Below are 115,343 nucleotides of genomic sequence, written 5' to 3'. Positions count from 1 at the left end.
ACCGCGCCGGAAGTCCTGGTGCGTAACCGCAAGTCGCTTCCGGATGCCTGGGAGACCCGGGTCATCACTGAAGTCTTCTCGAAGCCGCAGAAGCCGAAGGGTGAGGCCCATACGGAAGTGACGAAGGTAAACGGGCGTCCTGCCTTCCGGATGCTGTTGCCGGAATATTACACGGAGTCCTGTCTTTCCTGTCACGGTTCGCCCAAGGGCGAGATCGACATCACCGGCTACCCTAAGGAAGGGGGAAAAGCGGGTGATCTGGGCGGTGCTATCAGCATCGTCCTGTTCAAATGAGCGCGTTGGGGCAGCAGCGGTCGATCGAGGCTGCCCCGGTGCCGGCCAGGAGCCTCGCCAGCCGGCTTGCCAATCTGCCGATCTCCGCCCGCGTGGCGGCGCTGACAGCCGCCGGCCTGATCAGCCTGATCCTCTCATCGGTTTTCCTCACCCAGGCGCTCTATCGCAGCGCAGAGCGGATGGCAGAGACCAGGGAACTGTTCGATCGCGCCGATTCTGCGGCCGCGGCGCATGTCGCCTTCGGAGACCTCAGATACTGGCTGACCGACCTCTCCGTCAGCCTGCTGATGAACTCGCAGCGCAATGCCGATGAGGCCCGTGAACGCCTGCAGGTTCAGCTGGAGCGTCTTGCGGAGCACTCGCCCGACGCGGTCGAGAAAATCCGCAGCGAGGTCGACGCCTATGTCGAGACGGCGCTACAGGCAACGGACAGCTATACTCAGGACAACCGCATCGTCGGCAACGCCTTCCTGGCAAAGGCGCGCACCCACAGCGGCAACGTCGATGCAGATCTCAACAGGCTCGTCGAGCAGGTAAGAGCCGACGCGGATGCCGCCCGCAACGAGGTTGTCGCGCAAACTCAAAAGACCGCCACGGCGGCCGCCATCCTCGTGGGCGTCTTGGTTCTGGTCGGCTCGCTTCTCACCCTTCTTGTCCTGCGCTCGATCGTCGGTCCGCTCCGGCGCCTCAGTCGTGTTGTCGGCGAGCTGACGGAAGGACGTTATGACGTCGAGATCCCCCAGGAGGGCGGCGACGATTTTGGAGCGATGGCGAAGACGCTTTCGCTTTTCCGGGAAAGCGCGATCGAAAAGAAAAAGCTCGAGGACGAGGCAGAACGGCAAAGGCGGACGATCGCGGCGGCGCTCGAGGTGATTTCCGACGGGTTCGTCCTCTACGATCCGGATGACCGAATCCTGATCGCCAACAGCAAGTATTGCGAAATCTTCCCGAGCCATAAGCCGTCAGCGCTTCGTGGCAAGAGCTTCCGTGAAATCGTGGAGCAGAACCTGGAAAAAGGGCAAGTGGACCTCGAAGGCAGATCGCCGGAGGAGTGGATCGAGGAGCGGCTGCGCCTTCACAGGGATCCCGCTGGGCTGGTCGACGAGAAGCGGTTCGGCGACAAGTGGGTCCGCATCAGCAAGCGCAAGATCCCCGATGGCGGCACCGTCGCCGTCTATACCGACATCACCGAGCTCAAGCAGAGGCAAGTCGAACTCGAGCGGGCGAAGAGCCATGCGGAATCGGCAAACGAAGCCAAGAGCCGTTTCCTCGCCTCCATGAGCCACGAGCTGCGCACGCCGCTGAACGCGATCATCGGCTATAGCGAAATGCTGATCGAGGAGGCGCGCGACCACGAGGACAACGAGCTTGTCCCCGACCTCGAGAAAATTGCGTCCGCCGGACGGCATCTCCTCTCGCTCATCAACGACATCCTCGACCTGTCGAAGATCGAGGCGAATAAGATGGAGATTTTCCTCGAGACTTTCGACGTCGCCGAATTGCTCCGCGACGTCGCCGCCACCGTCGCACCGCTGATGGCGAGGAACCGGAACGAGTTCATAGAGGAGCTTGAGGCCGATCTTGGGCAGATGCACTCCGACCAGACCAAGCTGCGCCAGAATCTCTTTAACCTGCTCAGCAACGCGGCCAAATTCACCAATGGCGGCCGGGTCACGCTCTCGGTCCGGCGCGAGGGGCGCGCCGACGGCGATTGGCTTGTGTTCAAGGTATCCGATACGGGGATCGGCATGACGCCGGAGCAGCGGGATCGGCTCTTCAATGCCTTCACGCAGGCGGACGCCTCCACCACCCGTAACTACGGCGGCACCGGGCTGGGCCTCAGTATCACCCGCAGCTTCAGCCACATGATCGGCGGTGTCGTCACCGTCGAAAGCGAAGTTAGGAAAGGCTCTGTCTTCACGATGGAGGTGCCGGCGCAGTGCAGGCGAGAAGCCGAGGAGCCTCGAACGGCCGCACCGGCGCCGATTTTGCAGCCGGGTCGCACCGCCCTCATCATCGACGACGAACCGGCTGCCCGAGCCCTGATCGCAAAGGCGCTCGCCGAGGCGGGGCTCGCCTCGATCGAGGCGGCAAGCGGGGCGGAGGGAATAGCTGCCGCTCGGGCGCATCGGCCAGCCGCGATCATCCTCGACATCATCATGCCCCATCAGGACGGCTGGTCGGTGCTGCGCACGTTGAAGAGCGATCCCGAGCTATGCACGATCCCGGTGATCCTGGCGACGATCCTCGCGGATCGTGAACTCGGCCTCTCGCTCGGCGCCGTCGAATATCTGACCAAGCCCATCGACACCGACAAGCTGATCCGGACGATAGAGGCTCACGGCGGCGGCAACCGCGACGTGCTGGTCATCGACGACGACCAGGCTTCGCGCGACTTTCTCCGGCGCATTCTGGTGAAGAGGAATTGGACCGTCCATGAGGCAGGTGACGGTATTCGCGGCCTGGAGATGATGAAGCGGCTTCTGCCGCGACTCGTCCTGCTCGATCTTCTGATGCCGGAGATGGACGGATTCCAAACGCTGAGCGAGATGCAGAGGACACCGGAGCTGCAGGACATCCCGGTCGTGGTGGTCACGTCGAAGGATCTCTCTTCAAACGAATTGATATGGCTGCGCGATCGGGCGGTCGCGGTCGTAAACAAGGGCGCAAACAGCAGGACCCAGTTGGTCAAGGCACTCGAGCGCCAGATAGCAATGCAGGAAACAGTCGGTAAGACCGTTGCCGAGGGCTGAAGCCTGCAGCACCGCGCGTCATTTCCGACGCGCGGCGCTGCAGCACTTGGAATCGCTGCCTGTCTTCATCCTTGGATCGGGTCCGATTCAAGGAAACATGCAGCAGGCCGGAGGAACCGGAAATGACGAGAATCCTTCTGGTGGAAGACAATGAAATGAACCGCGACATGCTTTCGCGACGATTGTCTCGTCGCGGTTTCGACGTGCTGATCGCCGAAAATGGCAAGGCGGGCGTCGAGCTTGCTGCATCGGAAAAGCCCGACCTCATTCTCATGGACATGAGCCTGCCCATAATGGACGGCTGGGAGGCGACGCGACGCATCAAGGCCAATCCGGTGACGCAAGGAATACCAGTCATCGCGCTCACTGCGCACGCAATGGCGAGCGACCGCGACATGGCGCTCGAGGCTGGCTGCGACGACTATGACAGCAAGCCAGTCGACCTGCCGCAGCTCGTCCGGAAGATCGAGCAGTTGCTCGCAACCTAGATTGAAGGGCATCTGCAGGATGAGTATCGGGAACGAATTCCAGCGCCAGGCGATCGCCGCGCATGTGGCCCAGAAGTTGGCCGGCCCCGCTCGCGCGATTTCGGGTTTTCAGGAGCTGCTTATCGAGCAGGCGCGGGATCTCGGCCTGCGCCACATGCAGCCCGACCTGGAGCGGATCGGCACCGCCGCCAGGCAACTGAACGGCCTCGTCGATCACCTGCTCGACGGCACGGCCTGCTCTGCGCAGATCCCGGAAGCGGAGGCGGAGGCAAGGCTCCGCCATGATCTGCGCACGCCGCTCAACGCCATCATCGGCTATTCGGAAATGCTGCTCGAAGACGCAAGGGATTCGGACGAGCACCCGCTGAAGGAGGATCTCGGCGTCATACTTGCGGCGGCGGCCGAGCTTTTGAAGCAGGTCGATGCCATTGCGGGCCTTTCGCGCGGCGAATCGATCGAGACGCTCCAGTCGGGGGAGAAAGCCGAAATCGACGCGGAGGGGCTTGAACGGCTCCTGTTCACGACCGAGCATGTCGCATGGCCGGATCAGGGTGGCAGAATTCTCGTCGTTGACGACGTTGCCAGCAATCGTGATCTTCTATCCCGCAGGCTGCGGCGCGAGGGTCATCGCGTCGCCACCGCCGAATCCGGACTGTCGGCGCTCGCAAGACTGGCCGAGGACGAGTTCGATCTTATTCTGCTCGATATACTGATGCCCGACATGAACGGCATAGAGATGCTCTCACGACTGAAGTCGGAGGGCCGATGGCGGCACGTCCCGGTGATCATGATATCGGGCTTGAGCGAAGTCGCGGCGGTGGCCCGATGCATCGAAGCTGGAGCCGACGACTATCTGACGAAGCCGTTCAATCCGGTCCTGCTGCGCGCACGCATCAACTCGACGCTCGAGAAGAAGCGCTGGCTCGACCGCGAGCACCGCTATCTTCAGCAGATAGAAACGGAGAAACGGCGAGCCGATACGCTCATTCACGCGATCCTGCCCGACCAGATCGTTACCCGATTGCAGGAGGGCGAAGAGATCATCGCCGACCGCTTCGAAGAGGTTTCCATTCTCTTTGCAGATATCGTCGGCTTCTCCGCCATCGCGACAAGGCTGCCACCGTCCGATCTCGTCAGCAGACTGGACGGGATGTTCAGCCGCTTCGACGTCCTGACGGAACAGCACGGCGTGGAGAAGATCAAGACCATCGGCGATGCCTACATGGCCGCTTGCGGGATTCCGGAACCCGCGGCCGATCACGCCGACAGGCTCGTGGCCCTTGCGAAGTCCATGCTTGAAACATTGAGGGACATGGCTCCCGAGCGCGACCGCTTTCGGGTCCGGATCGGAATCCATTCGGGACCGGTTGTCGCCGGCCTGATCGGTCGGCTTCGTTTTGTCTACGACGTCTGGGGAGAAACCGTGAACATTGCCAGCCGCCTCGAGTCGCAGGGAGTTGCCGATGGCATCCAGATCTCCGAGGCGACCAGGCGCTCACTCCATGGCCAGTGGACGCTCGAACCGCGCTGCGCCCTGGATCTGCGGGGCATTGGCACGATCGAAACCTACCTTGTGCAGTAGCCAATTCGGATCGCCACTGAGAGGTTCCCGCCGCCGCGCCCTTGCGGGCGCGGGGCGACCGGTCACCTGTCGGATGCGGCGAACTCGGCCATGGTCTTGATGAGAAAATAGCCGACTGTGGCGCCTGCATCCTGGAGGCCGATGGTTTTCTCCTGGAAGGCGGCTGCCTTGCCATGTTGCGCCAGCATCGATTTGGTGGCTTCAAGAGCGCGCTCCGAAGCATCCGCTGCCGCCGCGAGCGCCTTGGCGAGCGGTTCGCCGGAGCCCGCCGCAGTCTCAAGCGCAACGGCGATCGGATCCAGTACGTCGAGCAAGGTCTTGTCGCCCAACTTCGCCTTTCCGCGCTCGGCGACGCCGTCGCGGAACGCCCGCCAGAACCCGGCCGCTTCGCCGGTCCTCAATACGTCGGCGCCTTCGGTCGCCTTGCTCGCACGCAGGAAGCCGGTCGCCGTCAGCGTCCCCATCGTCGACGGCGCAGTCCGCGCCATCGTCGCCCCTGCCGTCCGCAGGAGCTTGGAAATGCCCGCCGCCTCGCCCTCGACCGCAACCGCCTCGGCGGCCGCGGCAAATGCCTTGCTCATGGTAATGCCGAGGTCGCTGTCGCCCACCTTGCCATCGAGCGAGATCAGGAAGTCGCGCTGTTCGGCAAAAAGCGACTTCCAGGTCTCGAAAAGCCGGATCAGGTCGGAAGCCTTTATCGCGTCCATCATCTCACCTCAGGATGCAAAGTGCTTGAAGAACGGGGTGTTGGCAGGTGCCGCAACGAGCCGGTCGAGCTCCTCGTCGAGATGCAGCACCGAAACCGAGGCTCCAGCCATTTCCATCGAGGTCGCGAATTCGCCGACCCAAACGTGCTTTGCCTTGACGCCGCGCTGATCGAGAAGCTGTGCGACACGACGGAACAGAATGTAAAGCTCTTCCATCGGCGTGCCGCCGAGGCCGTTGACGAGCACGGCGACATTGTCGCCTTGCTTGTAGTCCGTTTCGGCGAAGATGCGCTCCATCATCTCGTCGATGACCTTGTCGGCTGGTGCCAGCTTCTTGCGGCTGATGCCGGGCTCGCCATGGATGCCCATGCCGATTTCCATTTCATCCTCGCCGATCGAGAAGGTGGCGTGCCCGATCTCCGGCACGACGCAGCTCGACAGCGCGACGCCCATAGTCCGGGTCCGCGACCGCGCCTTGTCGGCAATCCTGGTCACTTCGTCGAGAGACAGGCCCTCGGCCGCAGCCGCGCCGGCTGCCTTGTAAACGAAGAAGATGCCGGCGACGCCGCGACGCTTGTGCTCCTCGCCCACTACGGAAGAAGCCACGTCGTCGTTGCCGACCACCTGCTTCACCTGGATGCCATCTAGATCGGCAAGCTCGGCCGCCATGTCGAAATTGATGATGTCGCCGCTGTAGTTGCCGTAGATGTAGAGGACGCCGGCGCCCTGGTCGATCTTTTTGGTGACCTGGTACATCTGCTCGGCGCTCGGCGACTGAAAGACGCCGCCGACGGCCGCGCCATCGAGCATGCCATCCCCGACATAGCCGAGGAAGAGCGGCAGATGGCCGGAGCCGCCGCCGGTCGCAATCCCGACCTTGCCGGCCTTCGGCTTCGCCGTCACCATGCAGCGCTTGTCATCGGCGACATAGGTCAGTTCCTTGTGCGCGCCATAGATGCCTTCCAGCATCTCGTCGACGAAATTGACCGGGTCGTTCAGAAACTTCTTCATGGATTCCTCTCTGGATAGGGGCTTATTTCTTGCGCTGACGGGTGACGAAGAAGGCGGCGGCGAGCAGGATGAAAATGCCCACGACAAGCCGCTGCCAGGTGCTGGGAATTCCCACCATCACGAGCACGCTGTTGATGACGACGATCAGAAGTACGCCGAGAAGGGTTCCGAGAACGGTGCCCGTGCCGCCGGTGATCCTTGCACCGCCGAGGACGACGGCTGCGATGACGTTGATCTCGGTCCCGACCAGATCGAAGGGATTGGCCTGCCTGTTGGCACAGACGTGGATGATGCCAGCAAGTCCCGCCAGCGCCCCGGCGTAACCGAACAGGAAGATCTGGACCGTGCGCAGATTGTAGCCCAGGCGGCTGGCGATGTTCGCGTTCCCGCCGACGGCAAAAATCGCGCGGCCCATCAGCGTGCGGTTCAGGATCCACCAGGTCACCAGGGCGGCAATCGGCAGGATCAGGAAGTAGAAGGGGAGCGTGACCACGGCACCGTTCGCGGCCTCGAACTGAAAGAGCGGCATGCGGCCGAACGCACCCATCTGCGGCGGCAGCGACATGATCCATACCGTGCCGATGAAGGAGAGCAGGAAGCCGCGGAATAGATACTGGGTGCCGATCGTCACGATCAGCGACGGCACCTTCAAATGGTGCACCAACAGACCGTTGATGACGCCGAGAAGCGTGCCGCCGAGGATGGCGGCGACCAGAATGCCGGCAATCGGCATGGCGGGGAAGTGATTGAGCACCAGCACCGTCAGCGAATACATCGTGAAGGCCGCGATGGCCGTGAACGAGACGTCGATGCCGCCAGCCGCCAGGATGATAAAGACGCCGAGGGCGAACAGACCCATCACGACGCTCGCGCGACCGATGTCGATCAGCGTCGAAGGCTGGAGGAAACCGGGATTGATTGCCGTAACGATGACGCAAATCGCTACCAACAGCATGAAGGTGATCGTTTCCGGCCGCCTGCGGATCAGGTCTCCCAGGCTGAAGGACCGGGTCTGGGGGGCGCTCTCCTGAAGCTCCTCGATCCGTGAAGCACTCATTGAACGGTCTCCATCTTCGAAGTCAGCATTGCCCTGTAGAGCTGGTCCTCGGTCGCCTGCTCCGCGTCGAACTCGGCAACGACGCGTCCGTTGTTCATGACGAGGATGCGGTCGGCGTTCTGGAGCAACTCCGGCAGGTCGTCGCTGACGATGATCAGGCCCATGCCAGCCTCGGCGAGGGACTGGATGGCGCGATAGATCGTATCCTTGGAGCCAACGTCCACACCGACCGTCGGGCCATGGAGGACGAGCAGCTTCGGTGCGATGCTGAGCCAGCGGCCGATCAGGACGCGCTGCTGGTTGCCGCCGGAAAGCGCACCGACCGGAAGATCGAGGTCTTTGGTGTTGAGGCGCATCTCCTCCGAAAGGCGGGCAGCGATGGTGCGGCCTTCTTCCTTGTCTACGACCCCGAGCGCATTGCTGAGTTTCGTGATGATCAGCGCGATCTCGTTCTCGAAAATGGACTTGTCGAGAAACAAACCTTCGGCGAGGCGATCTTCGGGGACATAGCCGATGCCATTCGCGATCGCGTCGGCAGGACGTCTTATGGACACGTCGCGCCCCTCCAGGGTGATCGTGCCGGAACCGGCGGGCTCGACGCCAGCGATCGCCATGGCAAGCTCGTTGCGGCCGGAGTCCGCCAGCCCCGTGATCCCGAGGATCTCGCCCTGCCGCACGCCAAAGCTGGCTTCCTCAACGCCGGCGGCCATCAGCCGGCTGACGTTCAGAAGCTCCGCAGCCCTCGGCTTGCCTATCCTGTAGCGCTCGGAATCGATGACGCGTCCCGTCATCAGCTCGGCAAGCTGCTTCTTGCTGTAATTCTCAATCGGACCCTGGGCCACGCATTGCCCGTCGCGGAACACGATGGCGTGGCCGCCGATGCGGTAGCACTCGTCGAGCTTGTGGGTGACAAACAGCACCGCGACATTCTCCGAACGCAGCCGTTCCACGACGCGGATCAAACTGTCGACCTCGCGGCGAGTAAGCGAGGTGGTGGGCTCGTCCATGATGACAAGCTTGGCACGGGTGGCGATAGCGCGGGCGATCGCCACGAGCTGGCGCGCTGCAAGCGGAAGATCGGAAACCGTGGTGTTGAGGAACGTGCGGTCCGTCGGCAAACCGACAGTGGCCAGCGCCTTCTCGGCAGTCTGCCTGAGGCGTGAGCGGTCGAAGAGGCGCGCCAGGCGGCCATTGGCGCCGACGAGTTGCTCGTTCAGAGCGACGTTTTCCGCGACCGTCAGGTTCGGAAGAAGTGAGAGATCCTGGTATACGGTCTCGATCCCCGCGGCGAGCGACTGGATCGGAGTGAGGGCCGTGAAGGTCTGGCCGTCCAGCACGATCTCCCCGGCGCTCGGCTCAAGCGCCCCGGACATGATCTTGATGACCGTGCTCTTGCCGCAGCCGTTTTCGCCCAAAAGGTGATAGGCCTCACCAAGCTGAAGGGTGAGGTCGATGCCGCGCAGGGCGTGCACGCCGCCAAACCATTTCTGGATGTTCCGGAGCTCTAGAAACCGGCCAAAGCCTTGCTCGCTACTTGCTCTTGCCAACACGTCGGATCCTTCGTGAATTGCCAACGCCGCGTAGGCGCGGCGGAACGGCCGGAGACCTTGGAGGTCCCCGGCCGGCTTGGGAGCGATTAGAAAAGGTGTTCCTTGTAGGTGGCCTTGTCGGCGAGAACCATGCCGTTGCCGACGATCAGCAGGCCTTCGCCCGCGCCCTTCTTCACCGTCACCTTGTTGTAGCCCTCGACGCCGAGATCCATGCCGTTCGTGACCTCTTTCTTCGCGAGGAGGAGCTTGGCAACCGCATTCATTGCCATGCCGGCCTTTTGCGGATCCCAGAAGCCGATGGCGGTGATCGCGCCGGACTCGAGCAGATCGGCGGAGGGGTTCGGAAGACCCGTACCGACGAGGCACACCTTGCCCGTCAGGCCGGCTTCGTCGATCGCGCGGCCGACGCCGAGGACGTCGTTGCCGGCGGAGGTCTGGAAGCCCTTGATATCCGGGTGCTTGCGCAGGATCTCCTTGGCCTTCTCATAGGTGCCGTTGGCGTCGTCGAAGGATTCGTTGTTGGGGTCCACGAGTTCCATGCCAGAATATTTCTTGGCGTTCTCTTCGCCGGCGCCAACCCACTGCATGTGGGTGCGGCTGCCGAGCGAGCCGACGAAGGTGGTCCACTTGCCCTCTTTGCCCATGCATTCGGCCAGACGCTCGTTCAGCGCAGCGCCATAATCGGCGTTGTCGAACGCCTCGACATCCGCATTGGTGTTCGTCTGGTTGTCCGCTTCATGCGTCACGACGACGATGCCACGCTCCATCGCCCGCTTGAAGGTGCCTTCGAGCACGGCCGGATCCATCGGAACGACGGCAAGCGCATTGACGCCCTTGGCGACGAGGTCCTGGATGATCTGGAGCTGCTGGGCGGAATCGGCGGTGGCCGGGCCGCTCTGGCTCGCGTCCACGTCCGGATTGACCTCGGCGAAGGCGTCCACACCGGTGTTCATGCGGTCGAACCACGGAATGCCGCTGATCTTGACGACGGTTGCAATGACCGGCTTTTCCTGCGCCACGAGGGCGCCTGCGGAACCGGCAAGCATTGCTGCCGCGACGGCAGTGCCGGCCAGCATCTTCTTCGATAATGCTTTCATGTTTTCCTCCACAACAAAGCTTCCCTCAGTTGTCTCGCTTCGGCGCGTGAGGGCGCGGCGCCAAAGAAACGGGCTGGCGATTGCCAGGAAACAGAAAGCCGGTCAGGTCGTAGCGACCGACGGCAAGGAAGGTGAGCAGCAACAGCCCCCAGGCGAAATCACGCACGAAGTTGGACAAGCCGCCAAAGTTGAGCAGGCTGGACATCAGCTGCAGCGCCACGGCGCTGAGGATGACACAGATCACGCGCCCGTATCCGCCTTCGGGCTTCACTCCGGCCATGACCGCGATCAGGATCGCGATCAGCAGATACGAGCTGCCGTAGTCGAACTTCACGTTGACGTTGCGCGCGGCGATGATGACGCCCGCCAATCCCGAAAGCGTGCCGCTGATTGCATATGTGGCCACCAGCACGCCATTCTTCGGAAAGCCTGCGTAGAGTGCCGCCTTCGGGTTGGTACCCATCAACATCAGCCAGAGCCCATAGGGCGTGAACTTCAAGGCGGCCGCGATCAATCCCGCCACGACGACGAAGATCACGAAGCTGATCGGCACTTCAAGGACCATATCGTTGCCGATGCTGGATAAGAGCGCAGGACTGCCCACCATCACGGCCTTGCCGCCGGAGACGACGACCGCGAGCCCCATGAACGCCATCTGCGTGCCAAGCGTACAAAGAATCGGCGTAATGTTGAGTTTTGAGATCAGGAGCCCGTTGGTCAGGCCACCGAAGAAACCTGTCGCCATCGCGCCTGCAATGAATGCCAGGCTGAAAGCAGTCTCGCTGTCGGCGCTCGACAGGAAGGAGGACACGATCACCGCAGAGAGCACGCCGGAGAGGTTCGCAAGCGCAATGCCCGAGAGGTCGATGCCGCCATTGCCGGCACACATGGCAAGCATGACGCCAACGGCCAGAAGGCCGATTTCCGGCAGCTGGCTCGCCATCGACTGGAGATTGAACAGCGAAAGGAACGAGCCGCCCGATATGGCAGCGCCAAGGACCAGCAGCACGCAATTGATGGCAACGAGCATAACCAGCTGCCCGCCAGTCTTTTGCATGGTCTCCTCCCATGTTTAGTAAACGATAGCAAACTTTACTAAACTGGTTATCAAAGCCGATTGCCTTCTGCAAGCTGATTTTCAATGGATTTCGGTTGCGGAAGCGCGTTTTTTGCCTTACGCCTCCAAATCAGGCCGGAGATCTGTTTACTAAACGCCTTCGCCTTCGCAGCATGGAAATGGGGATCCGGACAGGCACGCATGAAGGAAAAGAAGACTCTGACGATCCGGGATATCGCGGACGCGGCGGGCGTTTCGCCTGCTACGGTTTCCCTCGTCCTGAACGGGAAAGGGGACATTTCCGGCGTCACGCGAGCGCGCGTGCTGGAGGCGGTCGCCAATCTCAACTACGTGCCGCGCGCCACCAAGAGCAGTTCCGAGCCGGGCGAGACTTTACGGTTCCTGAAGATTGCGAAACATGGCCATACGGTTAATCGCGATCACAGCGTCTTCATTTCCGACTACATCGACGGCATGTCGGCGGAGGCCACGCGCCGGAACTACACGCTGGAGGTCGTCAGTTTCGAAGGCCAGCCCATCAGTTCCGTGGCGGAATCGCTGGCCGGTGCCCCGATCAGTGGCGTCATCGCGTTGGGGACCGAACTCACCGAGGCCGATATACGCCTGATACAAGGCCTGGGCCTGCCGACGGTTTTCATCGATACGTTCTACGACGTGATCGACGCCAACTTCGTCGACATGAACAACGAGGACGCCGTCTACAAGGTGCTGTCGCGATTCCAGCGGCAGGGTTTCAGGCGCATCGGCTTCGTGGCGAGCCATGTCGACACCACGAACTTCAGGCTGCGGCGGGACGCGTTCTTCAAGAACATGGCGCGTCTCGGCCTGAAACCGCGTGAGGAAGACATCATCTCGCTGGAGTCGACCTATGACGGCGCCTATTCCGATACGCGCGCGCTCCTGCAATCCGGCATAGAGCTCGCCGAATGCTATTTCTGCACCAACGACATCATCGCCTACGGCTTCATACGGGCGCTCAAGGAGTTCGGCATCCGCATCCCGGATGACGTCTCCGTCATCGGCTTCGACAATCTGCCGCAGAGTGCAACGATGGAACCGTCGTTGACGACGATCGAGGTTTCAAAGCGCAAGATCGGTTACCTTGCCGTGACCGTTCTGGACGACCTGATCAATGCTTCCGAGCTGCAGCCCTCGGTGAAGATTCTGGTGGGAGCAGACCTTGTCGTCCGCGCCAGCGACTCGCGCGGAGAAAAGCAGCCGACAGGAGGACGGTCGGGCAAGACCGCGACCGCGAAGCTGCCTGCGGATTGAAGCGCCTACTGCATGTTTCCTTAAATCGCAACCGATCAAGGGACAGAAACATGCAGCAATTCAAAGTGTTACAGCGTCCTTTGCGCGTCTGATTGGGCGTGCGGCACTGTAGCTTTTCATCCTGCCATGGGAGGAACTTGCGATGCCGTCGCTGGCCCTGATACACACGGTGCCTCGTCTCGTGGCCAGGTTTCGGCCGCTTGTCACGCGGTCCCTGCCTGCCTGGACGAGCTTCAACATCGTCGATGAAAGCCTGCTCGCCAACACCGTGCGCGACGGCGCGCTCTCCCAGAAGACGACGCAACGGCTTGCCACTTATGTCTTCTCCGCCGCCGAGGCCGGTGCGGATGCGATCGTCGTCACGTGCTCGACGCTTGGCGGTGCCGTCGACCTCATTCGGCCGCTCTCCTCCGTACCGCTCTTCCGCATCGATCAGGGCATGGCCGAGGCCGCCGTGGAACGCGCCCGGCGCGTCGGCGTGCTGGCGACGCTTCCCACGACGCCGGTCCCGACAAGCGCGCTGTTGCAGGACTGCGCAAATGCCGCGGGAAAGGACTGCACGATCGTGCCCGTGTTGTGCGAGGGCGCGTTCGAGCGGCTCAGCGCCGGCGATCGCGAGGCGCATGACGCGCGGGTGATGGAAGGCTACCGGTCGCTGGCGGAAACTGCCGATCTCGTGGTGCTTGCCCAAGCTTCGATGGCCGCGGCGCTCGCCGACCGGGGTGATGAAACACCGGTGCCCTTCCTGACCAGTCCGCAGCTTGGGATGGCCCATGTCGCCAGGCAGCTGGTATCCATCTGAGACCGCCCGCGCCTCCAGCTTGAATTCATTGATGGGAGTGAACAATGGAATACAGGACACTCGGCCGCTCCGGCCTCAAAGTCTCGGCCATCACGATGGGGACCTTCTCCTTCGGCGGCGTGGGCGCGTTCGCGAAGGTGGCAAACCAGGACGCAAAAGACGCCCGACGGCTCATCGATGTCTGCCTTGACGGCGGCGTGAACCTCTTCGACACCGCCAACATGTATTCGCTCGGTCGCTCGGAGGAGATCCTCGGCGAGGCACTCGCCGGCAAGCGTGACGGCGTGCTGATTTCCTCGAAGGCACGCATGCGGATCGGCGACGGTCCGAACGATGAGGGCGTTTCGCGCTACCACCTCATCCGCGAATGCGAGCGGAGTCTCAAGCGCCTCGACACCGATCATATCGACATCTACTTCATGCACGAGTGGGACGGCCTTACCCCCGTGGAGGAGATGCTTTCCGCCGTCGACACTCTGATGCGGCAGGGCAAGATCCGCTACATCGGCTGCTCCAACTATTCGGGCTGGCACATCATGAAGGCGCTCGGTGTCGCCGAAACGAAAAACCTGCCCCGCTTTGTCACCCAGCAGATCCATTACACGCTCGAGGCGCGCGAAGCGGAATACGAGCTGTTGCCCATCTCCGTCGATCAAGGCCTCGGGGTCATGGTCTGGAGCCCGCTCGCAGCCGGATTGCTTTCCGGCGCCTTCGGCCGTGACAAGGCTCCGGCCGACTCCCGCCAGGCCGCAGGCTGGACGGAGCCGCCGATCCGCGATCAGGAGCGGCTTTGGAACATCGTCGATGTCCTGGAGGAAATCGCCGCGGAGCGAGGCGTCAGCGTCGCACAGGTCAATCTCGCCTGGACACTGACCCGGCCGGGCATCGCAACGCTGGTCGTCGGCGGACTGAGCGAACAGCAGTTCAGGGACAATATCGCCGCGGTCCATCTAAAGCTTTCCGAAGAGGAACTGGAGCGCCTGAACCAGGTCAGCCGCCCACCCTACATCTACCCCTATTGGCACCAGCACAATTTCGCGAAGGACCGCTTCTGCCCCGCCGACTGGGCTTTGCATGCGAGCTATGAGGATCTCGGGTTGGTCTGATACCCCACCCTGAGAGCCTTTGGACTTCGATTTACGATTGCGAGCGAACCTGCCGTCCGGGCAGGCTCGCTCGATGGCCGGCCCCTTGTCGACCATCAGGCTTGGTGCCCCAGGCGCGTCAGCGACCGTCAAGCTCGAATATATGGTGGTGGATGTGCCCGTCGAACATCTCGAGCAGGCCCTTCGTCAATTCGCGGCTCTCGTAGCGCACGGGTGATTCAAGGGCCTGCGCCAGGGCCTCGCGGTCGTCATAGGCAGTGGAAAGGATCATCGCGAAAGGCGTCGCTCCTTCGTCGCGCTCCACGGCATGGAGAACCCGGACTTCCCGGACACCCGGAAAGGCCTGCCAAAGCGGCATCAGCTTCTCCGCGACATAGGTCCGGAATGCTTCTTCCCGACCTGGATGGATCATGCCCTCGAAGAGGGCCTGTCGAACGATCATGTTGTCTTCTCCCGCTTCAGTTGGCGACGTTCGGCGATTTTTGGCCGGCGAAATGGGCGGCGAGATTGGCGAGCACCAGTCTCCCCATGGCCAACCGCGTCTCGACCGTCGCACTGCCCTGATGCGGCATGAGCACGGTATTCGGGGTTGAAAAGAATTCGCTGCGGATCTTCGGTTCGTTGACAAAGACGTCGAGCCCCGCACCGGCGATCGTTCCGGACCTCAGCGCCTCGATCAAGGCGTCCTCGTCGACGACGCTGCCGCGCGCGACATTGACCAAGATGCCCTGCGGGCCGAGTGCTTGAAGCACGGAGGCGTCGACGATGTTCTGGGTTGCGGAGCTCGCCGCCACGCAGACGGCCAGCACGTCGCTGTCGCGGGCGAGATCGGCTGGGCTCTCATGAGCCACCCACTCGACGTCGGTCAGCCTGGACCGGTTCCAGTAGCGCACCGACATGCCGAAGGCCTCCGCGCGAAGCGCCAGTGCGCGCCCGATCTGACCGAGGCCGAGCACGCCGATCCGCTTGCCCTTCGGGCTGTGGCCGAGCGGCAATTGTTCGCCGGCCGCCCAGCGGCCCTCCCGCACCAGCCTGTCGCCGTCGCCGAGCCGGCGCAGGACCGCAAGCATGAGCGCGATACCGAGATCCGCGACGTCGTCCGTGAGCACGCCCGGCGTCGTCGTCACATCGATGTTGCGGCTGCGCGCATGGACAAGATCCACCTTGTCCGTGCCGACCCCGTTGATCGCGATAATCCCCAATGAAGGAAGCTTCTCGATCCAGTCGTTGGAAAGGCCCGTGCCGCCGCCGGTCGCAACCGCACGGATCGACGGGAGCGCCGCCTCGAGCGTCGGCCGATCAGCGGTCTCATAGAGGCTGTGAACCGTATAATCCCGGTGAAGCTCCTCCATGACGAGCGGCATCATTGGCTCTACGAGCAATAGGTCTGGTTTCACGTCTAAACTCCGATTGCTGCATGTCGCCCAAAACTGTGCAGCGGTCTTGGGACGACAGGCCTGAAAACAAAAACTTAAAGCGCATCAATTCTTTCGACGGTGGCGCTTGAGTTGCTTCGGCGGGTGATCAGGAAATCTGGCCGAGGAAGAATCGCGTGCGCTCGTGCTGCGGAGCGTCGAAGAAGGTATCGGGCGTTGCGACTTCGAGGATCTCGCCGCGATCCATGAACACGACACGATCGGCTACGCTTCGTGCGAAGCCCATCTCGTGCGTCACGCACAGCATGGTCATGCCTTCGTTCGCGAGATCGACCATGGTGTCCAGGACCTCCTTGACCATTTCCGGATCGAGCGCGGAGGTCGGCTCGTCGAAAAGCATGATCTTCGGATTCATGCAGAGCGCTCGCGCAATCGCCACGCGCTGCTGCTGTCCGCCGGAAAGCTGCGCCGGATATTTCGCCGCCTGCTCGGGGATACGCACACGCCGAAGAAACTTCATGGCGGTCTCCTCGGCCTCGGCTTTCGTGATGCCGCGTACTTTCATCGGAGCGAGCGTGCAGTTCTCGAGCACCGTCATATGGGGGAACAGGTTGAACTGCTGGAAGACCATGCCGGTCTCCTGGCGGATCAGATCGACATTCCTTCCGCCAGCGGTCAGGTCGTGACCATCGACGACGATGCTGCCCGAGTGAATGGTCTCGAGCTGATTGATGCAGCGGATCATCGTCGACTTGCCGGAGCCCGAAGGCCCGCAAATGACGATCCGTTCACCGCGGCCAACGGTCAGGTTGACGTTTTTCAGGGCATGAAAGGACCCATACCATTTGTTGACGTCCTCCATGCGCACGGCCGGATCAGAAGCCCCGCGCGCACCGGGGGCGGAGGCGATTTCGCTTACCATGTTCATCGCGAGGGGCTCCCGTTTTCCTATTTCGCTTTGGTCACGAAGTCCGGCAGCGCGGAACCAAGCCATTTCTCGTGAATGGAATTGAGCTGTCCGTCCGCCTTGACCTTGTCGAGGAAGGTGTTGACGAAGCTCAGCATCTCGCTCGACCCCTTGCGGACGGCGATGCCCTGAACCTGCTGGTTGAGCACGAGCTTCTGATTGAATCGCCCCGGAGCGGCCGCCTCGATTTGCTGGGCGACGACGTTGGAAACGCCGATCAGCTCGACCTGGCCGGAAAGCAATGCCTGCACCGCACTGGCGTCGTCGTCAAAACGCTGGATGTTGGCGTCCGGCGGCGCGATCTTGGTGACCGCCGTGTCCTGCGTGCTGGCGCGCGCCACGCCGATCGTCTTGCCGGCCAGATCCTCCGGTTTTGCGATAGCCAGATCCTGGGCGCCGAACACGCCGATCGAGATGCCGGCATAGGGCTGAGAGAAATCGACGTTCTTGGCGCGCTCTTCGGTGATGCCCAGCGAAGCGACGAGCAGGTCGACCTGGTTGCTCTGCAGATAGGGGATGCGGTTCGGACCCGTCACGGGCACGATCGTGACCTCGACGCCGAGTTCCTTGGCAAGCAATTTCGCGACATCCGCGTCGTAGCCGTCGGGGTTGTTGCTCGCGTCCATGATCCCGAACGGCGGGAAATCGACCAGCATTCCAACCTTGACGGTCCCGGCCGATTTGATCGCCTCCACCGTCTGCGCTGCGGCGGGGGACACGAAACCGGCAAGAAGTGCAGCGCCAAGAACTGACATTGCCATGCGTCTCGAAATATTCATTCTTCCTTCCCTTTCACTTGCCGGCCCTCCCGCCGGCGGGGCCCGTCAACGTGCCGTTGCGCGGGAAAAACGGGTTTCCATTCGCCGTGCGACCAGCGACAGCGGCCAGCACAAGAGGAAATAGATGGCTGCCACCGTGCCGAAGACGAAGAATGGGCTGAAGGTCGCATTGTTGATGATCTGCCCCTGTCGGGTCAGTTCGGTGAAGCCGATGATCGACGCGAGCGACGTGCCCTTAATCAATTGGACCAGGAAGCCGACCGTCGGCGCGACTGCGATGCGGGTCGCCTGGGGCAGGATCACGTGGCGCATGGAATGATAATATCGCAGGCCAAGCGCCGTCGCTGCTTCGCGCTGCCCCTTCGGCACGGCCTCGATGCAGCCGCGCCAGATTTCGCCGAGAAAGGCACTGGCGTGGAGCGCAAGCGCAACAGCCGCAGCAATCCACGGGTTGATCGCAAAGCCGAAGATATTCATGCCAAAGTACACGAGGAAAAGCTGCATCAGCAGCGGCGTTCCTTGGAAGAGGCGGATGAAGCCCGTGGCGAAGCGACGGAAAGCCCGGACTTCCGACACGCGCATCAACGCCATCAACAGTCCGCCGATGGTGCCGCCGGCAAAGGCGATTGCCGAAAGCGCGATCGTCCACTGCGCCGCCACAACAATGATGAGGAACTCGTTCCAGCCGAAGACTCTGATCATGGCGGTGCTCCTAGCGGCTGAGCGGATATTTGAAGGCCATTTTCTCGATCGCGTAGAACAGCGCGGAGAAGCCGACCGACAAGGCGAGATAGATCAGGGTGACGGTGATATAGACCTCGAAGCTCGCAAAGGTCGCGGATTGGAGGTCGTTTCCGGCGGCAGTCAGGTCATCCGCCGAGATCACCGACACGACGCTGGTGTTCAGCATCAGGTAGATGAACTGGCTGGTGAGCGCAGGAAAGACGGTGCGCAGTGCCGGCTTCATGATGATGTAGCGAAAGATCTGCGCCCTCGACAGGCCCAGGGCCCACCCCGCCTCCACCTGGCCCTTGTGGATCGACTCGATGCCGGCGCGAATGATCTCGGTGCCATAGGCACCGAGATTGACAACGAGCGCCAGGAGCGCCGCGCTGTTCGGCGAGAGCCTCAGGCCAAGCGATGGCATACCGAAGTAGATGAAGAAGATCTGCACCAGGAAGGGGGTGTTGCGGATGATCTCGATATAGCCGTCGATCACCGCACGCAGCATCTTCGGCCCGGACGTCTTTCCCCAGGCGCAAAAAATGGAGACGGCGAGGCCGATCAGCATGGCGGCGCACGACAGGCGGACGGTCAGCCACGCGCCGATCAGCAACTGGTCGAACGCCGCCAGGACGGGCGCAAAATTGAAATCGTACATGCAGGGACCTCCTCCCAAAATGCCGAGACCGGACGTCGCGCCTCTCCCGCGATCCTGGTTACTTAGATCGATCTAAAATGTTTCCCGGCGAGCGTCAACCGCAAATGAGGGTCAATTTTCACATGGGTCGGCCACAGGACTGCCGAATGTTCAAGGTGGTTTCGTTCACCACGCGGCGCGGCGGCAAGTGGGGATTGGTGATGCGTTCGAGGAGAAGCCGCGCCGCCATTTCGCCGATCGTCACCGGCCCGGTCGAGACCGACGTGAGTTTGGGCCGGATGGCTTCTTCATCCGCCACATCGTCGAAGCCGATCAGCGAGAGATCGCGACCGATCGTCAATCCGCAGTCGTGAAGCCCCGCGGCGAGGCCGAGGGCCACAAGATGATTGAAACAGATCACCGCAGTTGGCCGCGTCGCCTGATCGAACAGAAGATGCGTTGCACTGGCGATTTCTCCGAGCTGCGTCGGAAAGTGGATCAGGATGCCGGGATCGAGCGCCTTCGACAGCATGGCGTCGCGGAATCCGTCGACGCGTTCCTGATAGGCCGATTGGACCGAGCCATGGGCGGCAAAGGCGATCTTCTCGTGGCCGAGCGAAGCAAGATAGTCCACCGCCTGGCGCATCCCGGCGGCATAATCGGCGCCGACATAGTCGATGTTGAAGGAGATATGGCGCAACACCTGTACGACGGGCATACCCCAATCCGCGATCTCTTCAGACAAAGCTGGCGCCGTGCGTGCGGCCGGGCACAGAATGACCCCGTCCACGCCGTGTTCACGCATGCGTTGCAGCAGCGTTGCCTGCCGCTCGACGCGGTCCCCGCTGTTGGCGAGGATGACCACCTTGCCGGTCTCCCCGATCACCTCCTCAATGCCTGAGAGGAGCTCCGCAAAGAAAGGGTTGGTGAGATTGGGGACAATGGCGCCGATGATCTGGCTGCGTTCGACGCGCAGGCGAGCCGCGCCGATATTGTAGACATAGCCGAGGTCTCGCATCGCCTGCTCGACGCGCGAGCGCGTCTCGCTGCCAACCAGGGGGCTCTTGCGGAGAACAAGGGATGCGGTCGCGCGGGAGACGTTTGCATGTCGCGCAACATCCAGAAGCGTAACGCGAGTCTTTTTTCGTTCGTCAAAGGACATTGAATACCAATGGGATAAGAATGGCGGTGGGAGAACTATAGTCGACAACGTAAGTCAGGCAAACGCTGCCGCATATCTGGTGCCGCCACCCAATGGCTCCGTTCTGCTAGTGCAGGCTACCAACACCCAGCAGCCGTTCGACGGCCGCGTGATCCTGCGAAAGCTCCACCGGAGTTCCGCTCCATGCGATCCGTCCCCGCTCCAACACGATGACATGGTCGGCGAAATCCAGCGCGCTCTGTATCCGCTGCTCGACGAGCAATATCGTCATGTCGCCGGTTTTCGCGAGCTCCGCAAAGACCTTCATGAGCTCTTCGCAAATGACCGGTGCCAGGCCTTCGAGCGGCTCGTCCAGCAGCAGCACCGAGGGCCGTCCGAGGATCGAGCGGGCGGTCGACAGCATCTGCTGCTCGCCGCCGGAGAGTTGCGAGCCGAGGTTCCGGCGCCGCTCATGGAGACGCGGGAACATGTCATAGGCTTCCCTGAGGGCGCTCTTCGGCCGGCCCTTGAGCCCGACGAAGAGGTTCTCCTCGACGGTGAGGGTCGGAAAGACGCAGCGCGCTTGCGGCACGAAGCCGAGACCACTCAAGGCCCGCGATGCGCTCGGCAGCGCGGTGACATCGGTCTCGCCGATGCGGATGCGCCCTTCGTAGCGGCGCGTCTGGCCGGCGAGCGTCGCAAGCAGCGTCGTCTTCCCCATGCCGTTTCGCCCGAGCACGGCAAGACGCGCGCCAGCCGGCACCGAAAAAGAAATGCCTTCAAGCACCCGCGTCGGCCCGTAGCCTGCGGACAGATTCTCGACCTCAAGCGGCGTGGCCGGCATTGGCATAGCTCCCCAGATAGGCTTCGCGCACCCGCGGATCCTTGGTCACCTCCGACGGCAAACCGTCGAAGATGATCGTGCCGGCGGCGAGCACGATCACCCGCTTTGCGAAGCGGAAGACAAGGTCCATGTCATGCTCGATCATCAGCACGGCAAGGTCTGACGGAAGATCGGCCAGCGCCTGCTCGATGCGGCCCGTGTCGCTTTGCGGCACGCCGGCAGCCGGTTCGTCGAGCAGCAGCACCCGGGGCTTCAGCGCCAATGCCACGGCGATCTCCAAAAGCCGCTGTTGGCCGTAGGCGATTTCTCTCACACGCCGGTGCATCAGGTCGCGCAGTCCGAGCTTGCCGATGAGATCGCCGACCTCCGCCATGACCTCGGGCATTGCGAGGTAATTCCCGAACAGGCGCCCTGCCCGACCGTCGCGCTGCAGCACCGCAAGCGCCACATGTTCGGCCGGCGTCATCTCCTGGAAGAGACGCGTCACCTGGAACGATCGCACGAGGCCTCGCCGCACACGTCCGATGGCATCGACCCGGGTGATATCTTCACCGCTGATCCGGACCTCGCCAGAGTCGGGCGTCAGGTTGCCGGTGACGAGATTGACGAAGGTCGTCTTTCCGGCGCCGTTCGGGCCGATCAATGCCACGCGGTCGCCAGGCCGCATGGCAAGGCTGACATCGTTGGTGACGGCGAGACCGCCGAAGGATCGCTTCAGGTTGCGAACCTCGAAGATCGCACTCATCGGCGCGTCTCCCGCCATCTGGTCACGGCGCCGGCGCTCGTGCCGTAGAGTCCCTTGGGCGCAAACAGTACGACTGCGATCAGCAGGGCACCGACCATGGTCAGCCAATGGAAGGGATTGGCGGCCGAAACGATATCCTCGAAGAACATGAACACGATCGTGCCGGTCAGCGCGCCGAAGAGCGAGCCGGTGCCGCCGAGAACCAGCATGACCAGGCTCTCCGCGGAGAGGGTGAAGGAGAGGCTGTCGAGACCGACGACCTGGGTCGAGATGGCGTTGAGCGCGCCACCCGCACCGGCCACCGCACCGGAAATCATGTACATCTTGACCAAGGTCACCTTCGGCGCGGCGCCCATCGCGCGAATGCGGATCGGATCCTCCTTGATGCCGCGGCAGAGCATGCCGAAGGGCGAGCGCACGATAAGGCGCAAGAGCGTGAACGCTACAGCAAGAAGGACGATGCCGAAGACGTAAGCCGTGCGGCCCCAAAGGTCGAACGCGAAGAGCCCGAGCAGCGGATCGGGCGCGATGCCAGCGAGCCCGTCGCTGCCGCCCGTCCAGGATGACGCCTTGTTGGCGAACTCGTGGAAGAGATGGATGAGGGCGATCGACAGAACGAGCTGCGGGAGGCCGTGGGCTCTGAGGATGACCACGCCGCAGAGAAGCCCCGCAACAATACCGCCGAAAATGCCGCAGGCGAGCATGAGCAGCGGATCCGTGATGCCGAAGTGGACGGCGGCGATGCCGGCCGCATAGGCGCCGGTTCCGAACAGAGCCGCATGGCCGAGCGTCGCCACCCCGCAATAGCCGGTCACGAGGTCGAGAGACAGCACCAGGAGCGCGATCGCCGTCATGCGCGTGAGCAGCGCCAGGTTATTTGGAAACAAAAGGTAGCCGACAACGGCCAGCCCGAGGATCACCGAAAGGCCGACAAGGTCGCGGCCGAACTTTCGCCGATTGCCATGCGCTCTCGCCAGTGCTTCGTTCATCGTCGCCATGGTCACTATCTCGTTCTCCCGGCAAGGCCGCGCGGGAATACGCAGACGATTGCGATGACGGCGAGATAGAAGAAGAACTCGCCGAATTCCGGCATCAGGTAGCGGCCCGCGGTATCGATGCCGCCGAGCAACAGGCAGGCAACGAGGGCGCCCGGTATCGAGCCCGCCCCACCGACGGATACGACGACGAGGAAGGTCACCATGTAGCGCAGGGCGTAATAGGGTTCGACCGGGAGCAGTTCGGCGCCCAACACACCGCCCAGGGCAGCGAGGCCGACGGCAATGGCAAAGCTCACCGCATAGACGATTTCGGTGCGCACTCCGAGGGCTGCCGCCATCGCAGCGTTGTCGACGGCCGCCCTCAGCTTCACGCCGAAAGCGGTCTTCTCGATCGCGTACCAGAGGGCGGCGGCAACGGCGAGGCCGCAAAGGATCGCGAACAGGCGGTGGGTGGCGATCGAACGGAAGCCGAGATCGACGGATCCCTGAAGTCTCGACGGCAGAGGGATCGTCTTCAGCGTCGGGCCGAAGACATAGTTGGCGATGCCGATGATGCAGAAAGTGATACCGATCGTCATCAAGACCTGCGTCAGTTCCGGCGCCCCGTAGATCCGGCGATACAGCAGCCGCTCGATCGGGATGGCGATGACGATCGTGCCAAAAACGGCGATCATCAGTGCGATCCCATAGCCGAGCCCCAGGTCCCGCGCCGCATAGGAGGCAATGTAGCCGCCGATCATGGCGAAGGCGCCATGGGCGAGATTGACCACCCGCATAAGCCCCATGGTGACGGAAAGACCGATCGAAATCACGAACAGAACCATGCCGTAAGCGAGCGCGTCGACCGCTATGCTGAAGACGGTTTGCATCTACCCATCCTGTTTCCCGATGATGCGGAGCAGCACCGCGACCCCGCATCGAAATAGTCGGCCGTTCCTATTTCAGCGCCGCAAGGCCGGGGTCGCCCTGCTTTTCGAAGGTCTGGATCTCCTTGTTGTAGTAGGATCCGTCCTCGGCTTTGGCGACCTCGCGCAGATAGATGTTCTGGATGATGTGGCGCGATTCCGGATCGATCGACACCGGCCCGCGCGGGCTCGCCCAGGAAAGTCCCTTGACCGCATCGACCGCCTTTTGCGCATCCTGCTCGCCGCCGGTCGCCTCGATCATTTTGTAGATGACGTGCATGCCGTCGTAAGCGCCGACGGAAGGGAAGGAAAGTTCGGCGGGGTTGCCGATCGCCTTGCCGGCCGCTTCGACAAAGGTCTTGTTTTCCGGCGAGTCGTGCGAGACGGCATAGTGGAATGTCGTCTGAAGGCCGAGCGCGGCTTCACCCAGCGCCGGAAGGTCGGACTCCTGCGTCAGGTCGCCCGGCGCAAAGAGCTTGATGCCTGCGTCCTTGAGGGCGTTCTCGTTAAAGGCCTTGACGAAACCGAGCGTCGTCGGGCCGGACGGCAGGAAGGCGAAGACGCCCTGGGCGCCCGAATCCTTGATGCGCTGCATGATCGGCGAAAAATCGTTGGTGGCGAGCGGCATGCGGATCGCCTCGACGATCTCACCGCCCACTGCCTCGAACCCCTTTTTGAAGGCGTTTTCGGCGTCGACGCCCGGGCCGTAGTCGCTGACGACCGAAATGATCTTCGAGACGCCGGCATCCTTCGCGACCTTGGCGATCGGTGTGGAGGTCTGCCAAAGCGTGAACGAGGTGCGCACGACCAGCGGGCTCTTGGTGACGATCGCGGAGGTCGCGGCATTCATGACCACCAGCGGCACATTCCCCTGCTCGAGCAGCGGCGTCACCGCCATCGCGTCGGGGGTGAAATAGAAGCCGGCGAGATACTGCACGCCCTCCTTGACGACGAGCTCCTGCGCGAGCGCCTTGGACTGGGCCGGATCCGCCTGCGGCACGTCCCGGTAGATGACCTCGACGTCGTCGTCGCCGACCTTGCTGCCGTTCAACGCCATATAGGCATCGATGCCGGCCTTGAAATTCTTGCCCTGCAGCGCGAACGGGCCCGAAAATGGCCCGATCACGCCGACCTTGATCGTGTCGGCCGCGGCCGCGCCGCTCGTTGCCAATGCCGCCAGCGCGGCGAGAATTGTCCGTTTCATTTTTCCTCCCTGCGATACCCGGCTCACTCCCGTCCGGCATCGCTTATTTATTAGCGTTCAACCTCATCGTCGTCAGTCTGTCATGTCCAACAGCGATAAAAAATGAATTGTCAGCGCTTGTTTCATAACTGATCGGTTATGTTACCGCCGCGAAGCTTGCGTGTGGGTTCTCCTGCCAAAGGCCGAGGTGGCGACGTCGAATTCGTCATCAGAACGGCAGGCCCACATAGTTTTCCGCGAGCGCCGTGGCGGCCGCTCGCGAATGGGTGAGATAGTCGAGCTCGGCCTCCTGGATCTTCTGGTCGAAGTCGCTGGTATCCGGGAAGCGATGCATCATCGTCGTCATCCACCAGGAGAAACGTACCGCTTTCCAGACGCGCGAAAGCGCTCGGACCGAATAGGCGTCGAGGCCGGCATCGGAGCGATCCTCGTAGTGCTCGATGAGCCCCTCGTAGAGATAGTGCACGTCGCTTGCAGCAAGGTTGAGCCCCTTGGCCCCGGTCGGCGGCACGATATGGGCTGCATCTCCGACGAGAAACAGTCGGTGAAACCGCATCGGCTCAGTGACGAAGGATCGAAGCGGTGCGATCGATTTCTCGAAGGACGGCCCGGTCACCACCCGTTCGGCATGGTGGGCCGGCAGCCGGCGGCGCAGTTCGTCCCAGAAGCGCTGGTCGTCCCATTCCTCGAGATTTTCGTCGCGCGAGCACTGGATGTAGTAGCGGCTGCGGCTCAATGATCGCATCGAACAGAGTGCGAAACCGCGCGGGTGGTTGGCGTAGACCAGTTCGGGACTGACCGGCGGCACGTCGGCGAGGATGCCCAGCCAGCCGAAGGGATAAACCTTCTCGAAGGTGCGGATAGCCCTTTCCGGTACGGACCTGCGACTGACCCCGTGCGATCCGTCGCAGCCGGCGATGAAATCACACTCGATGCGATGGGTGCTGCCGCCCTTCTCGTAGGTGACATAGGGCGCATCGCCATCGAAATCATGCGGCGTAACGTTCAGCGCCTCGTAGACCGTCGATGCGCCGGTTGATTCCCGACGACCCATCAGATCGCGGGTGAGTTCCGTCTGGCCGTAGATCAGCACGCGCTTGCCGCCGGTCAAACCGAAAAGATCGATGCGATGGTCACGACCGTCGAAGGCGAGCGAGAACCCGTCATGCGGCAGCCCTTCGGCATGCATGCGGCTGCCGGACCGCGCCTCGTCCATCAGCCGCACGGTCCCCTCTTCCAGCACACCGGCTCGAACCCGCCCGAGGATGTGATCCTTGCTGGCACGATCGAGGACAACATTGTCGATCCCCGCATGGGTCAGCAATTGACCGAGCAGGAGACCGGACGGTCCCGAACCGATAATGACGACCTGGGTTCGCATGGACCTCCTCCCATCGAGTACGTCGTTCGCAAGCCAAACTTGCGCGGTCGGCGAAGCGCCTCCGCCCGCACCAAAATTGCCTTTTGTCAGGAAGTTTGCGCGCCGCCCGCGCCTGTCTCAATGGACATTCCAGCCAAGAAATTGCACTTATCGAACATCGGCGTAAAGTGGGAAGAATGAAGCGGGCGGTTCCGACATATGAGCTTTACGGTGAAGAGTCCGGAGAACGTCCGGATTTCTGGCTGCATTGCGAGACGATCCCCTCGCGCAGCAGCCTGCACCATTGGGAAATCGGCCTTCACCGCCATGAGAGCTTCTTTCAGATCCTGTACATCGCCGAAGGTTCGGGCGACGCCATATTCGGCGAGACGCCGCAGGCAATTTCTCCCCCGGCCGTAATCACCATCCCGCCCACCGTCAGCCATGGCTTCCGCTTTTCCCGCGACATCGACGGTTTCGTCTTCACGATCCTCGCATCGCACCTGCCGGCTGCCCCGGGCGGTCGCAGCAGGCTGGGCACATGGCTGTCGAAACCTTGCCTGACGCCGCTCGGCGAAAGCGAAGATGGCCGCTACGTCGCCGAGACCTTGCAGCGCCTGGCACAGGAATGGGCAGCGCGGCGCAATCACCGCACGAGCCTGCTCGACGCCTATCTCTCGACGGTACTGGCGCTGACGGCGAGGCTTGCAGAAGCGCCGCGTGCCGACGCGGCGGCTGCGGAAAGCGAAAACGAGCGTCGAATGGAGCGGTTCGACGCTCTGCTCCGACAGCACGTTCTTACGCACCGACCGGCGGCATTCTACGCGCGCGAGCTCGGCCTGTCGCAGACTCACTTGAACCGCGTGGTCCGGACGATGACGGGGCAGAGCGTGCACGAGGTCATCGCCGAAAGGCTCTTGAACGCGGCGCGGCGCGAGCTCGTCTTCACGCGTGCAAGCGTCCAGGAGATCAGCTTCCGCCTCGGTTTTTCAGACACGGCGTATTTCTCACGCTTCTTCGTCCGTCATGTGGGGACTACACCGCGAGCCTGGCGGATGGCGGAGCGGCAAAAACTTGGCGTGTGACGGTGCACTTAGCGACGGTTGGAACTTGCCGGCCAGAGCGGGATCAGGAAAAGTGTGAGCGGTTTTCCGCCCGCATCCCGCTCTAACGTATTAGAATCGATCACGTTTATGATTTCGGGTCGATTCGACCAAAAATCATCGTGATCTAAGACGCCTGCAATTCCTCAATCGAATCCACCCGATCCGGATAGAACGCCATATGGTCCCTGATCTCGCGCACCGCCGCATGCGGTCTTTCATAGGTCCAGATGGCGTTCTTCGATCGCTCCCCGCCTGATGTGATGCTGTAATAGGAAGCATCGCCCTTGTAGGGGCAATGCGTCGAATGATCGGTGCGTGCAAGCAGCGACATGTCGACGTCCTTGCGGGGAATATACTGCACCGCCGGATAGGACGCCTCGCGCAAGGTCAGTGCATCGCGCGTATCGGCAACGACGCGGCCGTCGAGCTTGACGACGACGCGCGCCGGATTGCGGTCGATGGTGATCGGATGATCAGGCCCGGGAATCTTGATCGGCTTGTCTGACATGAGCAATCGCCTTTTTAAGTTGATCGTTTTTACATAGGGTCACGCCGCCCGCTTCCCAAGGGCCGCAACTGTCCACGCGTGCCGCACCCGGCCAAACGCCAAAAAACAGGGTTGACGCCGCGGCGATATCGGTGACTATTTGCATCCATTCACCAGGGGGGTCCCGGCAAGGGGCTGAGATACTGCTAAAGCGCGCAGTGACCCGTTGAACCTGATCCAGTTCATACTGGCGTAGGGACGGTGCAGACGTGCGAAGGCCAGGATTCCGTGTTCCCGTGATCCATCGGCGCAGCGTCTTTTCATCCTTCCGACTTCAGAACTGGGTCTCCAACGCGAAAACTTTGGAGCCTCAAGATGAATGTTATCAAGCCTCTCGCAGCGCCCTCGGTCACGCAGGGCCCTCTTCCCGCCTCGCAAAAAGTCTACAAGCCCGGCGAGATCCATCCCGATATCCGCGTGCCGATGCGCGAGATCGCGCTGCATCCGACATCGGGCGAGCCGCCGGTCACCGTCTATGATTCCTCCGGTCCCTACACGGCCGAGGGTGCGAACATTCGCATCGAGGCGGGCCTGCCGCAGCTTCGCCGCGACTGGATCCTCAAGCGTGGCGATGTCGAGAGTTACGAGGGCCGCAGCGTCAAGGCGGAAGACAACGGCTTTGTCACCGGCGAGAGGCTGACGCCGGAATTTCCGGTTCGCAATGAGCCGCTGCGCGCCAAAGGCGGACTAGCCGTCACCCAGCTTGCCTATGCCCGCGCCGGCATCATCACGCCGGAGATGGAATTCATCGCCATCCGCGAGAACGTCGGCCGCAAGGCGACGAAAGAGGCGCTAACGCGCGACGGCGAAAGCTTTGGCGCGTCGGTCCCCGATTTCGTCACGCCGGAATTCGTCCGCCAGGAAGTGGCGGCGGGTCGCGCCATCATCCCGGCCAACATCAACCATCCGGAGTCGGAGCCGATGATCATCGGCCGCAATTTCCTGGTGAAGATCAACGCCAATATCGGCAACTCCGCCGTCACCTCGTCGATGGCCGAGGAAGTCGAAAAGATGGTCTGGGCGACCCGCTGGGGCGCCGACACGGTCATGGACCTTTCGACCGGCCGCAACATCCACAATATCCGCGAATGGATCATCCGCAATTCGCCGGTGCCGATCGGCACGGTTCCGCTCTATCAGGCGCTGGAGAAGGTGAACGGCATCGCCGAAGATCTCACCTGGGCGGTCTATCGCGACACGCTGATCGAGCAGGCCGAGCAGGGCGTCGACTATTTCACCATCCATGCCGGCGTGCGGCTGCATTACATTCCGCTGACCGTCAACCGCGTCACCGGCATCGTCTCGCGCGGCGGCTCGATCATGGCCAAGTGGTGCCTGCACCACCACCGCGAGAGCTTCCTTTACGAGCATTTCGAAGAGATCTGCGACATCTGCCGCGCCTATGACGTCTCCTTTTCGCTCGGCGACGGCCTGCGTCCCGGCTCGATCGCCGACGCCAATGACGCAGCGCAGTTCGCCGAACTCGAAACGCTCGGCGAACTGACGAAGATCGCCTGGGCGAAGGACTGCCAGGTGATGATCGAAGGGCCCGGCCATGTGCCGATGCACAAGATCAAGGAGAACATGGACAAGCAGCTTGAAGTCTGCAGCGAGGCGCCGTTCTACACGCTCGGGCCGCTGACGACCGACATCGCACCCGGCTATGACCACATTACGTCGGGTATCGGCGCGGCGATGATCGGCTGGTTCGGCACGGCGATGCTCTGCTACGTGACGCCGAAGGAGCATCTGGGGCTGCCCGACCGCGACGACGTCAAGACCGGCGTGATCACCTACAAGATCGCGGCGCATGCCGCCGACCTCGCCAAGGGTCACCCGGCCGCCCGCATTCGCGACGACGCGCTTTCCCGCGCCCGCTTCGAGTTCCGCTGGGAGGACCAGTTCAATCTCTCGCTCGATCCGGAAACGGCCCGCAGCTTTCACGACGAAACGCTGCCGAAGGAGGCGCACAAGGTCGCGCATTTCTGCTCCATGTGCGGCCCGAAATTCTGTTCGATGCGGATTTCCCACGACATCCGCGCAGAAGCACAGAAGGAGGGGCTTGCGGCCATGGCCGCGAAATATCGCGAGGGCGGCGACCTCTACATGCCGCTCGACGAGGCGGAACGGCTGGCTCGGCGGACGCCGGCGGAATGACCATGCGGGCACTTGTCAAAGGAGCGGGCGTTGCCGGCCTCGCCGTCGCCCGCGAACTCGTCGCGCGGGGCGCTGACGTCACGGTCGCGGAGCCACAGCCGGGTTTTGCGGCCGCCGCATCCTGGTATGCCGGCGGCATGCTCGCGCCCTGGTGCGAGCGGGAAAGCGCCGACGAAGCCGTGCTCACCCGCGGCCTCGGCGCGGTCGACTGGTGGGACCGCGCGCTGCCCGGCGAAGTCCGGCGCAATGGGACCCTGGTCGTCGCCTTGCCGCGCGACGCCGGCGAACTGAAGCGCTTCGCTTCGCGGACCTCCGGCTTCGAATGGCTCGACGCCGACGGCGTTGCCGCACTGGAGCCGGCCCTCGCCGGCCGGTTCCGGCAGGCGCTGTTCTTCCCCAGGGAAGCGCATCTCGACCCGCGCCGGGCGCTTTCGCTTCTCAGCGAAACACTGGCGGGGCAAGGCGTCGCTTTCGTTCGTGATGCAGACGACGACCGCTTCGACCGCGTGGTTGACTGCACCAGTGCGTCGAAGATCGGCAGGCTCGAAGGCTTGCGGGGCGTTCGGGGCGAAATGCTCTATCTCGAGACGGACGAGCTCGAACTGTCGCGGCCGGTGCGCCTCCTGCATCCGCGCATTCCGCTCTACATCGTGCCGCGCGGCGATGGGCTCTTCATGTGCGGCGCGACGATGATCGAGCGCGACGATGCCGGCCCCATCACCGCACGCTCGCTGATGGAGCTCCTGAATGCCGCCTACGGGCTGCATCCGGCCTTCGGCGAGGCGCGCGTCGTCGAGACCGGGACCGGCGTGCGCCCCGCCTTTCCCGACAACCTGCCGCGCGTCATCCGCGCGGGAAAAACCGTCATCGTCAACGGCCTTTACCGCCACGGCTTCCTGCTTTCGCCGGCACTGGCAGGGGAAGCGGCCGGATGGGTCCTTGGCGAGCAAGACCGAAGGGAGATTTTTCGATGAGACTGATCGTCAATGGCGAAGAACAGGACGTCGCCGCGGCCACGCTCTCCGAGCTCCTGGCACAGCTGGAATTCGAAGGGGACTGGCTCGCAACGGCGGTCAACGGCGAACTCGTTCACCGGACCGAAAGGGCAAACCACCGGCTCAACGATCGCGACCGGATCGAAATTCTTTCGCCGATGAAGGGAGGCTGAAGATGCTGAGATTATACGGACAGGAACTTGGCTCGCGCATGCTGCTTGGCACGGCGCGATACCCCTCCCCTGCGATCCTCGCCGATGCCGTCCGGCAGGCCGCTGCCGAGGTCGTCACGGTATCGCTCCGCCGTGAAACGGCAGGTGGCCGGCAAGGCGGCGCCTTCTTCGAACTCATCCGCGAGCTCGGCGTACGCGTTCTGCCGAACACCGCCGGCTGCCACACGGTGTCGGAAGCGGTGCTGACCGCGAAGATGGCGCGCGAGGTCTTCGGCACCAACTGGATCAAGCTCGAGGTCATCGGCCATCACGATACGCTGCAACCGGACATCTTCGGCCTCGTCGAGGCGGCGCGCATCCTCGCCGACGAGGGCTTCGAGGTCTTCCCCTATACCACCGACGATCTCGTCGTTGCCGAACGGCTGGTCGAAGCGGGCTGCAAAGTGCTGATGCCCTGGTGCGCGCCGATCGGCAGCGCCATGGGGCCGCAGAACATTGCAGCGCTTCGAACCATGCGCGCGCATTTTCCCGACGTACCACTGATCGTCGACGCCGGCATCGGCCGGCCCTCGCACGCCACCACCGTGATGGAACTCGGCTACGACGCGGTGCTGCTCAACACCGCCGTTGCCTGCGCCGGCAATCCGGCGCTGATGGCCGCAGCCTTCGCCAAGGCGATCGCGGCCGGTCATGCCGCGTTCGAGGCGGGAATGCTCGAACCGCGCGACATGGCCGTGCCCTCGACCCCCGTCATCGGAAAGGCAGTTTTCTCGTGAAGCTCGACCCTTTCTACCTCATCGTCGACAGCGCCGCCTGGATCGAGCGATTGGTGCCGCTCGGCGTGAAACTGGTGCAGCTTCGGATCAAGGACCGCCCCGACGAGGAGCTCAGAAGCGAGATCCGCCGCGCCAGGGCGGTCTGCGCCGCCCATGGCTGCCAGTTGATCGTCAACGACTATTGGCAGATCGCCATCGAGGAAGGCTGCGACTTCGTCCACCTCGGCCAGGAGGACCTCGCCGAGGCAGACGTCGCGGCGATCCGCGCCGCCGGGCTGAAGCTCGGCCTCAGCACCCATGACGAAGCCGAGCTCGAAACGGCACTTGCCGCCAGGCCCGACTACGTGGCGCTCGGTCCGATCTACCCGACGATCCTCAAGAAGATGACGTGGGAGGCGCAGGGGCTTTCCCGCATTTCCGCCTGGCGCGAGCGCGTGCGGCCGCTTCCGCTGGTCGCGATCGGCGGGTTGAACACCGACAGGCTCGAAGGGGTCTTCGCCCATGGCGCAGACAGCGCCGCCGTCGTCACCGACATCACGCTGAATGCCGACCCGGAGGGCCGGACACGGGAATGGATCGAAAAGACCGCGCGCTGGCGCTGAACCACACGGTCGACGTCACGCCGCGCGATCTGCGGGCCTGTTGGAGGCCAGCGTGGGATCCTGAGCGTAGACCAGCCCGGGCTCTATGATCCATTCGCGCGTCTGGAGCGACTGGACATCGAACCGGCCTCTCTGGTCGCGCGCCGCAACACCGACGAACCGATACCGAAGTCCGTCATTGTCGACAACCGTCTCGCGAATTGGACGGCCGGCCAGATGGCCGATAACCCTTCCTTCGAATTGCACATTCGCCAGGATGAAATACTCGACTGGCAGGTTTCGGCTGGCTCCCCAGTTGATCCTGAAGCCATTCTTGATCTTCATCGTCTTACTCACTGCAAACATCGGCGGCCATGCTTGGCCGGTACTCGTCGCCGCTTGACGCGATAACTATGGAATTCTGAAGGCAACGCTTGGCCCTAAGACGGAGTTCCCGTCCCGCGTCACTCTGACCCGAAGCCGCATAGGAAATCGATATGGGAGCGGTCCCGAAGAAATAAGGAACGCATAAGGTCCGGCAGGCTCTGCCCGGCCACGTTGCTTCGCTTGTCTCTTCGAGAAGGCCAGCGGTCGCTCCGGACCTTCGGCCGCGACTACGCGCCTGCGGCCGAATCCGCCGACGCGGAATTGCTGGAAAATGCAAAGACGTCGATCGGTTCGTCGAGCCCCCTTACCGGATGGGAGCCGAGATTCTCCAACTCGCCTTGGCATCTCGCCATTTCGACGAAGGCCCTGGAGAGCAGAATGGGTCGTTTGATCACCTTTGTCAGGTTTTCTAAGCGTGACGCGATGTTCACGGCCGGCCCTATCACCGTGAAGTCGAGACGTTTGCTTGAGCCGATATTGCCGTACATCACGTCGCCCACATGGACGCCGATGCCGTAGCCAAGCGGTTCATGGCCCTTTTTCACGTTCTCCTCGTTCAGCCTCGCGAGCGCCGCCTGCGCTTCGCTGATTGCACTGAGAAGATTGTTGCAGGCCATCGGATCGCTCAGCGGGAAAATCGCCAGCAGGCCATCGCCCATGAACTTGAGTATCTCGCCGCCATGCCGCTCGATCGGCTCGCACATCGCGTCGAAATAGCCGTTCAACAGTTCGATCACGTCGTCGCGCGGCCAAAGGTCGGACAGTTTCGTGAAGTCGCGAAGATCGCAGATCAGGATCGCGGCGCCGACCGTCACCCCGCTGCCGCGCGTCGTCGCGCCGGCCAGGATCTGTTCGCTCGCATGCGGTCCGACATAGGTCTCCAGAAGCGTTCGGGCAAATCGGTTCTTCAATCGAATCTCACTGACGAGCGCCAACGCCGGCAGGAGATCGGCGAAAACCGCCATGTCCTCATCGCTGAAGCCGCCCGGCCTGTCGCTCGCGAAAGTGACCGCGTGCCGCTTGCCGAGCGTGTGTTCGAGCGGCCAGATGAAATAGTCCGTGAGACCGCCGGCGCGCAGCTCATCGTAAAGGGGGTACTGCGGGCCGTCTGCCGCGGGGTCATCGAGGTGCCGCCGAACTTCTGCTGCTCCGTTGTTGAACTCGTGCAGCGGGCTGTTCAGGTATTGCTCGGTATCCTCGATACCATATTCGTAGGTCTGGAGTTCCGCCTCCGACAGCCCTTTCCGCCAGAGGATGCGCGCGCCGATCCATTGCGGATGATGAATTCTGAAATGAAGCGTCGCGCGTGCGACCGGCACGCCGGCCGCAGCCAGCCGTTCGCACATCTCCACGAAGATGTTGTCGACGAAGCGCTCGCCGCGCGTCTCGTTGATCAGCCAATCGACGATTTTCCGCCCTTGCATCGGCCGGGTTCCCACGTCCTGGCGCGCCTCGGCGAGGCTTGGATTCAATAGCGACTGCATTGCGACACTCCGTGATCGGCGACAGCGCCTTGCGTTTCTCAGACACGCACAGATCGCTGTGAAATCAATGCATGTTTATCCTTTAATCGACACCGATTTGAGCAAACACGCACGATATACATTCAGGTAATGTGGCGCACCGGGGCACGATTTTTAAGGGGCCAGGCATGGAAAAGCCCCGGAACGATTGTCCCGGGGCTTTCTTGCCACCTGACCGGGAGAAAAAATCAGGCGGCCTGAACCTTTTTCGAAACACGCGCCCATTCCGGAATCCAGTCGCGGTGGGCGGCAAGCAGGTCGTCGACGAGCGACCAGATCTGCTCGAGGTCGAGCTCGGCGGCCGTATGCGGATCCATCATCGCTGCGTGATAGAGGTGCTCGCGGTTCTCGTTGACGAGCGCCTGGACCGTCAGCTCCTGGACGTTGATGTTCGTGCGGATAAGCGCCGTCAACTGCGGCGGCAGCGCGCCGATATAGGTCGGCTGGATGCCGGAGGCATCGACCAGGCACGGGACTTCCGCCGCGCAGTTTTCCGGCAGCGAGGTGATGCAGCCGTTGTTCCTGAGGTTGCCGTAGATGACCGAGGGTTCGCCGGTCCAGACCGAGTTCATGATCGAGGAGGCGTATTCGTGGCTTTCCTTGACCTCGATCGTCTCGGCTTCCTTATAGGCAGCCGCCTGCCCTTTCCAGCGCTCGATCTGCTCGATGCAGCGCTTCGGATATTCGTCGAGCGGAATGCCGAATTTCTCGATGAGATCCGGACGCCCGTCCTTGATGAAATAGGGCGTGTACTCGGCGAAATGCTCCGAGCTCTCGGTGACGAAATAGCCGAGCCGCGTCAGCATCTCGTAACGCACCTTGTTCGGGCAGCGCGGGTTCCAGTGGCTGGGCTTCGGGAAGCGGCCTTCGCGATAGCCGCGGATCAAGTCCGGATAGAGGTCACGATAGCTGCCGTCCTTCTGGCGGTGCTCGAACTTCAGGTAAAAGGCCATGTGGTTGATGCCGGCGGCGCGGTAGCGGATTTCCTCGACCGGAATGTCAAGGTCGCGGGCAAGCTCGAAGGCGGTGCCCTGCACCGAATGGCAGAGGCCGACCTGCTTGATCGTCGGATACTTCTCCGCGATCGCCCAGGTGTTGATCGCCATCGGGTTGACGTATTGCAGCAGGATCGCCTCGGGGCAGACCGCGAGCATGTCCTCGCAGATCTTCCAGAGATGCGGCACGGTGCGCAAGCCCCGCATGATGCCGCCGACGCCGAGCGTGTCGGCGATCGTCTGGCGCAAGCCGTACTTCTTCGGCACCTCGAAGTCGGTGACGGTGCAGGGCTCGTAGCCGCCGATCTGGAAGGCGACGACGACGAAGTCGGCCCCTTCGAGCGCCTTCAACTGGTTCGAATGTGTTTCGATCTTTGCCGTGACGCCGAGCGTGCGCACGAGCTTGCCGGCGACGATCTCGCTTTCCGCGAGACGCTCGGGGTTGACGTCCATCAACGCGATGGTGGCGGCGGAGAGCGCCGGACGCTGCAGCACGTCACCGATGATGTTCTTCATGAAGACGGTGGAGCCGGCGCCGATGAAGGTGATCTTGGGTTGCCTGGTCATGGGATACCTCTGTTTGAAGGTCATGCGGCTACATCGAAGGCAGCCCTCACGAGCCGTTCGGTGTAGGCGGTCTTGGGATTGGAAAGGATTTCGCTCACCGGCCCCTCTTCGACGATCTTGCCGTGCTGCATCACCACCACGCGATGGCAGAGCGCGCGCACGACTTTGAGGTCGTGGGAGATGAAAAGATAGCTCAGGCCCCGCTCGTCCTGGAGCTTGCGCAACAGGTCGATGATCTGGGCCTGTACCGAGAGATCGAGCGCCGAGGTCGGCTCGTCGAGCAGGATGAATTCCGGTTCCAGCGCGATAGCCCGGGCGATGGCGATGCGCTGGCGTTGGCCGCCGGAAAACTCGTGCGGGAAACGCGACAGGATATTGGCCGGCATGCCGGCGCTGACAAGCGCGTCCTGGACGCGCGCCAGCCGGTCGTGCCGATTTTCGCCAATGCCGTTGACGATCAGGCCCTCCTCGATGATCTGCCCGACCGACATGCGCGGGTTGAGCGAGGCGAACGGGTCCTGGAAGACGATCTGGACCCGCGAGCGCAATGGCCGCATCGCCTTGCGGTCCCTACCGTGGATCGGCTGACCATCGAAGTAGATCTCCCCGCTGTCGGTGTTGATGAGCCGGATCAGCGCCTGCCCGAAGGTGGTCTTGCCCGAGCCGGACTCGCCGACGAGACCCAGCGTTTCGTGCCGGCGCAGGTGAAGATGCAGGCTGTCGACGGCGACGAGCTCCTTCAGTTCCGGCTTGAAGAAGCCGCCCTTCTTCAGCATGAAGGAAACCCTGACGTCCCGACCATCGAGCACGATCGGCGCATTGTCGGGAAGCGGATTGGCCACGCCTGAGGGTTCCGAGGCGAGCAGCCGGCGGGTGTAGGCGTGAAGCGGATCGGCGAAGAGCGCGGCCGTCGTGTTGTGTTCCTTCACCTCGCCATATTGCATGACGTAGACGTAGTCCGAGAACTGCCGGACGACCGTCAGGTCGTGCGTGATCAGGATCACGGCCATGCCGAGTTCCTTTTGCAGCTTGCGGATCAGGTTCAGGATCTGCGCCTGCACGGTGACGTCAAGGGCCGTTGTCGGCTCATCGGCAATCAGCACGTCCGGGTCGTTGGCGAGCGCCATGGCGATCATCACCCGCTGGCGCTGGCCGCCGGAAAGCTGATGCGGATACTGGTAGAGCCGCGCTTCCGGGTCCGGGATCTGCACGTGACGCAGGAGCTCCAGCGCCCGCTCGCTCGCTGCGCGGCGGCTCATGCGCCGATGCGCGCGGATCGCCTCGACGATCTGGCTGCCGATCGTATAGACCGGGTTCAGCGAGCTCATCGGCTCCTGGAAGATCATCGAGATCCGGTCGCCCCTGAGCGCCCGGCGCTGCCGCGCGGAAAACGTCAGCACGTCCTTGCCGTCATATTCGATGCGCGAATGGGAAGCGATCGTCGCGCGTTTGGACAAAAGGCCCATGATGCTGCGGGCCGTCACCGACTTGCCGGAGCCGGATTCGCCGACGATCGCGACTGTCTCGCCGCGATAGAGCTGGAAGGAAACGTCCTTCACCGCTTCGACCGTTCCGTGCTCGACCTTGAAGGTGACCGCCACCTTGCGCACGTCGATGATCGGTCTCGCACCCTTCGTCGCGAGGTCGCGTCTTTCTTCCGGGGCCGGGACAACGGTTTCCGTGTTCGCCATTGGCGGGCTCCTCAATAGGGGTCGATTGCGTCGCGCAGGCCGTCACCGAGCGCGTTGAAGGCGAAGACCGTGACGAGAACGAAGGCGACGGGCGAAAGGATCCAGGGATAGGAACCGATCGCCGAGTAATTCGCCGTATCCTGCAGCATCAGCCCCCAGGAAATGAGCGGCGGTTTCACCGCAAATCCGAGGAAGCCGAGGAAGGATTCGAGCAGCACGACCTGCGGGATCGACAGCGTCACCGCGACGATGACGTGGCTCATCACGTTCGGGAAAATGTGCTGGAAGATGATACGCCGGTCCGTCGCGCCGATCGCGATTGCCGCCCGTACATAGTCGATCCGGGCCAGCGCCAGCGTCTTGCCGCGGACCTCGCGCGACATCTGCGCCCAGCCGAGCGCCGACATCACGATGATGACGAAGGCGAGGAAGACGCTGGTCGGCGCCGTAACCGGGATCAGCGAGGCGAGCGCCAGATAGAGCGGCAGTTGCGGAAAGGCGAGCACGAGTTCGACGAAACGCTGCACCCAGGCATCGAAGCGACCGCCGAAATAGCCGGACACCATGCCGACGGTCGTGCCGACCACGGTGACGATGAAGACGACGATCAGCGCGATCATCAAGGAGATGCGCGAGCCGTGGAGAATGCGCGAGAGCACGTCGCGGCCGAACTTGTCGGTGCCGAGGAAATGGACTGCAGTCCCGTCAGCCGCGCCGAAGAGATGGCGCTCCGCCGGAATGAGGCCCAGAAGCCGGTAGGGCGCGCCCTTGACGAAGAAGCCGAGGATCTGCGGATTGTCGTAGTCGGGCCCGACTACCGGCTGGAAGGTGATCGGGTCGAGCTCTTCCGTCTCGCGCACCGGATAGCTTCGTGGCGGGAAGACGAAATTGCCGTCCTTGTCGTGGATGCTGATCGCCTGCGGCGGAGCGAAGCCGACGCCGGTGGCCTTCGGATCGACCGGCGACAGGAAATCGGCGGAGAGCGCCATGAGGATCAGCAGGCTGACGAGGATCAGGCCGAGCAGACCGGTCCAGGACCGCTTGAGGCGGCGCCAGACAAGCGCTGAATAGCTCTCGTTGTGGTGCTTTTCCTGCGGTTGCATGGCGAGCGGGATGGTGCTGTGTGTTTCGACACTCATGCGTAAGCCCCTCCTCCCATGCGCACCCGAGGATCGAGGGCGGCAAGCAGCATGTCGGCGATGATGTTGCCGACGATCAGCGTCGCGGAGAGAACCAGCATGAAGGTCGCAGTGACATAGACGTCGCCGACCCACATTGAACCGACGATTGCCGGGCCGACGGTCGGCAGCGCGAAGATGATCGCCGTCTCGATCTCGCCGGTGAGCATATAGGGAAGCACGACACCCTGGTACATGATCAGCGGGTGCAGGGCGTTGGGAACGGCATGCCGCATGACGACGGCACCCTCGCTCAAACCTTTGGCGCGCGCCGTTTCGACATATTGCGCGTTCAACGTGTCGAGCAGGTTTCCGCGCATGACGCGCATATTATAGGCGAGGCCGCCGAAGGTGGCGATCGCGACGACCGGCCAGACATGTTGCACCAGATCGACGAACTTCCCCCAGGACCAGGGCGCGCCACCGTAGCGGGCGGAATGGAAGCTGTTTATCTCGCTCACATTGAAATGGAAGACGAGGACATAGACGATGATCAGCGCCATCAGAAAGCGCGGCACCGTCATGCCGAGGAACGAGACGGTCGAAAGCAGGCTGTCGACCCAGGAATATTGCCGCGTTGCGGCAAGGATGCCGAAAGATATGCCGATGACCGATGCCAGAAGGTGGCACACCAGCGCCAGCGCCAGCGTGCGCGGCAGGCGCTCGCCGACGACGTCGGCAACCGGCTTGTTGTAATAAAGGCTGTGGCCGAAATCGCCGCGCGTCAGAATCCCGGTCATCCAGTTGACGTACTGGATCGGCAGCGGCTGATCGAGGCCGTGCTCCTTGCGATAGGCCTGCGCCTGCGCGTCGGCTTCCTCGAAGGAGGCCCCGCCCTGATTGATGAGCTGCGAGCGGATATAGTCGCTGTAGTCGCCGGGCGGCGCCTGGATGATGGCAAAGGTCGCCACGCTCAAGACAAGCAATACCGGAATGGCAGAGGCGATGCGGACAAGCAGAAATCTGAACATGCCGTTTCCTTCTGTCGTTCTTCGCGCGGGACGCCGGTGTTTCCGGCTTCCCGAGCGCATTGAAAGGACGCTCACTCTTCCGGCTTCGCCATGGAAGCCGGAAGAGTGGTTCGGGCTCAGTTGCTCGGGCCGCTATCGCCGGGCTTGCCGGGAAGCTGTTCCGGATAGAGCTCGTAGTCGCCCTGCTTGTCAGCCGCGACGAAGACCCGCTCGCGGATGATCGTATCTTCGGCCCAGTTGAACATGAAGATCGGAGCACCGGTCGGAATGTTCGAGAAGCGCTTGTTGATGATCAGCGCGCCCGGATATTCCGTCAGCCCGACCGTATCGACATTGGTCGTCGCGGTCTTCTGATACTGCTTCATCAACGCCGCCCGCTCGTCATTGTCGTTGCTGGCGATGAACTTGTTGACCAGATCGACGAGCTCCTGCTCGTAGGGCATCAGGTCGACGGTACCGCTTTCAGGGGCACGGTGGTGCCAGCTTGTGCGGGGACCCGTCGGCGCAAGCTGCGTCGTATTCTGCACGACGGACGTCAATTCCTGGTCGTTGCGGCGGATCAGCCAGTCGAACTTGCCGGCATACTGCGTCGCATCGCGTTTGGTGCCGTCGACCGCGTTGATAACCACCTTGAGGCCGAGCTGCTCCATCTGGCCGATCAGGCCCTCGGCAAGATTGCGGTCGGTGCCGTAGTCGGAATTCACGAGCAGCACGATCTGCACGTCCGCGCCGCCCGCAGTTCCTTCCGGGAAGTTGACGAAGCCGTTGCCGTCCGTGTCCTTCAAGCCCGCCTTTTCGAGCAGCGCCTTGGCGCCTTCGAGGTCGAAGGCATAGTACATGGTCGATTGGCGGTCGTAGAAGCTCGTGCCGGAGGAAAGTCCGCCCGGATAGATCGCCGTGAACGGGCCCTTGACCAGAGCTTCGCCGAGCTTCTTGCGGTCGACCGCCATGGTCACGGCCTTGCGGAAGTCGAGATTGCGGTTGAGCTCGCGCACCGCCTGGGCCCGCGCGTCCGGTTCGCCCCAGCCATTCGCCGAGAAGTTCAGGCGCAGATTGTAGCCGATGACGCGGGCACCGAAGGCAAGCCGTGCCGGCGCTGCCTCATCGGCCGCACGTTTAAGCGACTCGACGAAATTCTCCGGCTGCTCCAGGTTCGAGAAATCGCCCGAGCCGGCAATCGCCTGCACGTCGCGGTCGGCCCAGGTCGAAAGCTTGTAGTGCAGCTCGTTGAGGTAAGGCAGCTGGTTGCCGGCCTCGTCCACCTTCCAGTAGTAGGGGTTGCGGCGCAGCACGATGATGTCGTCCGGCCGGTAGGCGACCGGCACCCAGGCGCCCATCACCGGAATGTTCAGGTATTCCGCCGGAAAGCCGTTCTTGTACTGGTCATAGGTCGTGCCGGCATATTTCGGATGCTTGGTCTTCAAGATATGCGACGGGCCAGGGCAGAAAGTGCCGTAGGCCATGGCGTAGAGATGCTGGCGCGGGAAGGCCTCCTTGAAGGTCCATTCGACCGTGTATTTGTCGATCTGCTTCAGCGTGGTTCCAACCCCGAAGGTCTCGGGAGTGGCACCATTCAAAGGCGAAACGTTCGGGTCGACGACATTGTCATCCCAGTAGAACATCACGTCTTCGGCGTCGAAGGGATCGCCGTCCGACCATTTCGCACCCTCGACAAGGTGCATCGTCAGCTTGTGGCCGTCCTCGGACCATTCCCAGCTTCTGGCAAGGTTCGGCAGCGGCTCCACGTCGGCAGCCTCGACCTGGAAGAGCGGTGCGGTGCGCGTCAGGCATTCCGACATGCCGATGTCGATACCGCCCCAGCCCTGGGTCTGGCCGGCGCTGTAGTTCCAGCCTTCCGGCCGGCCGCCGATGACATGGCGCAGCGCGTCGCCGTAGATGCCGACGCCGTCCGGCATGTTGCCGGTCTTGAAGACCATCGGCTCCTTCGGCAGCCGCTCGGCAACCGGCGGCAGCTTGCCGGCCTTGACGAATTTCTCCGTCACCCAGTCCGGCTCCTTGTATTCGGGCAGCGCCTTGAACTCCAGAAGCGCGTCGCGCGGCACATAGGTGATCTTGCCCTGCGCCGGAAATGGCGGCTGCTCGGGCACGACGGTCGGCTCGGATGCGAAGGCCTGCACGGCGAAGGCGGATATGCCGATGAGCAGGCTCGCCGTTGTTGTCATTCGATGCGTTTTCATGGCCTTAAGGTTCTCCCTCCTCAATGCCACCCGAGGCGGGCGGCGCTCCTCTGACAGTCAGCGCTATCCGCGTCTCCTCACGCGAAGGTCCTAGCGCCGTCATTTCAATGCTTAGGCGGTTTCGCCGCGTTCCCCCTCTGACTGGGATTGCCCCTCATCCGGTCTGTCGGCCACCTTCTCCCCGCAGACGGGGCGAAGGGGACTCGCGGCGCCCGCTTAAGTCCCCTCTCCCCGCCTGCGGGGAGAGGGCTAGGGCGAGGGGCATTCCCGGTCAGAGGGGGTAGCGGTTGTCACCATCGCTCAGCTCCACCCACGCGACCTACCCGGCGGCACGCAGTTTCGCCGCTTCCTTCTCGGCGCGGATTTCCTCGATCGAGCGCACCTCGCGGCGCGCCGCGCCCTTCCAGTCGCGGGTCTTGACCGTCGCGCGGGCGAGCCGCTCCTTCGCGGCATCGATGGCGTGGGCGTATTGCGGCAGCCACTCGGCCTGGGCGACGACCATCTCGTCGACCATCTGCCACACCTCGTCCGGCGTGCAGATGGCACCGACCAGCGGGTCGTGCAGCACCGCGAGCTTCAGAAGCTCGATGTCGCCGGATATCGCCGCATGGACCGACATGCGCTGGACGTTGATCGACGAGATGCAGGTGGCCGCGCAGACCTCCGGCAGCGTGATTCCCGACACCATGTTGATGCCGAAGCGATCGACGAAACCGGGCGATTCGATGATCGCGTCCGCCGGCAGGTTGGTGATAACGCCATTGTTCTTGACGTTGAAATGGCCGCGATAGACCCGACCGGTCTCAAGGGCCTCGAGGATGTGGCTCGCATGTTCGTTCGAACGCTTCGCCGGATCGATCGGCTTGCCGGCGGAAGCCAAGAGCTGCGGATACTCCGTTTCGAACCAGTTGCGGGTTTCGGTGGAGTAACGCAGATAGCCGCCGGTCTCGCCATGGATCCAGTCCGACATGTCGATCCATCTGGTGATCTCTTCCGGGCGCTTGCGGTACCAGGGCAGGTATTCGGAGAGATGGCCGTTGCTTTCCGTCGAATAGACACCGAAGCGCTTTAGGACGTCGATCCTGAGCTTTTCCTGCTTGGAGAAGACCGGATGGGCCTCGAAGGCGGCGACAAGCTCGTCCTTGCCGATCTTGCGGCCGCCCAAGCGCACGTCGATGAACCATGTCTGGTGGTTGATGCCCGAGCAGATATAGTCGAGCTCGCCATCCTTGGCGCCGAGGATTTCCGCGATCTGCTCGCCGCCGTGCTGGACGCCGTGGCAGAGGCCCACGGTGTCGACCTTGCCGTATTCGATCGCGGCCCAGGTGTTCATCGCCATCGGGTTGGCGTAGTTCAGGAATTTGGCGCCGGGTTCGGCGACCTCGCGGATGTCCTTGCAGAAGTCGAGGATCACCGGAATGTTGCGCTGGCCGTAGAGAATGCCGCCCGCGCAGATCGTATCGCCGACGCATTGGTCGACGCCGTATTTCAGCGGGATGCGGATGTCGTCGGCATAGGCGCCGAGCCCGCCAACCCGAACGCAGCTGATGATGTAGCGCGCGCCTTCGAGCGCCTTGCGGCGATCGGTGGTGGCGGTCACGCGCGTCGGCAGGCTGTTCGCATCGACGATCCGGTCGAGGATCGTCTTGATCATTCCGAGGTTGCGTTCGCTGAGATCTGTCAGCGCAAACTCGACGTCCTGGAGCTCCGGCACGGAGAGAATGTCGGTGAAAAGCTTCTTGGTGAAACCGATGCTGCCGGCACCGATAATAGCGATCTTGAAGCGGCTCATGGTCGTCTCGTTCCTCCTCGTCCCGCGGCATTCGCGCTATAAGGGTAAAATCAATTCATCGAATTGACGCTGGCCGCAAAGCGCGACCCCTCCTCTCCCAGGCCCTTTCCTGTTGCGGAAAGCGCCGTCTTGCGCGATCTGCGGCCATTATGTGTATAATCAACCGTACGACTAGAGAGGTATTGTGCTTTCATGGGTAATTCTGTGCTGCAGGATTTGATCGACCATGGCCCGGTGATGCGGACCGTTTCATTGCCGCGGGGAAGGCAAAGCCTGCACACCATGCCGACCAGCACCGGTTATGAGATCAGGACCGACGCGAGCTATGATTGGGACGGACGAAAGCGCGGCCAGACGCCGTTCACCGTTCTGCAGCATACGATCGGCGGCGCCGGCAACCTGCGCTACGAGAACCGTACCTATCGGCTGCGCCCGGGCGAGACGCAGCTTCTGCTGGTGCCGCACAATCACCGCTACTGGCTGGAGGACGGGGGACGCTGGGAGTTCTTCTGGATATCGATGAACGGTGAAGAGGCGCTCCGAATCCACCGGGCCATCCTGGCGGTAACGGGCCCTGTGCTGAAGCTGCAACCGGAAACGATCGAGCATTTGGCCGATTGCAGCCTGCGCCTCATCACCGGCGGCGAGACGCCGGGTCGCGCCTCGGCGATCGCCTACGAGGCGGCAATGGCGCTCTATGACGACGTCTTTGGGTCGCACCCGGTCTTCAGCCAGGAATACCGGACCATGCATCACGTCATCGATCACATCATGGCCAACTTGGAAAAGCCGCTCCCGGTCGAGGAACTCGCAAAGGTCTCGGGTCTCAGCCGGGCGCATTTCTCGCGCGTCTTCGCGGCAAGCGAGGGCATGCCGCCGGCCGAATTCGTCCTGCAGAAGCGGCTGCAGCGGGCGGTGAAGCTTCTCACCAAGACCGCAAGCCTGCCGGTCAAGGAAGTCGCGATCCTGTCGGGCTTCGACGATCCCAATTATTTCGCCAAGGTGTTCCGCCGCGTCTTCGGCGCAAGTCCGACCGAGTTCCGCACCACCGGCATGTATGCGAGCGTACCCGTGAAAACGCAGAAGATAAGCGAGTCCGTGACCACGCTCGCTGCTGCTTGCGATTGAAAAAGTCGCGATAAAAATTTACTAAACGAGTGAGCAAAGCAAAAGCAGCGCGCGCGGCTGACAGGCGGGACGCAAGAGAATGGTCACAATCAAGGAAATCGCATCGGCCGTCGGCGTCTCGTCAGCGACCGTCTCGCGGGTCTTGAACTACGATCCGACGCTATCGATCTCCACCACGAAGCGCCAGGCAATCATCGAGACGGCCGAGGCGCTCAACTATGCCACGCCGCGCAACCGCATCCGCGCCGCTGCCCAAGGCATCGGCGCCGGGCTGAAGATTGCGCTCGTGCATTTCCTCGATCCCGCCCAGGAACTTGCAGATCCCTATTATGTCGGCGTCAGGCTCGGCATCGAAAGCCGCTGTCAGGCGCTGAAAAGCGAGGTCGTCAAGGTCTTCCTGACCGGGAGCGCTCCCGAAGCGGCAATGCTGGAGGGAGCCTCGGGCGTGGTGGCCGTTGGTCACTACTATGGCGACGAGCTCGAATGGCTCCGCCGCCATAGCCGGCACCTGGTGTTCGCCGATTATGCGCCTGCCGGAGACGTGGACGACGCCGTGCTGAGCGACGTTTCCCTCGCCATGAGCCGGCTGCTGGCAGCGATCCACGCCATGGGCTATCGCCGCATCGGCTTTATCGGCTGGATCGACGCCTTCTACGGCCCCGACAACATCCATGCGGAACGTCGCTGCCGCACCTACATCGACTGGATGACCAAAGCCGGCCTCTATGATCCGGAATTGTGCATGGTCGAGCGAATGACACCGGACAGCGGCTATACGCTCGCCAAGGCGATGCTGACGAAGCCCAATCCGCCGCAGATCCTCATCACCTGCAACGACAACATGGCACTCGGCGCCTATCGGGCGATCCATGAAATGGGCCTCAAAATTCCTGACGACGTCGCCGTGGTCAGTTTCAACGACATTCCCGTCGCACAGTTCCTAGGGCCTCCGCTTTCCACCGTAAAAATTCCGGCGGAGCTGATCGGGGAAACCGCGGTCGACCTGCTGCTCGAGCGCCTTTCCGGCCGCGAGATCGCCAAGAAGGTTGTTCTCGGTACCGAAATCATCTGGCGCGGAAGCACCCCTCACGCTGCCGACGCCGCGGCGGTGGTCGAGGCCAGGCGGTCGGCCAGCAGCTAGGAAGAGCGCCGTCACGCAAATTGCCCCTCACCCTAGCCCTCCCCCGCAGGCGGGGAGAGGGAACTGAGCACCCGCCGCGAGTCCCTTCGCCCCGCTTGCGGGAGAAGGTGGCCGGCAGGCCGGATGAGGGGCGATCCAAGGCCTTGGAAAAATCCGAAGTAAAAATTTACTGAAAATATTGCCTCGTTCCCGATTTTGAGAAATACTCCGCGCCGAGACAGGGAGGACTGTCTCGGGGAACACAAGATTCCGGGAGGAAACAATGGACAATCTGGCGCGTGCCTATCTGCCACGCATCGCCGGCCTTGCGCTGGCGAGCGTGAGCTTCCTGGCGGTGACTGCCGCCGAGGCAAAGGAAATCACCATCTGGTGCTGGGATCCGAACTTCAACGTCGCGATCATGAAGGAGGCCGGCGCCCGCTACACGAAGACCCATCCGGACGTCACCTTCAACGTCGTCGATTTTGCCAAGACCGACGTCGAGCAGAAGCTTCAGACAGGTCTTGCCTCCGGCACCGCCGATGCGCTGCCCGACATCGTTCTGATCGAGGACTACGGCGCTCAGAAATATCTTCAATCCTTCCCGGGTGCCTTCGCGGCCCTCTCCGGCACCGTCGATTATTCCGGCTTCGCTCCCTACAAGGTCGACGTGATGACCGTTGACGGCCAGGTCTACGGCATGCCCTTCGATTCCGGCGTCACCGGGCTCTACTACCGCAAGGACTACCTCGAACAGGCCGGCTTCAAGCCGGAGGACATGCAGAACCTCACCTGGGATCGCTTCATCGAGATTGGTCAGCAGGTCGAGGAAAAGACCGGCAAGAAGATGATGGGGCTCGACCCCAACGATGCCGGCCTCGTCCGCATCATCATGCAGTCGGCGGGACAGTGGTATTTCGACAAGGATGGCAAGGCCAATGTCACCGGCAATCCGGCGCTGAAGGCAGCGCTTGAAACTGTCGGCAAGATCATGTCGGCCAATATCTACAAGCCGGCGGCCGGCTGGTCCGACTGGGTCGGGACCTTCACCTCCGGCGATGTCGCCGCGGTCGTCACCGGCGTCTGGATCACCGGCACCGTCAAGGCGCAGCCGGATCAGGCCGGCAAATGGGGCGTCGCGCCAATTCCCGCGCTTTCGATCGACGGCGCCACGCATGCCTCGAACCTCGGCGGATCGAGCTGGTATGTGCTGGAAAGCTCGGCGGAGAAGGCCGAGGCGATCGACTTCCTCAACGAGATCTACGCCAAGGACATCGATTTCTACCAAAAGATCCTGCAGGATCGAGGCGCCGTCGGCTCGCTGCTCGCCGCGCGCGGCGGAGCGGCTTACGAGGCGGCCGATCCGTTCTTCGGTGGCGAGAAGGTCTGGCAGAACTTCTCCGACTGGCTGGCAAAAGTGCCGTCGGTGAACTACGGCATCTTCACCAATGAGGCGGATACCGCCGTCACCGCGCAACTGCCGGCGCTCACGCAGGGAACGCCGGTCGACGATGTCCTCAAGGCGATCGACGCCGAGGTCAGCGCGCAGATCCAATGACCGGATGAGGAAGGTGGGCGGGCGACTGCCCACCTTCCCGCCGCACTCGATGTGCGGCCGACAGGTTTCCGTTCCTTCCCACGAGGATGACGATGGTTCACGCGCGCCGCGGCAGCATCGGCCGCTACTACGACATCAATGGCTGGCTCTTCGTCGCCCCGGTGCTCGGGCTGATCGGCCTTTTCATGATCTATCCGATCGTCTGGTCGCTGTGGATGTCCTTCCAGTCCGGCCGCGGCATGATGATGAAGTTCGCCGGCTTCGCGAATATCGTCCGCCTCTGGAACGATCCGGTTTTCATCAAGGCGCTCACCAACACGATGACCTATTTCGTCGTGCAGGTGCCGATCATGATCCTGCTCGCGCTGATCCTTGCGTCGATCCTCAATAATCCGCGGCTCGTCGGGCGCGGCCTGTTCCGCACCGCGATCTTCCTGCCCTGCGTCACCTCGCTGGTCGCCTATTCGGTGCTCTTCAAGGGCATGTTCGCGCCCGACGGCGTCGTCAACTCGACGCTGCAGGCGATCGGCATCATTTCCACGCCCATCCCCTGGCTGACTAATCCGTTCTGGGCGAAGGTGCTCGTCATCATCGCGATCACCTGGCGATGGACCGGCTACAACATGATCTTCTATCTCGCGGCGCTCCAGAACATCGACAGGTCGATCTACGAGGTGGCGCGCATCGACGGTGTCCCCGCCTGGGCACGCTTTACCCACATCACCATCCCGCTCTTGAAACCGGTCATCCTCTTCACCACGGTGATCTCGACGATCGGCACGGTGCAGCTCTTCGACGAGGTCTACAATCTCACCGAAGGCCGGGGCGGACCGTCCAATGCGACGCTGACGCTGTCGCTCTACATCTACAATCTCACCTTCCGCTTCATGCCGAATTTCGGCTATGCGGCAACTGTCTCCTACGTCATCGTCGTGCTCGTTGCGCTTCTCGCCTTCTTCCAGTTCTTTGCGGCCCGGGAGCGCGACAAATGACGAACGGCATCGGACGCGCGGCCGGCGCGCTTCTCACCTACTGCTTCCTGGGGCTAATGGCCTTCCTCTCCGTTTTCCCCTTCATCTGGATGGTGTTCGGCGCCACCAATTCATCGATCGATATCATCAAGGGCAGGGTGCTACCGGGTGCTGCGCTTTCAACCAATGTCAACACGTTCTTCACCCAGGTGAACGCACCGCTCGTCTTCTGGAATTCCGCGAAGATCGCGATCCTCTCGACGGTGCTGACCCTCGCCGTCTCGTCGCTCGCCGGCTACGGTTTCGAGATATTCCGCTCGCGCCATCGCGAACGTCTCTATCGCGCCCTGCTCTTGACGCTGATGATCCCGTTTGCGGCGCTGATGATCCCGCTCTTCATCATGATGGGCAAGGCAGGGCTCATCAACACGCACATCGCCGTCGTGCTGCCGACCATCGGCTCGGCCTTCGTCGTCTTCTATTTCCGCCAGTGCACCAAGGCGTTTCCGTCGGAACTGCGCGACGCCGCGAAGGTCGACGGCCTCAAGGAATGGCAGATCTTCCTTTTCATCTACGTGCCGGTGATGCGCTCCACCTACGCGGCCGCCTTCATCATCGTCTTCATGACGGCCTGGAACAACTATCTCTGGCCGCTGATCGTGCTGCAATCCAACGAGACGAAGACGATCACGCTGGTCATCTCCTCGCTCGCCTCCGCCTATTATCCCGATTACGGCGTCGTCATGGTCGGAACCGTTCTCGCGACGCTTCCGACCCTTGCCGTCTTCTTCTTCATGCAACGTCAGTTCGTCCAGGGCATGCTGGGCTCAGTCAAATAGGAATGATGATGCGCTCTGTTACTTCGTTCAACGATTCATGGATTTTTTCCGAAGGATTCACGGCTGCCGAGGTGGCCACGCTTAAGCCCGGCCAGGCGATCAGCCTGCCGCACAGTGCGGTCGAACTGCCGTTAAACTATTTCGACGAAACGTCCTATCAGCGCGCCTTCACCTATCAGAAGGTGCTGCCCTGGCGCCCGGAGTTCGCGGAGCGCGAAATCTCGCTCGTCTTCGATGCCGCCATGGCCGATGCCGTCGTCTATCTGAACGGCGAGGAGATCGTCGCCCACAAGGACGGCTATACCCCCTTCGAGGCGCGCCTAACCGGCAAGCTCCGCGACGGCGACAACCTGATCACGGTCAAGATCGACGGCAGCGAGAATCCGGAGATCCCGCCCTTCGGCGGCCGGATCGACTATCTCACTTACGCGGGTATCTATCGCGACGTCTGGCTGAAGGTCACCCACCCAGTCTCGATCGCCAATATCAAGATCGAGACGCGTGATGTTTTGAGCGACGCCAAATCCGTCACCGTTCGCTGCGATTTTTCCAATCCGCAGGGTCTCCCCTTCTCCGGCACGGTGACGGCGCTCTTGAGGGACGCGGAAGGCGAACTCCTGGCTGAAGCGGTCGGCGAGACCCGCGGAGGAAGCGTCACGCTCGAAATGAGTGGCCTCACGGGTCTGTCGCTCTGGGATGTCGACAATCCGGTGCTTTACCAGGTCGAGGTGCAGCTCAGGACCGATCACGGCCGCGACCTCCTCTCCTCGCATTTCGGTTTCCGCACGGCGGAGTTCACCACCGAAGGCTTCCGGCTGAATGGCCGCCCGCTCAAGATCCGCGGCCTCAACCGTCACCAGTCCTTCCCCTATGTCGGCTACGCCATGGGCCGCAGCGCGCAGGAGCGCGACGCGGAAATCCTGAAACACACGCTCCACTGCAATCTCGTGCGCACCTCGCACTACCCGCAGTCGAAGTGGTTTCTCGACCATTGCGACCGCATCGGCCTGCTCGTCTTCGAGGAAATCCCCGGCTGGCAGCATATCGGCGGCGAGGCCTGGAAACAGGAGGCGATCCTCAACGTCCGCCGCATGATCGAGCGCGACTGGAACCATCCCTCGATCGTCATCTGGGGTGTCAGGATCAACGAGTCGCAGGATTCGCACGACTTCTACGTCGAAACCAACCGGTTGGCGCGTGAACTCGACCCGACGCGGCAGACCGGCGGCGTGCGCTACATCACCGACAGCGAATTTTTGGAAGACGTCTATACGATGAACGACTTCATCCTCGGCAACGAGGAGCTACCGGGGTCGAACCGGCCGCGCACGGCGCTCCGCCTGCAGCAGGAATGCACCGGACTCGATCGCAAGGTGCCCTACCTCATCACCGAGTTCGGCGGCCACATGTATCCGACGAAGATCTATGATCAGGAGCAGCGGCAGGCCGAGCATGTGCGCCGGCATCTCGAGGTGCTGAACGCCGCCCATGGGAGCCCAAACATTTCCGGCGCGATCGGCTGGTGCATGTTCGACTACAACACCCATAAGGATTTCGGCTCGGGCGACCGCATCTGCTATCACGGCGTCATGGACATGTTCCGCGAGCCGAAATTCGCAGCCTACGTCTATGCCAGCCAGTGCGATCCGTCCGAAGAGGTGGTGATGAAGCCCGTGACCTTCTGGGCGCGCGGCGAGCGAAACATCGGCGGCGTGCTGCCCTTGATCGTGCTCACCAATTGCGACGAGGTCGAACTGAAGTACGGGTCGTTGACGAAGCGGGTAGGCCCGGACCGTGAAAACTTCCCGCATCTGCCGCACGCCCCCGTCGTCATCGATCATCGCCACTTCACCAAGGACGAGCTCGGCGTGTGGGGCATGAAATGGGAAAGCGCGGAATTCACCGGCTTCATCGCCGGCAAACCCGTGGCCAGCCTGCGCATGGTCGCCGATCCCGTTCCGACCACTTTGCAGGTCGAGGCCGACAGCAAGACGCTCCATGCCGAAGGCCGCGACAGCGTGCGGGTAATCGTCCGCGCGCTGGATCAGGTCGGCAACATCCTGCCCTTCCTGAACGATGCCGTCGACATCGCGGTAGAAGGTCCGGCGCGGCTCATCGGGCCGGGCCGGATTGTCTTCCAGGGAGGCTCGACCGGCTTTTGGCTCGAATCGACGGGGAAGACGGGCGGCGTTGTCGTCACCGTCGGTTCGTCGCGGCTCGGCTCGGCGAAGCTTGAGCTCTCCGTCGTGGGAGCAGCGAGCGCATGAGCGATCTGCAACTCAGCGACATCCGCAAATCCTATGGCAGCCTGGAGGTCATCAAGGGCGTCGATCTCGATATAAAATCCGGCGAGTTCGTCGTCTTCGTCGGCCCGTCCGGCTGCGGCAAGTCTACCCTTTTGCGAATGATCGCCGGTCTCGAGGAGATCACCTCCGGCGATCTCACGATCGACGGCGAGCGGATGAACGATGTCGATCCGTCGAAGCGCGGCATCGCCATGGTCTTTCAGTCCTATGCGCTCTATCCGCACATGACCGTGCGCGAGAACATGGGCTTTGCGCTACGCTTCGCCGGCGTCGCCAAGGCCGAGATCGAACGCCGCGTCGGCGAGGCGGCGAAAATCCTCGAGCTGGATCCCCTGCTCGACCGGAAGCCCAAGCAGCTTTCCGGCGGGCAGCGCCAGCGCGTGGCGATCGGCCGCGCGATCGTCAGGCACCCGAAGATCTTTCTTTTCGACGAACCGCTTTCCAATCTCGATGCCGAGCTGCGCGTGCACATGCGCATCGAGATCGCCCGGCTCCACAAGACGCTCGCCACCACGATCGTCTACGTCACCCATGACCAGGTCGAGGCGATGACGCTTGCCGACAAGATCGTGGTGATGCGCGGCGGCGTGGTCGAGCAGGTCGGCTCGCCGCTCGAACTTTACGACGACCCCGCCAATCTCTTCGTCGCCGGCTTCATCGGCTCGCCGAAGATGAACTTCCTCAGGGGTGCGATCGAGCCCGGCGATGGCGGGCAGTTTTGTGTGCGCCTGCCGGACTACGCGGACGCGAAGATCCCGGTCAAGCTGAAGGCGGCGCCGCCGGGAACTCCGGTAACGGTCGGCATCCGCCCGGAGCACTTCAACGAGACCGGGCCGGCGGCCCTCGATCTGACGATCGACATGCTCGAGCATCTCGGCGGCGAGACCTTTGCTTACGCCCGCCACGGCAATGGCGATCTCGTCGTCATCGAAACGAAGAACGGCCGCGGCCTGAAATCGGGCGACCGCATCGCCGCCCGGTTCGACCCTTCTTGCGCGCTCGTGTTCGACGTCAATGGTAAGCGCCTGCGGTAGGGAGATTTTCTACCCGCGCCATTCAAAAATGTGCCGCCGAAGCTCGTGCCGCGTGCCGCCGGCCGGGATAAGGAAAAGTGTATGCGGTTTTCCGCCCGTATCCCGCGTCTCAACCCATTCGATCATTTCATTTTTTCTTTGAAACAGTGAAATGATCTAGCGGCTCTCGGTCCGTTCGCCTTTCTTGTTGCGGCTTTTGGAAGCGGGACTCTTCTTCGGCTTTGCATCGTCTTGCTGCTTCCTTGCTGCGGATTTCCTCGGTTTTTTCCCTTCAGAAGGGTCTGCAGACGCAAGAGCGTCGCCAGAAGGCGCAGCATTCTTCGGCTCGCCGCCCCGATTGATCCCTGCGGCCTGAATCTCTTCCGCGGCCTCGAACCAGTGCTTCAGGCCGTCGCCCTCCGGCCGCCCCGCTCTCTCCCACAGTTCATAGGCCCGCTTCCTGATCAGTTCTTCGCCGTCCGTCTTCATGGCAAACGCTCCTTATCAGTTGAGGTGGCAGATGACCGGTGGGTGGCCGTTAAGCCTGATGATGTCGCATCGAAAGGAGAGTTTAGGCAGAATGCTGGATGCCCGCAATCGCAACGCGCTTTCGCGCGTGGTTACTTTTTGCAGCGAGGCGATGTGGATCCGTGCGGCGCATGCAGCGCCGGAAGCCACACCGATTGCCTGATCCCTCTCCCGTGGGCCTCTCTCGTGGGTCCGCCTATCGCGCCCCCATCCGCAACGCGCCGTCGAGGCGGATGACCTCTCCGTTCAGCATGTCGTTCTCGCAGATATGCCGGACAAGCGCGGCATATTCCGCCGGGCGGCCGAGGCGCGACGGGAACGGCACGCTCTTGCCGAGCGAATCCTGCACCTCCTGCGGCATGCCGGCCATCATCGGCGTTTCGAAGATGCCCGGTGCGATCGAGACGACGCGGATGCCGAAGCGCGCGAGCTCGCGCGCGATCGGCAGCGTCATCGCCACGACGCCGCCCTTGGACGCCGAATAGGCCGCCTGGCCGATCTGCCCGTCGAACGCGGCAACCGAGGCCGTGTTGATGATGACGCCGCGGGCGCCGCCGTCATCCGGTTCTTCCTTCGCGATCGCCGCCGCGGCGAGGCGGATCATGTTGAAGGTGCCGACGAGATTGATGCCGACCGCCCGCGTAAAGCTTTCTAGGCGATGCGGCCCGTCGCGTCCGAGCACTTTTTCGCCGGGCGCAATGCCGGCGCAGTTCACAAGGCCGTGGAGATGGCCGAAGCTCTCAAGCGCGACCGCGACCGCCACCTCGCCCTCCGCCTCGCTCGTCACGTCGGTCGGCGCGAAACGCGCCTTTACGCCGAGCTCGGCGGCAATTGCCGAACCCGTGTCGGCATTGACATCGGCGATGACGACAGAGGCGCCATCGGCGACAAGGGCGCGTGCGACGGCGGCCCCGAGCCCCGAGCCAGCGCCGGTAACCAGAAAGACCTTGTCCCGGATCAGCATGGCCGCGCTCCCCCAACCCGGTGGGCCGTGTTCCTCTGCATCATATTTTCCTCCCGTCCGTATCTCGGATCACGTATGTCCTGCGCGTCTGACTAGACGCAGCACGGTAGGCGCGGACTATAACCAGACGCGCCGTCGGAGGCGACACCGAAGGACGCGCGATCGGTCACGCGCCGGTGCGCGCTACGACCGGAACGTAGTCTTCCAGCTCCGGCGCCGGAAACACGAGCGTCGCGCCGATCTCGGCCGACCGATAGAGACCCATCAGGATCTCGACCACGGCGAGGCCGTCCTCGAAGGTTTCGAGCGGCTTCACGCCGTTGCGGAAACACTCGACCATGTGCCGGTTTTCGTCCGTGTAGCCATAGACGCTGGCCTCGTCCTCCAGAATCGGCATCAGCCCCTGCTCGGCATTCTGCTTTTCGACGAGATCTTCGCCCTCGGACCCCTTGACCGCGCGCGACAAGAAGATCTTCAGGCCCGTCCCGAGCGAATTGTATTCCAGCGCATATTCCGGCCCCAGGAGTTCGAGCTGGATGCGCAAGCCGGCGCCGACATAGGCCCAGGAGGTGGTCGCCTCGATTATCAGCTCGTTGCCGTCCTCGTCCTCGAGCGTGACGGTCGCGCGGGCAAAATCTTCCGCGGGACGCCTGCCGTAGTCGACCGCCTTTCCGAAGCGCTCGCTGAGCTCATCGGCATAGCCCGGCCGGGTCCACTTCAGGTTTGCGACCGTGCCGTTGACCGCCTTCACCTTCAGCGAGTTGCGCGGGGCACCCGGCGCCGTCAGGAGATGCCGCGCCACCTCGACGCTGTGGCACATCATGTCGGAGAGCACCCCGCCGCCCTGTTTGTCGCCCTGCCAGAACCAGGGTTCATGCGGGCCGGAATGCTCTTCCGCGGCGCGCGCAAGATAGGGCCGGCCGGTGGTCGACGCCGCACGGCGCCAGATGATCTCCTTGCCGCGCAGGACCGGCGTCGAGAAGACCTGGTTCTCGAGATAACCGTGGTTGAGGCCGGCGTCTTGCGCCAGCCGCAGCATTTCGCGCGCTTCGGCGACGGTGCGCGCCAGCGGCTTCTCGCAGGCGACGGCGAAGATCTTGCTGCGCCCTGCCTTGACCGCCTGGTTGAGCGTCCGCGTCACCTCGATCCGCGTGTAGTTCGGCGAGAGAATCCAGATCGCGTCGACATCCTCGGCGGTAACGAGCGATTCGAGGCTGTCATGCGCACGGCAGCTCCCGAGGTCGAGCGCCTCGACCTCTCTGGCAAACCGCGCGCGGTGTTCGGCTGTGGGGCTGAAGGCACCCGTCACCTCGACATTGCGCACGCCGACCAGCGATTTCAGGTGGAACTGCGCGATGAAGCCGGTTCCGACGAAGCCGACGCGCAATGTCTGCCTTGGCAATCCAGTCATTCTCTCCTCCCTGCAGCGCTTTGAATTGCTGCATGTCTTCGTCCCTAGATCGGCTCCGATTCAAGGAGACATGCAGTAGTTACTAGCCGGCGGTGCCGTACTGCCCCTGATGTTGAGAACAGTCGGCAGGACGATCGGTTCCTCGCGATTGATTTCGGCGCCCGATAGGATCTTAAGAAGCATCGCCATGGCCGTGCGGCCGATCTCGGTCCTCGGCTGGCTGACGGTCGTCAGCGGCGGATAGAAGGCCTTGCTGAGATAGAGATCGTCGAAGCCGACGACCGATACGTCGCCCGGCACGTCGTGCCCCATTCTTCTCAGCTCGTGAACCGCGCCATAGGCCATCTCGTCATTGCCGACGAAGAGCGCCGTCGGCGGCTCCGGCAGCGTGAAAAGCGAACGGCAGCATTCCTGTCCGCTTTCGAGCAGGAAGTCGCCGCGCATCTCATAAGCCTCCGGGATGTCGAGCCCGGCATTGCGCATCGCCTCGCGATAGCCCTCGCGCCGATGAAGGCTCATCGGCTCCGGAACCGGTCCGCTGATATGCGCGATCCGCCGATGCCCGAGCCCGATCAGATGCTCGACGGCGCCGCGCGCGGCAGCAATATTGTCGACCTGCACATGCGGCAGGCCCGACCCCTCGATCATTTCCAGCGCCACGACCACCGGCAACTGGTTCCGGCCGCCAGACGGCGGCAGCTTGCCTGTCATCAGGACCATGCCGTCGGCATGGCCATAACGCAGCATGTTGAAATACTCGGTCTCGCGGGCCGGATCATTCTCGGTATTGCCCATCAGCACCGAATAGCCGGCTTCCCGCGCCGTCGCCTCCACGCCTTTCAGGATGTCGAGATAGAAGGGATTGCCGACGTCACGCACAACGAGCAGGACCGACATGGTCCTGCGGGTCCTCAAGTTCCGGGCACTGACATTGGGTCGGTAGTTGAGTTCGCGCGCGAGATCATGGATGCGCTGGCGCGTCTCGGCGGTGACCAGTGCCGAGTCGCTGAGCGCACGCGAAACGGTCGCAACCGACACGCCCGCCCGCTCGGCGATATCCTTGATCTTCGGCCGCTCTCTCATGCACGCATCGCCCGACCCCGACCATAAAACATCATGAGCACGAGCAGCGTCGCCCCGAACACCATCTGCCGCCCGGATTCGTCGATGTTCACGGTGGTCAGGATGCTCTGAAGGATGACGAGCAGGATCGCGCCCGCCATGGTGCCGGTATAGCCGCCCTTGCCGCCGGCAAGCGACGTGCCGCCGAAGACGACCGCGATGATCGACGGAAGCGTGTATTGCTCGCCGACATTGGCGAAGGACGAGCCGGAATAGCCGAGCAAACAAAGGCCGGCGACCGCAGCGAACATGCCGGAAATGATGAAGATCGCGATACGCATCAGCCGGACCGGAACCCCGGCCATGTAGGCCGCATGCTCATTCGAGCCGATGGCATAGATGCGGTGGCCGAAAACCGTGCGGTGGAGCATGAAGGCCATGATGAGGCCGATCATGATCCACAGCCAGATGATGCCGGGAATACCGGCCACGAGCGGTTGCGTGACAAAGCCCGAAAGGCCGGGCGCGGCGCGGCCGGAGGGAATGCCCATGCGGATCACGACGAGCAGCCCCTGGAGCACGCCGAGCATGCCGAGCGTCATGACGAGGGGCGGGATGCGCAGGAGCGTCACACCCAACCCGTTGAGCAGGCCGAAGAAGGCGCCGGCGGCGAGGCAGGCGAGGATCGCCGGCACAATGCCGCTGTCTGCCCCGTTCATGACGTTGCCGGCGATGATCGCCGAAAGCGAAACGACGCCGCCGACCGAAAGGTCGATGCCCTCGCGCCCGCCGAGAATGACGACGTTCTGGCCCGCCGCAACAATGCCGAGCAGCGAGGCAACGATCAGCAGCCTCAGAACCTGTCCGCCGGAGGCAAAGCCCGGCGACAGCGTTTGGCCGAGGTAGAGAAGAACCGCGATCAGCGCGAGCGCAACAATGAGCGGCTGACGGATGAAAGTGAGGATCGCCGTCATGCCCGCGCCCTTCTGCCTGCCAGCACGCCTGCCATCAACACGACGAGAATAGCGAACCCCTGAACGAAATTCTGCCATTCCGACGGCGTGCCCATGAAGAAGACGACCGAGTTGATGAGACCGATCGTCAGCGCCCCAAGAGCCGAGCCGACCACCGTTCCCCAGCCGCCGGAAAGCGCGCTGCCGCCGAGCACGACGGCGGCGACGCTGTAGAGCGTCATCTTGCCTCCGACCAGGGGGTCGCCGCTCGCCGTATCGCCGGTGATGCAGAAGGCGGCGAGTGCGGAGAAGAGCCCGCAAAGAAGGTAGCCCTTGATCCGTATCGGCACGACCGGCAGCCCGGTCTGGTAGGCCGCCTGCTGGTCGTCGCCGACCGCGAGCAACTGCGTGACGAGGCGCGTGCGGCTAAGCACCAGGAGCACGACCGTGAGCACCGCCAGGATATAGAAGACGAAGGGCACGCCGAGCAGCCGGCCTCCATAGGTTCGCCAGAACAGCGCCGGCGCCGGCGTGCCGGCAACGGGAAGGATGTAGAGGGCGAAGCCGGTGAAGAAGATGCTCGTCGCGAAGGTCGCAACGATCGCCTGCAGCCGCAATGCGGCGACGACAATGCCGTTCAGGAGCCCGCAGGCGAGCCCGAGCAGAAGGCCAAGAGCAAGGGCGAGCAGCACGGCGCCGGCCCCGCCCCCCCATCGCTCCATCAAGACAACGATCGCGACATTGACGAGCGACAGGATCGAGCCCGCGGAGAGATCGATATCACCGGCATAGACGACGTAGGTCTGGGCGATCGCGAGCAGGATCAGCGCCATGTAGGTGCTGAAGAGCCCCGTCAGCGACCGGTAGCTGAGGCTGTTCGGCGAAAAGACGCCGTTGAGCAACAGCAGGCCCATGACGATCACGAGCGCCGGCAGAAAGGGATAGCGCTCCAGGACCTTGCGAATGCCGCCCGCGCGCGCCCTCGGTGTGATTGTGATCTCTGCCATCACGCGGCCTCGTAAGCGGCTTGATAGAGATTGTAGCGCGTGCGCTCGGCACCCGTCAGTTCGCGGCTGACCGAGCCGCCGTTGAACACCAGGATGCGGTTGGCGTTCCCGAGCAATTCGGCGTCTTCCGATGAATAGAGCAGGATGCCGAGGCCCTCGGCTGCCAGCTGGCGGATGAGCGCGAAGAGGTCGGCCTTCGCCGAAAGGTCGATGCCCTTGGTCGGGTCGTCGAGCAGCAGCACATCGGGGCGGTCGATCAACCAGCGGGCGATGATCACCTTTTGCTGGTTGCCGCCGGAAAGCGAATTGATCGGATGGAACAGGCTCGCAAACTTGGTGTGCATGCTTTGAAGCGCCGGCACCACCTTGTCGCGTAGCTTGGAGGGCCGCGCGATCATCAGGCGATCGCGCAGATAATGGATCGGCGTGACGTTCTCGATGATCGGCCTGCCGCTGATGACGCCGTCACGGCCGCGATCGCCCGAAACATAGGCACAGCCGCGTCGAATCGCCTCGCGCGGGCTCGAAACGTCAAAGCGGCCGTCGCCAATCAACACCTCGCCCGAGCCGATCGACCCTGCGCCGAAGATCGCTCTCAGCAACGCCGACTGGCCCTGACCGTGCAGCCCGCCAAAGCCGAGGATTTCGCCCTTGGCGACTTCGAAACTGACATTGCGGAAACCGCGACCGGAGAGATTGCGCACGGTCATCGCCGCGCCGTCCTTGCCGTTGACGACGGCGGGGGCCGACGACTGCGAAGCCGGCATGTCGCCGGAGCCGCCGACCATCAGCCGGATAACCGAGGCAGCATCCGTCTCGGCGAGATTGAGCGTCGTGATCGTCTCGCCGTCGCGAATGATCGTCACCCGGTCGCCGATCGCCTTGATCTCGTCCATGCGGTGGGAAATGAAGATGACGCCCCGGTCCTGCCGCTTCAGATCGCGCAGGATCTCGAAGAAGCGATCGACCTGCGCCCGGTCGAGCGCCGAGGTCGGTTCGTCGAAGATCATGATCGGCGCCTCGCTTGCGAGCGCTTTCATGATCTCCACGAGCTGCCGCTGGTCGGGACGCAGGTTGCCGACGAGAGCGTCGGCGGAAAATCCTTCTCCGGCCACCTCCTCGAAGAGCCTGATATAGCGCGCTGCACGCTGCTTGAGCAAAGCCCGGTCGACAAACAGGTGGGATTTGATCGGCAATGCGGCAAGACAGATGTTTTCCTCGACCGAGCGGTGAGCAGCAAGGCTGAGCTCCTGGTAGAAAATGCCGATCCCCTCTGCATGCGCCGAGTGCGGTCCGGTGATTGTGACCGGCCTGTTGTCGATCAGAATCTTCCCGGCATCCGGCCGCACACTGCCGGCGATGATCTTGCAAAGCGTGCTCTTGCCGGATCCGTTCGAGCCCATGAGGACATGAACTTCGCCGGCCATGACTTCCAGATCGCCGCGACGCAGCGCCAACGTGGCGCCGTAAGCCTTGCTTACGCCGCTCAGTCTCAATTTCGTCATGGAACTTCGTCCATTGCAGTGCGACGAGAAGCACGGGCCGAGACTCGGCCCGCGCAACCATTGGAAACACTCACTTGAAGAGGGCTTCCGCGTCTTCGATCGAAAGCGAGCTGGTGTAGGAATAGTAGCCAGGCTTGCCTTCGAGCTGCTTTGCCGCATCGCCCAGGTTCTTGCTATCGATGAACGGAATCGGCAGGTAGAGAGCGTTACCGTACTGGCCGGCCTTGGCGGGCTCCTTCAGTTCCCTGCCCTGCAACATCAGCACGGCGACATTCAGCGCGCTCGCCATGACACCCGGCGGGTTGACGGTCGCGCCGGAATTCAGCTTGTCCGTGACCCAGAGATCAATGAAGTCCTTGCGGATCTCGCCCGTTGCGGCGATCTGGCCGGTCTTGCCGGCGTCCATGATCGATTTCCAGGCACCGGCGGCCATGCCGTCCTGCACCACGACGCCGTTCACGTCAGGATAGGTCGCAAGGATGTTCTGCATCGCCTGCTGGCCCTGCGCCTGATCCCAGTTGGCATTGACTTCGTTGACGATCTGGATGTCCGGATAGTCCTTGAAGACCTGCTTGTAGCCTGCCACGCGCATCTCGTTAGCCGGGTGTCCGGCAACGCCGTTTATCGCGACGACCTTGCCCTTGCCGCCCAGCGTTTCGGCAAGCCATTTCGCACCGGCGGCACCCCAGGCAGTCTGGTCGATGCCGACATAGAGCGCATCCGGAGACGAAACTTCCGCATCCGTCGCGATGACCAGGACGCCGGCTTCCTTCGCCTGGGCGAAGATCGGGTCGAAGGCGGTGGGGCTGTTCGGGTTGACGATGATGGCGTTCACGCCTTCCGCGATGAAGTTGCGGATATGGGCGATCTGCCCGGGAACGTCGACATTCGCACTCTGGACCGAGACTTCGACGTCGACGCCCTTGTCCTTCCACGCGGCGGCGGCGGCCTTGGCCTCGTCGATCATCTGGGTGCGCCACTCGCTGCCGACCCAACCGTTCGAGAGACCGATCTTGAAGGTCTCCGCGTTGACTGCCGATGCCGAGATGACGATGGACGCAACTGTGCTGAGCGCTACTGCGATAAGCTTTTTCATAAGATCCTCCCAAATCTTAAGGAGGACATGAAGCCAGAAAATGTAATCGATTTCAACGGCGTTCTGGCAGCTGCAGCGCCCGGTTGAGTGCGTGCCGCGACCTCAGACCACGACGTTGCCGACGATGTCGCTTTCTGAGAGAACGAGGTTCGGCGAATAACCTTGCGCGAGGAACTGTTGACGATCGTTTTCGGCAACGACGAAGACGGCCGTGCGCGCGATCTCATTTGCCTCGAGCTCCGGCGCGGGGGCAACGACGGCGATGTCCTGGCGCAGGCCGAGTTCACGCAGCAGGCCTTCGAGCGACGACGGACTGTCGACGCCATGCAGGATCACGCGGTTGACCTCCGCGGCGGCGTTGACCTGCCACGCAAGCGTCTGCACGGCCACCATCAGCGGCAAGGAATCCTTCAGTTGCCGCGCCGTCGGGTGGTGCTCGAATCCGGCGAGCGCCATGCGCGTATAGATTTCATAGGCCTTGACGTAGTCTTTCTTGGCCGCCCACATGCGCATCGCAACCGCCATGCGGACGGAGGTAAACTGCCTGATCTGCGCGTCCCGTGCCGTGCGCCGGTCGGGTGTCATGCGTACGGCTCCACGCTTGGCGCCGACGTGGAGGAAATATTCCAGGCCGCCCCGGTAGCGGTCCCAGGCGGTCAGCAGTTCGTCGTGGCCGGCCTGGGGGCGATCCCGCCCTAGCTTTGACTGGACGACCTGTCGGTAGAAGGGCTTCTTCAGAAACGCGACGCCGCCCCTTTCGAGAAAATGCGCGAGATTGGAGAACGCCCAGTAGGCGAAATGGCGCGGCAGCCAGGATGTGCGCAGCGCCGCGGTCCGGTAGATTCCAATCTCGGGAAAGATGTGCCGCTCGACGATGAAAGCGAAGAGCCGCTCGAATTCGTCCTTGTCGAATTTGCTATCGGCATCGACATTGTAGAAAAGTTCGGTGTCCCGACCTTCGACCTCGTTATGAATATGCCACGGCGCAAAACAGGCGGAGAGTTTCGGGTTCCTGTCGAGGTAGGCAATGGCCTCGACAAGACCGTCGACCGCCAGCATGTCATCGTCCGCGAGATAGATCGCATACTCGCCCGCCGCGTGGCGGAAGGCGCTGCCGAGATTCGGGTCGACGCCGCGATTTTCCAGCTGGCGGAAATGGCGGATGGGCAACCCTTTGCCGGCGAACGTCTCGACAATCTCCCGGGTGTTGTCCGTGGAAGCGTTGTCGGAGATGACGATCTCGAAGCTGAACGGGATCTGGTAGCTGTCGACGAAGCGGCCGAGCGCATTCTCCAGGAACCGCGCTCGATTGTAGGTCGGGATGCAGATGCTGAGCTTGACGGGATCCACCGCGTGTTCCTGCTAGGTTGGCTCGGGTGACACTTGCTCGCCACCGAGTGAGGCCGCTCTCCCAAAGCCGGCGCGAGGGGAGAGAGCCGATGAGGACACTTATTCCGGTGCGATCTTGTGTGAGGCTTGCCCGCAGGGTTCACGCGAAGGATTTGACCGCCGCGGCCGCGCCCTTGGACATCAGCGTGGCGAGCGTGCGAACGAGCGTGTCGCGGAACGCTTCGTCCGACGACAGATCTTCGCCGAATACCTCCGTGACGCGGAGAAGCGCGGCCACGATCTCTTCGGGCCGTGGCAGCGGCTGCGCCGCGGCGGCGATACGGCCGGCAAGCGGGTCGCGGACATCGATGGCGGCGCCCTTTTCGTCCAGGCCGCGCGCGTAGCGCATCCAGGCGGCGACGCCGAGCGCCAGGCGGTCATAGGACGCCTTCGCCGCGATACGGTCCCTGATGGTGCCGAGCAGTCGCTGCGGCAGCTTCTGCGATCCGTCCATGGCGATCTGCCACGTCCGGTGGCGCAGCGCCGGATTGCGGAACCGCTGAAGCAGCGCCCGGCGATAGGCGGCGAGATCGAAACCCGGCAGCGCCGGCAAGGTGGGCGAGACCTCCTCGACCATCAATCCTTCGATCAGCGCCTCCATGCCAGGCAGCGCCATGGCTTCGGCGACCGTTTCGGCCCCGGCAAGGTAGCCGAGATAGGCGAGCGTCGAATGACTGCCGTTGAGCAGCCTCAGCTTCATCATCTCGAAGACGGCGACGTCATCGACGAAAACGACCCCCGCCTTCTCCCAGGCCGGGCGGCCGAGCGGAAAGTCATCCTCCACCACCCACTGACGGAACGGTTCGGTCACGATCGGCCAGGCATCGACAACGCCGATCGCCGCGGAAATGTCCGACCGGTCCTTTTCCGTCGTCGCCGGTACGATCCGGTCGACCATGGTCGACGGCGAGGCAAGCTCGCGGATAATATTGGCGAGGGCCGGATCGCGCAGTTCCGCGAAGCGCGTCACGACGTTCTTGAGCACGTGGCCGTTGGATGGAAGATTGTCGCAGGAGAGCAGCGTGAACGGGGGCACGCCGGCGCTCGCCCGACGCGCAAGCGCTTCCACGATGAAGCCGACCGCCGACTTCGGCCGCGCCGGATTTTGAAGGTCATGGACGACGTCGGGATGACCTTCGTCGAGCTTGCCCGTCGCCGGATTGTGGCAATAGCCCTTCTCGGTGATCGTCAGTGAAACGATCCGCGTCGCCGGGTTGGCCATGCGGGCAAGAACGGCTTCCGGGTCCTCCGGCGCGCAGAGAAGTTCGACGACACTGCCGATCACCTGCACTTCCTCGCCCTCGCCATCCTGGACCTTGAGCGTATAGAGCCCGTCCTGCGGCGCGAGCGCATCGCGCGTCTCGGGGCTGCGCAGCGAGACGCCGCAAATCCCCCAGGAAGGATCGTCTGCGAGCACCGCGTCGGTGAAGACTGCCTGGTGCGCCCGGTGGAACGCGCCGATGCCGAGGTGGACGATGCCGACGGCAAGCCGGGCGGGATCGTAGTCCGGCCGTTCGACGGTAGCCGGCAACCGGTCGAGTGTCTGTCGTGAGAGTCGCATCATGAAGCCTGCTGTTGTTTTGCGCGCGCGACGATCTGCGTCGGGCTGACGAACTGTAGCGCGAGGACCAGCCAGAAGAGCGTTGTCACCATATAGACGACCGCCATCGCATCGATCGACTGGCTGGCACGCACGCCGGACGCGAAGACCGCATAATAGAGCGCCACGACCAGTGTCTGGCTTGTCGGCCCGGCGATCAGGAAGGTCAGCTCGAACATGGCGATCGTGCGCACGAGGACGAGAAGCAGCGCCGCCAGCATGCCCGGAAGCAGGAGCGGCAGCAGGATACGCAGGAAAAGGCTGCCCGTACCCGCGCCGAAGACGCGCGCGGCGGCTTCGATACGCGGATCGATCTGCTCGATGAACGGGATCATCACAAGGATGACGAAGGGCAGCGAGGGCACCAGGTTGATCAGCACCACACCCCAGAACGAACCGCCGAGACCGACCTGATAGAGAACCGTCGCCAGCGGAATGCCGTAGGTGAGCGGCGGGATGAGGAGCGGCAGCAGGAAGAGCAGGATGACCGCTCGCTTGCCGGGAAAGTCCCGCCGGGCCAGCGCATAGGCGGTGACAACGCCGATCATTCCGGAAATGAGGACGACAGCGAAGACGACCTGGAAGGTGACAAGAACCACGCTCGAAAGCTGGAACTCGCTCCAGGCGTCGAAATACCAGCGCGTCGTCCAGCCCGCCGGCAGCCACGTGCCGAGCCAGCGCCTGGCGAAGGAGTTCATCACCACGGCGGCCATTACACCGATCAAGTTGAGGACGAAAAGGCCGGCAAGCGCCCACACGGCGAAGCGCCACAGCTTGGAGGCAAGGCCCTGGTCACGGATCATGGCGTCACCTTTCTAGTCTTTGGAATAATGTCGTTGAAATGTCGAAGTGCATCGCCTCACCCTTTCGTGCCGCCCGCGGGGCCGCGGTAGAAGAGCGAACGCAGCGCGAGCACCGCCACGACCACGACGAGTTCGACGAGGCCCATGATGATCGCGATCGCCGACCCCATCGAGTGATCGTACTGCTCGAACGCGGCCTGGTAGGCGGCAATCGAAATCACCCGCGTCGGCCCGGCAGGCGCACCGAGCAGCACGGCGGAAGGAAACACCGCGAAGGCCTGGACGAAGGCGAGGCAGAAGGTGACGGCGAGGCCCGGCACGAGCAACGGCAGGTAGACCCGGAAGAAACGCTGCCGCGGTCCGGCGCCGAGGGTTGCGGCCGCCTGTTCGATCGCCGGATCGATGCCGGTCACGTAGGAGAGCGTCAAAAGGAAAGCGAAGGGGAACCCGGTGATCAGCAGCGAGGCGAAGACGCCCCAATAGTTGTTGGTGAGCTTCACCGGCGCATCGAGAAGCCCGACAAGGATCAAGGCACGGTTGAACCAGCCCTGCGGACCGAGAAAGGTCAACAGGCCATCGGCGACGAATACCGTGCCGAGCGTGATCGGCAGCACCAGGATCGTCGTCAGCAGTCGCTGCCGGCTCATCAGCCGCACGCGAAAGGCAATCGGCAGCGCCAGCGCCATGTTGACGATCGTCACCGGCAGCGCGAGCCAGAGCGTCGCGCCGATCGTTGCGAACTGGAAGCGGTCAGTGAAGAAGCGGGTATAGTTCGAATACCAGACGCCCTCGCGCGGCATCAGCGAATCGACGATGCCGTAAACAAACGGATAGACGAACAGCGCGACCATCACCGCAAGTCCGGGCAGGACGAGCAGCGTCGTCGCGTCGAAACCCTGGGCGGCGAGCCGCAATCGAAGGGAAGGCCTGTTCATGCCGGCTGCCCCTTGAAGAGCAGAGCGCGGCCGGCGACCGGCTGCAGTCTTGCGGCGGCACCGCGCGGCAACGCATGATCCGCACGGAAATAGAGTTCCGAGCCGTCAGCGGCATGCGCCATGCCGAAGAAGGCGCGGCCGCGATATTCCATGCTGTTCACCGTGACCTGAATTCCGTCGCCGCCGTCGACGGCTACAAGATCTTCCGGGCGCACGGAAAGGATGGCAGCATTACCCGGCTTCAGCGGGTCGCGCATTGTGCCCGTGAGCCGTGCGCCGGCCGCCTCGATTTCCGCCTCGCTGCCGGAGACCGACAGGACCCGTCCGGGAAGCCGGGTGCGGAAGCCCATGAAATCCGCCACCTCGACATGGACCGGCCGCTGGTAGAGATCTTCAGGAGTGCCGATCTGCATGATGCGGCCCTGGCTCATCACGACAATGCGATCGGCGAGCGAAAGCGCCTCGTCCTGGTCGTGCGTCACATAGATTGTGGTGGAGCCGATCTGGTCGTGGATGCCACGGATTTCGGCGCGCATCTCGAGCCTGAGCTTGGCATCGAGGTTGGAGAGCGGCTCGTCCATGAGCACGACCGGGGGCCGGATAACGACGGCGCGGGCAATGGCGACGCGCTGCTGCTGGCCGCCGGACAGTTGCCCCGGCAGCTTGTTGGCCTGCGAGCCGAGACGGACGAGGTTGAGCGCGTCGTTGATTCGCTTGTCCGCCTCGGCACCGCCAATGCCCTGCATGGTAAGGCCGAAGCCGACATTGCGGCGCACGGTCATGTGCGGAAAGAGCGCATAGCTCTGGAACACCATGCCGAAGCCGCGCTTTTCCGGCTCCAACTCGTCGATCCGCAGGCCGCCGAGGCGGATTTCGCCGCCTGTGAGCGGCAAGAGGCCCGCAACGCAGTTGAGTGCCGTCGACTTGCCGCAGCCCGAGGGTCCGAGAAGCGCGATGAATTCGCCCGGCTCGATCGAGAGGTCGATGCCGTCGAGTGCGTTGTAGGCGCCGAACGAGCGGCGCAGTCCGTCAAGCTCCAGACGCGCGCCCTGTCTTGACTCGCCTTGTTTCTGCGTCGGCGCCTGTCTTGGGTTTTGAAGCGGCAGGGTCAAGGTATTCTCCTATTCATGGTGCGCTTCCGGTTGCCGACCCCACATGCAGCAAATCGAAGTGCTGCAGCGTCCCCTTGCGTGTCTGGAAAAACACAGCGGCGCTGCAGCGGGATCGTCACGACACCCACGCTTCCAGTGTGCGGTGTCTGCCCGGCCGATAGCGTTCGGATGCGGCGCCGACGGTTCGCCGGCGTCGCGTCCGGTTGACTAGAGCGGGATGAGGAAAAGTGTGTGCGGTTTTCCGCCCGCATCCCGCTCTAACTTATTAGAATCGATCACGTTTTATGATTTTGGGTCGATTCGACCCAAAATCTTCGTGATCTAAAGCTTGCTCAGCCCTTCGATGCGCCGATCTGTTCGTCCCAGATGCGGAACGCATCGACGAGCTTCGCCGGCTCAAGCGGAACCTCGAGCGGGTTGTTGGCGATCCAGTCATCGTATTCCGGTCGCCCGAACTCGGCGATGGCGTCCTGGCTTTCCTGCGGCGCCATGTCGAGCGTCACGCCCTTCGCCGCCGGACCCGGGTAGAAATAGCCCTCGTCAAAGGCGATCGCCTGCTGCTGCGGCTGGAGGATGAAGTTGATGACGTCGAGAAGGACGGCAATCTTTTCCTCGGACACGCCCTTCGGAATGACCGCATAATGCGCATCGGTCACCCAGTGGAAGCCTTCGAGGGTACCGACCTTCGCCTCGGCCGGAACGATGCCGAGCACGCGCGGGTTGATATCCCAGCCGGTAGTGGTGACGACGATGTCGCGGGTGCCCTCGCCGAGTTCCTTCATCACCTGCGTCGTTCCGGTGCCGTAGTACTCGATGTTTTCGCCGAGCGCCTTCAGATATTCCCAAGTCTTGCTCCAGCCGTTGACCGGATCGCGCGGGTCGCTGTCGCCGAGCAGATAGGGGAGCCCCATCAGGAAGGTGCGGCCGGGACCGGAATTGGCCGGGCGCGCATACATGAAGCGCTTCGGATTGGCCTTGGTCCATTCGAGAAGCTCGGCGGCCGTCTTCGGCGGTGTCGCGACGCGCTCCGGAATATATTCGATCAGCGGACCGGACGGGTAATAGGTGATGACGACGCCCTGGTCCTTCGCGAGAGCCTGCATCTTGAAGGCCTGCGGCAGGAGGATGCTTTCAAGGTTCGGGAGGCTCGCCTTGTGCGCGGCGAGATCCACCCAGAGCCCCTGGTCGAGCCCGGCGGAAAGCGCGTCGGTGCCGGTGAGAACGAGGTCGATATCGACCTTGCCGGCGGCCTGCTGGGCCTTGATCTTCGACGGCAGCTCGGGGGCGGGCGCCTTGGTGAAGGCGAAGCTCGACACCCATTCCGGCTTTGCCGCCGCGTAGTTCTCGAACATGCCTTGCGTCAGCGCCAGGTTACCGGCAACGTCGACGACCGTGATCGTGACCGGAGCCGACGGCGCCTTGGCCTGCGCAAAGCCGCGGGTGGGGATCAGGCTTAACCCCGCCATGCCGGCAACGCCGCCGACAAAATTTCTGCGTGTGATCTTCATTCTCATTCTCCTCCATCGTTATGCCGGACGTCTCCCGAGCGGCCGGCCCCTGCAACGCCGCGCGTCTCACCGGGCGCGCAAAGGTCGCTGCAGCACCTTGAATTGACTCACAAGCGATACGCCCGCTTGGCGAGCCCGTAGGCAAGTTCGCGCGCAAGGTCGTGCGCCTCCTCCTCGTCGAGGCGGTGGTCGGCGACAAGGCGGGCGAGATAGGCGCAATCCACCCGGCGTGCCATGTCGTGCCGCGCCGGGATCGACAGATAGGCGCGCGTATCGTCGTTGAAGCCGACGGTGTTGTAGAAGCCGCAGGTCTCCGTGGTCGTCTCGCGAAAGCGGCGCATGCCTTCCGGACTGTCGAAGAACCACCAGGCGGGACCGAGCCGCAGTGCCGGATAGTGGCCGGCGAGCGGTGCAAGCTCGCGGGAATAGGCCGTCTCGTCGAGCGTGAAGAGAATGATGGTCAGCGAAGGGTCGTTCCCGACCGCATCGAGCAGCGGCTTCAACGCCTGCACATAGTCGGTGGCCTTCGGGATATCGGCGCCCTTGTCCGGTCCGAAATTCGCAAACAGCGACGGATTGTGGTTACGGTAAGAGCCGGGATGGATCTGCATGACGAGGCCGTCCTCCTGGCTCATGCGCGCCATTTCGGTCAGCATCTGGCCGCGGAAGGCTTCTGCCTCCGGGGGTCCGGCCTTGCCGGACAACACCTTCTCGAACAGGCTTGCAGCGTCGCCGGGCGAAAGGTTTTCCGTCCGGGCGGTTGCGTGGCCGTGATCGGTCGCCGTGGCGCCGCGCGCCTTGAAGAAGGCGCGGCGGGCGCGATGCGCGTTGAGATAGCCGGTCCAGGTTGCGGGTTCTCCGGTCAGGGCAAGCAGCTTCCCGACATTCTCGACGAAGCCCAGCGCCTCGGCATCCACAACGGCGTCCGGCCGATAGGTCGGCACGACGCGGCCATGCCATCCCGAACCACGAACCGCATCGTGATGCGGAAGATCATCGAGCGCGCCATCTGTCGTCGCGATCACTTCGATGCCGAATTTGTCGTAGAGCGCGCGCGGCCGCAGCTGGGGCGTCGCGATCGCCTCTGCAATGCGATCGTAAAGGGCGTCGGCATTGCCCGGTCCCAGCCGCTTGGTGATGCCGAAGACCGCTTCCAGCGAGTGCTCGAACCAGAGCCTCGTGGGCGTGCCGGCAAAGAGATGGAAATGCTTGGCGAAAAGCCGCCAGATCGAGCGCCCGTCGGGAGCGATACCCGAACCATCGCGTCTCCTGACCCCGAGGTCTTCCAGCCTGACGCCCTGGGAATAGAGCATGCGCGTCGCATAGTGGTCCGGCGTGATGAAGAGCGCCGCCGGATCGGGAAACGCCCGGTCCTCTGCATACCAGACCGGTTCCGTATGGCCGTGCGGGGAAATGATCTTCAGGCCAGCGACAGCATCGTAAAGGCGCCGGGCGATGGCCCGCGCCTCCGGCTCCACCGGAAACAACCGATCGGGATGCAATGCCATTTCCGGGGCCTCCCTTCCCTCATCCATATTGGCAATCTGAATGAATTGATATACTAGTATCCAAAACCGAGTCAACAGATGGAATTCGCCTCCATGTCGAAACGCCAACGCCCGGATGTGTCGTCGCCGACTTTCGCAGTGTCAGGCGGCGTCAAGATTCGCCGGGTGACGACCGCATCGGCGATCTATGAGCAGCTTCATGCCGCGATCCTTTCGCTGCAGATGAAGCCGGGCGTCGCCCTGCAGGAGAAGCGCATTTCCGAGGAGTTCGGCGTCAGCCGCACGCCGGTGCGCGAGGCGCTTCTGAGGCTTGCCGAAGCCGGGCTCGTCGAAATCTTCCCGCAATCGGGAACCTTCGTGTCGCGCATTCCGGTCTCCGCCATTCCCGAAGCCGTCGTCATCCGCAAATCGCTGGAGCGCACGACGGTCGAACACGCCGCCGAGGTCGCGACCACCGACGATATCGCCAGGCTCGATGCGATCATCGCTCGCCAGCGCGTCCACGCCGCGCTCAACGAGCCATCGCAGTTCCACGAACAGGACGAGGCCTTCCACGAGGCCATCTCGGCGATCGCCGGCTATCCGGGCATCTGGAGCATCCTGAAGACCGTGAAACTGCAGATCGACCGCGCCCGCCGCCTGACGCTGCCGGTGCTTGGCCGCATGGACAGCGTCATCGAGGAGCACACGACGATCCGCGACGCCATCGCGGCGCATGATGTGGATCGTGCGCGCGGCGCGATGATGCATCACCTGAGCGCCGTCATTCCCGACATTGACGAGCTGCGGCTTCTCTATCCGGGCTATTTCAGCTGAACGGCGAGCGCGCCCCTCGACAACCTCGAGAGACGATCTCAAGAGACCACCCCAACAAAAGAATCAAGGCTGACAGGAGGAACACCAATATGCGGCAGGGCTGGAGATGGTTTGGGCCGGATGCGCCGGTCACGCTGGACGATGTGCGTCAGGCGGGCGCGACCAATGTCGTCTCAGCGCTGCATCAGGTGCCGATCGGCGAGGCCTGGAGCGAAAAGGCCGTGCGCGAGCGCCAGTCGCTCATCGAGACCACGCCTGCCGGCCGCACGCCGCTCAAATGGTCGGTCGTCGAGAGCATACCGATCCCCGATCTGGTCAAGCGCAAGGGCGGAAAGGCGAAGGCCGAGATCGAGGCCTGGATTGCCAGTCTCGAAGCCGTCGCCGCCTGCGGCATCAAGATCATCTGCTACAACTTCATGCCGGTGGTCGACTGGACCCGCACAGAGCTCGACTTCGTCACGCCGACGGGCGCGACCGCGATGCGCTTCGACCATGAGCGCTTCGCGGCCTTCGAACTTTTCGTCCTGAAACGCCCCGGCGCCGAAAGCGAATACTCGCAAGAAGACCGCGAGCGGGCAGAGGCCGTCTTCGGTTCGATGCCGGAGGAGGAGATCGCCGAGATCACGCGCATCATCACCTCCGCGCTCCCCGGCTCCACCACCGAGCCGCTAACGATCCCCGCCTTCCGCGAGCGGCTTGCAGCCTATCAGGAAATCGACGCGGCGCGCCTGCGCCAGCATCTGATCGAATTTCTTGAGGCCGTAACACCGGCGGCGGAAGCAAGGGGCGTCAAGCTGACGCTTCATCCGGACGATCCGCCGCGTCCGCTCTTCGGCCTGCCGCGCATCGCCTCGACGGAGGCCGATTACGCCGCACTGTTCGACGCCGTGCCCTCGGAAGCGAACGGCATGTGCTACTGCACCGGAAGTCTCGGCGTCAGGGCCGACAACGACCTGCCGAAGATCGCCCGGCGGTTTGCATCGCGCATTCATTTCGCCCACCTTCGCGCCACCACCCGCGAAGGCGACGGCCGCAGCTTCCATGAAAGCGCGCACCTCGAAGGCGACGTCTCGATGGTCGATGTCCTGAAGGAACTCGTCGCCGAAGACCAGCGCCGGGGAGCGGAAGATACCATCGTCTTCCGCTCGGACCATGGCCACCGGATGCTTGACGATTTGCAGAAGAGCGTCACGCCCGGCTATCCCGCGATCGGCCGCTTGCGTGGTCTCGCGGAGCTGCGCGGCATCCTTCACGCCCTTGGCGCGCCGCCGACCTGATCGGCGGCGACACGAACGCCAGAGCATCCCCCTTTCAAGTGGAATCACTGGAAGCGGATAAGATGCTCTAGAACCAAAGTGCTAGAGCGTCCTTTGTGCGTTCACTTGAACGCACGGCGCTCTTAGGCGTCGTCAGCCGGAGCTTCCCGCCGAACCGGATGATGGCGGAAGAGAGTGGGAGTCGAACCCACCAAAGGCCGTCTCTCGACCCCTCCCGGATTTGAAGTCCGGACGCCCCACCGGGGACGAATCTCCTCCTCAAGCAATTCCAGGAAACGTGTGTAACGGTTTTCCGTCCGGAATTGCTTTGCCTCAAAGAGTTAGAGCGGGATGCGCTCACAGCTTTCCTCATCCCGCTCTAAAACACCCACCTTGTCACGCACACCATTCGGCAAATTGCCGAAAAGGTCCAGACGGTTGCGATTGAGGCGGCGCATATCGCCGCGTCTGAGCGTGACGCTGTGACGGTCGAAGAAGTCGAGGATCTGGATCGCAACCTTGCGGCCGTTCTCGAGTCGATCGCGAAACTGCATCGCAGTGAACCAGCCCTTGTCCGCGGCCGTACTGATCTCAACGATGACCGCGACCATCTCCGCCACCACCTCGCGCAGGAAAAAATGATCGTGCGCCACCTCGTGCACCTTGCCCATGCGACTGCCGAGCTTCATGAGCCGGCGGACCTGCGCCTCGGGCACCGCCAGCAATCCGGCGATATCGCGTACGCGCGGCGGGCGGAACCGCTCGGCCCCGTCGAGCAGGGGCTTGATATCATGCCAGAGCCGTTCGTCGGCCAGGGTCATCGTCACCCGATGGTCGGCAAGCCGGACCCATGCTCCGTCGAGCGCGATCTCTCCCGGTCGAGCGAGTGCCTGCAATGCCGCCCGAAAGGCCGGCACCGGCAAGCGAAGCTCCGTCTGCGTGCGCAGCCGCTCGACACCCATTCCCAACAGATCCGGATTGTCGGTATGGAAACCCTTGAGCCGGGCGAGGATATCGTTGCGGAATTTATCCCAACTCGTCTCGGACATGGCGAGCGTCGTCGCCTCCAGCGGCAGTTGCACGACACCGAGCGATTGCGTCAGCGCGACGGCCTCCGTTGCAGCGATCGCTCGGTCGCGGGCAAAGGCGTTGAGGTCGAGATAAAACGGCGGCGCGGCGAGCAAGGCCTCGATTGCCTCTTTCGGTTCGGTCAGGGAGAGCGCATCGAGCTGCGCCATCCGCTCCGCCGTGCGCCGCTTGCGCGCCGGCGCGCGCAGATCCAGGAACCGACCGCCGCCGATGGTGCGGCGCGCGGAGGTGTCGCGAACGACATAGCGGTCTCCAGCCGCCGCCGCGATCGGCCGCTCCAGCACGAGCTGGACGCGGGTGCGCGCACCGGGGGCCGCCGGCTCATCGGCCAGAAGGACGATCCGGGCTCCGACTTCAACCGAGGCATGATGAAGCCGCACCGGGAACCAGTGGCCGATCGGCTTCGGCTCGGAGCCGAGCACGCGCAACGTCGCATCGATCCGGCTCGTCGGCGCATGCAGATCCTGGTCGCAGACCACGTCGCCGCGATTGACCGCCGTCTTCGTGATGCCGGGACCGGCGAGGTTCAGCGCGCAGCGATCGCCCGCGCGGCCGGTTTCGCTTGGCCTGTTCTGCGCATGGATCGATCGCACCCGGGCGTCGAGACCGGAAGGGCTGATGGTGACATGGTCCTCCACCGACACCTGTCCTGAAAGTACGGTTCCGGTGACGACCGTGCCGACGCCCTGAATGGTGAAGGAGCGATCAACCGCCAGCCGGAAGCGGCCGGTTGCCTGCCGTCGCGTGAAGGTTCGCGCCGCACCGGCGATTTCATCACGAAGCAGCGCCACGCCGCTACCCGATACAGCCGATACCGGGATCATCGAGACATCGGCAAGCGCCGTGCCGGCAAGCTCGTCTCGCATCTGCCGTTCGACTTCTTGGAGGCGATCTTCCGACACGAGATCGGCCTTGGTGATGGCGACGATGCCGTGTTCGATGCCGAGCAGGTCGACGATCGCCAGATGCTCGCGCGTCTGCGGCATGACACCGTCGTCGGCCGCCACCACCAACAGCACGAAGTCGATGCCGCCGGCGCCCGCCAGCATGGTATGGATGAATTTCTCGTGGCCCGGGACGTCGACAAAGCCGAGGGTTTCTGCGCCCTCGACCGGCATGTAGGCAAAGCCGAGGTCGATCGATATGCCGCGGTCCTTCTCCTCCTTCAGCCGGTCGGTGTCGACACCGGTCAGCGCCCGGATCAACGACGTCTTGCCATGATCGATATGACCGGCCGTGCCGACGATCACTTTTCGCCCCTCCCATGTGCAGGCTGGGACGGATCCGCCGTCTCGGGCAGCGACATCGCGGCGCGGCGCTCGGCCTCCGCCAATTCCTCCGCGTCGAGCCCGTCACGAACGACGTCGAAGAACGGCGTCGCCAGCGCGCTGCCAGCTTCACGCGCCCTCAAGAGCCAGGCGAAGGCATCGACGGGATCGCGGGCGATGCCGCGTCCCAGATGATACGCCGCGCCAAGCATCGCCTGCCCGTCGGCGTCACCGGCGCGCGCGCCGAGCCCCCACCAGTAGACCGCCTCGATCGGATCGCGCGCGACGCCGATGGCATTGTGGTAGAGCATCCCGAGCCGCGTCATCGACTGAGCGGAGCCGTTCTTTGCGGCAGCGAGCGCCCAGCGGTGCGCTTCCGCGAAGTCGGGCTCGATGAGATCGCCCTCCAAAAGCATCCAGCTCAGCATGTCCTGAGCCTCGGCGTCATCCTGTTCGGCTGCCTTGCGGTAGAGCGCCGCCGCCCTTTGATAATCCGGTGCGATTCCCTCGCCCTTGAAGAGCAGCGAGGCGAGGTTGCGCTGACCGACTGGATCGCCGGCCTCGGCAGCGAGACAGAGCCAGCGGTAGGCAAGCTCGGCGTCGCGGGCGACACCCAGTCCACCAGCAAAGCATGCACCGATATTGTTCTGCGCTCGCGGATTTCCCGCCTGCGCCAAGGGTATCCAGGTCGCAAGGGCAGTCTCGTAGTCGCCGCTGCGGGCGGCGGCGAGCGCCTTCTCCATCGGCGCCTCGCCGGATTGATCGCTCTCGGTCGATCTTCGCAGGAAGCGGCTGAAGAGACTCACGACGGCGGTCCTTCGCTCGGCGGATCGAGATGCGCGAGATTGGCGACGAAACCGTCCTCATCCTCAAGGCAGCGCAAATCGAGGATGAGCGCCCCGCGCTCGATGCGGCCGATGACAGGCATCGGCAGACGCCTCATGGCCGCGGCCAGTTCGGCAAGTGTGCGGCCGCTGCCTGAATGCGGCGTCAAGGCAAGCCCTGCGCTCGGCACGGCAGAGAGCGGCAGGGCGCCGGAGCCGATCTGGCTTTCGCAATCCACGACCGAAACGCGGAATGCGCTCTTCACGGCGCGCTCCATCAAAGATGCCAGCCGCGCCGCCTGGTCACCGATGTCCGCCTTCGGACGGGAAAGCAGCCGCATCGTCGGAAGCCGCTCGCCCAGGCGATCCGGGTCACGATAGAGCCTGAGCGTCGCTTCCAGCGCCGCAAGGCGGATCTTGTCGACCCGCAGCGCGCGTTTCATCGGGTTGCTGTTGATCTTTTCGATGAAGGCTGTGCGTCCGACGATGAAGCCGGCTTGCGGTCCGCCAAGCAGCTTGTCGCCAGAGAAAGTGACGATGTCGGCGCCGTCGGCAATCGCTTCGCTAACGGTCGGCTCGTGGGCAAGCCCGAAGCGCTCGAGGTCGGTAAGCGTGCCCGAACCGAGGTCGTTGACGAGCGGCAGACCGCGCTCGTGGGCAATGCCGGCAAGCTCGCGGGCGCCGACCTCCTTGGTAAAACCTTCGATGCGATAGTTGGAGGTGTGGACCTTCATGATTAGGCCCGTCTCGGGTCCTATGGCGTCGCGATAGTCCCTCGCATGGGTGCGGTTCGTGGTACCGACCTCGACGAGGCGGACGCCGGAGCGCAGCATGATGTCCGGCATGCGGAACGCGCCGCCGATCTCGATCAGCTCGCCGCGCGAGACGATCGCCTCCCTGCCGGCCGCGAGACTGTTCAGCACCAGAAGCACGGCCGCGGCATTGTTGTTGACGATGGTCGCATCCTCGGCACCGGTCAGCTCGCAGACGAGCGCTCGAAGGTGATCGTCTCTTTCGCCGCGTTTGCCGCTCTCGAGGTCGAACTCGAGCGCCACCGCTTCGCGCATCGCCTCCGTCGCAGCGTCGATTGCCGCTTGCGCGAGCAAGGCCCGGCCGAGATTGGTGTGGAGCACGGTCCCCGTCAGATTGAAGAGCGGGCGGAGCGTCGACCGATCATTCTCCTCAAGCGCCGTGACGGCGGCCGTGACGATGGCGTCGGAAGGAGGAACCTCTCCACCTTTGCGCACCTCGTCCCGGGTCGTGGCCAAGACTTTCCGCAAGGCTTCGGTAACGGCCGATCGCCCGAAGCATTCGACCGCTTCGACGAGGGCCGCCGATCTCAGAAGCTCGTCCACCGACGGGATGTCGCGCAACCGGACATTGGCATCCATCAAAGTCCTCCTTGCATCGCGCCAGCACTCGAAAACTGGCATGACGCATCAGAAGCCGGCCAGTAGCGGCGCGAATCCGCCACGGCGATAGGGACCCTCGCGCATCAAAAGATCGAGGCTCAGGCTCGCAACATCGTCCGCGACCGGTTCCGTTGCCGGCTCGTTGTTCTGGTAGAAAATCTTTGTCCAGCCATGGCATTCGTCGCAGGTCTCGGCCTTGACGGTCCCGCCCTGGTCCTCGATCTCGCGATAGGAGATCCCCTTGGTGGAGCCGCAAAGCACGCACTTGATCCGGACATAGTGCCAATAGGTGCAGCACAGCGAGCAGGAGCAGAACCGCGCGCCGTGCGAGCCCGGCCAGCCGACGACCATGGACGATACCGGCCTGCCGCCGCATGACGGGCAAACGCCGTCGGCGACGGGCGTGAGCTTCTTGGCGTCGAGAAGCGACGCCAGCCGAGCGAAATGCACCTGAAGCGCGGCCCAGACAAAAATGTGTTCCGCAATCGCGTCCGCAGGCAACGAACCGGAAAGCACGGTATTGGCCATGAGAAGACGCGCTTGCGCATCGGCGGCGGCGACACGTGCCAACGCGGCGGCGGCCGGCACCGGTTTCTCGATTGCGTCAGCGGCTGCGAACAGACGGTCGAATATCGTGTTGAGCGCTTCGCCCTCCATCCCATGGCGATGGAGCGGCGGCATCTCGAACTCTCGTGCGCGCTTGAGGGCTGCGGCGTCGGGGCCTTCGGCAGGCGGAAGCTCGGCCTGGATATCGTGTTGAGCTCCAGCGAGCCGGGCTACGAAGTTGAGATAGGGCGCAAGGTCGCTCGCTTCGGCCAATTGACGAAGGCGCAGCGATCGGATGAAGAACAGCGAAGACGGATCAGGCAGGCGCGCAAACGGCGGCGACGAGACTTCTCCAATGGCGGTGGGATCCGGCGCTGCTGCGTCTTTGCGTTTCATCACACTCCCTCACGAACCCGACGGGCCACGTGATATAACCCTGAAACTTGGTTTCGAGCGGGATGCGGGCGGAAAACCGCCCACACTTTTCCTCATCCCGCCCTATTCTGCTGCCGTCCTCTTCTCGTCTTTCGCAGGCGGCTTGGCGACGAGTTCGCGCAACCATTTGCGGTGATACCGCCAAGCCCAGCCGCCGGTCACGGAACCGCGTACCATCCCGCGTATCGTACCCTTTACCCAGATCGCTGCATAGACATGGGTGATCCAGACGCTGATCGCGAGGATGGCGGCGATTGCGTGCACGAGAACGGCCCACCGCTTCTGCTCGATGGTGGTGAAGGCCGCGAAATATTCATCCCATATGACGAGACCGGACGCGATCAGGACGATGATCAGGACCGACATGGACCAGAAGACGAGCTTCTGCCCGGCATTGTACTTGCCGATCTCGGGCAGGCGTTCGTCGTGCGCAGTCAGCACGTCGCGCACCCGTGCAAGCCAGGTGCCGTCTTCGCGCTTCCACAGATTGAGCTTCCAGAAACGCAGGAACAGGCCGAGGAAGCTGAAGAACAGGACGACGCCGATCCACGGGTGGATGGCGCGCACCAATTGGCCCCCGCCGAACAGCCCCGACAGGAAGAAAAGCCGCGGGTGGAACAGAGAGAGGCCGGAAAGCGCGAGCAGCACGAGGCTGCCGGCTGTGATCCAGTGATTGATCCGCGCGCCTCCGGTGTAACGATCGACCGTGACAGGCTTGCCGGCATGCACGCTGCTGCTCTTGCCGGCGTCATTTTCCGTGTTGGTACTCATGAGGAACGATCTCCCGTGAGCCGCTCAGCAGCCTCCTCGTCCTCTTCGGTAACGCGGTTGGGGCCGTTGACCATGTAATGCAGGAAGCCGGTGACCGCCGCGACGCCCATGACGGCGAGGCCGGCATATTTGGTGACCCCCTTCCAGGCCTCGACGATCGGGCTGATCCTCGGGTCGTTGGGCAGACCGGCGTAAATCTCCGGCTTGTCGGCATGGTGCAGCACATACATGACGTGCGTGCCGCCGACGCCCGGCGGATCGTAGAGGCCGGCATTGGCAAAGCCGCGGGACTTCAGGTCGGTGATCCGCCCTTCGGCATGTTTCTTCATCTCCTCCTTGGTGCCCCAGACGATCGCCTGCGTCGGGCAGGCCTTGGCACAGGCCGGCCCCTGGCCGACCGCGACGCGGTCGGAGCAGAGCGTGCATTTGTAAGCGGTATGATCGACCGTCGAGATGCGCGGAATGTTGAACGGGCATCCCTTGATGCAATAGCCGCAGCCGATGCAGTTCTCATGGACGAAGTCCACGATGCCGTTCGAATATTGCACGATGGCGCCGGGCGCGGGGCACGCCTTGAGACAGCCCGGGTCCTCGCAATGCATGCAGCCGTCCTTGCGGATCAACCATTCGAGATTGTTCGTCTCAGGGTTTTCCCATTCGGTGAACCGCATCAGCGTGAACATGTCCGGCGTCAGGTCGTGCGGGTTTTCAAAGACGCCCACGTTCTCCTCGATCTCGGGATGGGTGTCGTTCCACTCGATGCAGGCGGATTGGCAGGCCTTGCAGCCGATGCACTTCGAGACATCGATGAGCTTGGCGACTTCGGTCTGGCGCTCGGCGGGCGGCGTCACGTTCGACGCCGAGCGTCGCATCAGGTCGCTTTCGCCGAACTTCGGGGTTTGAGGTCCGGTGCTGGGATTTGGGACGGGCGGGAACATGGTTCTAGCCTCCTCAAGCCACCGGCCCGGCAATGGGCTCGATATTGACCAGGAACGCCTTGTATTCCGGCGTCTCGATGTTGGCGTCGCCGACGAACGGCGTCAGCGAGTTCGGGCCGAAGCCCTTCCTGGCCGCGCCGGTAAAGCCCCAATGCAACGGGATGCCCACCACGTGGACCGGCTTGCCGTCGCAGATCAGCGGTTTGATCCGCTTGGTCACGACGGCCTTGGCCTCGATCGAACCCCGTTTGGACCAGACATGCACCCAGCCGCCCCTGGTGATGCCTTTCTCCGCCGCCAGCTCCTCCGAGATCTCGACGAAGAACTCCGGCTGCAGCACGGCGTTCACGTGGACGTGCTTGGTCCAGTAGTGGAAGTGCTCCGTCAGGCGGTAGGACGTCGCCGCATAGGGGAACTCTTCCGAGGCGGGTTCGGCAAACTGCTCGAGATCGCCCTTGAAAACCCGCGCCGCCGGATTGCCGCGCACATTCGGTGCGACAAGATTGCCGAGCGGGGATTCAAACGGCTCGTAGTGCGTCGGGAACGGCCCGTCGCGCATCATGCCTCTGGTGAAAAGCCGCGAGACGCCTTCCGGGTTCATGATGAACGGCCCGACATCCGTGGGCTTCGCCGTCGGCGCGATATCGGGTATGTCGTAGCCCGCCCATTTCGCGCCGTCCCATTCGATCAGCTTGCGGCTCGGATCCCATGCCTTGCCGTTCACGTCCGCCGAGGCTCTGTTATAGAGGATGCGGCGGTTGACCGGCCAGGAGAACGCCCATTTGGAATAGGCACCGGTCTCATCCGGGTCGGACGTGTCGCGCCGGGCCATGTTGTTGCCGTTCTCGTTGAAGCAGCCGGAATAGATCCAGCACGCGCTCGAGGTCGAGCCGTCGTCGCGCAGCGCCGCGAAACCGGGCACCAGCTTGCCCGCCTCCGCCAACACCTTTGCCGGGTCGGCGGTATCGTAGACGGTGGAAAGTGCCTTGCCGTTGATCTCCTTGGCCAGCTCTTCGGCCGTCGGTTCATTCGGATCGGCATAGGCCCAGTCGAGATTGACGATCGGATCCGGGAACTTTCCGCCCTCCTTGCGGTAGAGTTCCTTCAGCCGCACGTGGATCTGGGCCATGATCCAGTTGTCGGTCATCGCCTCGCCCGGAGGCGAGCCGCCCGGCCAATGCCACTGCAGCCAGCGGCTGGAATTGGTGAGCGACCCCTCGTCCTCGGCAAAGCAGGTGGAGGGCAACTGGATGACCTCCGTCTGGATCTGCGAAGGATCGACATCGTTGAACTCGCCGTGGTTCTCCCAGAAACGCGCCGTCTCGGTATCGAGCGGATCCATGGTGACGAGGAACTTAAGCTTCGACAGCGCGTCCGTCACCTTCTTGCGGTTCGGGGCCGCCAGCAGCGGGTTGAAGCCCTGGCAGAAATATCCGGTCATCTTGCCCTGGTTCATGAGCTCGAGGGCGCGCAGCAGGTCGTAGCCGGCAACATCGAGCTTCGGCAGCCAATCATAGGCGAAATTGTTTTGCGGCGTCGCCGCCGTGCCCCACATCGCCTTCTGGAAGCTGACGAAGAACTTCCGGTAGTTCTGCCAGTAGCTCATCTGGTTCGGCCGGAGCGGCTTGAAGCCCCGCGTCGACATATAGGTCTCGAGATCGACCTCCTTGTCTGTCGGCAGTGTCAGGTAACCCGGCAGCAGGTTCGACATCAGCCCGACATCAGTGAGGCCCTGGATGTTCGAATGGCCGCGCAGTGCATTCATGCCGCCGCCGCGCAAGCCGATATTGCCGAGGATGAGCTGCAGCATCGCCATGGCGCGAATGTTCTGCGAGCCCTTCGAATGCTGCGTCCAGCCGAGCGCATACATCGAGGTCATCACCTTGGTCGGCGACGAGCACTCCGAGACCATTTCGGCGACCTTCAGGAACTTGTCCTTAGGCGTGCCGCAAATGCGCTCGACCATTTCGGGCGTGTAGGGAGCGACATGCGCCTTCAGGAGGTTCCATACGCAGCGCGGGTTCGCCAATGTGTCGTCCACCGTCGCATAGCCGTCGGGGCCGATCACATAGTCCCAGGTCGACTTGTCGTAATCGCGCTTGGCCTCGTCATAGCCGGTGAACAGGCCATCATTGAAGGCGAAGCCGTCCTTGACGATGTAGCTGGCATTAGTGAACGCCTTGACATAGTCCCACTGCACCTTGTCGTTCTGCATGCAGTAGTTGATCACGCCAAGCAGGAAGGCGATGTCCGTGCCCTGGCGGATCGGCGCATAGAAATCGGCCACCGACGCCGAGCGGGTGAAGCGCGGATCGACGACGATCAGCTTCGCGCCGCGATTGGCCTTCGCCTCGGTCACCCATTTGAAGCCGCACGGATGCGCTTCGGCAGCATTGCCGCCCATGATGATCACGAGGTCGGTGTTCTTGATGTCCGTCCAGGAGTTGGTCATTGCGCCGCGGCCGAATGTTGGAGCCAAACTGGCTACCGTGGGGCCGTGTCAGACACGCGCTTGGTTATCGAAGACCAGCATCCCGGCACTGCGGACGACCTTGTAGGTCTCCCATGCGGTTTCGTTCGTCGTCGCCGAGGCTGCGAGGAAGCCGGTCGTTATCCACCGGTTCACCGGCACGCCGGCCTCGTTCCTCTCGACGAAATTGGCGTCGCGGTCGTCCTTCATCAGCCGGACGATCCGGTCAAGCGCCTCATCCCAGCCGACCCGTTCGAACTTGTCCGAACCGGGTTTCCGGATCATCGGATATTTCAGCCGCGTTTCGGAATTGACGAAGCCGAGCAAGGCCGCGCCCTTCGGACAGAGCGTACCGCGATTGGTCGGGTGATCGGTGTCACCCTCGATATGCATGATTTCCGCCCGCTCGCCCTTCGTCCGGTCGCCCTTCGAATACATGATGACGCCGCAGGCGACGGAACAGTAGGGACAGGTGTTGCGAGTTTCAGTCGTGCTCACGAGCTTGAAGGGGCGGATCGCTGCGGCATGCGCGGCCTCGATTTCACCGAAGCCCAGAGATCCGAGCGCCGTAGCCGCCGCTCCGGCACCGACGGCACCCAGAAATTGGCGCCGCGAGAGTTCCACGTTCATAACATGATACCTCCCTGAAACCGGCCCTGCCGACGAGGGCAAGCCGGAGAAGCTGGGTCCGCCCTTGACGACAAAGACGTAAAACCGGCGTTACAAGTTTAAATCTTAAACCTCCCTATCCTGTTGTCAAATCGATAAGAACTATAAATCGTGAACATGATATTCAACTTACATCTAAATTGACACGAGCGTGTATTATGGGCGGCGAACACAATCGGACCGCATCGATGTTCGAGCGTTTTCTCTCACATCTCCGTGATCCGATTTGACCGTTGCTGGCGACTGTTACCTCGCAAATTGACGCTCTCACCCGGTTCAACCATAATAACACTATGGGCTTGCACGCCGCTCCCGAGGTTCGGGGCATTGGGCACTGGCTGTCTCCATGTGGCGCCGCAGAAGCGGCCGGCCATGCCGGTCCGCGCACGACGCGTTTCCCGGTTTTCGCGAAATCTTCATCCGGCCTACAGCGCCGTGCGTCCGATCAGGCGCGCGAAGGGCGCTATAGCACTTTGAATTACAACGTGATTTTTCATGCCGTCGCGCCGCGTCATGCGCGGTCCATACCAAACATTGGGAGGCAACCATGGATACCACGACTTTGCCGCGCTTGACCGCGCTTGCCCATGGCGGCGGCTGCGGCTGCAAACTGGCGCCATCGGTCCTGCAGCAATTGCTTGCCGATCAGCCTGCAGGCAGCCCGTTCTCACGGCTCATCGTCGGCACCGAGACCGGGGACGATGCCGCCGTGTGGCAGTTCGACGACGAGACCTGCGTGATCGCGACCACCGATTTTTTCATGCCTATGGTCGACGACCCCTTCGACTTCGGCCGGATCGCCGCGACCAACGCCATCTCCGACGTCTATGCCATGGGCGGAAAGCCGATCATGGCGCTCGCCATCCTCGGCATGCCGATCGACAAGATGCCGGCCGAAATGGTGCGGGAAATCCTGAAGGGCGGCAGCGCCATCTGCGCCGAGGCCGGCATTCCGGTCGCCGGCGGCCACTCGATCGATTCCCCGGAGCCAATCTATGGCCTGGCTGTGATCGGCACCGGCTCGACCGCCAATATTCGGCGCAACAGCGGCGCACGGGCCGGGGATGCACTGATCCTGACGAAGGCGCTGGGTGTCGGGATCTACTCGGCCGCCTTCAAGAAGGGCGCGCTGCCAGCCGATGCCTATGCCGAACTCATCGAGTCGACGACGCTCCTGAACCGTGTCGGCGCCGAAATCGGCAACCATTCGCACGTTCACGCCGTCACCGACGTCACCGGCTTCGGCATCCTCGGCCACGCGCTCGAGATGGCGCGAGGGTCGAACAAGCGGATTGCGATCGACGCGGACGCCATTGCGCTCTTCTCCCGGTGTACCGAACTCGCAGAGCAAGGCTTCGTCACCGGCGCATCGCACCGGAACTGGGCAAGTTATGGCACGGCCGTCGTTCTGCCGGACGATCTTCCGGCATGGCGGCGCCACATCCTCACCGACCCCCAGACCTCCGGCGGTCTCCTTGTGTCATGCCGCGCGGATCGGGCGGATGCGCTCATCGAAGAGATCATCGCCGCAGGCTATCCCGCAGCGCGCATCATCGGCGCGGTCGAGGAAGGCGAGCCGGGCTTGCGCGTCATCGCCTGACCGCGACTTGCCAGAAAAGCGCGCATCTGAGCTGCGCTGGCCTCGGGCCACCGGACTGTCGAGCGGCGACGATCACCCACGACTTCGAGCCCGCCGACACCCTACCAGGTGCCGGTGGCGAGCGCGAAGGGCGACCATTCGGCAAAATCGTAGCGGATCGGCAGCGCGTCCGGGCGCCAGACGATACGGCGCGGACGGAACCGCCAGTAGCGCTCCGCCCCTTCGAGAGGCTTGCCAGCGGGGGGATCGAACAGGAGCTCGGCCGCGCCGGTCATCTGCAGCAGGCCGCCCGTCGAGAAGTCCGGAAAGACGAGCCCGGCATGCGGATTAAGGGCGATATTGCCGAGCGTGTTGAAGAAGCGATTGCCGACGAAATCCGGGATCGTCAGCCAGCCGTCTTCGCCGACATGCACGAAACCTGCCCGGCCGCCGCGATGGGAAACGTCCACCTGCCGGCCGGCGGGAAGGTCCGCATAGGTGGCGACGAAGAAGGTGTCCGCTTGCCGGATCAGGGCGCGGGCGGGTGCGTCGAGCTCAGAGCTCCAGGTGGGGGGCACCGCCGGCGACCCCGACGGATCGCGGACGAACTGCACCTGGCGAAGCTGGATGTATTTCGGGCAATTGCCGAAGCTCTGGCCGACGCTCAAATCGAATCCTTGCGGGTGTCGGCTAAGGATGCCGTTCAGCCGGTTACGGCGGCGCGTGGCGAGGTCGATGCCGAGGAGGGCGAGCGAGGCGCCATCCTCCATGCCCGCCTCGGCGGGGTCCACCGGCTCTCTGGCGAGCTCGACAGTGAGCCGGTGAGCGTCCGGCGCATGGAGGAAGCCGGGACGCCCGGCCCGGAGCGTCGCCCACACCTCGCCGTCCTGGTCGACTGCCCCCAGCACCACCATCGGCAGGAGGGGGTAGAATTCGCGATGCTGGGCGATCAGATGGTCGCGCAGAACCCGGCGACCGATCTCGTCCATCCGCGCTTCCACACCGAACCGCGTCTGCAGCGCAAGCTCGCCCGCATGCCAGGGCGAATGATCGAGGGGACCGTCCATGACTTGTGCCTCCTTGGCGCATGTCGCCCAAAAGTGCGCAACGGTTTTGGGACAAAGACATGCACAAAAACAAAGACCTAAAGCGCGTCACAACGCGCTTTAGGCTGCCAGACCGACAGGCGTCTTCTGGAAATCGACAAAGCCCGGCAGCGCCTCGATGCGTGCGAGCCAGGCGCGGATACCAGGATAGGGCTGAAGATCCACGTCGCCTTCCGGCGCACGCGCCACGTAGCTGTAAAGCGCGACATCGGCGATGGTCGGCCGGCCGGCAGCAATCCAGCTCCGGCCCGCAAGCGTCGCCTCGATCAGCGTCAGGATCGCATGAGCGCGGGGAATGACCTCTTCCGGCCGATAGGGCGCCTTGAAGACGTTGATGAGGCGCGCCTGCGCCGGGCCATGGGCGATCTGGCCGGCGGCGACCGAAAGCCAGCGCTGAACGGCGGCCGCACCCTCGGGGTCTTCGGGCAGCCACTCCGTACGTCCCGTCTTCTTCGCGAGATAGACGAGGATGGCGTTGGAATCCGAGATGATGGTACCGCCGTCTTCAAGCACCGGAACCTGGCCGAACGGGTTGAGCGCGAGGAACTGCGGCTCCTTGTGCTCCTTCTTGGCGAGATCGACGAGCACAAGCTCGTGCTCGATCCCGATCAGCGAGAGAAAGAGCCGGGCGCGATGCGCATGGCCGGACAGCGGGTGATGGTAGAGCTTCATGTCTGCCTCGCGGAGAAAATAAGGACGGAACTACAGCGCCGCGCGTCTTTCGAGACGCGCAAAGGTCGCTGTAGCACTTTGAATCGCTGCATGATTTGTCCTCAAATCGATTCCGATTTGAGGAACCAAGCAGCAGGATGATTGTTAAACACGAAGTTGATAAGCGTCCCTGAAAACACTAGACCATTTCAGTGGGCGCAATAATGCGCGAAGCGGGAAGGCGATGGATCGCTGGCAGGCAATGCGGATCTTCGTGCAGGTGGTGGAAAGCGGCGGGTTTGCGCCGGCCGCCAAGATGCTGCACATAAGCCCGCCGTCGGTGACGCGGGCGATTGCGAGGCTGGAGGAGATGATCGGCACGCGGCTGCTTGTCCGCACGACCCGCTCGCTGAAGCTGACGGCGGCCGGCGAAGGCTACGCGGCCGATTGCCGGCGTATTCTGGCGGAGATTGCCGAGGCGGAGGCCAATGCGGCGGGCAGCTTCACGCACCCGGCGGGGTTGCTCACGGTGACGGCGCCAGCCCTTTTCGGGCGCATCCACGTGCTCCCCGTCGTTCTCGATTTTCTCGATCGCTATCCCGCCATGCACGTGAAGACCGTCTTCGTCGACCGGGTGACCAACCTGGTCGAGGAAGGGTTGGATGTCGCCGTGCGTATCGCGGCGCTTCCCGCCTCGGGCCTCATCGCTCGCCGCATCGGTTCGGTCAGGCAGGTCCTCTGCGGCTCGCCGGATTATTTCGCCCGCTTCGGCGAGCCGACCGAACTGCAGGATCTTGCTCATCACCGCATGATCGGCCGGGAGGGTCTTTTCGGCCATTCCGAATGGCTCTTCGGCCGTGACAACAGCATTCGCGTTCCGATCAGCGCCCGCCTCATCGTCAACACCAATGACGCGGCCATTTCTGCCGCGGTCGCCGGTTGGGGACTGTCGCGCTTTCAGTCGTACCAGGTGGCGCCGGAGATAGAGGCCGGCCGGCTCAAGGTGGTGCTTGCCGACTACGAGCGCGAGCCGGTGCCGATCCACATCGTGCACGCGGAGGGGCGCATGGTCTCCGCCCGGGTGCGTGCGTTTGTCGATTTCGCAGCCGACCGCCTTCGGCGCCGCGCAGGCGTGAATGCCGCTCCCTGAAGAAGAGTAGGGGCAGGCAAGGCAAGTCGCCTCACGCCTTTCCATAGCCGCCGCCGGTCGGCGTAACGACGGTGAAGGCCTCCCCGGCTTCCAGAACCGTGTGGGCGCAACCCGACAGCTCCTCGATACGGCCGTCGTTGCGCCGAACGCTGTTGCGGCCGAGCTCGCCCGGCTCTGCGCCCTTCAACCCGAAGGGCGCGACACGGCGGTGACCCGAGAGGATGGCGAAATCCAGCCGTTCGCGGGCGCGGATGGTGCGCCTGGTGCCATTGCCGGCCGACCATTTGCCGCGGCCGCCTGAATCCTCTCGAATGTGGAAATCCTCCAGCACCACCGGGAACCGCGTTTCGAGAATTTCGGGGTCGGTGAGCCGGGAATTGGTCATGTGGGTGTGGACGGCATCGGCACCGTTATACCCGGGACCCGCCGGGGCGCCCGAGCAGATCGTCTCGTAATACTGGTAGTTCGCGTTGCCGAAGGTGAGATTGTTCATCGTCCCTTGCGCGGCGGCCTGCGCCTCGACGGCGCCAAACAGGCAATTGGTGACGGCCTGGCTGACCTCGACGTTGCCGGCGACGACCGCCGCCGGATAGCGCGGCGTCAGCATCGTGCCTTCCGGGATAACGATGCGGATCGGCCGCAGGCAGCCGGCATTCATCGGAATATCGGCCTCGACCAGCACCCGGAAGACATAGAGCACCGCAGCGCGCGTCACCGGCGCCGGCGCGTTGAAATTGTCCGAGCGCTGCTCCGAGGTGCCGGTGAAATCGACCGTCGCCTCTCGGCTTTCGCGATCGACGGAGATCTTCACGACGATCCGGCAACCCTGGTCCATTTCGTAGGAGAATTCGCCGTCGCGCAACTGATCGAGCACGCGGCGCACGCTTTCGGCGGCATTGTCCTGCACGTGGCCCATATAGGCCTCGACCACGTCTTCACCGAACTGGGCGATCATCTTCTTGAGTTCCGCGACACCCTTCTCGTTGGCGGCGACCTGCGCCTTCAGGTCGTTGACGTTCTGCAGGATGTTGCGCACCGGATAGCGCGCGCCATTCAAAAGCTTTTCCAGCTCCTCCTCGCAGAAGCGGCCGCTGTCGATGAGCTTGAAGTTGTCGATGTAGACGCCTTCCTCCTCGATATTGGTCGCAAGCGGCGACATCGATCCCGGCGAGATGCCGCCGATGTCCGCGTGGTGGCCGCGGCTTGCTACCCAGAAACGGATCTCGCGACCGGCGTCATCGAAGACCGGCGTGCACACCGTCAGGTCCGGCAGATGGGTGCCGCCGTTATAGGGCGCATTGATCAGGAACACGTCGCCCGGATGAATGACCGGGTTTTCGCGGATTGCGGTCGCGACGGAGGCATCCATCGAGCCCAGATGCACCGGCATGTGCGGCGCATTGGCGACGAGATTGCCGTTGTTGTCGAAAACCGCGCAGGAAAAGTCGAGGCGTTCCTTGATGTTGACCGAATAGGCGGTGTTCTGCAGCGTCACACCCATCTGTTCGGCGATCGACATGAAGAGGTTGTTGAAGATCTCCAGCATCACCGGATCGGCCTTTGTGCCGATGGCGGTACGCTCCGGCAGCGGCTTGATGCGCGTCAGCACGATGTGATCCTTCGCCGTCAGCTCCGCCTGCCAGCCGTCCTCCACGACAATGGTCTGGTTGGGTTCGATGACGATCGCCGGACCGCTCAGCCTTTGCCCCGGCCTGATCTCGGAGCGCAGCGCCACCGGCGCATCGTGGAACTGGCCCTGCGAATAGAAGCGGGTTCGCCGTTCGAGGTTGGGCGTACCCGAGGCGACGGCGAGGCCGTCCACCTCCATCTCAGCCGCTCCGCCGCCGACGGTTTCGACCTCGACCGCGTCGATCACCAGCGCCTTGTTCTCGGCGATGAAGCCGAAGCGGCGTTTGTGCATCAGTTCGAATTCGCGGCGCAATCGCGCGGGATCGTCGTGTTCGGGAAACCGCGCCTCGACCGCGAGCGCCGTGTCCGTGCCGGCATAGCGGATATGGGCGCGCAGATGCGTTCGCACGAGATCCGGCGCGATGCCTTGCGCCTTCAGGTCGGCAAGGCATTCGGCCTGAAGTTCACGGCCGAGGTCTACCAGCGCCGGTGGCGCGTCCGCGTCGAGCGCGACGCCAAACGCCTTCTGCCGCGTCGCGCGGATGTCCGCGAGCCCCATGCCGTAGGCTGAAAGCAGGCCCGACATCGGGTGGACGAGAATGCTCTTCATGCCGAGCGCATCCGCTACCAGGCAGGCGTGCTGGCCGCCGGCGCCGCCGAAGCAGCTCAGCGCATAGCGCGTCACGTCGTAGCCGCGCTGGACGGAAATCTTCTTGATCGCCTCGACCATGTTGGCGACGGCAATGCGGATGAAGCCGTCGGCGACCTCTTCGGCGCTGCGCCCGTCGCCGATCTCCTTCGCGAGCGCCGCAAAGCGCGCCCGCACGGTCTCGACGTCGAGGCGCTCGTTCTGCTCCGGTCCGAACAGCGCCGGAAAGAATTCCGGCATCAGCTTGCCGAGCATGACATTGGCGTCGGTGACGGCGAGCGGACCGCCATTGCGGTAGCAGGCAGGGCCCGGATTGGCACCGGCCGAATCCGGCCCGACGCGGAAGCGTTCGCCGTCGAAATGCAGGATCGAGCCGCCGCCGGCGGCAACGGTATGGATCAGCATCATCGGCGCCCGCACGCGCACACCGGCGACCTCGGTCTCGAAGGCACGCTCGTATTCGCCGTCGAAATGGGCGACATCGGTCGAGGTTCCGCCCATGTCGAAGCCGATGATCCGGTCGAAGCCGGCCGCCTCGCCCGTCCTCGCAAGGCCGACGACGCCGCCGGCCGGTCCGGAAAGGATCGCATCCTTGCCCTGGAACATATCCGCCGCCGTGAGCCCGCCGGACGACATCATGAACATGATGCGGGCGCCGGAGCGCTTGACGTCGAGTTCGTCTGAGACCTGCGCCACGTAGCGGCCGAGCACCGGCGAAAGATAGGCGTCGATGACCGTGGTGTCGCCGCGGCCGACATATTTGACGAGCGGCGAGACCTCGTGGCTGACCGAGACCTGTTCGAAACCGATTTCGCGCGCCAGCCGTGCGACCATCGCTTCGTGGTCGGGATATCTGTAGGCGTGCATGAAGACGATCGCGATCGCCCCATAGCCCTTCGCCTTCAGGTCTTCGAGCGCGCGCTGCGCTTCATCGTCGCTTAGCGGCCGCTCGATCGTGCCGTCGGCAAGCACGCGCTCGTCGAGTTCGACGATATCCTGATAGAGCGCTTCCGGCTTGATGATTTCGGTCGCAAAGATCTTCTTGCGTTCCTGGTAGCCGATCCTGAGCGCATCGCGGAAACCGCGCGTGGTGATCAGCGCCAGCCGCTCGCCCTTGCGCTCGAGAAGCGCGTTGGTGGCGACCGTCGTTCCCATCCGCACCTCGCCGATCAGGCCCGTCGGTATCGCCTCGCCCGCCGGAAGCTTGAGAAGCTGCCTGATGCCGTGCACCGCCGCATCGCGGTAAGCCTCGGGATTTTCGGAGAGAACCTTCAGCGCGTGGAGCGCGCCCCGGGGCTCGCGGCCGATGACGTCGGTGAAGGTGCCGCCGCGATCCACCCAGAAATCCCAGGTTCCGGTTCCGCTCATCTTCACCCCTCCACTTCTCTCATCCGCTTCTACGGCGCCGCGCGTCTGATCAGACACGCAAGGACGCTGTAGCACGTTGAATAGCTACATGTTTCCCTTAATCGGCTACGATTTAAGGAAACATGCAGTAGCTCACTGAAAGCGGATAAGATGCTCAAGATCAATCCGAAATCGTTGCGGACGAGGTCGGGCAACCCGCTTCGCATTCGTCATGCAGCGGCAAACGAAACGCTGTGCGCCGTCGTTGTGCATGGCATGGCCGACGCAACGACGCCGGTCGTCACAAATGTCGCGGTGAGCAGCCGACCGTCCGCGATGGGTGGGAGTGCGTCGTTGCCAGCAGCCAATTAAGGGGCACAAGCGCGCCAATTCCGGACATTCCTGTCGCTCCTTCAAAGCGGTCGTTCGTGCTGCGGCCGCAGTCGACCCGTTGACGACCTTGGTCGCCGCAGACTTGAACGTCCAAAACGAGGACGGAAACTGATCTTCAGCGCAAGAGCATTCGGGAGTGCCCTCGTGTCAGGTCATTTTGGCGTCCGGTCACATCGAAGCCGCCCAAGTTTCAAGACGTTGAACACCGCAAAGACGCGTATATCTGGAAGGTCCAAAATCGGTCCCGCCGCTGTGTCGTCCCATGGCACGGGTGAGATGACGCACTGCGACGATCGAGAAGGCTCGCGAGACGGCGACCGCAGATGCCTTTTCGTGTTACAATAAGTACTTGACCTCGGCAATATGGAAGAGGCCGGACGCTATTGCCTTGGCTCAGGACGCTATGCCGAGAAAGGTTTCCGCAAGCGGTGAAACTGATTCCGGGGGAGGTTGTCCATGTCCATGAGCAGTCTCGATCGCCCGCTGCAACCGGGCGACCGGGTACCGAATGTTGTGCTCGATGCGATCTCGCACGAAGGTAAGATTGCGCTCGATGATTTTCGAGGTCGTAGTCCGCTATTGATCGGTCTGTTTCGAGGCCTGCATTGTCCGTTCTGCCGGCGCCATGTCGCGGCGATGGCACAGCTCAAGCCGGCCTTGGGTGAGAAAGGCGTCGAATGCCTGGCGGTGGTCAATACGCCGGTCGAGCGGGCGCGGCTCTATTTCCGTTACCATCCGATACCCGATCTTCTTGCTGCATCCGACCCGGAGCGGGCCTCTCACCGTGCTTTCGGCTTGCGCGAGGTCGGGATGGAAACGGTCATGGCGATACGGATCCATCTGCCGGGCGAGTTGCCCGAGCCTATGGACGTCATGGCAATGGACGAGTTTCTCAACAAGAAGGAAGGATATGAGATTACGGAGGCCGATCAGCAGATGATGGCTTCCGGCCAAGGGCAGCTTGTCGGTCAGTTCCTAATCGACCGGGGCGGCATCGTACGCTGGAGCTTCACAGAAGTTCTGGAGGGTGGCCTCACTACTTTCAAAGCACCGAATCCCGAGGAATTGGTGTCGGTAGCTTCCCAAGTCGCACATTAACGGCTGCTGAAATCTCGCTCGCCGACCACCCATGGTGATTCTGTGGATTTATTCCATCATCGAGACCCTCCGGCGCCGAGGGCTAAGGTCTGCGCGTAGGCTTGGTAGCGATCTGCATTTGACGGCCCGCGGAGCACCCGGCGCTGTAGGCAAATACCTGGGCGATGCGAAAATCGAATTGTCAGCTCGCGACAAAGCGGTACGCGCCGCCCTTACGCTCAACGAGGCCGCTGCCCGGAAAGGGAAGATGAGCGCCGATGAGCCGCCGCCTGTCTGTAGCGAGCTGATCGAGGAGGCGCAGACGGGTCGCTATTCCGCGGTCGGCCTCGTGATCGACCGGAACCCTCCACGACGGGTACTGGAATGAAATCAGGGGATGTGTGAGTGCGTCCCCTACAATGACGAAGCCGTCGCCGCCTGCGACCTCCACGGAGATGTGACCTGGCGTATGTCCTGGGGTGTCAATTGCGCGAACGCCGCTGACAATCTCATCATCCTCGCGCACCATCATCACCTTGTCCCTGATCCGCGAGATGTGGTTCTTTGCACCTTTGGCGACCCCGGCGGCCAGCTCCTTCGGAAATACGGCCGGCAAATTCCGCAGCACATCCGGATCTGCCCAGACGTTCAGTTCCTTAGCTGAAACAAAATAGATTGCGTTCGGATAGATCAGGTTGTCATCGGCATCGAGGACGCCCCAAAGATGGTCCGGATGGCCGTGCGTCAGCACCACCTTGGTGATGGCGGCTGGCTGGATGCCGGCAGCCCTGAGATTTTCGGCGAGCTTGCCCGCCGAGGGCTGGTGGTGCGGACCACTGCCAGTGTCGACCAGGATCACATCCGATCCCTTGCGGATCACTGTGACGTTGTTTGGTAGCTGAAGCTGTTCGCCACCTTGTCCGGCCGCTTTCAACACCGCCTCGCTCTCGGATTTCGGAACCTCCGGATCGACCAGGAATCCTGTCGGCAGAACGAAATATCCATCGCTCATCACCAGCACTTCGAGGTTTGCAGACTTGAGAATGGTTCGTGTGTTTGCCTGTCCCGGTCGGGCGGGAGTGATGGTGCCGCCACCGACTGCGAGCGCGCCTGCGGCAGCGGTGACAAGAAAGTGACGACGGCCCATCCAAGGCGTGTGCGACTTCGACATGGCTATCCTCCTGTAGAACCGAGCTTTGCTTGGCGCGGCTTGGTGCCGACGTGCGATGCTCTCGCTTGCTGAGGCGCTACACCTTCCGCGCCGATACGATGAGCGAGGGCATATCGAATTGTATGCCGCCGTCGCCGCTTACGAAGGGCTTGAGCTCCTTCCGAGACGCGACCAGCAGGCGTGCGAACTGATCGTCGTCGAGCACCCCACCGAGTGTCCACACGCAGGCTCTCTCGGTCGATACCAAGGCGTCGATCGAATTGAAGCTGACAATCTCGTGGTGCTGAGTGACTTTGCTGACGATGCCCGCCTCGCGGCAGAGTGCGTGCAGCCGCCGGGCATCGCCGAGCGCGAAAGGCGCGCGAAAGGCGTCGCCAACCTCTCGGCCGAAGAGTCTGTCCAACAGTTTTGCAAAGGCACAGTAGCCGGGAGAGTTTTCGACCGCGTCGCACACGGCCACCGCCATCCCATCTCCTCGGCACAGGACACGCATCATTTCGCGCAGCGCCTTTGGTTTGTCCTCAAAGAACATGAGGCCAAATTGGCTAACGACCGCATCGAAACTGTCGTCCGACATCGGCAGCGCCTCCGCCGTTCCTTGTACCCATTCGATCTGCGTCGGCTTTCGCCGGGCCACCGCGAGCATCTCAGGGTTAGCGTCGAGCCCGATGACGCGTCCCGACGGACCGGCCTTATCAGCCGCGGCGAGTGTTGCTGCGCCAGTGCCACAAGCAACGTCAAGCACGCGGTCGCCGGCCTTCACCCCGGCTGCAGCCGTGACAATCGGCCCCCACCGCGCGAACAGAGCCGGCACGAAATGGGCATCGTAGATCTCCGCCGGGCTGCGCACTTCCTCAGGCGTAGTCATGGCCTTCCTCCACCCTGATCTTCGTTCCTCGGCACATCCGGTGGATATGCGGGCGCGCGAAGGGTATGCTTCGAAGATGGTGCAGGTCTATGATCATACGTCTTTGTCGCTTGCTGCATCGTCCATGGTGCTCGATGCGGAGCGATTGGACGATGCTTCGGCGGTGGAGCCGCCTGCCCAGTTCAGGACGCATGGCACCGATCCGCTTTCGGACGTCCTGCGTACGGTCAAGCTGACGGGCGCTCTGTTCTTCCTGGTGGATGCGTCTTTCCCTTGGGGCGTGGTCGTGCCGCATGCGCACGCGTTTTCCTCCGTCATCTTGCCGCGCGCACAGCATATCGTGTCCTATCACATCATCCTGAAGGGCTCGGGCTGGGCTTGCATTCCGAACTGTACCTCCACGTGGTTCGGGGCCGGCGACGTGCTGGTGCTGCCGCATGGCGACCCCTATGCGATGCTCAGTGCGCCAGGCCAGCCGCCGGAACTCGACGCCCAAGCGACGATGGACTTCTTCCGCGCCATGGCAGCGGGCAGGTTGCCCTTCGTGGTGAAGGAAGGCGGCGGCGGCGAGCCACGTAGCGAGTTCGTCTGCGGCTTTCTTGGCTGCGACACGCAGCCTTTCAATCCCGTGCTTTCCACCTTGCCGCGCCTGTTGCGGATCAAGCGGTCCTACAACGGGCGCCAGGATCTTTTGAGCCGCCTCATCGACCTCACGCTTGCCGAAGCGCAGCTGCCTCGTGTTGGCGGCGAATCCATCCGGCTGAGACTGAGCGAGTTGGTTTTCGTCGAAGTGATGCGCCGATATCTGGAGACCTTGCCGGCCCAGGAGACCGGCTGGCTTTCAGGCCTGCGCGATCCTGCAATCGGCAAAGTCCTGTTCATGCTCCATGAACAGCCCGCATATCCGTGGACGCTGAACGAGTTGGCGAACCGTGCCTGCATGTCGCGGGCAGCACTTGCCGCACGCTTCACACATGTCGTTGGCCATGCCCCGATGCAGTATCTGACGCTCTGGCGCATGCAGATCGCCGCGCGCCTTCTTGCGGATAGCTCCATGAAAGTAGCCACCGTCGGCCGTGAGATCGGCTACGAATCCGAGGCGGCCTTCAGCCGGGCTTTCAAGAAGAGGGTCGGTGTATCACCGGCCACTTGGCGTCGGTCCGCGAGCCGAGAGGTGGGTGCCGGAACGACCTAGTGGCGATCACGGGTGCCATAGGGCGCGAGCCGAACGCATAACCAGGTTGGTTCATGAAGGCCGGTTCCGCTAGCGCATCGGCCCGAAAATCGGAATCGATTTTCGGAAAGCACGATGCGTAGATTCAAAGACTTACAGCGTCCTTTGTGCGTCCTGAAAGACGCACGGCGCTGTAAAGGTCAACTTTCGGGAACTGGATCCGGCGCCGGAAGGTCCGGAAGGGGTCGTGAGTTCCGGTTGGCTGAGAATGAGTTTGCGTCTGAAAGGGGTCGAATGCGAAAGTACACCAACCAGCGCAAAATTCCGCTTCTGGCGCAAAGCGGACTTCACGATCCAGATTCCATAGAGCATGCCATCGTGATTCAAATCTGGCTCACCGAGACACATCTCACCTCAAGGCCCACCGTATTGCCGCATGTGAGTCTGACCTTGAAAGATCTCTTGCCGGATTACAGAAGTAAATGAAAATTGAGTAAAATAATACTATACGCAATCTGAACCATTTACCGAAAAACTGAAGAGGCTCCGACGAATAATCGGAGCCTCTTCAGTTCAACGGAGATCATGTAGGCGACGGAATAGAGCACCGACACCGCAATACGTCTTCACAACATTATCAAGGCAGGGGAACTACAAGGAAAATGCTTGAAGATGTGCCCGCGCAATTAGGAGAGTACACAATTGCACGGACAAGGCAATCAAAAATAAGCGATGACTAATAAGTCATACTAAAGTCGAATCCAAAGGGCACTCGCCTGCCCCTTCACCACCGCCCGCGCAAGGCCGCATCGTCCCGGGCGACCATGTTCACCGACAGGGCCGCCTTTGCTAGATTGGCGTTCAGAAATCCGGCGGCAGTGGTAACGCGGGGATGCCAATGCACACCGTCCACGCTCCGCCCGACCAAGGAGGCTTCGTGATATTTCGGCTTTCCATTGCCTGTGGTCTGATCGCGATAACGGTCGCCATCCAGGCTCTATTCATGTCCACCGGACTGCATGCTTTGCGCCGGCTGGAAGACAATCGAAAATATTTCGCGCTTCGTCACCCGACCATGGTGACGGTAGCCTGGATCATATACTTGATCTTTCCGATTATTATCGACGTCTTCCTGTGGGCGACGTTCTACTCTCTCGCAGGCGCTTTACCGACGTTCGAAGAATCCATGTACTTCTCAACCGTTACGTTCACGACGGTCGGATACGGCGATATCGTTCTCGGCAGGGATTGGCGCCAGGTTGCCACGTTCGAGGCCGTCAATGGCTGGATCATCTTTGGCTGGGCGACGGCGCTGATGATGGCAGTGATCCAGCGCCTCTATTTTCGCCAAGAACAAGGCTAACAACTGACGGCCACGCGGCCTCGGCCCCTGTCAGGATCACGGCGCCGCGGGTGGCAAGAGAAACAGCGTCATTCCGAAGATGGCGTATGTCGCCAGTGCCATGACACCCATGTACCAGGCCGCGCGTCCGCCGTTGGAAAGGAGCGTGGCGGCCATCGTCGCGACGAGCATCATTGCGACGGCGCCCGGCCAGAACTGCAGGGACATCGGTTCGGGACCGACAAAGTAGCTGACGAGCACCAGAACCGGTGCGACAAAAAGCGCGATCTGCGCGGCACTGCCGAGCGCGATGCCGACGCTGAGATCGAGGCGATTGGCGCGCGCCGCAGAGAAGGCTGTCGTCATCTCCGCGGCGCCACCCACCAGGGCGACAATGATGAAGCCCACGAAAGCGGGCGTCATCCCCAGGTGCTCAGCGGCGATCTGCACCGAACCGACGAAGATTTCGCTGACGAGAGCGACCAGGAGCGTGACGGCAATCAGGACGATGATGCCCACAAAAAGCGGCCATGGTTTCTCACCCTCGTCCGCGTGGCCGACGGCGGCAAAAAGCTCCCGGTGTGTCCTCAGCGAAAACAGCATGCCCAGGCCGTAAACGGCGATCAGGAGGATCGCCAGTCCCAGGCTCAGCTTCTGGGAGAAGGCGGCGGCTGGCGCCCGATCCACTTCGCTGATCACCGAGGGAACCAGAATGGCGATCGTCGCCAGGAACAACAGGCAAGCCTGGAAGCGTGCGTTCACCCTGTTGAATTCCTGCAGGTGATGTTTGAAGCCGCCTAAGAGGAAGGCGCCGCCCAGCATGAAAAGCGTGTTGGTGACGATCGCCCCGGCAAGCGAAGCCTTGACCAGCAGGTATTGGCCCGCTTGCAGGGCCGCGAGCGAAATCACGAGCTCGGTCAGGTTACCGAGAGTGGCATTAAGCAGGCCTCCGATCGTATCGCCGGTTTTTGCCGCAACTGACTCGGTCGCGCGGCTCAACAGTGCGGCGAGCGGGATGATCGCTGCCACCGACAGGAGAAACAGCCACGTGTGCGCCTCTGGCGCCGTCTGCTCCAAAAGGATGACGACAGGCACGAACACGATGAGCGCCAAGAGAGGCGTTCGCCGAAACTCCGCCAGGACCGCCTTGCCGACTGCAGGGCGTGACAGGGCCTCGGAGCTTCTGTCCTTCAAATTGCTCATCACATTGCCCTCCGGAGTCGCGGAATCGCCGAATGCCTAAGAGCGCCGTGCGTTCAAGTGAACGCACAAAGGACGCTCTAGCACTTTGATTCTAGAGCATCTTATCCGCTTTCAGTGATTCCACTTGAAAGCGGATGCTCTAGTTGGTCGCCGCTCCGGCATGCGCGCTGCTTCCGAGCGTTTCGTCCAGCTTCGGTCGCTTCCTGGGCGGCAGCGTCGGCTGCTCGAGCACTTTCACGGGTGCGCTGATGGTCGCGGCCGCGACGGTGCCGACATTCTTGGCGGTACCGGCAACGACCGCGGTGATGCTATCGCCCAAGGTGACCTTGGAATCCGTGAGCGTCTGGCCATTGACGATGCGCTGGCCGATCAGTTGCACGATCTGCGGACTTTCGGCGAACTTGCCGTGGTGCAGGCTATCCTCGGATTGGACCTTGGTGAGGTCGATTGCGGTGATGCCCGCCCTTTCAAGCTGCGTGCGATAAGGTTCTGCCGTAGGATCGATCGCGCCGAGCCGCGAGACGTCGCCCGATATGAAGCTCGAGACCGCGAGCGCCCGGTCATCCTGCGATACGAAGATCGTGAACTTCGGCCGCCGCTCACCCAGTTCGACGAATTGCTTCGCGAAGACATCGAGGTCGATGTCGGGCGATGCGAGGATCACGTTCTTGATCTTGGGCGCGATGCCGCCGTCGCGAATGCCCATCTGCCGCAGCGACTCCATCGTCAGCCATGTGCCCATCGAATGGGCGAGAATGGTCACCTCATTGACATTGGGCGCGTTCGCCAGCGAGCGCAGCGCATCTTCGAGCGCGGTCCTCGAATAGTTGGTGCTCTCCTTGTCGTAGTTGTAGTCGAAGACACGGGCGCGAGACGGCCAGGTGAACAGCATCGGCGTCGCCTCGGCGCCGGAATCATGGACGATCTGCGCCAGCCGGAAGACCGAATCCTCGTAAGTGTTGTTGAACCCGTGCACGAACAGGAGAATGTTTCCGTCGACGCTATGCTCGCGGAACCAGGCCCGCGCTTCGTCGCGCGACGCCAATTCGTGCACGCGCGTCACGGCGAAATCGGTTTCCGGGTTTGGTGGCAAGCGGCGCGGCCACTGCACGGTGCCAGGCTTGCGTTGCGAATCCGGCGGGATCGACACCGCGACGTCCGTCAAGGAAAGCGCTGCGTTTCGTTCGCCGGAAAAGAGGGTTGCAGGATTCCCGGAAGGCTGCCGCGTCGTCGCGACCAGCATATCGACCTGCGAGGTCTTTGCCGGCGCCGTCAGCGCCACCGGCGTCATCACGCCTTTTGGATGACCTCCGCATCCGACCAAGACGGCGAGCGCCACCAGCGCACCGGCGGCTCTTCGTCCAGCTTTCCCAAGGCTGTCGCCGCGCGCGCGGAGATACATCACTTCAGGCATCCGTATTCCCCTCTGACACCGCTACTAAACCCCGCGCCACTTGACCGCGGCCGCGCAAAAAATTGATGACATCAACACCGTATATCCGCACTTCAGCTTCTTTCGGAAGCGGAAACCGATCTTTCGGACACTTCAAGAGTTCTCCCCGACTCGCGCTGAACGCGAGAGCGCCGCCCCGCGTGCGATTGTCTTGGCGCTAACAGCCCTTTCGGCCGCCTTGGCTCTGGGCTGGCGCGGGCTGTGCATAGGTTCGACATGCGGTCGGTGGAAAGTCAGTCGGCAACCACGCTCCACTTGTCATCCGGGTCGAAGCGGTCGATGAACGGCACGATGGCGTCGGTGCTCGCACCGAGATCGCGTTCATAGACGATGCCCTGCTGGTTGACGACGAAGGTCTTGACGCCGGTCTCGGCGTAGCTGACCGGCCAGGCGATCAGCCCGAAGCCGCCGATCATGTTGCCGTTGATGGTATAGTCGTATTTGCCGCCGGCGATATGGTCGCCCTGCGACGTCAGGATGCGGAAGCGATAGCCGAAATAGCCCTCGCCGGCCTTTGCCTTTTCCAAGGCCGCTTCGCTGATGGCGTCGCCGACCGGGCTTTCGCCGTCGCCTTGCTCCGCCGGCCAGTAGAGCCCGTCGGTCTGGCCCGGGCTGCTGATCAGCTTCTGGGCATATTCGAGGACACCGTCCGCATCACGGTCCTGAGAGGCATAGTCCTTCTGCGCCTCGACATAGGCGCGCGCCGCTTCGATCGCCTCGAGTTCGTTCTCGCCGACGCGGCGGTTGATGATCTCCTCCAACCCGACATAGGTGTCGAACGCCCACTTGCCGTCCTCGCCCTTGGTGATCGGAAACGGCAGCGGCCAGAGGCGATCGCCGATTTCGAGGATTTTCCGTCCGTCGAGATCGCGCACGACGACATTGCGGGCCGCCCCCTCGCGAATGAGCGCGAACGTCTCCATCGCCCCCTCGCCCGTCTTGACCTTGGCGGCGTCAAGGCCCAGCAGCTTTGCCAGGCCGTCGAAATCGTTGGCGGCCAGCCTCGCCTTGAAGGCCTCCACCGCCTTCAGCGGATCGTCGAACACCGGCGGGTCCTCCGCCGCGGCGTAGTCGTCTATCCCCGCCGGCAGCTGTGGCTCGTCCGGTTGCTGCTGTTGCTGCGCCTGCGCGGCGGTGGCGTCGATGGTAAGGACGCTCGCAAGCGCGACCGCCGATCCGAGGAGAAGTGTGTGCAAAAGCTTGGTCATGGCCGTTCTCCCTCCGCTCAGCGCCTGCGTCCACCACCGCCGCGACCCCCGCCGCCACGGTGCATCGGTGGCCTGCCGCCGCCACCGCGGCTCATCTGCGGCCGTCCGCCGCCGCGATGACCGCCGCCCATGCTGTGGCCGCCGCGCCGCGAGGAGGCCACTTCGCGCCGGCCGGAATTGACATTGCCGAGACCGGACGGCTTCCTCGGCCGGTTCTGCGCCTTCGAGGCCATCTTCTTCTTGCCGGCCGGCCGGTTGACAGAAGGTTTCTGGCCCTTCGGCCGGTTGACGCTTGGTTTGGCGCCGTCGGCCCTCGCTTTCGCTACCGCCTGTCCGCCGCCAGGACGTGCTGCGGTATCCCGTCTCGGTTGCGCCTTCAAGCCCTCGAGGGTGCTTTTGCGCACGTCCTTGAGCTGGCCGCCACCGCCTCCCGGGCGCGCCTGCGGCCGGTCGCGATTGATCTCGGCGGCGCGGTTGCGGAGGTTGTTGTCGCCCCTGGCCTTGATGTCGTTCTTGATGTTGGTGCGGTCGAATTTCTGGAACTGGTCGCGATCGATGTTGATCTTGCTGCGGTCGACATTTTTCCAGTCGATGTCGTTCCAGTTGACCTTGCCGTCGAAGTCGATGTTGTTGAAGCACTTGTTGCAGTCGACATCGATGTCGCCATCCCAGTCGCCGCCCCACACACCCCAATCGTCCCAGTCGACGATGGCGGCGAAGGCCGCGCCGGTGATGGCGCCCGCGAAGAAGGCCGCTCCGGGATACCAGTAAGCGGGATAAGGTTCTTCGTAATAGCTGATCGGCGCCGGCGCGTAGTCCGGTACGTAAAGCATCTCAGGCGGATACTGCGGCACGTAGATCGTTTCCGGGTTTGCCGACTGGATGACGATGTTGTCGCCCTCCTCGGTGACCTTTACCTTGTCGTCCGTCTTGATGATGTCCTTGGCGACCGCCTCGTCGCGTAATTGCTGGATAGCGATCAGCACATCCTTCTGCTGATTGGCGATCGCCTCGCCGAAGGACTGCGTCCATTCGAGGTCTTCGCTCATCATCTTGACGACCTCGGGATAGTTCAGCAGCGAGACAACACTGCCGTCCCAGCTGTCTTTCGGCTTCAGGTCGGGATTTTTCGCGCGCGCCTCGAGAAAGCGCTCGGCCTCGACGATCTGCAGGGGATAGAGCGATGCTGCGGATATCAGCGCCACCAGCTCGTCCGGATAGAGCGCTATGCGGGCAACCAGCACCTCGAGCTCGTCGTCCGTCAGCGGTTCGGGCGCGGCCTCGGCCGGCGCTGCAGGAGCGGCGGCCGTCTGCTGGGCAAAGGCATTCGTTAGGAGAAAGGGGCCGCCACCGATATGCAGCAGCGAGATCGCCGCGAAGGCCGTCGCGCCCCGCAGAATTGACTTGATCATTGACAACGCCTCCCAAATCGCCTGTCGGAGAATGCGTCGCTTTCTAAAGAAGCGGTTGACCGTTCCGAGACAGGCCCTGTCTACAAGTCGCAAGCGAGACTACCACTCTTGATGTTCGTGTCAAAGCTACAACAATCAATGGGTTTCAACCCTGGCCGAGCGGCGCCGATTGTGCCAGATGGACCATGGTCCAACACCCTTGGAGACTGAACGTGGTGAAGCAGCGGCACCGCTCGCCGAAGAGAAATGGCAGCGAAACGAAGGCCGAGGCCGGCAAGCGCGTAACGCTCGCGCGTGCGCTGTCCAAACTCGGCTATTGCTCACGCACGCAGGCCGAGAAGCTGATCAACGGCGGTCGCGTCAGCGTCGGCGGTCGAACGACGACGGATCTTTCACGCTGGGTCGACATCGAAGCCGACAGGATTGCCGTGGACGGCGTCACAATCGCGGCGGAGGCAAAAATCTACCTGATGCTGAACAAGCCGCGCGGACTTGTCACCACGCGCGAAGACCCGGAGGGGCGGCCGACAGTCTATAGTTGCCTCAACGACGCCGACGCGCGGTTCCTCTCACCGGTCGGCAGGCTCGACAAGGCGAGCGAGGGACTGCTGCTCTTCACCAACGACACCGTGCTGGCGCAGCGCCTGCTCGATCCCGAGACGCATCTTGGCAAGGTCTATCATGTCCAGGTGAACGGCGTCTTCGACGACACCGCGGTTGCCGGGATGATGGAGGGCGTCACCGAAGGTGGTGAACGGTTGCGGGCCAACAGTGTGCGCCGGCTGAGAAGCGGCGAGCGCAACAGCTGGATCGAGGTCGAGTTGCAGGAGGGACGCAATCGGCAGATCCGCCGCATGCTGGACGTGCTCGGCTTCGAGTGCCTGCGGCTCGTGCGTGTTTCGATCGGCGAGATAAAGCTCGGCGACCTGGCGAAGGGTGAAGCCCGGCCGCTAACCGAGGCCGAGATCCGATATCTCCGGCAGCGCACCGGGCTCGATGTTTGAGCAAGGCGATGGGTGGAAATCCACCCATCGTCCGGCGGGTTTGTTTCCAAATCCACCCATATCGCGCGCGTTGGGCGCGGAAATCGGCAATGTGACCGCAGGCGGCGGTTGTCTGTGGTAAAATCCCGTCTGAAAATAGGCGATCCAGTACCGGCACAGGAGGAACCACGCCGGCTGGTCCATAATTTCATCGGGAGGAAAAGATGAAAATTCTGCAAGCGCTTCTGGGCGCTGTCGCCGCCGTTTCCCTGTTTGCCGCTTCGGCCAGCGCCCAAAATTATCCGGAGCGCTCGATCACGATGGTTGTGCCCTTCTCGGCCGGTGGCCCGACCGACACGGTCGCTCGCCTCGTCGCCGAATCCATGTCGAAGGATCTCGGCCAGCAGATCATCGTCGAGAACGTCGGTGGCGCCGGCGGCACGCTCGGCGCGGGCCGCGTCGCCCAGGCCGATCCGGACGGCTATACGGTGCTGCTCCACCATATCGGCATGGCGACCAGCGCCACGCTCTATCGCAAGCTTGCCTACGACACGCTGAACGCCTTCGAATATGTCGGCCTCGTCACCGAAGTGCCGATGACGATCGTCGCCCGCAAGGACTTCGAACCCACCGACCTCAAGGGGCTGATCGATTACGTCAAGGCCAACAAGGACACGGTGACGGTCGCCAATGCCGGCATCGGCGCGGCATCGCATCTCTGCGGCATGATGTTCATGAGCGCGATCGAGACCCAGCTCACCACCGTTCCGTACAAGGGCACCGGACCAGCCATGACCGACCTGCTCGGCGGCCAGGTCGACATCATGTGCGACCAGACGACGAACACCACGAAGCAGATCCAGGGCGGCACCATCAAGGCCTATGCCGTCACCTCGCCCGCCCGCCTCAAGATCTTCCCGGATCTGCCGACAGCGGTCGAGAGCGGCCTTGCCGATTTCCAGGTCGGTATCTGGCATGGCATTTATGCGCCGAAGGGTACGCCTGCCGAAGTGACCGAGCGCTTGTCGAAGTCGCTGCAACTGGCGCTCAAAGATGAGAACGTCGTTGCCCGCTTTGCCGAACTCGGTACCGAACCGTCGAGCCAAGCAGACGCGACGCCGGCGGCGCTGAAGGCCAAGCTCGAAAGCGAGATCGCCCGCTGGAAGCCGGTGATCGAGGCCGCCGGTCAGTACGCCGATTGATCGCGTGACAGACTGCCGCCGCCAGCGCCTGTCGCAAGACACAACGGTGGCGGCCGATCTCCGATCACCTGAACGAGCGCATTCAAACGGAAAAATGTGATCGCTTCGAAGATGTCGCGCGCGATGCCGGCGCTCCTTGCCGCTCCTCACCCCGCATCAAGCACCGAAACCGAGCGTTGACAGCTGTCAACTCGACGAGGGTCCGGCGCCCCTTGCCTGGATAACGAGACGCGAGCACATTCGCCTGCAGCGCCGCGCGTCTTGTCAGGCACGCAAAGAACGCTACAGCACTTTGAATTGCTGCATGTTTTTATCCTTAAATCGGCTAGGATTAAAGGAAACATGCCGTGGAAGGGAGCGCGGCACAACGGCTCCCGAACAAAATGGGGACACGATGAAATCCATCTCCTTCGACACGACCAATGCCCTGTGCGGCGGCATCCTGACGGCCGTCGGGTTGTTCTTCGGCTGGCAGTCGCTCGGCCTCGATCTCGGCACTGCCTTTCGCATGGGTCCCGGCTACTTCCCGCTCCTGCTCTCCTGCGTGTTGACGCTGCTCGGCGCCGTTATCCTGGTGCAGTCGGCACGCGTGCAAGGCGAACCGATGGGGGCGATAGCAATCCGCGGCATGTTCTTCATCCTGCCGGCACCGATTTTTTTCGGACTGACGGTACGAGGCCTGGGCTTTGCTCCTGCAATCTTCTTCACGGCGCTCATCGCCTGCTTTGCCTCGCACCGCATGAGGCCGCACTGGGCGATCGCCATCTCCCTGGTGCTGACCGTCTTCTCGGTCGCGGTGTTCAGCTACGGCCTCAACCTGCCGTTCGAACGCTTCGGCCCCTGGGTCCGGTTCTAGGAGGCGGGTCATGGATCTCTTCAGCAATCTCGCCCTCGGCTTTGCCACCGCCGCCTCGCCGGCCAACCTTCTCTTCTGCCTGATCGGCGTTCTGCTCGGCACGTTGATCGGCGTGCTGCCCGGCATCGGCGCCACGGCGACGATCGCCATGCTCCTGCCGATCACCTTCCAGCTCGAACCGGTCTCCTCGCTGATCATGCTCGCCGGCATCTATTACGGCGCGCAGTACGGCGGCTCGACCACGGCAATCCTGATCAACATGCCGGGCGAATCCTCCTCCGCGGTCACCGCGATCGACGGCTACCAGATGGCGCGCAACGGTCGCGCCGGTGCAGCGCTCGCGATTGCCGCGCTCGGGTCGTTCTTCGCCGGAACCGTCTCGACCTTTCTCGTCGCGATCTTCGCGCCGCCGCTCACCGAAATCGCGCTGGAGTTCGGCGCGGCCGAATATTTCTCACTGATGATCGTCGGCCTCGTCTCCTCCGTCGCGCTGGCGCACGGCTCGATCGTCAAGGCGCTGGCGATGGTCGCGCTCGGCCTGCTTCTCGGCCTTGTCGGTACCGACATCTATACCGGCACGCCGCGCTTCACCCTCGGCATCCGTGAATATGCCGACGGTCTCAATTTCGTGGCGCTCGCCGTCGGCGTCTTCGGCATCGCCGAAATCCTGCGCAATCTCGAAAGCGAAAAGACCCGCGAAGTGCTGATGGCAAAGGTCAGCGACCTGATGCCGACGCGCGAGGATTTCAAACGGATGTTCGCGCCGGTGGTGCGCGGCACCGTGATCGGCTCGGCGCTGGGCATTCTGCCGGGTGGCGGCGCGATTCTCGCGGCCTTTGCCTCCTACACCGTGGAAAAACGCATCTCGGACCGGCCTGAGGAATTCGGCCGCGGCGCCATCGCCGGTGTCGCGGGACCGGAAAGCGCCAATAATGCCGGCGCGCAGACGTCGTTCATTCCGCTCTTGACGCTCGGCATTCCGGCAAATCCGGTGATGGCGCTGATGATCGGCGCGATGATCATCCAGGGCATCGTGCCCGGTCCGAACGTGGCGGTGGAACAGCCGGCCCTCTTCTGGGGCATCATCGCCTCGATGTGGATCGGCAACCTGATGCTGGTGGTCTTGAACCTGCCGCTGATCGGGCTCTGGGTGAAGCTCCTGAAGATCCCCTATTTCGTGCTCTTTCCGATCATCATGGCCTTCTGCTCGATCGGGGTCTACAGCGTCAATTCCAACGTCTACGACCTTTACGCCGTCGCCTTCTTCGGCCTTGTCGGCTACCTGCTCCTGAAGCTGCGCTGCGAACCGGCGCCGCTCCTGCTCGGCTTCGTGCTCGGGCCGCTGCTCGAAGAGAACTTGAGGCGCGCGATGATCCTGTCCCGCGGCGACCCGACGACGTTCGTCACCCGGCCGATCAGCGCCGTGCTCTTGCTGATCGCGGCAATCGTGCTCGTCGTCGTCTTCCTGCCGGCCGTCAAGGCCAAGCGCGAGGAGGTCTTCGTCGAGGAGGATTGAGCGGCGCCAAAAGGCGCCGCCAGCCGCTTCACGGTTGACAGCCGCGCCGGAAAGGAACCTCATGCGGGCTGGGGCGTTCAACGAGCAATCGGCGAGCGCCCCCGGCTTCGCCAAATCCGATCCTCGGGAGGGAGGTCCCACGAAGATGATGCAGCGTCTGCTGGCCGCAGGCAGCCTGTTTTTTGCCGTTGGGGCAGCACAGGCCGACGAGACGGCATTTCTCGGATCACTCGAGGGGAAATGGGCCGGCGGCGGCATGGTGAAAATCCGCATCAACCGGTCGCCGATGAACGTGTCCTGCACCTTCAATTCTGAGGCGAGCGGTCAGGCCCTGTCGATGAAGGGAACCTGCCGCAGCCTCATTGTCGTGTCGCGCGCCGTCGGCGCCGACCTGCAGTTCAACGGGGCAAACTACAGCGGCACCTATGTCGGGCCGAGCGGAAGACCGGCCGGCTTGACCGGAAGCCGGCGGGGCAATGCGATCAACCTCACGATCCGCTGGCCGAGGGTGGTGAACGGCGACCGCAGCGCAAACCTGACCGTGCAGAAGGTCGGACAGAACGGCATGAGACTCGTAACGACCGACGTCGACCCGGCGTCTGGCGACAGCGTCGTCACCAGCGACATCAATCTGCAGCGACAATAGCGTCGTTTGCGCTAAAGCACGCCCCAACCGCGATAGCGTCCCCTGCCCGTCATCTCGCGCACGCCGAGCTCGCGGACCAGATTGAGCGCGCTGCGCGGCGTGACGCCGACATGGCGGGCGATCAGCGCCGTCGAGACGATCGGTCGCGATAGAACGAGATCGATCAACCCCGGCAGATTGCTGCTCGAACGCCGGTCTTTGATCCGCATTTCCATCTGCGTCTTTGCCAGAGAGAGCCGGTCGAGTTCCTTCATACCGAGATCGGCCGTCACCGTCATCGCCTCGAGGAAGGCAAGCAACCGTGTGAGCCTGTCCTTCGACCGGCGGCGTTCGTGGCGGATCGTCTTGAGGCCAGTGTTGAACGCCAGCACATGCGAGGACACCTTTCCACGAAAACGCAGGTAGACGCCGACGAGCAGCGAACCGAGCCAGTGCTGCCGCCTGAGCGGCTCGATGCGATCCCAGGCGTCGTAGAGGATTGCAGCTCCAAGCGAAGCCGGCAACTGATCCGCGGTCGCGAGAACGGCGCGCCAGATATCGAGCCGCTGCTCTTCGTCCCAGTCCTCCTCGAACAGCAATCCGAGCTGGCCCATGGGCTCCGAACTCGTCTTTGCGGCTGGCGATACCGCCGGCTCCATCTCGTCGGTGCCGCTCGCGTGAGCGTCCAGCAAGCGTTGAGACCGAGCTATCGCCGCATCGAGCTCGGCAAATTCGGCGGCGAGCGGATTTTCGTCCGCTTCGTCTTCCGTGTCCGAAAGCGCGGTATTTCGACGGGCTTCGGTCGACAGCTCCTGGCGGTGGCTGTGCTCCGCGATCGCCCCGCCCTCGCCTCTCAGCACGTTCAGTCCGGCGCTTGTTAGCGCCCAGTCCGGTTCGGCAAGATCCAGCCGGCGGCGGGCGCGCAGCACCGCATGGGCGATGGTCAACTCATGGGAGGGTGCGCGCGCATCCATGTGCGCGTCGTGCAGCACCAGATCCTCGACATGCACCAGTTCACCGGCGACCCAGAGCGCCGCGGCGGCATCGAAGAACTGCCCGCGCTCGCGAAACCCTTCCGAAACCGGGTGCCGGCCGGCCCGCTCGTCGAGACGCGCAAGGCTATCTTCGGCGGCGATCAGGGCCGGCAGCAGCGTTGGATGGAGCGGATCCGGGGTCTCGTATCTCATTTTAAAGACGAAGCGTTATCGACGAAACGGAAGGTAACACGCGATTTCTTTCCGTCACAGGCTTTCCGGCCTTTCTCCCCCGCTAATATCCGGACCGGCGCGCGCTCGCACGGAAATGGGTTCGCACGCGCGGCTGGGGCATATCGCGCCGCAATCTCGACTTCAACGCGCTCGAACTGCAGTTGACAGCTGTCAACGCCCACACCAGTGAGCAGGCGTCATTCTCTCGCCGGGCCGTTGCCGGGATCGCACAGGCTCGCCGGCTGCATGACCGAAAGAGACGCGAGGCGATCGTGCCACCGCCTGCGGTTGACAGCTGTCAACCGAGATCGATATGAAGTCGGCCACGATCGAAAGTGCCGGCTGCATTCCCCGGAAAGATACGCGCCGGAGAGTGAGGAATGATATGAAGCTTGCGACGCCGCCGCAGTTCTCATTCGAGGCGGCGCTGATGTCACGCAGGCTCGCGTCAATCGGCATCTTCGACCGAGCCTTACTGAATGCGTGCGAGCGCACCAGCAGGATGGGAGTCGAAAGCAATTCCCCGACTGTCGAAGTTCTGGGCCACAGCCACAAGACCGATGGACGAAATCGGCCGCTGTGGAAAGGCCCCTCGGCGGGCGGCCACTGTATGTTTCCTTAAATCGTGGCCGGTTAAGGATAGAAACATGCAGCGTTTCTAGGTGCTACAGCGTCCTTTGCGTGTCTGGTCGGCGCGCGGCGCAGCAGAGTGGAAAGAGCGGAAAGCCATGGCAAGCGTTCTGGCGGCAAGCGGCGGCGTCAAGCAGGTGATATGCATAAACTGGGGCACGAAATACGGTCCGCCGTTTATCAACCGGCTCTACGCCATGGTGGCGCGCAACATCACGCCCCCCTTCACTTTCACCTGTTTCACTGACAACCGCAGCGGCTTGCGCCCTGAGATTCTCTGCGAAGATCTGCCGCCGCTCGATGTCGCGATGCCGGTGAACACCAAAGGCATCTGGCCGAAAGCACGGCTCTGGGGTCCAAAGCTCGGCAATCTCACCGGCCCGGTGCTGTTCCTCGACCTCGATCTGGTGATCGTCGGATCGCTCGATTCCTTCTTCGAATTTGGCGGGCCGGATGACGTGGTGCTCGCCCGAAATCAGACGACGCCGTTTGAACGTCTCGGTCAGACGTCGCTGTTCCGGTTTCCGGTCGGCAAGCTCGTTCCCCTGCAGCAGAAGTTCCGCGCCGATCCGCAAGGGGTGGCGGATGAATACAGTTTCGAGCAACGCTTCGTCACCCGCAATGCGCCGGGCGGCGTCAAACTCTTTCCGCGACGCTGGGTCCTGCATTTCAGGCAGGATTGCCGCTGGCCCTTTCCGCTCAACTATTTCCTTGCGCCACGGCTGCCTGCCGATGGCCGCGTGGTGCTCTTCCCCCGCAGCCTGCTGCCGCAGCATGCGATCGACGGGCATTTCGGCTACAAGTATCGGCCGGCGACACCGCTCGAACATATCCGCGGCCTGTTTGCGCCAGATCGACGGGAGAAACGCGCGTTCCGCTATCTGCGTCACTACATCCGCCCAACGCCATGGGTGGCGGAACATTGGCACGAGTGAGCGGCTTCAGCGGTGCCTTCAGTGCGCTTTCCATGGAACGGGGAAGCGCTGCAGTTCTTTTGAAAAGCCGTTACGCCTTTCCTGAAATTGCCCTCCCGCATGCTTCCTTGAATCGGGCGCGATGTGCGCGTCTGACAGGACACAGCCGTGTAGAAGCATTCTCGCCGTGGCGCGGAAATCCGGCCAAGGAGACAGCGGGCCTGTGAGCTTGAGCTCTGCCCCGCTGATTTCTGTCTAGCCAGGCACATGGAGCGCCGAGCCGCATGACTGTTGACAGCTGTCAACCTTGGAAATCCGTCGGCTAGAGGAGCCTGCAGGCGCGAATTCAGCTACGAGCGAGGTGCGCGGCGCCGGCATGAGGAACCCAATTGCGGCCGATGGCTATTCTCCCCTCGCAGCTTCCTCCGCGGCGAGCCGTTGAAGAAAATCGGCAAAATCGGGCTCCTCGCCCGATAGCAAAAGCGGCAGGTTGTCACGAAAATCCTCGCGTCGGCACCACTCGCGCATGAAGACCTCCCATGAGCGCCAGCGGCGCATTTTCCGCCGTGACATGTTTTCCTGATAGATCACTAAATAGGCGCGTTCGAACAGCGAGATCAGAATACCGAATATTCCGAGCATCCGCTCGCGCTGATCTTCGGTGAGATCCGCGGTTGCCGTGCTAGACTGCAGTTTCAAATCCGGATTGTCGATAGTGAGCTTCAGGAAATCGATGTAGCCCTCGGAGAGGCGTTGATTGATTTCCTCCTCTTCATTTTCGCGCGCCTTGCGCTGCTCGTAGACAAAAACGAAAATCGCCAAAGGCAGGCCAAAAACTATTGAGATGGTTCCCAGTAGTTCCCAAACCTGCATAAAATTCATATTCTTGTTCCATCCTGTATGGCGAATGGCGTCGACGAATTCTCTCGGCAGGTATCCGCAGTCAATCGCGCATTAGAAGCTCACGACACATCGCAAAGATGTAGGAACTTCGGTCATGCCTGACAGGACGCGGAGTCGGCCTCGGCCAGCGCTGGTCACTTTAATTGCGCTGCATGATCTTGCGCACCAGCAGGTCCATGCCCCCTCAGCAGGCGGAGACTTAGCCTGTTTCTGGCTGTCCGAGGTGTCGGAAATTATGAGCGAGATAGCTTCCGCAACGTGCAATTTAAGTGTTTTTTGCCAATACGTTACGATAGCCGCAGAATTGTTAAGAAACCACCATCAGACGCTGCCAAAACGCATATCCAGGCGAATCCCCTCAGACAATAAGTGTCGGATATTTTGCTCTTCAAGGCAATGGTTCGGTACGACACGATCTTAGGACAGTGACATTGCCCCTGCCCTATCGCTTCGCTGCACGGGCCGATGAGGCGGTCGCTCTCTCGCTACCGAGGCGCCTTTCCTAGCCCGCAAGGGCAACTCCTCCGATTCCCTTTGCACGGCTCAACGCCACGACCATTGGGGCAAGCGAAAACTCCTGTCGCTGTGCCCGCCTCGTCAGTTCGCGCAGGTAGCCGCCCGGCGATGTGATCTGCTCCGCCCTTTCGAGGATGCAGGCGACAATCGTTGCCGCGTTCTCGCAGCCAAGGACGGCGCAGGCCTCGTCATAGGCATTGGCGCTGACATTGAGCATGGAGCGCACGACAATCGCCGCTGTCATCAGATCCCTCCAACTGGAAATCCGGCCAGAGGGCCCATAGTCGGCGATCTGCGGGCAGGCTTGCAGGACGGTCGGCAGCGGGATTTCGCGGCTCGGTCGTTGAGGCAGCGTACTCGAGCGATCGGCGGCGGACGGTGACGATGGGTTGCATGGCGCCGGTTTCGGTCGATGTTCTGTTAAAAGCTGTGCAGCGTTTGGATCCGCTGCTTTTCGCAAAAACGGTTCAGGTCGTCTTCCCAAGCCAACTTCAGATTCAGAAAGAGAGTCTGGATGTGAATTCTGTATGTGGCATCCATTCTGGTGGTCATTGGTGTCCGTTTTTTCGGAATTTAGCAATTTTTCCAATTGGTTGGTGAGATCGGCACGAAGACGGTCCATTGCACCGAGAACGGCCTCGATTTCGGCGGCTGTGGGCTTGCGGGGAAGGTCGGTGATGAGCTCCTCGAACATCCGCTCGCAGTCCTGCCAGTCGCATTGCGGAGCGCTTTCGCGGATAAGCTCCAGCAGTTTGGCAACGTCGCGCCGGCAGAGGCTCAGTCGCTCGCGCATGATGCGCACATGCTGCCGTTCGGCGGCGAGCTCAGCGGCGATGGTTTCGATTTCGGTAGCACGTGCGATCAGCGGAGAAAGATCGAACCCGAAGGCTTCTCCGACGGCACCGCTGTGGCTTCGCCGCGCGTAACGCTTGCCATTCGGGCTGTCGCGCCGAAGGATCAAGCCGGCTTCGATGAGGCAGGCGAGGTGGCGCCGCAAGGTCGTTCCGGCCATGCCATGCGCTCGAAGCGAAAGCTGGGCATTGGACGGAAAAACGACGAGGCCGCTCTCCCTGGACAGTTCGGTACCGGGATAAAAACTCAGCAGCGCGTTGAGCACCGCCAGCGAGCGATCGGACATGCCCACGACGGTCTTCGCTTCGCAGAGCCAGCGAAACAATTTCCATTTGTCGACAGACCGCTCCGCCTGAGTGCGGCTGGCGATGATCTGGCTTGAGAGCATGCCAAGCGTCATCGGCCGCCGCCCAAAGGGCGTCGTCACACTTCCACGTTCCATTTTTCTTCACCTTATCCAAGGCAAAAGAAAACCGTTCGCCGAAACGACGTCGAAAACTCTTGACACTGATTCGCGGAAATGGGATTCTCTAGTTGCTACACGAGAGAAGGGTTTCCGCAGCGCTAGTCGTTCGGAAGCCTTTTTCTTTTGCTCTGTTTAATCTCCTGTTTCCTGTTGGTATTCGAGGTACAGAGATTGCAGCCTCTGCCTCACGAAATCGGCAAAACCCGGCGCGACCTTCTTGTTGAAGGCGAGAGTCGTTTCTGACTCCGTCTCGCGGATGCGCAGGGGACGTGTCCGGTCAGGCGCGATCCAGGCTTCAGCCTTTGCGCGCTCCTTGGCCGTACTGAGGAAGCCGAACAGCTTTTCGAAGCGCTGATCGCTTTCGCCGGCCGGAAACTCGGTCGTTTCGACAAAATCGAGCGCTCGCGACCGGTTGCGGTCGAGATCGATAAGATCGGCGAGCTCCATCCATCGTCGTCGGCCAAAAGCGGGTGCGGCACCGACCGCCTCGATCACTTCGACCGGTAGCCGACGCACCACCGTGATCATCTTCGACAGGGCGGCTTTGTCGACACCAAGCGACGACATGATGATCTCGCGGGAAAAGCCGCGATCTTCGAGCCGGGTCGCAAACAGGGCGCGCTCGATGAAGGAGAGATCTGTACGGGCGTTGTTCTCCTGCCCTTGGGAGACGACGAGTTGTTCGTCGCTGAGATTGCGAATGACCGCCTTGACCTTCCCACCGATCTCGCGCAGCGCGGCAAGCCGCCGGTGACCATAGGCGACCTGGTAGCGCTCCTTCGTCGTCGGATGCGGTCTGACGAGGATCGGCACCTGTTGTCCGTGGTCGCGGATCTGCTGCACCAGAGCGGCTTGCGCCTCGGCGGTCACGCCGAGCCGGTCGACAACGAAGGATGCATCGATCAGCGAGGGGTCTAGGTCGACGATCGATTGCCCCTCGGCAAGCTGGCGTTCCAGTTCTTGAGCGCGCTCCACCTTCTGGGTGATATTCGAGAGCGACCTGGTAATGCCGCCGACGAGGCCGCTTGGCCGGTGGCCGGGCGCGAGGCCGGCGATCGGGCGCTCGACGGCCGGCCGCTCTCCGTCGACCGGAGCCGTCGGACTGTCGGAAATGCCGATCAGGTTCTTGCGCGCCATCGATTACTTCCTTCCCCAGACCTTGCGGATCATTTCTTCGATCTCCGCATTGACGAGCTGGAGCGAATCCATCGCCCGGTCATAGGTGCCGCGTATGAATTGCGAGCGCTCCACCTCGTAGAGCGTCTGCTTGGTGACGCCCGCGTCCGAGATTGCGGTCGACTTCACCATGGCATTGTGGAGCATGCGATTGCCGAAGATCGCCCGCATGAAGCCGGTCATCTGGCTCTGAGGCCCGTCGTTCGGCTCGAAACGGGTGACCAGATAGCGCATCCAGTCATAGCTCGTGCGCCCGCCCGCCTTTTCCACCACGGTCATCAGGTCGCTCGTCATCGACAGGAACTGCGACATCGACATCACGTCGAGCATCTGCGGATGCACGGTGATGAGCACCGAGGTCGCGGCGCAGAGCGCCGACATGGTCAGAAAGCCGAGTTGCGGCGGGCAATCGATGACGACGATATCGTAAAAAGCCTCGACCCCGGCAAGCGCCTCGCCGATTCGCGCGAAAAACAATGTTTCAGCCGAGCCGCCGATCATTGCCTTGGGCGTCTCGTGCTCGAACTCCATCAGTTCGAGATTGCCCGGGATCAGGTGGAGATTGGCGGTATAAGTCGAGCGGACAATGTCGGCGATGGGGCGAGGGTTCTCATAGCGGATCGCGCCATAAAGGGTTTCGGCCTCGCCGACGTCGAGCTCCGGCTGGTGGCCGAAGAGGGCGGAAAGCGAGGCCTGAGGATCGAGATCGATCGCCAGCACGCGATAGCCGCGCAGCGCAAGATATTGGGCAAGGTGGGCCGACGTCGTTGTCTTGCCCGAGCCGCCCTTGAAATTCATCACCGAGATGACCTGGAGCTTTTCGCCCGGCCGGCGGTGCGGGATGTATTTGCCGGTCTTGCCGCCCTCGTCGAGAACACGGCGGATGCGATCGATATCCTCGACCGCATACATGCGCCGGCCGTTTGACAGCGGCTGCGGCCCGTGGCCTTCTGACGCGATCTGGCGAAGGTAGCCTTCACCGATTCCGATGAAGGCGGCCGCCTCTGACGGAGTGAACATCCGCATCGTCTTTTGTGCCGTCGGGGAGAAGATCTTCTTTTGATGTTCCTGCAACTGATGAGCAAGTTCCTGAGCGTCGACGGACAGCAGGGATGGCAAATGCTCCTGCTCCTCAAGACTCTGGATTCTCTGCTGCAACAT

The 115,343-nt window shown here is 62.8% G+C and carries 99 protein-coding genes, 1 tRNA gene and 1 riboswitch (1 of these 101 running past the window's edge); of the genes, 35 read left to right on the top strand and 65 right to left on the bottom strand.

All coding sequences use genetic code 11. The annotated features are described in order from the left end of the window. From RB548_RS25255 to RB548_RS25240, 4 genes are all read left to right on the top strand, one after another. Window positions 1–294: the 3' end of a Tll0287-like domain-containing protein gene (locus tag RB548_RS25255; protein WP_331376501.1), read on the top strand. 465 nt of this gene lie to the left of the window's left edge; 294 of the gene's 759 nt are visible here — the last part of the coding sequence; its start codon lies off the left edge, out of view; its stop codon occupies window positions 292–294. Continuing rightward, window positions 291–3,047 (top strand): response regulator, encoded by a 2,757-nt coding sequence (locus tag RB548_RS25250; RefSeq protein WP_331376500.1) that lies wholly within the window; start codon window positions 291–293, stop codon window positions 3,045–3,047. The genes RB548_RS25255 and RB548_RS25250 overlap by 4 nt, the downstream gene beginning before the upstream one ends. Window positions 3,048–3,169: 122 nt before the next feature. Further along, the gene (locus RB548_RS25245) at window positions 3,170–3,535 is read left to right on the top strand and encodes a response regulator (RefSeq protein ID WP_331376499.1); all 366 of its coding nucleotides are present in this window, start codon (window positions 3,170–3,172) and stop codon (window positions 3,533–3,535) included. A gap of 19 nt (window positions 3,536–3,554) precedes the next feature. Further along, window positions 3,555–5,117, top strand: a complete 1,563-nt coding sequence (locus tag RB548_RS25240; RefSeq protein WP_331376498.1) for an adenylate/guanylate cyclase domain-containing protein — start codon at window positions 3,555–3,557, stop codon at window positions 5,115–5,117. A 62-nt stretch (window positions 5,118–5,179) separates the two neighbouring features. On the opposite strand, the gene RB548_RS25235 is transcribed toward RB548_RS25240, so the two are convergent. The 6 genes from RB548_RS25235 to RB548_RS25210 form a co-directional block, all read right to left on the bottom strand. Beyond that, window positions 5,180–5,824 (bottom strand): dihydroxyacetone kinase family protein, encoded by a 645-nt coding sequence (locus RB548_RS25235; protein WP_331376497.1) that lies wholly within the window; start codon window positions 5,822–5,824, stop codon window positions 5,180–5,182. A 9-nt stretch (window positions 5,825–5,833) separates the two neighbouring features. Next, the gene (locus tag RB548_RS25230) at window positions 5,834–6,835 is read right to left on the bottom strand and encodes a dihydroxyacetone kinase subunit DhaK (RefSeq protein WP_331376496.1); all 1,002 of its coding nucleotides are present in this window, start codon (window positions 6,833–6,835) and stop codon (window positions 5,834–5,836) included. Between the two features lie 22 nt (window positions 6,836–6,857). Next, window positions 6,858–7,790: an ABC transporter permease gene (locus tag RB548_RS25225; RefSeq protein WP_408642489.1), complete on the bottom strand. Its 933-nt coding sequence runs from the start codon at window positions 7,788–7,790 to the stop codon at window positions 6,858–6,860. A 98-nt stretch (window positions 7,791–7,888) separates the two neighbouring features. Continuing rightward, window positions 7,889–9,439: a sugar ABC transporter ATP-binding protein gene (locus tag RB548_RS25220; RefSeq protein WP_331376494.1), complete on the bottom strand. Its 1,551-nt coding sequence runs from the start codon at window positions 9,437–9,439 to the stop codon at window positions 7,889–7,891. Between the two features lie 89 nt (window positions 9,440–9,528). Further along, window positions 9,529–10,539, bottom strand: coding sequence for a substrate-binding domain-containing protein (locus tag RB548_RS25215; protein WP_331376493.1), 1,011 nt, complete (start codon window positions 10,537–10,539; stop codon window positions 9,529–9,531). A gap of 25 nt (window positions 10,540–10,564) precedes the next feature. Next, a complete protein-coding gene (locus RB548_RS25210) occupies window positions 10,565–11,596 on the bottom strand; it encodes an ABC transporter permease (protein ID WP_331376492.1) in 1,032 nt (343 codons plus the stop codon). A 201-nt stretch (window positions 11,597–11,797) separates the two neighbouring features. On the opposite strand from RB548_RS25210, the gene RB548_RS25205 reads away from it, so the two are divergent. The 3 genes from RB548_RS25205 (at window position 11,798) to RB548_RS25195 (ending at window position 14,797) form a co-directional block, all read left to right on the top strand. Continuing rightward, complete coding sequence (locus RB548_RS25205; protein ID WP_331376491.1) at window positions 11,798–12,889, top strand: LacI family DNA-binding transcriptional regulator; 1,092 nt, start codon at window positions 11,798–11,800, stop codon at window positions 12,887–12,889. Between the two features lie 142 nt (window positions 12,890–13,031). Continuing rightward, window positions 13,032–13,691, top strand: a complete 660-nt coding sequence (locus tag RB548_RS25200; RefSeq protein WP_331376490.1) for an aspartate/glutamate racemase family protein — start codon at window positions 13,032–13,034, stop codon at window positions 13,689–13,691. A gap of 44 nt (window positions 13,692–13,735) precedes the next feature. Next, window positions 13,736–14,797, top strand: a complete 1,062-nt coding sequence (locus RB548_RS25195; RefSeq protein WP_331376489.1) for an aldo/keto reductase — start codon at window positions 13,736–13,738, stop codon at window positions 14,795–14,797. 118 nt (window positions 14,798–14,915) lie between these two features. Here the strand turns inward: RB548_RS25195 and RB548_RS25190 are convergent, their stop codons facing one another. The 13 genes from RB548_RS25190 to pobA all read right to left on the bottom strand — a co-directional run bounded on the left by RB548_RS25190 (window position 14,916) and on the right by pobA (window position 26,497). Next, on the bottom strand, window positions 14,916–15,239 hold the full coding sequence (locus tag RB548_RS25190; protein WP_331376488.1) for an EthD family reductase: 324 nt from the start codon (window positions 15,237–15,239) through the stop codon (window positions 14,916–14,918). Between the two features lie 16 nt (window positions 15,240–15,255). Then, complete coding sequence (locus tag RB548_RS25185; RefSeq protein WP_408642488.1) at window positions 15,256–16,164, bottom strand: 2-hydroxyacid dehydrogenase; 909 nt, start codon at window positions 16,162–16,164, stop codon at window positions 15,256–15,258. A 157-nt stretch (window positions 16,165–16,321) separates the two neighbouring features. Then, window positions 16,322–17,101, bottom strand: coding sequence for an amino acid ABC transporter ATP-binding protein (locus RB548_RS25180; RefSeq protein WP_331376486.1), 780 nt, complete (start codon window positions 17,099–17,101; stop codon window positions 16,322–16,324). 20 nt (window positions 17,102–17,121) lie between these two features. Then, window positions 17,122–17,919, bottom strand: a complete 798-nt coding sequence (locus RB548_RS25175; RefSeq protein ID WP_331376485.1) for a transporter substrate-binding domain-containing protein — start codon at window positions 17,917–17,919, stop codon at window positions 17,122–17,124. Window positions 17,920–17,964: 45 nt separating this feature from the next. Continuing rightward, window positions 17,965–18,621, bottom strand: coding sequence for an amino acid ABC transporter permease (locus RB548_RS25170; RefSeq protein ID WP_331376484.1), 657 nt, complete (start codon window positions 18,619–18,621; stop codon window positions 17,965–17,967). Between the two features lie 10 nt (window positions 18,622–18,631). Further along, window positions 18,632–19,300, bottom strand: a complete 669-nt coding sequence (locus RB548_RS25165) for an amino acid ABC transporter permease (protein ID WP_331376483.1) — start codon at window positions 19,298–19,300, stop codon at window positions 18,632–18,634. A gap of 118 nt (window positions 19,301–19,418) precedes the next feature. After that, entirely contained in the window at window positions 19,419–20,441 is a 1,023-nt protein-coding gene (locus RB548_RS25160; RefSeq protein ID WP_331376482.1) for a LacI family DNA-binding transcriptional regulator, read from the bottom strand. A gap of 106 nt (window positions 20,442–20,547) precedes the next feature. Beyond that, a complete protein-coding gene (locus RB548_RS25155) occupies window positions 20,548–21,264 on the bottom strand; it encodes an ABC transporter ATP-binding protein (protein ID WP_331376481.1) in 717 nt (238 codons plus the stop codon). Then, on the bottom strand, window positions 21,245–22,009 hold the full coding sequence (locus RB548_RS25150; protein ID WP_331376480.1) for an ABC transporter ATP-binding protein: 765 nt from the start codon (window positions 22,007–22,009) through the stop codon (window positions 21,245–21,247). Before RB548_RS25150 ends, RB548_RS25155 begins: the two co-directional genes overlap by 20 nt. Then, window positions 22,006–23,007: a branched-chain amino acid ABC transporter permease gene (locus RB548_RS25145; protein WP_331376479.1), complete on the bottom strand. Its 1,002-nt coding sequence runs from the start codon at window positions 23,005–23,007 to the stop codon at window positions 22,006–22,008. Before RB548_RS25145 ends, RB548_RS25150 begins: the two co-directional genes overlap by 4 nt. Window positions 23,008–23,012: 5 nt before the next feature. Then, window positions 23,013–23,876 carry a branched-chain amino acid ABC transporter permease gene (locus RB548_RS25140; protein ID WP_331376478.1) on the bottom strand — a complete coding sequence of 288 codons (864 nt, stop codon included), beginning with the start codon at window positions 23,874–23,876 and terminating at the stop codon, window positions 23,013–23,015. Between the two features lie 67 nt (window positions 23,877–23,943). Continuing rightward, on the bottom strand, window positions 23,944–25,116 hold the full coding sequence (locus RB548_RS25135; protein WP_331376477.1) for an ABC transporter substrate-binding protein: 1,173 nt from the start codon (window positions 25,114–25,116) through the stop codon (window positions 23,944–23,946). Window positions 25,117–25,324: 208 nt separating this feature from the next. Next, the gene (gene pobA / locus RB548_RS25130) at window positions 25,325–26,497 is read right to left on the bottom strand and encodes a 4-hydroxybenzoate 3-monooxygenase (RefSeq protein ID WP_331376476.1); all 1,173 of its coding nucleotides are present in this window, start codon (window positions 26,495–26,497) and stop codon (window positions 25,325–25,327) included. 176 nt (window positions 26,498–26,673) lie between these two features. Here pobA and RB548_RS25125 point away from each other — a divergent pair, with 176 nt between their 5' ends. Beyond that, on the top strand, window positions 26,674–27,561 hold the full coding sequence (locus tag RB548_RS25125; RefSeq protein ID WP_331376475.1) for a helix-turn-helix domain-containing protein: 888 nt from the start codon (window positions 26,674–26,676) through the stop codon (window positions 27,559–27,561). Window positions 27,562–27,706: 145 nt separating this feature from the next. Here RB548_RS25125 and RB548_RS25120 read toward each other — a convergent pair whose 3' ends face one another. After that, entirely contained in the window at window positions 27,707–28,090 is a 384-nt protein-coding gene (locus RB548_RS25120) for a DUF427 domain-containing protein (RefSeq protein WP_331376474.1), read from the bottom strand. Between the two features lie 144 nt (window positions 28,091–28,234). Next, window positions 28,235–28,346, top strand: a riboswitch (TPP riboswitch). A 98-nt stretch (window positions 28,347–28,444) separates the two neighbouring features. Between RB548_RS25120 and thiC the strand changes: the two genes are divergently transcribed. Genes thiC through RB548_RS25095 form a run of 5 tightly spaced genes read left to right on the top strand, consistent with a single transcriptional unit; the run spans window position 28,445 to window position 32,832 of the window. Beyond that, window positions 28,445–30,286 (top strand): phosphomethylpyrimidine synthase ThiC, encoded by a 1,842-nt coding sequence (gene thiC / locus RB548_RS25115; RefSeq protein ID WP_331376473.1) that lies wholly within the window; start codon window positions 28,445–28,447, stop codon window positions 30,284–30,286. A 2-nt stretch (window positions 30,287–30,288) separates the two neighbouring features. Continuing rightward, window positions 30,289–31,260, top strand: coding sequence for a glycine oxidase ThiO (gene thiO, locus RB548_RS25110; RefSeq protein ID WP_331376472.1), 972 nt, complete (start codon window positions 30,289–30,291; stop codon window positions 31,258–31,260). Then, complete coding sequence (gene thiS, locus RB548_RS25105; RefSeq protein ID WP_331376471.1) at window positions 31,257–31,454, top strand: sulfur carrier protein ThiS; 198 nt, start codon at window positions 31,257–31,259, stop codon at window positions 31,452–31,454. Before thiO ends, thiS begins: the two co-directional genes overlap by 4 nt. 2 nt (window positions 31,455–31,456) lie before the next feature. Continuing rightward, complete coding sequence (locus tag RB548_RS25100; protein ID WP_331376470.1) at window positions 31,457–32,230, top strand: thiazole synthase; 774 nt, start codon at window positions 31,457–31,459, stop codon at window positions 32,228–32,230. Beyond that, window positions 32,227–32,832, top strand: a complete 606-nt coding sequence (locus RB548_RS25095) for a thiamine phosphate synthase (RefSeq protein ID WP_331376469.1) — start codon at window positions 32,227–32,229, stop codon at window positions 32,830–32,832. The genes RB548_RS25100 and RB548_RS25095 overlap by 4 nt, the downstream gene beginning before the upstream one ends. Before the next feature lie 15 nt (window positions 32,833–32,847). Here RB548_RS25095 and RB548_RS25090 read toward each other — a convergent pair whose 3' ends face one another. From RB548_RS25090 to melA (RB548_RS25055), 8 genes are all read right to left on the bottom strand, one after another. Further along, window positions 32,848–33,156, bottom strand: coding sequence for a hypothetical protein (locus RB548_RS25090; protein WP_331376468.1), 309 nt, complete (start codon window positions 33,154–33,156; stop codon window positions 32,848–32,850). A gap of 269 nt (window positions 33,157–33,425) precedes the next feature. Further along, window positions 33,426–34,682 carry an adenylate/guanylate cyclase domain-containing protein gene (locus RB548_RS25085; RefSeq protein ID WP_331376467.1) on the bottom strand — a complete coding sequence of 419 codons (1,257 nt, stop codon included), beginning with the start codon at window positions 34,680–34,682 and terminating at the stop codon, window positions 33,426–33,428. Between the two features lie 227 nt (window positions 34,683–34,909). After that, window positions 34,910–36,283, bottom strand: coding sequence for an alpha-glucosidase/alpha-galactosidase (gene melA, locus RB548_RS25080; protein WP_331376466.1), 1,374 nt, complete (start codon window positions 36,281–36,283; stop codon window positions 34,910–34,912). A gap of 20 nt (window positions 36,284–36,303) precedes the next feature. Then, a complete protein-coding gene (locus RB548_RS25075) occupies window positions 36,304–37,974 on the bottom strand; it encodes an ABC transporter ATP-binding protein (protein WP_331376465.1) in 1,671 nt (556 codons plus the stop codon). 11 nt (window positions 37,975–37,985) lie between these two features. Then, a complete protein-coding gene (locus tag RB548_RS25070) occupies window positions 37,986–39,113 on the bottom strand; it encodes an ABC transporter permease (RefSeq protein ID WP_331376464.1) in 1,128 nt (375 codons plus the stop codon). Then, entirely contained in the window at window positions 39,110–40,123 is a 1,014-nt protein-coding gene (locus RB548_RS25065) for an ABC transporter permease (RefSeq protein ID WP_331376463.1), read from the bottom strand. Before RB548_RS25065 ends, RB548_RS25070 begins: the two co-directional genes overlap by 4 nt. 116 nt (window positions 40,124–40,239) lie before the next feature. Further along, window positions 40,240–42,321: an ABC transporter substrate-binding protein gene (locus tag RB548_RS25060; RefSeq protein ID WP_331376462.1), complete on the bottom strand. Its 2,082-nt coding sequence runs from the start codon at window positions 42,319–42,321 to the stop codon at window positions 40,240–40,242. A gap of 319 nt (window positions 42,322–42,640) precedes the next feature. Then, window positions 42,641–44,113, bottom strand: coding sequence for an alpha-glucosidase/alpha-galactosidase (melA, locus tag RB548_RS25055; RefSeq protein WP_331376461.1), 1,473 nt, complete (start codon window positions 44,111–44,113; stop codon window positions 42,641–42,643). Window positions 44,114–44,305: 192 nt separating this feature from the next. Between melA (RB548_RS25055) and RB548_RS25050 the strand changes: the two genes are divergently transcribed. The 7 genes from RB548_RS25050 (at window position 44,306) to RB548_RS25020 (ending at window position 53,069) form a co-directional block, all read left to right on the top strand. Continuing rightward, window positions 44,306–45,241 (top strand): AraC family transcriptional regulator, encoded by a 936-nt coding sequence (locus RB548_RS25050; protein WP_331376460.1) that lies wholly within the window; start codon window positions 44,306–44,308, stop codon window positions 45,239–45,241. 79 nt (window positions 45,242–45,320) lie between these two features. Continuing rightward, the gene (locus tag RB548_RS25045) at window positions 45,321–46,382 is read left to right on the top strand and encodes a LacI family DNA-binding transcriptional regulator (RefSeq protein ID WP_331376459.1); all 1,062 of its coding nucleotides are present in this window, start codon (window positions 45,321–45,323) and stop codon (window positions 46,380–46,382) included. Window positions 46,383–46,644: 262 nt separating this feature from the next. Further along, window positions 46,645–47,919 (top strand): ABC transporter substrate-binding protein, encoded by a 1,275-nt coding sequence (locus RB548_RS25040; RefSeq protein WP_331376458.1) that lies wholly within the window; start codon window positions 46,645–46,647, stop codon window positions 47,917–47,919. A gap of 92 nt (window positions 47,920–48,011) precedes the next feature. After that, window positions 48,012–48,911, top strand: coding sequence for a carbohydrate ABC transporter permease (locus RB548_RS25035; RefSeq protein ID WP_331376457.1), 900 nt, complete (start codon window positions 48,012–48,014; stop codon window positions 48,909–48,911). Further along, window positions 48,908–49,729: a carbohydrate ABC transporter permease gene (locus RB548_RS25030; protein ID WP_331376456.1), complete on the top strand. Its 822-nt coding sequence runs from the start codon at window positions 48,908–48,910 to the stop codon at window positions 49,727–49,729. Before RB548_RS25035 ends, RB548_RS25030 begins: the two co-directional genes overlap by 4 nt. Window positions 49,730–49,737: 8 nt before the next feature. Further along, window positions 49,738–51,996, top strand: a complete 2,259-nt coding sequence (locus RB548_RS25025) for a glycoside hydrolase family 2 protein (protein WP_331376455.1) — start codon at window positions 49,738–49,740, stop codon at window positions 51,994–51,996. Continuing rightward, entirely contained in the window at window positions 51,993–53,069 is a 1,077-nt protein-coding gene (locus RB548_RS25020) for an ABC transporter ATP-binding protein (RefSeq protein ID WP_331376454.1), read from the top strand. The genes RB548_RS25025 and RB548_RS25020 overlap by 4 nt, the downstream gene beginning before the upstream one ends. A 156-nt stretch (window positions 53,070–53,225) precedes the next feature. Here RB548_RS25020 and RB548_RS25015 read toward each other — a convergent pair whose 3' ends face one another. The 15 genes from RB548_RS25015 to uxaC form a co-directional block, all read right to left on the bottom strand. Further along, entirely contained in the window at window positions 53,226–53,537 is a 312-nt protein-coding gene (locus RB548_RS25015; RefSeq protein WP_331376453.1) for a DUF2934 domain-containing protein, read from the bottom strand. Between the two features lie 235 nt (window positions 53,538–53,772). Further along, on the bottom strand, window positions 53,773–54,540 hold the full coding sequence (locus tag RB548_RS25010; protein WP_331376452.1) for a 3-hydroxyacyl-CoA dehydrogenase: 768 nt from the start codon (window positions 54,538–54,540) through the stop codon (window positions 53,773–53,775). A 166-nt stretch (window positions 54,541–54,706) separates the two neighbouring features. Continuing rightward, the gene (locus RB548_RS25005; RefSeq protein WP_331376451.1) at window positions 54,707–55,951 is read right to left on the bottom strand and encodes a Gfo/Idh/MocA family protein; all 1,245 of its coding nucleotides are present in this window, start codon (window positions 55,949–55,951) and stop codon (window positions 54,707–54,709) included. Window positions 55,952–56,011: 60 nt separating this feature from the next. Continuing rightward, window positions 56,012–57,034 (bottom strand): LacI family DNA-binding transcriptional regulator, encoded by a 1,023-nt coding sequence (locus RB548_RS25000; protein WP_331376450.1) that lies wholly within the window; start codon window positions 57,032–57,034, stop codon window positions 56,012–56,014. Beyond that, window positions 57,031–57,987 carry an ABC transporter permease gene (locus tag RB548_RS24995; RefSeq protein ID WP_331376449.1) on the bottom strand — a complete coding sequence of 319 codons (957 nt, stop codon included), beginning with the start codon at window positions 57,985–57,987 and terminating at the stop codon, window positions 57,031–57,033. The genes RB548_RS25000 and RB548_RS24995 overlap by 4 nt, the downstream gene beginning before the upstream one ends. Continuing rightward, a complete protein-coding gene (locus RB548_RS24990; RefSeq protein WP_331376447.1) occupies window positions 57,984–58,973 on the bottom strand; it encodes an ABC transporter permease in 990 nt (329 codons plus the stop codon). The genes RB548_RS24995 and RB548_RS24990 overlap by 4 nt, the downstream gene beginning before the upstream one ends. Beyond that, the gene (locus tag RB548_RS24985; protein WP_331376446.1) at window positions 58,973–60,478 is read right to left on the bottom strand and encodes a sugar ABC transporter ATP-binding protein; all 1,506 of its coding nucleotides are present in this window, start codon (window positions 60,476–60,478) and stop codon (window positions 58,973–58,975) included. The genes RB548_RS24990 and RB548_RS24985 overlap by 1 nt, the downstream gene beginning before the upstream one ends. A 70-nt stretch (window positions 60,479–60,548) precedes the next feature. Beyond that, window positions 60,549–61,574: an ABC transporter substrate-binding protein gene (locus RB548_RS24980; protein WP_331376445.1), complete on the bottom strand. Its 1,026-nt coding sequence runs from the start codon at window positions 61,572–61,574 to the stop codon at window positions 60,549–60,551. Window positions 61,575–61,676: 102 nt separating this feature from the next. Then, window positions 61,677–62,924: a glycosyltransferase family 2 protein gene (locus RB548_RS24975; protein ID WP_331376444.1), complete on the bottom strand. Its 1,248-nt coding sequence runs from the start codon at window positions 62,922–62,924 to the stop codon at window positions 61,677–61,679. Between the two features lie 139 nt (window positions 62,925–63,063). Then, the gene (locus RB548_RS24970; RefSeq protein WP_331377195.1) at window positions 63,064–64,524 is read right to left on the bottom strand and encodes a mannitol dehydrogenase family protein; all 1,461 of its coding nucleotides are present in this window, start codon (window positions 64,522–64,524) and stop codon (window positions 63,064–63,066) included. Next, complete coding sequence (locus RB548_RS24965) at window positions 64,524–65,366, bottom strand: ABC transporter permease (protein WP_331376443.1); 843 nt, start codon at window positions 65,364–65,366, stop codon at window positions 64,524–64,526. Before RB548_RS24965 ends, RB548_RS24970 begins: the two co-directional genes overlap by 1 nt. Before the next feature lie 56 nt (window positions 65,367–65,422). Then, window positions 65,423–66,301: an ABC transporter permease gene (locus RB548_RS24960; RefSeq protein ID WP_331376442.1), complete on the bottom strand. Its 879-nt coding sequence runs from the start codon at window positions 66,299–66,301 to the stop codon at window positions 65,423–65,425. After that, a complete protein-coding gene (locus RB548_RS24955) occupies window positions 66,298–67,413 on the bottom strand; it encodes an ABC transporter ATP-binding protein (RefSeq protein WP_408642477.1) in 1,116 nt (371 codons plus the stop codon). Before RB548_RS24955 ends, RB548_RS24960 begins: the two co-directional genes overlap by 4 nt. A 332-nt stretch (window positions 67,414–67,745) precedes the next feature. Beyond that, window positions 67,746–68,921 (bottom strand): extracellular solute-binding protein, encoded by a 1,176-nt coding sequence (locus RB548_RS24950; RefSeq protein WP_331376441.1) that lies wholly within the window; start codon window positions 68,919–68,921, stop codon window positions 67,746–67,748. 107 nt (window positions 68,922–69,028) lie between these two features. Continuing rightward, on the bottom strand, window positions 69,029–70,429 hold the full coding sequence (gene uxaC / locus RB548_RS24945) for a glucuronate isomerase (RefSeq protein WP_331376440.1): 1,401 nt from the start codon (window positions 70,427–70,429) through the stop codon (window positions 69,029–69,031). A 93-nt stretch (window positions 70,430–70,522) separates the two neighbouring features. Between uxaC and RB548_RS24940 the strand changes: the two genes are divergently transcribed. Next, window positions 70,523–71,245 (top strand): GntR family transcriptional regulator, encoded by a 723-nt coding sequence (locus RB548_RS24940; protein WP_331376439.1) that lies wholly within the window; start codon window positions 70,523–70,525, stop codon window positions 71,243–71,245. Window positions 71,246–71,334: 89 nt separating this feature from the next. Further along, window positions 71,335–72,522: a mannonate dehydratase gene (uxuA, locus tag RB548_RS24935; protein WP_331376438.1), complete on the top strand. Its 1,188-nt coding sequence runs from the start codon at window positions 71,335–71,337 to the stop codon at window positions 72,520–72,522. Window positions 72,523–72,684: 162 nt separating this feature from the next. Here the strand turns inward: uxuA and RB548_RS24930 are convergent. From RB548_RS24930 to fdnG, 8 genes are all read right to left on the bottom strand, one after another. Next, a tRNA-Sec gene (locus RB548_RS24930) sits at window positions 72,685–72,780 on the bottom strand. A 62-nt stretch (window positions 72,781–72,842) separates the two neighbouring features. Beyond that, window positions 72,843–74,840 carry a selenocysteine-specific translation elongation factor gene (gene selB / locus RB548_RS24925; RefSeq protein WP_331376437.1) on the bottom strand — a complete coding sequence of 666 codons (1,998 nt, stop codon included), beginning with the start codon at window positions 74,838–74,840 and terminating at the stop codon, window positions 72,843–72,845. Continuing rightward, window positions 74,837–75,601 carry a tetratricopeptide repeat protein gene (locus tag RB548_RS24920; protein ID WP_331377193.1) on the bottom strand — a complete coding sequence of 255 codons (765 nt, stop codon included), beginning with the start codon at window positions 75,599–75,601 and terminating at the stop codon, window positions 74,837–74,839. The genes selB and RB548_RS24920 overlap by 4 nt, the downstream gene beginning before the upstream one ends. Window positions 75,602–75,660: 59 nt before the next feature. Next, the gene (gene selA / locus RB548_RS24915) at window positions 75,661–77,073 is read right to left on the bottom strand and encodes an L-seryl-tRNA(Sec) selenium transferase (RefSeq protein ID WP_331376436.1); all 1,413 of its coding nucleotides are present in this window, start codon (window positions 77,071–77,073) and stop codon (window positions 75,661–75,663) included. A gap of 48 nt (window positions 77,074–77,121) precedes the next feature. Continuing rightward, on the bottom strand, window positions 77,122–78,036 hold the full coding sequence (fdhE, locus tag RB548_RS24910) for a formate dehydrogenase accessory protein FdhE (RefSeq protein WP_331376435.1): 915 nt from the start codon (window positions 78,034–78,036) through the stop codon (window positions 77,122–77,124). A 102-nt stretch (window positions 78,037–78,138) separates the two neighbouring features. After that, window positions 78,139–78,846, bottom strand: a complete 708-nt coding sequence (locus RB548_RS24905; RefSeq protein ID WP_331376434.1) for a formate dehydrogenase subunit gamma — start codon at window positions 78,844–78,846, stop codon at window positions 78,139–78,141. Beyond that, window positions 78,843–79,784: a formate dehydrogenase subunit beta gene (fdxH, locus tag RB548_RS24900; protein ID WP_331376433.1), complete on the bottom strand. Its 942-nt coding sequence runs from the start codon at window positions 79,782–79,784 to the stop codon at window positions 78,843–78,845. Before fdxH ends, RB548_RS24905 begins: the two co-directional genes overlap by 4 nt. A gap of 13 nt (window positions 79,785–79,797) precedes the next feature. Next, a complete protein-coding gene (gene fdnG / locus RB548_RS24895) occupies window positions 79,798–82,884 on the bottom strand; it encodes a formate dehydrogenase-N subunit alpha (protein WP_331376432.1) in 3,087 nt (1,028 codons plus the stop codon). A 586-nt stretch (window positions 82,885–83,470) separates the two neighbouring features. Here fdnG and selD point away from each other — a divergent pair. Further along, window positions 83,471–84,523, top strand: a complete 1,053-nt coding sequence (gene selD, locus RB548_RS24890; protein WP_331376431.1) for a selenide, water dikinase SelD — start codon at window positions 83,471–83,473, stop codon at window positions 84,521–84,523. Between the two features lie 101 nt (window positions 84,524–84,624). On the opposite strand, the gene RB548_RS24885 is transcribed toward selD, so the two are convergent. Beyond that, a complete protein-coding gene (locus RB548_RS24885) occupies window positions 84,625–85,569 on the bottom strand; it encodes a pyridoxamine 5'-phosphate oxidase family protein (protein WP_331376430.1) in 945 nt (314 codons plus the stop codon). 99 nt (window positions 85,570–85,668) lie between these two features. Beyond that, window positions 85,669–86,280 carry a glutathione S-transferase family protein gene (locus RB548_RS24880; RefSeq protein WP_331376429.1) on the bottom strand — a complete coding sequence of 204 codons (612 nt, stop codon included), beginning with the start codon at window positions 86,278–86,280 and terminating at the stop codon, window positions 85,669–85,671. A gap of 223 nt (window positions 86,281–86,503) precedes the next feature. On the opposite strand from RB548_RS24880, the gene RB548_RS24875 reads away from it, so the two are divergent. Beyond that, a complete protein-coding gene (locus tag RB548_RS24875) occupies window positions 86,504–87,409 on the top strand; it encodes a LysR family transcriptional regulator (protein ID WP_331376428.1) in 906 nt (301 codons plus the stop codon). A 31-nt stretch (window positions 87,410–87,440) separates the two neighbouring features. On the opposite strand, the gene RB548_RS24870 is transcribed toward RB548_RS24875, so the two are convergent. After that, the gene (locus RB548_RS24870) at window positions 87,441–91,055 is read right to left on the bottom strand and encodes a hydantoinase B/oxoprolinase family protein (protein ID WP_331376427.1); all 3,615 of its coding nucleotides are present in this window, start codon (window positions 91,053–91,055) and stop codon (window positions 87,441–87,443) included. A 150-nt stretch (window positions 91,056–91,205) separates the two neighbouring features. Here RB548_RS24870 and RB548_RS24865 point away from each other — a divergent pair, with 150 nt between their 5' ends. Further along, window positions 91,206–91,406 (top strand): hypothetical protein, encoded by a 201-nt coding sequence (locus RB548_RS24865; RefSeq protein WP_331376426.1) that lies wholly within the window; start codon window positions 91,206–91,208, stop codon window positions 91,404–91,406. 477 nt (window positions 91,407–91,883) lie between these two features. Then, window positions 91,884–92,525 carry a peroxiredoxin-like family protein gene (locus RB548_RS24860; RefSeq protein WP_331376425.1) on the top strand — a complete coding sequence of 214 codons (642 nt, stop codon included), beginning with the start codon at window positions 91,884–91,886 and terminating at the stop codon, window positions 92,523–92,525. Window positions 92,526–92,706: 181 nt separating this feature from the next. On the opposite strand, the gene RB548_RS24855 is transcribed toward RB548_RS24860, so the two are convergent. After that, complete coding sequence (locus RB548_RS24855; RefSeq protein ID WP_331376424.1) at window positions 92,707–93,675, bottom strand: MBL fold metallo-hydrolase; 969 nt, start codon at window positions 93,673–93,675, stop codon at window positions 92,707–92,709. 76 nt (window positions 93,676–93,751) lie between these two features. Continuing rightward, the gene (locus RB548_RS24850; protein ID WP_331376423.1) at window positions 93,752–94,543 is read right to left on the bottom strand and encodes a class I SAM-dependent methyltransferase; all 792 of its coding nucleotides are present in this window, start codon (window positions 94,541–94,543) and stop codon (window positions 93,752–93,754) included. Between RB548_RS24850 and RB548_RS24845 the strand changes: the two genes are divergently transcribed. The 3 genes from RB548_RS24845 (at window position 94,542) to RB548_RS24835 (ending at window position 97,080) form a co-directional block, all read left to right on the top strand. Then, on the top strand, window positions 94,542–95,738 hold the full coding sequence (locus RB548_RS24845) for an AraC family transcriptional regulator (RefSeq protein ID WP_331376422.1): 1,197 nt from the start codon (window positions 94,542–94,544) through the stop codon (window positions 95,736–95,738). The genes RB548_RS24850 and RB548_RS24845 overlap by 2 nt on opposite strands. Window positions 95,739–96,011: 273 nt before the next feature. Continuing rightward, window positions 96,012–96,203 carry a hypothetical protein gene (locus RB548_RS24840; protein WP_331376421.1) on the top strand — a complete coding sequence of 64 codons (192 nt, stop codon included), beginning with the start codon at window positions 96,012–96,014 and terminating at the stop codon, window positions 96,201–96,203. Window positions 96,204–96,615: 412 nt separating this feature from the next. Then, a complete protein-coding gene (locus RB548_RS24835) occupies window positions 96,616–97,080 on the top strand; it encodes a potassium channel family protein (protein WP_331376420.1) in 465 nt (154 codons plus the stop codon). Window positions 97,081–97,116: 36 nt separating this feature from the next. On the opposite strand, the gene cax is transcribed toward RB548_RS24835, so the two are convergent. The 4 genes from cax to RB548_RS24815 form a co-directional block, all read right to left on the bottom strand. Then, window positions 97,117–98,262: a calcium/proton exchanger gene (cax, locus tag RB548_RS24830; RefSeq protein ID WP_331376419.1), complete on the bottom strand. Its 1,146-nt coding sequence runs from the start codon at window positions 98,260–98,262 to the stop codon at window positions 97,117–97,119. Between the two features lie 139 nt (window positions 98,263–98,401). Beyond that, the gene (locus tag RB548_RS24825; protein ID WP_331377192.1) at window positions 98,402–99,664 is read right to left on the bottom strand and encodes an alpha/beta hydrolase; all 1,263 of its coding nucleotides are present in this window, start codon (window positions 99,662–99,664) and stop codon (window positions 98,402–98,404) included. Between the two features lie 284 nt (window positions 99,665–99,948). Further along, window positions 99,949–100,923 (bottom strand): DUF2950 domain-containing protein, encoded by a 975-nt coding sequence (locus RB548_RS24820; RefSeq protein WP_331376418.1) that lies wholly within the window; start codon window positions 100,921–100,923, stop codon window positions 99,949–99,951. 17 nt (window positions 100,924–100,940) lie between these two features. Next, on the bottom strand, window positions 100,941–102,335 hold the full coding sequence (locus RB548_RS24815; RefSeq protein ID WP_331376417.1) for a DUF3300 domain-containing protein: 1,395 nt from the start codon (window positions 102,333–102,335) through the stop codon (window positions 100,941–100,943). Between the two features lie 215 nt (window positions 102,336–102,550). Here RB548_RS24815 and RB548_RS24810 point away from each other — a divergent pair, with 215 nt between their 5' ends. The 5 genes from RB548_RS24810 to RB548_RS24790 all read left to right on the top strand — a co-directional run bounded on the left by RB548_RS24810 (window position 102,551) and on the right by RB548_RS24790 (window position 107,538). After that, window positions 102,551–103,339, top strand: coding sequence for a pseudouridine synthase (locus RB548_RS24810; protein WP_331377191.1), 789 nt, complete (start codon window positions 102,551–102,553; stop codon window positions 103,337–103,339). Window positions 103,340–103,542: 203 nt separating this feature from the next. After that, on the top strand, window positions 103,543–104,520 hold the full coding sequence (locus RB548_RS24805) for a tripartite tricarboxylate transporter substrate-binding protein (RefSeq protein WP_331376416.1): 978 nt from the start codon (window positions 103,543–103,545) through the stop codon (window positions 104,518–104,520). Between the two features lie 394 nt (window positions 104,521–104,914). Next, window positions 104,915–105,376 carry a tripartite tricarboxylate transporter TctB family protein gene (locus tag RB548_RS24800; protein WP_331376415.1) on the top strand — a complete coding sequence of 154 codons (462 nt, stop codon included), beginning with the start codon at window positions 104,915–104,917 and terminating at the stop codon, window positions 105,374–105,376. 10 nt (window positions 105,377–105,386) lie between these two features. Continuing rightward, window positions 105,387–106,892 (top strand): tripartite tricarboxylate transporter permease, encoded by a 1,506-nt coding sequence (locus RB548_RS24795; protein ID WP_331376414.1) that lies wholly within the window; start codon window positions 105,387–105,389, stop codon window positions 106,890–106,892. 145 nt (window positions 106,893–107,037) lie between these two features. Next, the gene (locus RB548_RS24790) at window positions 107,038–107,538 is read left to right on the top strand and encodes a hypothetical protein (RefSeq protein WP_331376413.1); all 501 of its coding nucleotides are present in this window, start codon (window positions 107,038–107,040) and stop codon (window positions 107,536–107,538) included. A gap of 11 nt (window positions 107,539–107,549) precedes the next feature. Here RB548_RS24790 and RB548_RS24785 read toward each other — a convergent pair whose 3' ends face one another. Then, complete coding sequence (locus tag RB548_RS24785; protein ID WP_331376412.1) at window positions 107,550–108,704, bottom strand: RHE_PE00001 family protein; 1,155 nt, start codon at window positions 108,702–108,704, stop codon at window positions 107,550–107,552. 749 nt (window positions 108,705–109,453) lie between these two features. Between RB548_RS24785 and RB548_RS24780 the strand changes: the two genes are divergently transcribed. Beyond that, complete coding sequence (locus RB548_RS24780) at window positions 109,454–110,290, top strand: glycosyl transferase (protein ID WP_331376411.1); 837 nt, start codon at window positions 109,454–109,456, stop codon at window positions 110,288–110,290. 381 nt (window positions 110,291–110,671) lie between these two features. Here RB548_RS24780 and RB548_RS24775 read toward each other — a convergent pair whose 3' ends face one another. The 4 genes from RB548_RS24775 to repA all read right to left on the bottom strand — a co-directional run bounded on the left by RB548_RS24775 (window position 110,672) and on the right by repA (window position 115,340). Then, a complete protein-coding gene (locus RB548_RS24775) occupies window positions 110,672–111,142 on the bottom strand; it encodes a hypothetical protein (RefSeq protein WP_331376410.1) in 471 nt (156 codons plus the stop codon). 532 nt (window positions 111,143–111,674) lie between these two features. After that, on the bottom strand, window positions 111,675–112,982 hold the full coding sequence (gene repC, locus RB548_RS24770; protein ID WP_331376409.1) for a plasmid replication protein RepC: 1,308 nt from the start codon (window positions 112,980–112,982) through the stop codon (window positions 111,675–111,677). A 156-nt stretch (window positions 112,983–113,138) separates the two neighbouring features. Then, complete coding sequence (gene repB, locus RB548_RS24765) at window positions 113,139–114,143, bottom strand: plasmid partitioning protein RepB (protein ID WP_331376408.1); 1,005 nt, start codon at window positions 114,141–114,143, stop codon at window positions 113,139–113,141. Window positions 114,144–114,146: 3 nt separating this feature from the next. Further along, window positions 114,147–115,340 carry a plasmid partitioning protein RepA gene (gene repA / locus RB548_RS24760; protein ID WP_408642513.1) on the bottom strand — a complete coding sequence of 398 codons (1,194 nt, stop codon included), beginning with the start codon at window positions 115,338–115,340 and terminating at the stop codon, window positions 114,147–114,149. Window positions 115,341–115,343 lie beyond the last annotated feature (3 nt).

This window comes from Sinorhizobium chiapasense, from assembly GCF_036488675.1.
Lineage (GTDB): Bacteria > Pseudomonadota > Alphaproteobacteria > Rhizobiales > Rhizobiaceae > Sinorhizobium > Sinorhizobium chiapasense.
The sequence above is the reverse complement of the archived record's forward strand: the minus strand, read 5'-3'. Positions and strand labels throughout refer to the sequence as shown.

Bases quoted from the DNA above. Each gene is read 5' to 3' on its own strand.
- RB548_RS25135 (WP_331376477.1), bottom strand. From the start codon at position 25,116: ATGAAACGGACAATTCTCGCCGCGCTGGCGGCATTGGCAACGAGCGGC.
- RB548_RS25160 (WP_331376482.1), bottom strand. From the start codon at position 20,441: ATGTCCTTTGACGAACGAAAAAAGACTCGCGTTACGCTTCTGGATGTT.
- RB548_RS24980 (WP_331376445.1), bottom strand. From the start codon at position 61,574: ATGAAAAAGCTTATCGCAGTAGCGCTCAGCACAGTTGCGTCCATCGTC.
- RB548_RS25035 (WP_331376457.1), top strand. From the start codon at position 48,012: ATGGTTCACGCGCGCCGCGGCAGCATCGGCCGCTACTACGACATCAAT.
- RB548_RS25085 (WP_331376467.1), bottom strand. From the start codon at position 34,682: ATGCAGTCGCTATTGAATCCAAGCCTCGCCGAGGCGCGCCAGGACGTG.
- melA (WP_331376466.1), bottom strand. From the start codon at position 36,283: ATGACCAGGCAACCCAAGATCACCTTCATCGGCGCCGGCTCCACCGTC.
- RB548_RS24785 (WP_331376412.1), bottom strand. From the start codon at position 108,704: ATGAGATACGAGACCCCGGATCCGCTCCATCCAACGCTGCTGCCGGCC.
- RB548_RS24865 (WP_331376426.1), top strand. From the start codon at position 91,206: ATGCTCAAGATCAATCCGAAATCGTTGCGGACGAGGTCGGGCAACCCG.
- RB548_RS25000 (WP_331376450.1), bottom strand. From the start codon at position 57,034: ATGAGAGAGCGGCCGAAGATCAAGGATATCGCCGAGCGGGCGGGCGTG.
- RB548_RS25075 (WP_331376465.1), bottom strand. From the start codon at position 37,974: ATGGCGAACACGGAAACCGTTGTCCCGGCCCCGGAAGAAAGACGCGAC.
- RB548_RS24855 (WP_331376424.1), bottom strand. From the start codon at position 93,675: ATGTCGAAGTCGCACACGCCTTGGATGGGCCGTCGTCACTTTCTTGTC.
- RB548_RS25030 (WP_331376456.1), top strand. From the start codon at position 48,908: ATGACGAACGGCATCGGACGCGCGGCCGGCGCGCTTCTCACCTACTGC.
- RB548_RS24845 (WP_331376422.1), top strand. From the start codon at position 94,542: ATGGCCTTCCTCCACCCTGATCTTCGTTCCTCGGCACATCCGGTGGAT.
- RB548_RS24860 (WP_331376425.1), top strand. From the start codon at position 91,884: ATGTCCATGAGCAGTCTCGATCGCCCGCTGCAACCGGGCGACCGGGTA.
- uxaC (WP_331376440.1), bottom strand. From the start codon at position 70,429: ATGGCATTGCATCCCGATCGGTTGTTTCCGGTGGAGCCGGAGGCGCGG.
- RB548_RS25120 (WP_331376474.1), bottom strand. From the start codon at position 28,090: ATGTCAGACAAGCCGATCAAGATTCCCGGGCCTGATCATCCGATCACC.
- RB548_RS24920 (WP_331377193.1), bottom strand. From the start codon at position 75,601: ATGGAGAAGGCGCTCGCCGCCGCCCGCAGCGGCGACTACGAGACTGCC.
- RB548_RS25125 (WP_331376475.1), top strand. From the start codon at position 26,674: ATGAAGCGGGCGGTTCCGACATATGAGCTTTACGGTGAAGAGTCCGGA.
- RB548_RS24970 (WP_331377195.1), bottom strand. From the start codon at position 64,524: ATGCGACTCTCACGACAGACACTCGACCGGTTGCCGGCTACCGTCGAA.
- RB548_RS24825 (WP_331377192.1), bottom strand. From the start codon at position 99,664: ATGTATCTCCGCGCGCGCGGCGACAGCCTTGGGAAAGCTGGACGAAGA.
- RB548_RS24780 (WP_331376411.1), top strand. From the start codon at position 109,454: ATGGCAAGCGTTCTGGCGGCAAGCGGCGGCGTCAAGCAGGTGATATGC.
- melA (WP_331376461.1), bottom strand. From the start codon at position 44,113: ATGAGCCGCTTCAAGATCGCTATTATCGGTGCCGGCAGCATCGGTTTC.
- RB548_RS24820 (WP_331376418.1), bottom strand. From the start codon at position 100,923: ATGACCAAGCTTTTGCACACACTTCTCCTCGGATCGGCGGTCGCGCTT.
- fdxH (WP_331376433.1), bottom strand. From the start codon at position 79,784: ATGTTCCCGCCCGTCCCAAATCCCAGCACCGGACCTCAAACCCCGAAG.
- RB548_RS25045 (WP_331376459.1), top strand. From the start codon at position 45,321: ATGGTCACAATCAAGGAAATCGCATCGGCCGTCGGCGTCTCGTCAGCG.
- cax (WP_331376419.1), bottom strand. From the start codon at position 98,262: ATGAGCAATTTGAAGGACAGAAGCTCCGAGGCCCTGTCACGCCCTGCA.
- RB548_RS24795 (WP_331376414.1), top strand. From the start codon at position 105,387: ATGGATCTCTTCAGCAATCTCGCCCTCGGCTTTGCCACCGCCGCCTCG.
- RB548_RS25185 (WP_408642488.1), bottom strand. From the start codon at position 16,164: ATGATGCCGCTCGTCATGGAGGAGCTTCACCGGGATTATACGGTTCAC.
- pobA (WP_331376476.1), bottom strand. From the start codon at position 26,497: ATGCGAACCCAGGTCGTCATTATCGGTTCGGGACCGTCCGGTCTCCTG.
- RB548_RS25100 (WP_331376470.1), top strand. From the start codon at position 31,457: ATGCTGAGATTATACGGACAGGAACTTGGCTCGCGCATGCTGCTTGGC.
- RB548_RS24880 (WP_331376429.1), bottom strand. From the start codon at position 86,280: ATGAAGCTCTACCATCACCCGCTGTCCGGCCATGCGCATCGCGCCCGG.
- RB548_RS24840 (WP_331376421.1), top strand. From the start codon at position 96,012: ATGCGAAAGTACACCAACCAGCGCAAAATTCCGCTTCTGGCGCAAAGC.
- RB548_RS25190 (WP_331376488.1), bottom strand. From the start codon at position 15,239: ATGATCGTTCGACAGGCCCTCTTCGAGGGCATGATCCATCCAGGTCGG.
- selA (WP_331376436.1), bottom strand. From the start codon at position 77,073: ATGGATGCCAATGTCCGGTTGCGCGACATCCCGTCGGTGGACGAGCTT.
- RB548_RS24775 (WP_331376410.1), bottom strand. From the start codon at position 111,142: ATGCAGGTTTGGGAACTACTGGGAACCATCTCAATAGTTTTTGGCCTG.
- RB548_RS25230 (WP_331376496.1), bottom strand. From the start codon at position 6,835: ATGAAGAAGTTTCTGAACGACCCGGTCAATTTCGTCGACGAGATGCTG.
- thiC (WP_331376473.1), top strand. From the start codon at position 28,445: ATGAATGTTATCAAGCCTCTCGCAGCGCCCTCGGTCACGCAGGGCCCT.
- RB548_RS24990 (WP_331376447.1), bottom strand. From the start codon at position 58,973: ATGGCAGAGATCACAATCACACCGAGGGCGCGCGCGGGCGGCATTCGC.
- RB548_RS24800 (WP_331376415.1), top strand. From the start codon at position 104,915: ATGAAATCCATCTCCTTCGACACGACCAATGCCCTGTGCGGCGGCATC.
- RB548_RS25180 (WP_331376486.1), bottom strand. From the start codon at position 17,101: ATGAACATGGTAAGCGAAATCGCCTCCGCCCCCGGTGCGCGCGGGGCT.
- RB548_RS24790 (WP_331376413.1), top strand. From the start codon at position 107,038: ATGATGCAGCGTCTGCTGGCCGCAGGCAGCCTGTTTTTTGCCGTTGGG.
- RB548_RS25200 (WP_331376490.1), top strand. From the start codon at position 13,032: ATGCCGTCGCTGGCCCTGATACACACGGTGCCTCGTCTCGTGGCCAGG.
- repC (WP_331376409.1), bottom strand. From the start codon at position 112,982: ATGGAACGTGGAAGTGTGACGACGCCCTTTGGGCGGCGGCCGATGACG.
- RB548_RS25010 (WP_331376452.1), bottom strand. From the start codon at position 54,540: ATGCTGATCCGGGACAAGGTCTTTCTGGTTACCGGCGCTGGCTCGGGG.
- RB548_RS24960 (WP_331376442.1), bottom strand. From the start codon at position 66,301: ATGAACAGGCCTTCCCTTCGATTGCGGCTCGCCGCCCAGGGTTTCGAC.
- selD (WP_331376431.1), top strand. From the start codon at position 83,471: ATGGATACCACGACTTTGCCGCGCTTGACCGCGCTTGCCCATGGCGGC.
- RB548_RS25090 (WP_331376468.1), bottom strand. From the start codon at position 33,156: ATGAAGATCAAGAATGGCTTCAGGATCAACTGGGGAGCCAGCCGAAAC.
- RB548_RS25025 (WP_331376455.1), top strand. From the start codon at position 49,738: ATGCGCTCTGTTACTTCGTTCAACGATTCATGGATTTTTTCCGAAGGA.
- RB548_RS24805 (WP_331376416.1), top strand. From the start codon at position 103,543: ATGAAAATTCTGCAAGCGCTTCTGGGCGCTGTCGCCGCCGTTTCCCTG.
- RB548_RS25250 (WP_331376500.1), top strand. From the start codon at position 291: ATGAGCGCGTTGGGGCAGCAGCGGTCGATCGAGGCTGCCCCGGTGCCG.
- RB548_RS25015 (WP_331376453.1), bottom strand. From the start codon at position 53,537: ATGAAGACGGACGGCGAAGAACTGATCAGGAAGCGGGCCTATGAACTG.
- RB548_RS25235 (WP_331376497.1), bottom strand. From the start codon at position 5,824: ATGGACGCGATAAAGGCTTCCGACCTGATCCGGCTTTTCGAGACCTGG.
- RB548_RS24940 (WP_331376439.1), top strand. From the start codon at position 70,523: ATGTCGAAACGCCAACGCCCGGATGTGTCGTCGCCGACTTTCGCAGTG.
- RB548_RS24835 (WP_331376420.1), top strand. From the start codon at position 96,616: ATGCACACCGTCCACGCTCCGCCCGACCAAGGAGGCTTCGTGATATTT.
- RB548_RS24885 (WP_331376430.1), bottom strand. From the start codon at position 85,569: ATGGACGGTCCCCTCGATCATTCGCCCTGGCATGCGGGCGAGCTTGCG.
- RB548_RS24815 (WP_331376417.1), bottom strand. From the start codon at position 102,335: ATGATCAAGTCAATTCTGCGGGGCGCGACGGCCTTCGCGGCGATCTCG.
- RB548_RS25070 (WP_331376464.1), bottom strand. From the start codon at position 39,113: ATGAGTGTCGAAACACACAGCACCATCCCGCTCGCCATGCAACCGCAG.
- RB548_RS25170 (WP_331376484.1), bottom strand. From the start codon at position 18,621: ATGATCAGAGTCTTCGGCTGGAACGAGTTCCTCATCATTGTTGTGGCG.
- RB548_RS25040 (WP_331376458.1), top strand. From the start codon at position 46,645: ATGGACAATCTGGCGCGTGCCTATCTGCCACGCATCGCCGGCCTTGCG.
- RB548_RS25020 (WP_331376454.1), top strand. From the start codon at position 51,993: ATGAGCGATCTGCAACTCAGCGACATCCGCAAATCCTATGGCAGCCTG.
- RB548_RS25155 (WP_331376481.1), bottom strand. From the start codon at position 21,264: ATGCCGGCCACGCCGCTTGAGGTCGAGAATCTGTCCGCAGGCTACGGG.
- RB548_RS25225 (WP_408642489.1), bottom strand. From the start codon at position 7,790: ATGCTGTTGGTAGCGATTTGCGTCATCGTTACGGCAATCAATCCCGGT.
- RB548_RS24870 (WP_331376427.1), bottom strand. From the start codon at position 91,055: ATGAGCGGAACCGGAACCTGGGATTTCTGGGTGGATCGCGGCGGCACC.
- RB548_RS25195 (WP_331376489.1), top strand. From the start codon at position 13,736: ATGGAATACAGGACACTCGGCCGCTCCGGCCTCAAAGTCTCGGCCATC.
- RB548_RS25140 (WP_331376478.1), bottom strand. From the start codon at position 23,876: ATGCAAACCGTCTTCAGCATAGCGGTCGACGCGCTCGCTTACGGCATG.
- RB548_RS25050 (WP_331376460.1), top strand. From the start codon at position 44,306: ATGGGTAATTCTGTGCTGCAGGATTTGATCGACCATGGCCCGGTGATG.
- RB548_RS24950 (WP_331376441.1), bottom strand. From the start codon at position 68,921: ATGAAGATCACACGCAGAAATTTTGTCGGCGGCGTTGCCGGCATGGCG.
- RB548_RS25245 (WP_331376499.1), top strand. From the start codon at position 3,170: ATGACGAGAATCCTTCTGGTGGAAGACAATGAAATGAACCGCGACATG.
- RB548_RS25210 (WP_331376492.1), bottom strand. From the start codon at position 11,596: ATGCAAAAGACTGGCGGGCAGCTGGTTATGCTCGTTGCCATCAATTGC.
- RB548_RS25060 (WP_331376462.1), bottom strand. From the start codon at position 42,321: ATGAAAACGCATCGAATGACAACAACGGCGAGCCTGCTCATCGGCATA.
- RB548_RS25005 (WP_331376451.1), bottom strand. From the start codon at position 55,951: ATGACTGGATTGCCAAGGCAGACATTGCGCGTCGGCTTCGTCGGAACC.
- RB548_RS24985 (WP_331376446.1), bottom strand. From the start codon at position 60,478: ATGACGAAATTGAGACTGAGCGGCGTAAGCAAGGCTTACGGCGCCACG.
- RB548_RS24850 (WP_331376423.1), bottom strand. From the start codon at position 94,543: ATGACTACGCCTGAGGAAGTGCGCAGCCCGGCGGAGATCTACGATGCC.
- RB548_RS25065 (WP_331376463.1), bottom strand. From the start codon at position 40,123: ATGTTCAGATTTCTGCTTGTCCGCATCGCCTCTGCCATTCCGGTATTG.
- RB548_RS25175 (WP_331376485.1), bottom strand. From the start codon at position 17,919: ATGAATATTTCGAGACGCATGGCAATGTCAGTTCTTGGCGCTGCACTT.
- RB548_RS25215 (WP_331376493.1), bottom strand. From the start codon at position 10,539: ATGAAAGCATTATCGAAGAAGATGCTGGCCGGCACTGCCGTCGCGGCA.
- fdhE (WP_331376435.1), bottom strand. From the start codon at position 78,036: ATGAAACGCAAAGACGCAGCAGCGCCGGATCCCACCGCCATTGGAGAA.
- RB548_RS25165 (WP_331376483.1), bottom strand. From the start codon at position 19,300: ATGTACGATTTCAATTTTGCGCCCGTCCTGGCGGCGTTCGACCAGTTG.
- RB548_RS24995 (WP_331376449.1), bottom strand. From the start codon at position 57,987: ATGACGGCGATCCTCACTTTCATCCGTCAGCCGCTCATTGTTGCGCTC.
- thiO (WP_331376472.1), top strand. From the start codon at position 30,289: ATGCGGGCACTTGTCAAAGGAGCGGGCGTTGCCGGCCTCGCCGTCGCC.
- uxuA (WP_331376438.1), top strand. From the start codon at position 71,335: ATGCGGCAGGGCTGGAGATGGTTTGGGCCGGATGCGCCGGTCACGCTG.
- RB548_RS24965 (WP_331376443.1), bottom strand. From the start codon at position 65,366: ATGATCCGTGACCAGGGCCTTGCCTCCAAGCTGTGGCGCTTCGCCGTG.
- thiS (WP_331376471.1), top strand. From the start codon at position 31,257: ATGAGACTGATCGTCAATGGCGAAGAACAGGACGTCGCCGCGGCCACG.
- RB548_RS25150 (WP_331376480.1), bottom strand. From the start codon at position 22,009: ATGAGTGCGATCTTCGAGGTTCGCAACCTGAAGCGATCCTTCGGCGGT.
- RB548_RS24905 (WP_331376434.1), bottom strand. From the start codon at position 78,846: ATGAGTACCAACACGGAAAATGACGCCGGCAAGAGCAGCAGCGTGCAT.
- RB548_RS25145 (WP_331376479.1), bottom strand. From the start codon at position 23,007: ATGGCGACGATGAACGAAGCACTGGCGAGAGCGCATGGCAATCGGCGA.
- RB548_RS24875 (WP_331376428.1), top strand. From the start codon at position 86,504: ATGGATCGCTGGCAGGCAATGCGGATCTTCGTGCAGGTGGTGGAAAGC.
- RB548_RS25240 (WP_331376498.1), top strand. From the start codon at position 3,555: ATGAGTATCGGGAACGAATTCCAGCGCCAGGCGATCGCCGCGCATGTG.
- RB548_RS25205 (WP_331376491.1), top strand. From the start codon at position 11,798: ATGAAGGAAAAGAAGACTCTGACGATCCGGGATATCGCGGACGCGGCG.
- repB (WP_331376408.1), bottom strand. From the start codon at position 114,143: ATGGCGCGCAAGAACCTGATCGGCATTTCCGACAGTCCGACGGCTCCG.